Origin of the sequence: Streptomyces sp. NPDC057307 (assembly GCF_042667665.1) — a bacterium.
Classification (GTDB): Bacteria; Actinomycetota; Actinomycetes; order Streptomycetales; family Streptomycetaceae; genus Streptomyces.
The window spans coordinates 1-90940 of sequence record NZ_JBHUZM010000015.1; the positions used below are offsets into that span (position 1 = coordinate 1).

A 90940-nucleotide genomic window follows, 5' to 3' on the forward strand; every position below is an offset into this window, starting at 1 on the left:
GGTCCGGCCGGCGATCGGCGGACAGACGCGGCTCGGGAGCCGCGCGACGTGGTGGTCGGGTCTGTCAGTAGGGGCCGTTGACGTTGTCGATCGAGCCGTAGCGGTCGGCCGCGTAGTTGCACGCCGCGGTGATGTTGGCGACCGGGTCGTAGCTGTCGGTCGACGTGCCGGGCACGTGGTACGCCTCGAACGTCGGGTCGATGACCTGGAGCAGGCCCTTCGACGGTATGCCGGCCGCGGCGTTGGAGTCCCAGTTGTTGATGGCCTGGGGGTTGCCCGCGGACTCGCGCATGATGTTGCGGTGGATGCCGTCGTACGAGCCGGGGATGCCGTTCTGCGCCATGACGTCCAGCGCCTCCCGGATCCAGCCGTCGAGGTCGTTGGTGTAGGACTTGGCGGCGGCCTGGACGGCTTCGGCGGGCTTGGCCTTCGCGGCGTTCTCGGTCGAGGCGGTCGGGGCTGCCGCCGCCTTGGGCGCGCCGGCGAGCTTCAGCTTGAGGCCGGGGCGGATGAGCGAGGGGTTGTCGCCGATGGCGTCGCGGTTGGTCTTGTACAGCGCCTTCCAGCCGCCGCTCACGGAGCGGGCGTCCGCGATCTTGGCGAGGGACTCGCCCTTCACGACGGTGTGGGTCACCTTCTGGGCGGCGGTGACGGCCGACGGGGCCGCCGTGACGTGCTGCGGGGCGGGCGCGGCGCCGGCCGTGGTGGCGGTCAGCAGGGGCAGGGCGAGTGCGGCACCGCCCGTGCCGACGGCGATGAGCCGGTGGGCGAGCGGGATGGTGCGGGAACGGCGGTGCTTACCCTGTGCGGGCATGACGAGGTCCTCTCCGTCGCCTGCGAGGTGAGCTGTCGGGTTCGGGCGGGAGATGCCCGGCCGCGCTGTGGGCGCGGCTTCACCCCAAGCCGGTCCGGTGTAACGGATCGGCGACTTACCTGGGTCCCCCGCTCCTGCCGTACGTGAATGGTTGGATGCGGTTTCCGGACAGCGGCAGGATTCGGCGTTCCGCCCGGAATGACGAGAACGTAAGCGAGAACGTCGGGGCTAAACAAGTCCTGAATTCACAGCGCCGGGTCATTCGGGGATCGGGCGGCGATCAATTCGAATTCCCACTCGGCGGTTCAGGGCTCAACTTTCCTTTCCTGTGCGGGAGGTGGGCGGTCGGGCGGAACATTCGGCCCGCCGGCCCTGTGACACACATCACGGACTTTCCATGCAACCACGCAATCACAACACCGCCCAGAAACGGACAAGTTAGTCGTGGAATACCCATAACGACCGGACCCGCAAAGCGGACAAATGATTGCTTTCTTGTCCCCGAGGGAAGCCCCGGCGACAGGTCCACCCCGGACGGCCCCACAGTCGACAGCCCACCAACAGCCATTGCCCATTCGCGAATTCGACCCGGCATCGACGGAAGGCGCGTGCGCTTCGGATTCCATTCGGCACGCGACGTCACGGAGCGACTACAGCGACTACGCGGACCCCGGCCCAACGACTCGGCGCCTCCCGTCGCTCCCCTCACGGAGCGGCACGGAAGGCGCCGAGCGGGCTCACGCCCTGAGGATTTGCCTGGTAAGTACCCTTTTATCAGGCATTTGCCTCTAGTTGGCGGCCTGCTTCGTGCCCGGGCCGCCGGTGATCACGAAGCTCGACCCCGGCTCGACGAGGACATCGCCCTCGGCCGAGTTGGTGATGGTCACGTTCGTCAGCGCCGCGTTGCCGCGGGCGCCGCCCATCGCCAGGATGCCGGAGCCGTTGTTGGACTTGTCGATCGTGACGTTGCTGATCTCGACGTCCGGTACGTTGCCGCCGCCGTTCTTGAACTGAATGCCGTCATAGGTGGAGTCGGAGATCTCGGTGTCCCTGATCTTGACTCCGGTGATGTCCCGGCTCGCCGGGAAGATGGTGATCGCGCCGAACTCCTGGTCCTCGTTCCAGAAGGCGCCACCCGTGCGGTGGAGCGCGTTTCCGGTGAGCAGGGTCTCGCCCGAGAAAGGCAGGGGGTCGTGGTCGGTCGCCAGCATGATGCCGGGATAGTTGGCGGTGTCGGCGATCAGGTTGTTCTGCACCTTGTTGCCATAACCGCCGTATATCGCGACGCCGTTCGCCCGCCAGGGCAGCTGAATGGTGTTGTTGGTGAACGAGTTGTCGTGCGCGATGTCCACCGCCGGGTCCTTCACATAGCGGTTGGCCCAGACGGCGAGCGAATCGTCACCCGTGGTGCGGAATGACGAATTGTCGACCAGTGAATTCCGGGTGCCGTTGGTGAAGTTGATGCCGTCGGCATACGTGTTGCGAATCCGCATTCCACTGAACTCAAGGCCGTCGGCGGGGCCCCAGAGGGCCTGGATGTTGTCGTAGTCGCGGCCGACCCAGGCACCCACGTTGGCGTGCTCGATCCAGACGTTGGAGATCTTGGTGTTCTGCCCGAAGCGGCCGTTGAGGCCCACTCCGCCCTCGGCGCCCCCGCCGCCCCGGATCCGGCCCGAGCCGAAGATCGCGATGTCGGAGATCTGGGTGTTGTCGTCGATGTCGAAGCCGAAGTTGCCCTCGTGCGGGTGGTTGATCCCGCCCGCGTTCTGCGGCTCGGTGAGCGTGTAGAGCTGTGAGTGCCACATTCCGGCGCCGCGGATCGAGACGTCACTGATCCCGATCTGGTTGTACTGCCCCTGGTTCTGCGGGTCGTCGGTCAGGATCTTCTGCTCCTGACGCCACTGGCCCGCCGGGATCCAGACGCAGTCGATGTCGCCGTTCTGGTCGGCGGTCACCGCGTCCTGGATGGCCTTGGTGTCGTCGTTCCCGTCGTCGGGGACGGCCCCGTACTCGGTGATCGAGGTGCACTCGGCCGGCTTGGCCGCCGGGGGCGCCACCTGCTCCAGGTCGACCAGGTCGACGATGTAGAACTGGGCGGTGTCCTCCGCGTCACGCTGGAGCTTGAACTTGGTGCCCGCCGGATAGCTCTTCTCCAGCAGCGCGTGCGACTCGTCGAACAGTCTGCGGGCGTCCGTCTGGGGCGTGTTGGTCAGCGACTCGGGGTCGTCGGTGTTGCCGTACAGCCAGCTGTGCTTGGACGACAGATCCAGCTTCTGTACGAAGGTGCCGTCGGCGTAGAGGCTGATGGTGGCGTCGAGGCCACCGCCTCCCGGCGCGTCGGGTATGGAGTTGCGTACGACGATCGAGTTCGCCGCGTTGGTGGAGGTGAACTCCACGAACTCCCCGGAGTTGTCCAGCCGCACCGATTTACGGCCGGACGACTCGCTGGCGAAGTTGGTGTGCCCGAAGGTGCGCTTCGCGTCCGCCTCCAGCAACGTGCCGTCGTAGTCGGCGGCTTCGGCCTCGTACTCGGTGTACGGGAGGGTGGCTCCGCGCTCGGCCGCGGCCGGTCGTGCCAACGTGTCGTCGGCCTTCGCGGGCGCGCCGGCCGCCGACGCGGACGCGGCGGGCAGGAGTCCGACGACGAGCAGGCCGGTCATGGACATACCGGAGATCAGACGTCGTCTCAGGTGCTTCGACTTCATGGTGTCCTCTGTTTCCGTGGGGTCGACAGAGTGAGCAATGCCGGTCCGTGGTGGGGGTGGACGGCAGGACCACGATCAAACGGGACAGAATGACTGCCCCGATCTTGCAAGAGAACCGCAAATAATTGAGCTTCGCCGTTCAGGTCCTGCGATCAGGCAGTCAGAGTTTTCAAGCATGTCACGGGTTTGTCAACAGCTCGCGTCAGACGCCGACTTGGCACGCAACGGCCGGGCGGCGCATCGGGCCGTGCGCCGGGCGCGCACGCGGAGAGCGAACCCTATGACCTGCCTGTTACCTCCATCGAGGCAACATCGCTCGTTTTTCTGGACCTTTCCTCCCGTACACCGCCAGCATTGATTACTGCGAGTAGTCATTCGCTTCGGGTGCGGCATCGCCGTACCCCGTGCTCCAACCACCTCGGAAAGGACCTGGACCGAGCCGCATGAGAAATCCCCGCTCTCGCACAAGGCTGTCCAACACACTCGCCGCATGCGCTGTCGTCAGCGCCCTCGCCGCCACGACTCTCGTCGGTGCCGCCCCCGTTGTCGCTCACAGCGGCGAGGGCCACCACGAGCACTCCACCAGGGCGGGCGCCGGCCCGGCCGGGAAGACGGAGGGGCCCGGGACGGAGGGTCCCAAGGCGAAGGACCCCGAGGTCGATCCCGCCGAAGTGGCGATGCTCGGCCGTGAGCACGCCGAGGAGCACGCCACCACCCGGCAGGGCGCCGCGGACCTCGGCACCTATCCGCAGGCGACCCGCACCGCCCGGCTGAAGGCGCTCACCGAGAGCCAGGAGAAGACCAACAGGGAGTACAAGGCGTCGGACTTCGGCGCCTTCAAGGAGTACTTCGACTCACCGGACTTCGGCGTCCACGTCGCCCAGTTGCCGACCGGCAAGGTGCTCCTCTTCTCCTTCGAGCGGATCGAGACCGACCCCACCAAGGAGACGGCCCCCACGCAGGTCGTCGGAGCGGCCAACCGGGGCCGTGCCTTCCTCTGGGACCCCCAGAAGGGCACCGGCGCGAACGCCTTCAAGAAGGTCACCCCGCCCGCCGTCACGATGCCCGACAGCACGGGCGTCTCCCGCCCCGCGCCCATCTTCTGCGCGGGCCACGCCTTCCTGCCGAACGGGATGCTCGGTGTCTTCGGCGGCAATCTCGGCGGCAACGGCGGCTCGGGCGCCAAGCTGTCCTTCGTCTTCGACCCGTGGAGCGAGACCTGGGCGATGAACGAGGACATGTCCGTGGGCCGCTGGTATCCCAGCGTGGTCACCGGCCCCGACGGCCGGATGCTGATCATGTCCGGCCAGTCCGAGCTGGGCTGGGGCACGCCCACCCCGATCGTGGAGCGCTTCCCCGCGCTGCGGGACCCCGTTCCGTACCGCAAGACCGACATCCCCCGCTTCCAGCCGGTCGACCGCTTCGGCGCGGACGCCCCGTACAAGCTCGACTACCCGCATCTGTTCAGCCTGCGCGACGGGAAGATCTACGGCCTCGGCCGCAGCCACGACCAGCAGTGGCTGTTCGACCCGGTCAGGGAGACCCGGAGCGATCTGGCGCAGCGGCCGGGCGCGGTCGACCGTAGTTACGGCTCAGCCGTCCCGCTCCCCGGCGGCTTCCGCGGCCCGGACTCCGTCCTGGTCCTCGGCGGCGACCGTACGGACCCGAACACCTATCAGCTCGCCGCCGGCAAGTGGAAGACGAAGGAGGCGCGGGCCTTCGGCCGTACGCAGGACAACACCCTGCTGCTGCCCACCGGGAATCTGCTCACGGTCAACGGCTCCTACGACATCCGTGACTACGGCAACGGGCAGTACAACCCGAACGCGGACCTGAAGTACCGGCACACGGAGCTGCGGGACGAGAACGGCGACTGGCGACTCGGCCCCGTCCAGCGGCTGCCGCGCGGGTACCACTCGAACGCCGTGGTGCTGCCCGACGGGCGCGTCATGGTCACCGGCGACGAGGCGCAGCAGATCGCCAACGACCGGGACATCAAGGACGACATCGACGGCACCATCGAGATGTACGAGCCGCCGTATCTCCACAACGGCGCGCGTCCCGAGCTGGATTCCGCCCCGTCGCGGCCGCTCGCGTTCGACCAGCGGTTCACCGTCTCCAGCTCCACCGCCGACGAGGTGAAGCGGGCCGTGCTGCTGGCGCCCACGACCGCCACCCACTCGGTCAACACCAGCCAGCGGCACCTGGAGTTGCGGATCAAGCGGCAGGGCAACGGGGAGTTGGAGCTGCAGGGTCCGCCCACCGCCGAGGCCGCCCCGCCCGGCTGGTACATGCTCTTCCTCCTCAACGAGGAGGGTGTGCCGAGCATCGCCAAGTGGATCTCCCTCGAACCGGACGGGGCGCGGTCATGACCTACGCCACGGAGCGTCCGCAGACGTACGAGCCGCCGGCCGAGGCCGATCTGCCGCTGCGCAGGAGCCGGGAGATCCAGGGCGACATCATCGCCGGAGCCAAGAAGGACCATGTCCAGCTCCTCTTACTGAAGTTCGAGAACGACGTCCAGGCCAGGACGTGGCTGCGCCGGCTGCGGCCGCGGATCGCCACGACGCGGCAGGTCGCGGCGTTCAACGCGGAGTTCAGCAAGGCCCGTAAGCAGTCCGGCGGCGACGACCCCAAGGCCCTCAACGCCGTATGGCGGGTCGTCAGCTTCACCTACCCCGGGCTGAAGCTGCTGGCCGGGCGTGATCCCTTCCCGTCCGTTCCGCCGGGCAGCACGCAGGAGGCATACAAGCAGGGCCCGGCCGCACGGGCCGCGATGCTCGGCGACACCGGTCAGTGCGCGCCGGAGCACTGGCTGTTCGGCAACGGCACGGGCCAGCCCGTCCACGCGGTGCTCACCGTCTCCGCCGACCGTCCCCAGGACCTGCGCGTCGCGCTGACCGAGGAGCGCGAGGAGGCCGCCCGGCACAAGGTCGTGATCGTCTTCGAGCAGGACGGGGCGACCCTGGAGGGGACCCGCCGGGGCAAGGAGCACTTCGGCTTCAAGGACGGCATCAGTGAGCCGGCCGTCAAGGGCTTCGACGCGCCCGACCCGAACAGGCCCGAGCACAAGAAGGGCAGCCCCGGCACCCGGATCATCCCGGCCGGCGAGATCGTCGTCGGGTACGAGCGGGACGACGGGAAGCAGACCGACCTCCCGGACTGGGCGCGTGACGGCTCCTTCCAGGTCCTGCGGCGCCTCGCGCAGGACGTCCCCGGCTGGTGGGCCCAGGTCGGGGCGCGTCTGAAGGAGCTGAAGGTCCAGGAGGTGGTGCCTCCCGAGGCCACGACCGAGTGGCTGGCCGCCCGGCTGGTCGGCCGCTGGCGCTCGGGGACACCGGTGGCGAAGTGCCCGCACGCGGACAGCCCGAGTGACGCGGAAGCCTGGTCGGACAACGACATCAGCTACCGCGACGACCTGGAGGGCGAGATCACGCCGCTGTTCTCGCACCTGCGCAAGACCAGCCCGCGCGACGGCCTGCTGGTCAGGTCGAGCGACACGCAGACCATCCCGGAGAAGGGCGGCCTCGACGGGCGGCGCATCATGCGGCGCGGTATCCCCTACGGCCAGCCGTTCGACCCCGCCGGCAGTGCGGGCAACGGCCCGGACGCACCGCGCGGTCTGGTCTTCGTCTGCTATCAGTCGGACCTGGTCAAGCAGTTCGAGTTCATCCAGAAGGACTGGATCGAGGAGCCGAACTTCCCGCAGCGCGACCCGGCACCCGGCCGGGACCCGCTGGTCGCCACCGCCACCGAGGTCAGCTTCAAGGGCTGCCAGGTGCGCTTCGAGCAGTTCGTGCGGACGGAGGGCGCGGTGTACGCGTTCTCGCCCTCGCTGTCGACGATCGAGGCTCTCGCGGACGGGCAGCTGAACGGCGGCGGCGGCCCCGACGGTGACCTGATCATCGAGGCCCCGTACATCCTGCGCCCGGAGGACGGGTCGGTCGGCACGGCCAAGGCCCGGCTCGTGATGCGGCAGGACGGCAATCTGGTCGTCCTGAACGAGCGCGACCAGCAGGTCTGGGAGTCGGGCACCGCGGGCAGCGGCGGGGCCAGGGCGGTCTTCCAGGAGGACGGCGACATCGTCATCCTCGGGGCCGACGACAGGCCGGTGTGGAAGTCCCGTACGACCGGGAATCCGCGCGCCAAGCTCATCATCCTCATGGACGGGAACGTGGTGATCCGCGCCGCCGACGGCACGGTGGTCTGGCAGACCAACACCGCGCACTGACCGTCACCGGGCCCCGGGCGTGTCCCGGGGCCCTCCCGACCGCGGTGGACGGCGGCCCCCCAACCGCCGTCCACCGCACCCGCACGCCCGGCCCGGCCCTCCACGGCCACCGCGCGCCGTTGTCCACAGGACCCGGCACCCCGCGCCGTCCGGAGCGATGATGGAGGTATGGCGAATCCGACAATCCTGACCGTCGACGACGACCCCGCCGTCTCCCGGGCCGTCGCCCGCGACATCCGGCGGCATTACGGCGAGAGCTACCGGGTCGTACGTGCCGTGTCCGGCGAGGAGGCCCTGGAGGCCCTGCGGGAGATCAAGCTGCGTGGGGACCAGCTCGCGATCATGCTCGCGGACTACCGGATGCCCCGTATGAACGGCCTGGAGTTCCTGGAGGCCGCGATGGATCTCTTCCCGCTCGCCCGCCGGGTGCTGCTGACCGCGTACGCGGACACCGAGGCCGCGATCGACGCCATCAACGTCGTGGACCTCGACCACTATCTGCTCAAGCCGTGGAGCCCCCCGGAGCAGAATCTCTACCCGGTGATCGACTCGCTCCTGGAGCTGTGGCTGGAAACCCCGGATCCGGTCGCCACCGAGACCCGCGTGGTCGGTCACCGCTGGTCCGCGCCGTCCTTCGCCGTACGCGACTTCCTCGCCCGCAATCTGGTGCCGTTCCGGTGGCTGCTCTCCGACGAACCGGAGGGCACCCGGCTGCTGACCGCCGCCGGACTCACCCAGGCGGACGTGCCGATGGTCGTCACCTCCGACGGCAAGACGCTGGTGTCCCCCTCCGAGCGGGAACTGGCCGCGCATGTCGGGCTCAGCACGGTCCCGGCCTCGGACTTCTACGACCTGATCGTCGTCGGCGGCGGCCCCGCCGGCCTGGGCGCGGCCGTCTACGGCGCGTCGGAAGGGCTCCGTACGCTGCTGGTCGAGCAGCAGGCCACCGGCGGGCAGGCCGGCCAGAGCAGCAGGATCGAGAACTATCTGGGCTTCCCGGACGGCGTCTCGGGCCAGCAGCTGACGGAGCGGGCGCGCCGTCAGGCACTCAAGTTCGGCGCGGAGATCCTCAGCACGCAGCGGGCCGTGGCCCTGGACGCGGCGGGCTCCGGCCGGGTGCTGCGCCTGGGCGAGGCGGACTCCGTCACCGCTCACACGGTGGTCCTCGCCACCGGGGTCGACTACCGGCGCCTCGGGGCCGTCGGCGTGGCGGAACTGACCGGCACGGGGGTCTTCTACGGGTCCACCGTCACCGAAGCGGTCAACTGCTCCGACCAGGACGTCTACATCGTCGGCGGCGCCAACTCCGCCGGGCAGGCGGCCGTGTACTTCTCCCGCTACGCCCGCCGTGTCCACCTGCTGATCCGGCAGGGCGATCTGTCGCGTTCCATGTCGAGCTATCTGATCGAGCAGCTCGACGGCATCTCCGGCGTCGAGATCCATCCGTGGACCGAGGTGACGTGCGCGGAGGGCGACGGGCATCTGCAGAGCCTGACCCTGCGCGACAGCCGGTCCGGGGAGAGCAGGGACGTGTCGACGTCGTGGCTGTTCGTCTTCATCGGCGCCGAGCCCCACACGGACTGGCTGGACGGGGCCGTCACCCGCGACGACCGCGGCTTCGTCCTGACCGGGACGGACCTCATGACCAGCGGGCAGCGCCCGGCGGGCTGGCGGCTGCCACGCGACCCCTACCACCTGGAGACGAGCATCCCGGGCGTCTTCGCCGCCGGCGATGTGCGCGCGGCCTCGGTCAAGCGCGTCGCGTCGGCCGTCGGCGAGGGCGCCATGGCTGTTTCCCTGGTGCACCGCTATCTGGAGGCACAGTGACCATCCCAGCGGAGGACCGGCTCACACCGGACGAGCTGCGCACACTCTTCCTGTTCGAGGCGCTCAGCCCCGAACAGCTCGACTGGCTGGCCGCGCGCGGCCGGGTCGAGCGGCGGGAGGCCGGTGAGGTCCTCTACAAGGAGGGCGAGCCGGCCACCTGCTTCTTCATCCTGCTCAGCGGGGCCCTCTCGCTCAACCGGGTCCTGCACGGCGACGACGTCGAGGTCAACAGGACCGACCAGCGGGGCGTGTACAGCGGCGCCACGCGCGCGTATCTCGGCGACCGGGTCGAGCAGTTGTACCCGCACACGCTGCGCGCGGTCAGTGACGCGGAGTTCTACGTGCTGCCGGCCGACGAGTTCGCGTACGCGGTACGCACCTGGTTCCCGATGGCGCTGCATCTGCTGGAGGGCCTGTTCTTCGGTACGCGGGCGGCCAACGCGATCGTCAACGAACGGGAGCGGCTGCTGGCCCTGGCGTCGCTGTCCGCCGGTCTCACGCACGAGCTGAACAATCCCGCCGCGGCCGCTCTGCGGGCGACGGCGGGGCTGCGTGAGCGGGTCACGGGCATGCGGCACAAGCTGGCCATGATCGCCGACGGCCGGCTCGGCGGGGCGGATCTGCACCGTCTGGTGGGGCTCCAGGACGACGCCGTTCAGCACGCGGCCGCGGGTGCCGGCAACATGACCGCGATGGAGGCCGCCGACGCCGAGGACACGGTCAGCGACTGGCTGGACGAGCAGGGCGTCGCCGGGGCGTGGGACCTGGCGCCGTCGCTGGTGGCCGGGGGCATCGGGGTGCCGTGGCTGGCCGGGGCGGCCCGGACGATCGGCCCGGAGCACTTCGACGCGGCGGTGCGCTGGATCACGTACAACATCGATACCGAGCTGATGATGGGCGAGATCGACGACTCCGTGGAGCGGATCTCGGAGCTGGTCGGGGCGGCCCGGCAGTACTCGCAGCTCGACCGGACGCCGTTGCAGATCGTCGACGTGCACGAGCTGCTCGACGCCACGCTGACCATGCTCCAGGCCAAGATCCCGGAGAACGTGCGGGTGGTCAGGGAGTACGACCGGGAGCTGCCGTCGATCCCGGCGTACGGCGCGGAGCTGAACCAGGTGTGGACGAATCTCATCGTCAACGCCCTGGACGCGATGCCCGACGGTGGCACGCTCACGGTGCGCAGTTGGCGCGAGGACGCGCGGCTGATGGTGGAGATCGCGGACACGGGGGTGGGGATCACGAAGGAGGTCCGGCCGCGGATCTTCGAGCCGTTCTTCACCACCAAGCAGGTCGGTGAGGGCACGGGGCTGGGCCTGGACATCTCGTACCGCATCGTGGTCAACAAGCACCACGGTGACCTCAGGGTCACGTCGAAGCCCGGTGACACCCGCTTCCAGGTGTGCCTGCCGATCGAGGAGGAGGCGGTCGGCTCTGGGCGGGCGGGCGACGCCGAGGCTCAGGCCGAGGCCGACAACAGGACGGGGTCCGAGTCCGAGGCCGAGTAGGTCGGCCCAGCAGTTGTCAGCCCAGCAGTTGGTGGGTGAAGCACCAGCGCCAGTCCTCGCCCGGCTCCAGGGAGCGCATGACGGGGTGACCGGTCTGTGCGAAGTGCTCGGACGCGTGGCGCAGGGGTGAGCTGTCGCAGCATCCGACATGACCGCAGGTGAGGCAGAGGCGCAGATGCACCCAGTCCCGGCGGTCGAGGGCGACGCAGTCGACGCATTCGTCGGTGGGCGAAAGGGGCGCCACGTCAGTAGTCGCGTTGGCGAGATCTGTACATGTACCCATGCCGCCACGGTACTGCGGCGGGGCGCGGGCGGCGCGGTGGAGTCTGCGAAGTCCGCAGACTTCGGGTCCGTCGGCGGGCAGACTGGCTGCCGTGACGACACTCAGCAAAGGCGCCAATATCCCGGTAACGGTCCCCGCTGTGCGGGCGGTCCTCAGCTGGTCGGCAGGGCCCGGCGTCCCGGACGTGGACGCCTCCGCGCTGCTGCTGGCGAACACCGGACAGGTGCGCTCCGACGGCGACTTCGTCTTCTACAACCAGCCGCGCCACGCCTCGGACGCCGTACGCCATCTCGGCAAGCGCCCCGGCGCCGACTCGGTGGACGTGGATCTGGCCGCGCTGGAGCCCGCCGTCGAGCGTGTGGCGCTGTGCGCGTCGGCCGACGGCGGGACGTTCGGGCAGGTGCCGGGCCTGCGGCTGCTGCTGCTGGACGTGGCGTCCGGTGCGGAGCTGGCCCGTTTCGACATGTCGGCCGGTACGGAGACGGCGTATGTGAGCGGCGAGCTGTACCGGCGGGCCGGCGGGTGGAAGTTCCGGGCGGTCGGGCAGGGGTACGCGAGCGGGCTGGCCGGGCTGGCGACGGACTTCGGCATCACGGTGGACGCGGAGCCGCCTCAGCCGGTGGCAGCGCCGGTTCGGGCACCGGTGCCCGCACCCGTCCGGCCGCCGCGGGCGCCGGCCGCAGCGCCGTCCCGTGGCTCCTCCCCCGGTCCCCGGCTCACCAAGGGTGAGGAGCGGCTTCCCGTCGACATGCGCAAGCGCCTCTCGCTGCGTAAGGAGCAGGTGGCGGTCAGCCTGGACAAGCACGGTGTCACCGGGGTCGTCGCGCGCGTCATCCTCGTCCTCGACGCCTCGGGTTCGATGACCGCCCTGTACTCGCGCGGTGTGGTGAAGAACGTCGCCGAGCGGATGGCGGCCGTGGCGGCGCAGTTGGACGACGACGGCGAGATGCAGGCGTGGACGTTCGCCACGAACCCGGCCCGGCTGCCCGACCTGACGATCGGCGAGCTGCCCGAGTGGCTGAGGCTGCATGTGCGGGTGGGGCAGATGAGTCTCTTCGGCCGGAAGAAGCCGCCGAAGGGCCAGGTCCCGGGGCAGGTCGACATGCGCGCGGTCGGTTTCCAGAACGAGGAGCAGAAGGTCATCGCGGAGGTGCGGGCGTACGTACGTGAGAATCCGGTGCCGGCGCCGACCCTGGTCCTGTTCTTCTCCGACGGTGGTGTGTACCGGGACCGCGAGATCGAGGCGGAGCTGCGGGCGGCCGTCGAGGAGCCGGTGTTCTGGCAGTTCGTCGGGCTCGGCCGGGCCAACTACGGCGTGCTGCAGCGCTTCGACACCATGGCGGGGCGCCGCGTCGACAACGTCGGCTTCTTCGCCGTCGACGACATCGAGAGCGTGTCGGATCCGGAGCTGTACGACCGGCTGCTGTCGGAGTTCCCTTCGTGGCTGCGGGAGGCGCGGCAGGCGGGGATCCTGCGCTGAGCCCGGCGTCGCCGCCACCAACGGCAATAAACTAACTAGTTTGTTTGACTATCGAGGGCTCACGTAGGTACGTTTCATCGAGCGACAACAAACTAGTTAGTTACTTATGCCTGCGAAGGGAAGCCACCCCCATGAGGAACGTCACCGGATGGGCCGCCCACCAGCGGGGCGGCCCGCTGAAGCCCTGGGACTTCACCCGCCGTGAGCTGCGCGGCGACGACGTGGCCGTACGGGTGGAGTACTGCGGCGTCTGCTCCAGTGACATCTCCGCGATCAACCACGGCGGCGAGTTCCCGCTCGTACCCGGCCACGAGCTGGTCGGCGAGATCACCGCGGTCGGCGACGCGGTGACCCGGTTCACCGCCGGCGACAAGGTCGCGGTGGGCAACATCATCGACTCCTGCGGCGGCTGCCCGCCGTGCCTGGCCGGCCGCGAGAACTGGTGCCTGCGGTTCCCCACGCTGACGTACGGCAACACCGACCCGAAGGACGGACTGACGACACGGGGCGGCTACTCCTCGGAGTACGTACTGCCGGAGAAGTTCACGTACCACCTGCCCGAAGGGCTCGACCCGGCCGGTGTCGCGCCGTTGATGTGCGCGGGCATCACCACGTACGTCCCGCTGAAGCGGTGGGGCGCGGCGCCCGGCCGGACGGTCGGCATCGTCGGGATGGGCGGGCTCGGTCATCTCGCGCTGAAGATCGCGCACCGACTGGGCGCCGAGGTCGTCCAGTTCACCAGGACGCCGGACAAGGCGGACGAGGCGCGCGCCCTCGGCGCCGACGACGTGGTGCTGTCCACGGACGAGAAGCTGATGGCCGATCAGAAGGGCCGTTTCGACCTGATCCTCGACACGGTCGGCGCGGCGCACTCGCTGGAGCCGTACCTGTCCGCGCTCGCGATGGACGGCACGCTGTGCGTGGTGGGCATCCCGCCGGGGGACCTCACGGTCGGTCCGCTCAGCCTCATCCAGGGTGCGAAGACCCTGGCGGGCGCGGGGAGCGGCGGGACCGCCGAGACGCGGGAGATGCTCGACTTCTGCGCCGAGCACGGCATCGTCGCCGATGTGGAGATCATGCGCCCGGACCAGGTCAACGAGGCGCTCGACCGGCTCGCGCGCAACGACGTCCGGTACCGCTTCGTCCTCGACATGACCAAGTGAGGAGTGAGCCGAGTGAGGAGTGAGCCAGTGAGGAGTGAACCGGGTGAGGGGTGAACAGCCGACGGAACGGCCGAACGGGCCGACCGACCAGTTGGCTTAGCCTGGGGCCATGAAGACGGGACAGATCACCAGCGCGGGACAGGCGTCCCGCCGCCGGCTGCTCGACGCGGCGACGGCGGAGTTCGCCGCGTACGGTATCGCGGGCGCCCGCGTCGACCGGATCTCCGCCGCCGCCCAGGTCAACAAGGCGCAGCTGTACGCGTACTTCGGCAACAAGGACAAGTTGTTCGACGCCGTCTTCGCGGAGCATCTGGACCTGATCGTCGGTACGGTCCCGGTCACCGGCGACGATCTCCCCGGCTACGCGGTCCGGCTCTACGACGCGTATCTCGTCCATCCGGAGCTGGTCCGCCTGGCCACCTGGGCCCGGCTGGAACGCACCCCGACCGGGGATCTGTACCACTTCATGCCGGGCCACGACGACGAGAAGCTGCGGTCGATCACCGACGCGCAGACGGCGGGCGCCGTCGATCCGTCGATCCCTGCGGGGGACGTGCTCGCCATGGTCACCGCCCTGTCGATGACCTGGTCACCGGCCAGCGTCATGTACACCGCGAGCAAGGACGAACCGGAGTCCGACCACGCGCGCCGCCGCGCGGCGCTCGCGCTCACCGTGCGGCGCGCCTTCGCGCCGTGAGCAGCGGCTGGAAGAAGCCGGTGTCCTCGGGCTGTCGCCACATGGGCGCGTCGAATCCCGCCTCGGTCACGAGACCGGCCAACTGCCCCTCGGTGAGGGCCCGGTAGGTCGTACGCCGCACCTCGACGCGCCAGTCGTCGCCGGCGGGGATCAGCTGGAAGTGCTCCAAGTCGTAGCGCTCGCCGTCCTCGTGCCAGTCCCAGAGCTGGAAGGTGACGGTGCGTCCGCTGCCCGCGCCGTGGAGCTGCGGGGCGGTCGAGGCGGGGCGCGACCGGCGGATCCGGTCGTAGGGGCGGGTGCTGATCAGCAGCAGCCCGTCGCTCCGCAGCACGCGGCGCATCTCGCCCAGCGCGGTCAACAGGTCCTCGTCGGTGAGGAAATGGGGCAGGGAGTTGTCGGCGCACACGACGGCGTCGAAGGTGCCGTCCCCGAACGGGAGCGCCCGCATGTCGGCCGCCCGCACCGGCATCTCCAGCCCTCGCCGGGCCGCTTCCCGCCCCGCGCGGGCGGCGGCGGCCGGGCTGATGTCGGTGCCGGTGACCCGGTGGCCCCGCAGCGCGAGGCCGACGGCTTGCGTACCGATGCCGCACGCGCAGTCCAGCACTGTGGCGGGCGCCGTACCGAGGGCTGAGCGGATCACCGTGTCCAGGGCGCGGCCCTGGCGCTCCGTCGCGCCGTCCCAGTCGTCGTAGATGAGGTGGTAGTCGGCGGCGAGCCGGTCGTAGAACCGGGCCACGGAGGAGTCGTCGCCGGCGCCGTCCCTGGCATCGCCCCTGGCGTCGTCCCTGGTCTCGCCCCTGGCGCCGTCGTACGGCACGGAGTTCACCGCTCATCCGCGCGGCGCGACGTCGGCCGGGGCGGGGGTGGCTTCGTCGAGTACGGCTTCGACGAGAGCCGTCAACAGGGCGGTACGTCGCGGGAGTTCGGCCACCACGACGTGTTCGTCGTCCGCGTGCGCCCCGCCACCCACCGCGCCCAGGCCGTCCAGCGTGGGGACCCCGACGCCCGCCGTGAAGTTCCCGTCAGACGCACCGCCGACGGCGGCGGCCGTGAGCGGGCCGAGGCCGAGCCCGGCGGCGAGCGACGTGGCCAGGGCGAACAGCCCCGACGACGCCTCCGCCTGGAGCGGCGGGCGGTTGATGCCGCCCGCGATGCTGATCCGCGCGCCGGCCAGTACCGGCCGGAGTTCACGTACGGCCCGGTCGACCCGCCGCTGTTCGGCCGCGTCCCACACCCGTACGTCGAGCGCCACGCTCGCGCGGGCGGGGACGGTGTTGGTCGTCGTACCGGCGGACAGCGCGGTCGGCACGACGCTCGTGCCGCGTTCCGGATCGGCGAGCGCGGCCACGGCGAGGATCTGATGGGCGATCTCCACCCCGGCGTTCACGCCCTTCTCCGGTTCGAGCCCGGCGTGCGCGGCCCGGCCCTCGACATCGATCCGGTACAGGGACACGCCCTTGCGGCGGCACTTCAGCGCCCCGCCGTCGGCCGACGCCTCCAGCACGAACACCGCCTCGCAGCCGCGCGCCTCCGCCTCGATCAGGCTCCGTGACGACGGCGAGCCCAACTCCTCGTCACCAGTGATCAGGATCGACAGCCCCGCCCGGCCACGGACCGACGCGGCGGCGTGCAGCGCCATCACGACGCCCGCCTTCATGTCGAAGCAGCCCGGCCCGCGCAGCACGCCGTCGCGGACGGAGTACGGGTGCGTCTCCAGCGTGCCCATGGGCCACACCGTGTCGTGGTGCCCGAGCAGCAGGACGCGCGGTGTCCCGCCGAACCGCCACCGCAGATGCGTACTGCCGTCGATCACGACGCGGTCCGGTTCGGCGTCGAGCAGCCGGCGTCCGAGCGCCGTCACGGCGTCCGCGCTGCGGGCGACGGCCTCGCGGTCGGACGACGGGGACTCGCAGCGTACGAGGGTCTCGATGTCGGCGAGGAGGTCCCGTACGGTCGCGTCGGCGCGCGCGGCCGTCATCGCGACCCGCCCCGAGACGCCCGGCGGGGCAGCGCGCCGGTCCGCGACTCCCCCTCGGCGGGCACCGGTTCACCACCGTCGGCGACTCGGCCGCCGCGCAAGAGTGTCCGCATGCGTTCATCTCCTCAAGGACGGGCTGGAGCATCAAGGACATACCGCAGCACCTGCTGTTACTGCAGCAGACCTTAGGGCCCGTCAGCCGCCGCGCCCGGCCTACTCGCCCTGCCCGGCCCGGAGCCGTTTGCGCTCGGGGGTGTAGTGCCACCACGGGCGGGCCGGCAGTCCTTCGGCCTGGTCCACGGCGGACATCACGGTGTCGAGCAGACACGGGTCGTGCCGTTGACCCGCGGCCGCCGACATCCGCTCGTACAGCTCGACCGGGTCCTCGCCCGCCAGCTGCGCGATCCGGGTGATACCGATGGTCGCGAAGTGCCCGGCCACGGAGCGGCCGACGTTGACCAGTTCGGTGAGGTCCGATCCTTCGGAGGCGGTCATCGGGCTCCCTCCCTCTCGCTCTCGCTCCTGTCGTCGTTCTCTCTCATCTCGTCGTTCTCCCTACTTCTCGTCGAGGGCGTCGGCCAGCAGACCGACCTGTTCGGGCGCCCCCGAACAGGGGAACAGCACCAGATCGTCGGCGCCCGCCTTCCCGAGGCGGTCGATCTCCTCGTGCAGGTGGCGGGTGTCGGTGATGACGTCGGGACGGACCTGGGGAAGGTACGCGGCGCCGTAGTAGTGGGCCACGTACGCCTCGGCGGTCTCCACCGCGCCCGGCCCCAGGCAGAAGTACCGCTCGGCGACGATCCGTGGCCGCCCCGCGCGTCCGGCCCGCGCCCACTCCCGGCGTACGGCGGCGACGCCCGTCTCCAGCGTCTCCAGACCGAACGACGGCGCCACCCAGCCGTCCGACAGGGCGGCGGCCCGGGCGAACCCGGCGGGTACGAGTCCGGCCAGCAGCAGCGCCGGTCGCCCCGGCGGCAGGGCGGGGATCGGCCCGGACACGCCGGCGACGTCACCGCGCCACACCTCCCGCATCGTCGCGAGGGCCGCCTCGAAGGCGGCGCCCCGTCCGGCCGTCGGTACGTCACTGGCGGCGTAGTCCTCGGGCCAGCCGCCCATGCCGAGCCCCACGGTCAGCCGCCCCGCGGAGAGCCGTTCGACCGAGTCGATCTGCTTGGCGAGGACGACCGGATTGGCCCGGTAGCCGGCGTTGAGGACAGTGGTCAGCAGTTCGATACGTTCGGTTCGGGCCGCCGCGGCGGCCAGCGCCACCAGCGGGTCGAGATTGTCGTACACCAGCCGGTCGATCACACCCAGCGAGTGGAAACCCCGCCGCTCACTCTCGGCGGCCCAGTGCCCGACAGACGAGTAGTCCGTGCCCGGCACGGCGGCGGGAAGTCCGATTCCGATGCGTGGCCTCATCTGTCATCCCCCTTCGGTGGGATGTTGAAGTTGATCCGGAACATGTTGTCGGGGTCGTGGCGGGCCTTGACGGTCCGCAGCCGGTCGAAGTCGGCCGGGGTGTAGGCGGCGCGCACGCGGTCGGGGCCGGTGTCCTCGACGCCCGCGAAGTTGAGGTTGATCCCGCCGGTGCTCCAGGGGCGCAGCCGGGCGAGCAGGTCGTCGCGCCGCCGCAGGGTGTCCGGTTCGGGGACGGCGCCGGTGAAGAGGGAGAACGCCGCGTCGCGTCCGCCGACACAGTTGGGGACCTTCGGCGGGCGGGCGTACGCGCCGCCGAAGTGCCGCAGCTCGGTGACGAACGACGCGCCGGAGTCCGGTCCGGCCAGCGCCACGACGGTGTCGACCGTCCCGGCGGTCAGCTCGCCCAGCAGCAGGTTGCGGTCGTGGGCGACGTACGGCGCGGACGTGGGCTCATGGTGGATCGTGCCGACGTCGGCGTACGGCAGGTCCCGCACGGTGTCGAGCAGGGCCGCGGGGCGGAGGCCGCGCAGCGGACGCACCAGGCGCTCGCCGTCCGCCGGGTCGCCGCTGTAGGCGATACGGAGGTGGGTGACGAAGCGCCCGCGCAGCGGCTCCGGTACGTCGGGCAGGTCGGGGTTCCGGGCCAGCAGCACGGACGACGCCATGGCCTCGGGCACCTGCCGGACCCAGTCGGCGTAGGCGTGCAGCACCTCGGCGGTGGCCTCACCGGGGAAGTAGAGCCCGCCGCCGTACAGCCGCGAGACCGGGAACAGGTCGACCTCCATGCCGACGACCAGGCCGAAGTTGTCCTTGCCGCCGCGTACGGCCCAGAAGAGGTCGGGGTCCGCGTCGGCCGTCACCTCCCGGAGCCGGCCGTCGGCGGTGACCAGCCGCAGCCGCCGCACATGATCGGCGGCGAACCCGAATCGCCGCCCCAGCAGCCCGGCCCCGCCACCGACGAGATAGCCGACGGCGCCGACGTTGGGGCTGGAGCCGTTCAGCGGGGCCAGCCCGTGCGGGGCGGTGTGCGCCAGCACGTCACGCCAGCGCGCGCCCGCCTCGATCCACGCCGTCGCGCGGGCGGCGTCGACGCGTACGCCCGCCATCCGCCGCGTATTGACGAGTACGGCGCCGTCGGCGGCCACGCTCGGCCCGTGCCCGGTGGCCAGCACACCGACGGCCCGCTTCTCCTCGGCGGCCAGTCTGACGGCGGCCACCACGTCCTGGTCGTCGGCGGCCTCGACCACATGGGCCGGGTGTGACTCGACGGCTCTGTTCAGTCCCAGCCGCGGGTCGGTGTCTGTGCTCATACGGAGGACCGTAGACGCGCTGGTCGGACGGGGTCTTGTACGAATCGGACACGGCCGGGCGGTCATCACTCAGCCGCTCACCCGCTCAGGGAACGAGCACGGACACGATCACGAGGGTGAACGTCGGCACCAACGCCACCAGGGCGCTGATCGGCCAGTACAGCGGGGACTCCAGCGGAATCCGGCGCCGTACGGGGCGGTTGGCGAGCCACCAGAGCAGTGTGAACCCGACCACCAGCGGCGCCCCGACCAGAAACCACGGCAGCATGCCGTCGTTCTCCGTCGGGTTGCGTTGCGTCCAACCGACCGCCGCGAGCGGCCAGTTCGCCGCGAAGTACCACAACAGCCATACCGGCACGACAGCCGGGACTCCCAACAGCAGGTTCACGCCCACGGATGTCAACGACCACTTCCACATGTGCCCAGTATGGAAGCCCGGGTTGGACGTCACACGCGAACCAGGTAGGAGAAGCCCGTGTCCGGGCCCACGCAGGACTGGAGCGTGAGGTCGCCCCAGTACAGGCCGTGGGCAGGGGCGCCGCGGCCCGGCGTGAGATGGCGGGCGTAGACCCGGTAGTGGAGCGTCGCGCGAGGGGTCTCCACGGTGACCTCCGTGCCGATCGGCAGCGTCGCGAGTTGTCCGAAGCCGCAGAAGTCGTGACCGACGACGACCGCCGTACGCATCGCGTAGCCGTTCTCGGTGCCGAGGTCCGGGCCCGCCCACTGGACGGCGTCGCGGCAGGCGTCGACGGCTTCCTGGCCGCCGCGGACGATGCGGGTGGACCAGGATCCGATCCGCAGGGTGGTCGCGGTGGTCTTCGTGGAGGTCCTGCTGGGCGGGGCGGACGTGGCGGTCGTGGCCGGTTTCCCGGTCGGCGGTGCGGTGGGGGCTTTCGGCGCGCTCGGGGTGGTGGGCGGCGTCGGTGTCGGCTCGGGTACGCGGGGAGGGAACCGTGGCGAGTTCGGGAGCCCGTCCGTCGTACTCGGGGGCGGGGGCGGGGGCGGGGGCGGGGGCGGGGACGGGGGCGGGGGTTCGGGCCGGGGTGTCCGTGCGGCCGGCGGTGCGGCGGCGGTGCGCGCGGCCTCCTGGGGCGTGGGGGACGTAGGAGACGTACCACACGCGGTGAGCGCGACGAGCAGCGCACACAGGACCGGTCCGCGCCCGCGCCGCGGTTTCCGCCCGCTCCGCCCGCCTCGCATCATCCGAAGCGGCCGTTCACGTAGTCCGAAGTCCGCGCGTCCTGCGGAGAGTTGAACATCGCGTCGGTCGTTCCGTGTTCGACGATCACGCCGGGCGTGCCCTGTTCGGCGAGGAAGAACGCGCAGTGGTCGGAGACGCGCGCCGCCTGCTGCATGTTGTGCGTGACGATGACGATGGTGACCTCCTCCTTGAGGTCGGCGATGGTCTCCTCGATACGGCGCGTGGAGGTCGGGTCCAGCGCGGAGCACGGTTCGTCCATCAGCAGCACCCGGGGGCGTACCGCCAACGACCTTGCGATGCAAAGGCGTTGCTGCTGGCCGCCGGAGAGCGCGCCACCGGGCTGGCGGAGGCGGTCCTTGACCTCGCGCCACAGGCCGGCCTTGGTCAGACACTCCTCGACCAGGTCGTCCTTGCCGGAGCTGCCCGCCCTGATGCCGTTCAGCTTCAGGCCCGCGAGGACGTTGTCGTACAGGGACATCGCGGGGAACGGGTTGGGCTTCTGGAAGACCATGCCGATCTCGCGGCGGGCCCGGGTGATCCGGCGGCCCCGGTCGTAGATGTCGTCGCCGTCGAGCAGCACCCGCCCGGCGAGGGAGGCGGAGCCGATCAGTTCGTGCATCCGGTTGAGGATGCGCAGGAAGGTCGACTTGCCGCAGCCGGACGGGCCGATGAGGGCGGTGACCTCCAGGGCCGGCATGGTGAGCGAGACCCGGTCGAGGACCTTGTGGTCGGCGAACCAGGCGGAGATCTCCTCGGCTTCGAGCGTCGCGGGGGACGCCGTGCCGCTGCTCGCGGCGGCTGTGGGCAGGGATGTCGTGACGGCGGTCATGGTGAGGCAACTCCCTTGTTTTCAGAGCAGGTTGGGCAGGATGCGGGTGGCGGCGCCGGAGACGGCGATACCGAGTGCGGTCAGCACGGGGCCGGCGGTGATCCAGGTCTGCCAGGTCCCCCACACCCGGTGCAGCCAGACGGTGGCGAGTGCGGCCAGCAGCAGGGCCTGCGACCAGAGGAAGACGGCGAGCCAGGCTCCGTTGTCGCCGCCGAGGGCCTCCTCGGCGGGGCCGATCCAGCCGCTGCGGAGAGGTCTCGGCGGGCTGGGCTGGATCGGGGTGGTGAGCGCGGCGTCGACGCGCAGCACACCGGCGGGGGTGTACGCGGGGCCCGACGCGGTCATGAGGGTGAGCCGGCCACGGCCCTGGGCGAGGGGGGTGGGCAGCTTGTCGCCGGGGTGGCGGACGCCCAACACCTCGTACACCGCCTTGCCCTGACCGGTCGTCACCTCGATCGGCGTGCCGGGGGTCAGCTTTCCCAGTGCGTTGAACGGGCTGCCGTAACCCCACTGGCGGCCCATGATCACGCTGGTGCCCTCCTGGCCGGGCAGCGCGGTGTCACGGCGGTGGCCGGGGCCCGACATGAGGACGCCGGACGTGGTGCCCTCGGCGACGACCTCGCGCAGTCCGAGGGAGGGAATGCGCAGGAGTGCGACGGGTGCGCCCATGGCGAGGGGCTTCCCGTCGAAGGTCCGCTGGCCCACCGGGGCGGTGCCGAGGGCGAGTTGCCGGCGCAGTTCGTCGTATCCGGTCTGCTGGTCGCGGGCGTGCTGGAGGTGTCCGACGACGGTGAGGTTGGCGGCGAAGCCGAGCAGTACGGCGGCGAGCACGCACAGGGCCGCCCCGGCGAGCGCGAGCCCGGGGCGGGGCGGGGGTCGGTCGTCCCCGGACCGGGGGCCGGAGCCCGGACGTGGCGCTGCTGCCGCGACGGGCGGCGGGGGCAGCGGCGGTGGCGGTGGGGCGGATGGCGGGGTCAGCACGGTCGTCACGTCGGGTGCGCTCCTCGCGGACAGGACAGGGACTGAAACAGGGACGGGGACAGGGAGAAGGCGGCGGGCGGGGGTGGGCCGGAGCCCGTGGCCCCGGCCCACCCCCCGTACCTCAGAACCGCGACAGGCCCCCGCGCCGGGCCCGCAGCACGAAAACCGTGCCGAGCCCGCACAGGGAGAGCGCGGCCAGCCCCAGGGTCAGCGCGCTGGTGCCGGTCGACGCGAGCGGCCCCGTACCACCGCCGCCACCGCCGTCGCCGGAACCGCCCGAGCCGCCGGTGTCACCGCCGCCCGACCCCTCCGTCGAGCCGCCGGTCGCCCCGCCGTCGGCGCTGTCCGACGGGCTCGGACTCGGGTCGGGGCCGGGTGCGTCGCCGAGGCTGAAGACGAACTCGACGAGGTGGCCCTCCGCCTTGTCCTCGGTGAGCGTGAGGGTGTACGAACCGTCCGCCAGCGGGTCCGGCACGGTGAACTCGTAGTCGGGAACGGTGCCTTCGGCGTCGGCGGTGGCGTCGGTGAAGGTCTCCTCGCTGCCCGTGAGCACGACCTTGACCTTCGCGTCCTCGGTGTAGCCGCGGGCGGTCACGAGGACGGTCTGTCCCGCGGTGAGCGTCGGGTTGACGTCCAGCGGTGTGCCGTCCTCGTCGGTGACGTCGAGGTCCGCCGGCTCGTCGGTCGGGTCGGGGTCCGGCGGGGGCGACGAACCGGCCTCGCTGATCGTGTAGTTGGCGACCGGGGACTCGGACGGGTCGAACGCGGCCGGGTCGGCCGGGACGAATTTCGCGGTCAGCGAGTGCGCACCGGCGGTGAGCGCGGACGTCTTCAACTCGGCGGTCCCGGTGGCGACATCGACCGCTCCCAGCACGTCGGTGCCGTCGAGGAACGTCACCTTGCCCGCCGTGTCACCGGGCGTGACGGCGGCCTTGAGTGTGACCTCGGCCCCGACGGGCGCCGTGCTCGCGGGAGTCGCGGTGAGGCTCGTGGTGGTCGGCGTGGCTGCGGCGGCCTTGACGGCCCAGGAGTCGCCGGTGACCTGGATCTGGGTGGTGAAGTACTCGGGGCCGAAGTTGGCCGCGTTACGGCAGAAGAGCCGGATCTCGTACGTTCCGTCGAGCGGTCCGGCGGGAATCGCGGCGGTCAGTCGGCCCTCCAGCGACGTCCCGGTGGGAATGTCGGCCGTCACGGGGCCCTGGTCGTAGGGCGCGCCGGCGGTCGTCCGGCCGAGCAGGGCCGTACCGCCCGACGGGACGACCACGGAGACCTGAAGCTGCTCACCGAAGTCCGTGGGGCAGGCCGCGTCGGTGCTGACCTTCGGGAAGGTGGGGTTGTCGGCGATCTTGCCCGACGTCGTCGCGAAGGTCAGCTCGCCGAGGTCCTCGGCCGCCCGCGCCTGGGGGGCGAGGCCGAGGACGGCGGCCGCCGCTGCCAGCAGCAGCGAGCAGCAGAGCAGCAGGGCGGTGACGGCGGACGTTCTCGATCGGCTGTCGGCGTCGGCGTCGGCGTCGGCTTCTACATCTGGTAGTGCGGTGTTTCTCATGGTGGGTCGCCCCCCAATGGGACTGTCGGGTCGGTGGAGTTGGGCCTGGTCGGCGGAGTTGACGGTGCTGCGCGGTGGTGATGCGCGGTGGTGTCTACCGGTGCCGGGGTACGCCGTGGGGCCGGGCACCCCTGAGGGGTGCCCGGCCGGTGCGCGGTCAGCTGATGGTGATGGTGATCAGCTCTCACCCTTGGTGGTGGTGCTGCCGCAGTTGGCGATCGTTCCGAAGCCGTACTCCTGGATGACGGCGCTCTGCGCGCAGACCTTGGAGGACGTGCCGACGAACGTGGCGGCGATGGTGGCGTTGGTCAGCTTGGCGGTCGGGACGACGTTGTAGACGTCACGGTTGAACGGGAAGGCGGTGTTCAGCGTGCCGTTGGTCAGCGTCGGCCGGACACCGTCCACCGAGCCGAGCACGGCGAGGCCGCGACGGTCGATGACGTCGCCGGGCTGGTTGCCCTGCGCGATGTACTGGGCGATCGAGTACGGGGCGATGTCACCGGCGCTGTTCAGTGCCTCGCCGTTGTGCTCCTGGACGGTGTCGTCGACACACGGGCCGAAGGTGGCCTCGGTCAGGCCCAGCGAGGTGAGGAAGAAGGAGCGGGTACCGGAGCCGGCCTGGGGCAGCAGCGGGGTGAGCGCCACACCGTTCAGCGAGGTGGTGGCGCAGGTGTAGACGGACTTGAGCTGGGCGGTCGTCAGCGCCTTGGGCAGCGCGCTGTTGCTGCGGACCGCGAAGGTCACCGCGTCCTTGCCGAACGGGACGAAGGTCAGGTCGGTCGTCGAGGTGTTGGCCACGCCGCGCGAGGAGCGCGCGAAGTCGATGCAGCCGGTGTTGTTGTCGATCGCGTTGTTCAGCGCGGTGATGCCGGCCGAGGAGCCGTTGGGGCGCGGGATCACACAGTTGGTCGCACGTGTCTTGACGGTCGTCGAGCCGGTGGCGTTGTACGAGGCGACGAGGCTGCCGCTGTCGATGGCGGTGCCCAGGCCGTTCAGCACGTCCTGGGTGGTGTCCGAGCCGACACCGGCGAGCACCCGGTAGTTGCCGGTGCCGGGATCGGCGGCGGCCGGAACCGCGAGGGCGCCGAGGGCGAGGGCGGTGGCGCCGACGAGGGCACCGATACGTGCGCGGGACTTGACGTTCACTTCTGTTCTCCTCCGTCATTACGGATACGAGGAATGGACGCAAGCGAAGACACTGAATCGCGAAACCGAAAGAACACGGAAGCGCGGTGGCACAGAACGCGATGGCGCAGAAACGCGGTAGCACTGAAACGCGATGGCGCAGAATTCCGAATTCTTGGGTCACCGGCCCGTCGACCGGCCACCGATTACCTTTCCTTATCCGATGGCCGCCGACCACCAACTCATAAGGTTGATCAGGTTACGAGATGATTTCCTAGACGACTCCTGGAGAGCCCGGCCCTGATTTCCGGGCCGAAAGGCGCAGCAGTACCGGACCGGAAAGGGCCGCCAGGCCGCCCGCGACGAGTACGCCGAGCAGCACCCAGCGGATGATTCCGAGGACGGTGGACGGGGTCAGCCCGCCGGACTCGGCCACGTTCTGCTTGTCCGGGTCGGGCGGTGTCGCGCCGGCGTCGGGCGACGCCGCGGCGTCCGGGTCCGCGTCCGGGTCCGCTCCGGTGGCCGGGTCGCCGCCGCCCGCGGCTCCGCCGGGGGTGCCGGTTCCGCCGTCGAGGCCGGCGGTGGACCCGCCGCCTCCCGACGCCCCGGTCCGGGCCGCGCCGTCCCCGCCGCCCGCGGTGTCGCCGTCCTCGCCGGCCTCCTTCGCGTTCTGCAGGCGGTCCGCGGCCGTCAGCGCCTGGGTGCGCAGCGCCGCGGGCAGCGGGGCGTAGCCGGGCGGGAGTTGGCCCGGCGAGACTCCGGGGGCCTGGCCGTCACCGACGGCGTACCGGACGAGACCGGCGTAGTCCTCGCGGTCCGCCGCCGGGGTGCTGGTGAACCCGGCCGCGTACACGACCGAGGCCAGCGGGTAGGCGCTGCCCTTCGCCGCGCCGGGGTCGGTCCCGAGCACGCCCGGCACGGGAGACTTCTTCATGGCCGCCACGCCCGCGAGCAGGGAACTCGTGGTGGGCGTGACGAACCTGCCGTCGGCATTGCGCAGGGCCGCCGTCTGGAGGCCGTACCGCGCGGCCGACGCGGCGTCCACGAGCGCGAGGACCATCCGTTCACCGGGGAGCGGCGGGGTGTTGACCAGTTTGGCGGGCGAGCCGTTGCTGCCCGCGGCGGGCGTGGTGGTTTCCAGGTTGTTGCCGCGCCGGGTGCGCAGCGCGCCGTCGTGCATGTCCTGGACGTAGGGGGCGACATCGGTGGTCCCGTACTCCAGGGTCGCCCCGTCGATGGTCACCGTGGTGCGGGTCGGGTCCGCCTTGGGGAAGTCCGACACGGACTCGTCGGTGGCGAGGCCGATGTTCGCGAAGAACGGATTGACTTTCATGCCCCAGGGGTCGGTGGTGCCCGAGAGGAATTCCTTAGCCTCACGGTCCGATCTGAGCCACTGCCAGGCCATTCGCGTGGTGTCCGTGTTCGCGAGCTGCACCATGAGGCTCATGGGCGGCAGGGATGTGGGTCCCCAGTTCTTGAACTCCGGGTTCATCTCCTTGAATTCCGGGTCGTGGAAAAGGCTCGGCGGATTGTCCTTGACATGGTCGGGTATTTCCCGGCGGCTTCGTGTCACATCCTTCTGGTACGAGGAGGTGAGCAGTTTGGCCAGCAGTCTGGGGGTGATTTTCATCGAGGTGAGCTGTCCGGAGTCGGGCAGTTCGACGAAGAAGCCGACCGCGAGGCCGCTCACCGCGACAGGTGCGTGGACCACGTCGGGTCCGTCGGAGGGTGCCTCGACCGGATCGACGGTGAAGGCGAGTCCGGGCGCACCGGCGGCCGGTCGGGAGATCGTGTCCCTGGCCCCGCCCTCACCGCTCTGGCTGAACGCGAACTTGGCGCCGCCGGGGGACGAGCAGACCGCGGGCTGCCAGGACGAGATGGCGTCGGTCAGCAGCTCGGAGCCGATCACCCGGCGCTCCGCCCGGTCGGCCGGACAGCTGTTGCCGACCGGCAGGAAGTCGAGCGGGACGACCATCCGCTGGGCCCAGTTGGAGGCGGTGAGCGGGGAGGAGAGGAGCGGGGTGGCAGCGCCGCCGGCCGTCCCGTCGACGTCGTGGTCGCCGCGCGGCACGATCACCAGCCAGCAGGGCCGCCCCTTGACGGTGCCGCCCTGTTTCACGGGAGCGCCGCAGCCGAGCTGGTCGGCCTCCTGGTCGGTGTACATGGGGAAGGTGAACTCGCCCGTGCCGTCCGCGTGGGTGATCGCGTACGGCTCCTCGTTGGTGTCGAGGTTTCCGAAGTAGGTCCAGTCGCGTGAACCGGTGGTCGGCGCGTCGCCGTTGGCGGGGCGGAACGGTACGTAGCTCTCGCCCTGGCCGTTGTCGACGTACTCCGTCTCCGCCGGGTCGGGGGCCCCGTCGATCTGCCGCAGCGAGGTCCACCCGCCGCCGCTGCTCGTTACGCCACTGCCGCCGAACTGGCACTGCTCGCGTCCGGGCCCGGCCGGGTCGTCGCCCCAGCACTGCATCAGCTGAAGGTAGTTGTGCCTGAAGCCCGTCTCGGTGGGCCTGGCTCCGGTCCAGGTGACGCGCACGCCCTGCGCGCGCAGTTGCTCGGTCTGGTGGACGGTGACCTTGAGGGAGGAGAAGTCGTCGTACTTGCCCTTCTTACCGGTCACCGTGACCGCCGAGCCGGCCGCCCGCGAGGCCGCCCGCGCCGAGTCCGCCGCCTGCCCCGAGCCTGCAGCCTGCTCCGAGTCGGCCGCCTGCGCCGGGGTGGTCGTGGCGGGCAGCGGGAACAGCGCCACCACGAGGGCGGCGAGCAGCGCGGCGACGCCTGTCGTCAGCCGTATCCGTACAGAGGTGGCCCTGCTCATCGGAAACCTTCCTTGCGTCGGGTGCGCGCGGCCAGGGCGCGTGCGGTGATCGGGGGCCCGACGACCACGCCGAGCAGCAGGACGGCCGACAGGGCCATGAGTACGCCGCGCAGGCCGCCCGACTCGCCGGCGGCGAGCGTGACCGGGTTGCCCACGACCGTGGAGTCTCCGGCGCCGTCGCCGCCGATCAGCTCGCCGGTGTCCGGATCGATGACGCCGCCGGCCACGCTGCCCGCCGTGTCGCCGGAGGCCCCGCCCACACCGGTGGTGGTGCCGGCGGCGGACGCGCCCGCCGTGCCCGCCGTGGCCGCGCCGCCCGTGGCGCCGCCGGAGCCGGTCGTACCGGCGGTGCCGCCCGTACCCGCGCCGCCGGTCCCGCCGCCCGAACCGCCACCCGATGCGGCGGGTTTGACGGGTGTCTTCTCCTTGGCGCCCGCCGTGCCGTCCACGCACTGCGTCGGCCCGCGCTTGTCGCACGCCTTCGGGTAAGGGGCGTTCTTGGCGAGGGTGTTGGAACCGTCGGCGGAGAAGGTGGGGTTGCGGCACTTCGCGATGTCGATGCTGCCGGTGGGTGCTCCGGGGATCTTGCGGACCTGGGTGAATCCCGCCTGGACGAGGTTCTTCGGCAGCGGCGAGTAGCCCAGTTCCTCGGCCTGTTGCTGGCCGTCGCAGAGGAAGTAGTTGGCGAACGTGCCGAGCGTCCTGCCCTTGGCGGTGGTGAAGGGCTGTTCGGTCTTGGTCGGCACGATCATGTAGCTGTAGCTGGAGAGCGTGTACGTGCGGCGGTCGGGCGACCGGTAGACACCGTCGAGGATCTGGGTCAGATAGTTCGGCGAGGTCCTGTCCTCGTTGATACGGGCCTTCATCAGGGCCACGGCGACACTCGACGCGGTCGGTTCGACGTAGTAACCGGCGGAGTTGAGCATCTTCGCCACCGGGAAGCCGGTCGTGATCGCGTACGAGTACTCGACGTAGGTGATCGCCCCTTCGGCGTGCCCCTGCTTGGTGAAGCCGGAGACGCCGAGCGAGCCGGACTTGGCGATGTGCGACGAGCCGGGCACGACGGGGAAGTACGAGGTCATCCCGCAGGGGGTGGACCGTCCCGCCCGGCCGCAGTAGTCGTTCCACAGACCGGCGTGCTGCTTGGACATCCAGGTGGTCAACTGGGCCGTCGTCCCCGAGCCGTCGGAGCGCACCACCGGGATGACGCGGCGCGCGGGGAGATTGAGCCCGGGATTGTCGGACCGGATCTCCGGGGCGTTCCACATGGTGATCTTCCCGGTGAAGATCTTGGTGACGACCTCGCCGGACAGCCGCAGATTGGTGACCTTCTTGCCACCGATCTTGAGGTTGTACATGAAGGCGGTGCCGCCCGCGACGATCGGCATGTAGGCGTAACCGCGCTTGGGCGGCGCGTCCGTGGCCCCGGCCTCCGTCAGCCCGTACGGGATCTCGGAGACGGCGAAGTCGGCGGTGCCGTTCTTGAACTGCTCACGGCCGACCGAGGAGCCGAGCGCGGCGTAGTTGACGGTCATGCCGCTGTTGGAGGCGACGTTACGGCGCCACTGGTCGAGCGCGTTGGAGCTCCAGGTGGAGCCCGCGCCGCTGATCTTGGTGTACGAGGCGGCCTCGGCGGCCGGCGCGTGGAAGGCGAACAGCGCGCAGAGCAACGCGGCTACCGCCAGGGCGAGTCGGGAGACGGTGGCCGGTCTCACGGGGTGCTCCTTCCGGGGGTACGGGGTGGACTCGGCTGCTTGGTAAGGGAGTTGGGGCCGGAGCCGCCCGGACCGCCGGCCGGGGCGGCTGCGGCGGCTGCGGCGACTCGGGCGGCTCGGGCCGCTCGGGCGGTGAATCGCTCGGCGTCCTGCCGGGAGGCCCGCACCCGACGATGCTACTGACGGCGCGTCAACTGCCCCGGCCCGCGCCCGCCGATGACACGGGCGACGACGAACAGCAGGAGAACCAGGGCCATCAGCACCGCCGCCGTACCGAAACCCCGCGCGATCATGGTGGGTTCGGGCGACTTGACGAACTCGAAGGTGGCGAGCGGCAACGACACCTGCGGCCCCGAGAACGGGTCGACGTTCGCCTCGGCGGTGAAGCCGGCGGTGAGCAGCACCGGCGAGGTCTCGCCGACCCCGCGCGCGGTGCCGAGGATCACGGAGGTCGTCAGACCGGAGCGGGCGGTCGGCAGCACCACGTGCCAGACGGTGCGCCAGCGCGACGTACCGAGCGCGTACGCCGCTTCGCGCAGATTTCCCGGCACCAGCCGGATCACCACGTCGGCCGCCCGGATGATGATCGGCAGCATCATCACGGCGAGCGCGAGGGACGCGGCGAACCCGGACCGGTCGAAGCCGAGCGCGAGGATGATCGTCGCGTAGATGAACAGACCCGCGACGATCGACGGGAGCGCGGTCATCGCCTCGACGACGGTCCGTACGAACCGCGCGAAGCGGCCCGGTACTTCGTTGAGGAAGACCGCGCAGAGCAGCCCGGTCGGCACGGTGATGGCGAGCGCGATGGCGATCTGTTCCAGGGTGCCGAGGATCGCGTGCAGGATGCCGCCGGCCGTCAGCGGGTCGAGCGGCCCCGCCTCGGCCATGTCCTGGGTGAAGAAGTTCAGGTGCGGCAGCGCCTTGCGGCCCTCCCACAGCGTGTAGACGACGACGCAGGCGAGCGCGGTCACCATCACCAGGCCGAGGCTCTGTACGACGACGGCGGCGATCCGGTCCCGTACGGCGGGTCCGTCCTCGTCGAAGGAGACCAACAGGCCGTAGAGCAGCAGGAACAGGACGTACGCGACGGTGAGGAAGCCGACGGTCCCGCTGAACGGCAGCAGCCGGGTGAACAGCAGCCCGGTGAGCGACAGGGCGGCGGCAGCGGCACCCAGCAGGGCGTACACGTCGGTGGCGCGCAGTCGGCTCCGCGAGCGCCGCCGCTCCCCCGTGGTCGGCGCGCGTAGATTCGGACCAGGGCTGCCCGGACCGGGGCTGCCGGGTGCGTTGCCGCCGGGCGTGGCCGGTCTCTCCGGCGCGATGGTCATCTGTGCTGTCCCCTCATCGACTCGTCGACTCGTCGGCTTGCTCGGTCCGTGCACTTCACCCAGTCGCGCCGGTCTCAGTCACGCCGGTCTCAGTCGCACCGGCCTCATTGGCACCGGCCTCACTCACTCCGGCACTCCGGCCGCACTCACGCCCGCCTCATTCGCTGGCCGCGCCCGAGCGGCTGCGGGCGACGATGGACGACGCGGCGAAGTTGACGACGAGAGTCATCAGGAAGAGGGCGAAGCCCGCGGCCATCAGGGCCGACATGCCGAACTGGCTGGCCTCGCCGTACCGCAGGGCGATCAGCGCGGCGACCGAGCTGGCGCCGCTCTGCAGCACATGCCACTGGATCTCGAAGACCGGCGAGATGATCAGGTAGACCCCGATGGTCTCGCCCAGCGCGCGGCCGAGCCCGAGCATCGTGCCGCCGATCATGCCGCCCTTGCCGAACGGCAGGACGACGTCGGCGATCATGCCCCAGCGGGTGGCCCCCAGCGCGAACGCGCCCTCGCGCTCCCCCACCGGCGCCTGCGAGAACACCTCGCGCATCACCGAGCACGCGATCGGCGCGACCATCAGGGCAACGACCATGCCCGCTATGAGAGTTGACGAGGTGTAGACGGTCTCCGGAGCGAGCGGGTCGGTCGGGTCGGCCCCGGCCACCCGGAAGATCGGGATCCAGCCCAGGTAGGTGGCGATCCAGCGGGCGGTGGGCAGGATCTGCCCCTCGAAGAAGAACAGGCCCCACAGGCCGTAGACGACGGACGGCACCGCCGCCATCAGATCGACGACGCCGATCAGGGTCTGACGCAGCCGGGGCGGGGCGTACTCCGATATGTAGAGCGCCCCACCGATCGCGAGCGGTACGGCGACGACGATCGCGACCACCGCGATCAGCACGGTCCCGACCAGCACGGCCGCGATCCCGAAACGGCCGGCGTCCGGTTCCCAGGCTTCGGTCGTCAGGAACGACCAACCCGCCCTGGACAGCGCCTGCCAGGCCCGGTACAGCAGGAACCCGCCGACCAGGAGCATGACCGCGAGCACCAGCCCGCCCCCGCCGCGGGCGACCCCCCGGAAAACGCGGTCGGGCAGGCCGGGGTCCGCGTACAGCCTCCGGGGCACGTCCGCTTCCGCCCCACTCGCTCTTCTCGTCACGCGGCCGACGCTCCCGGTGCGTGATTGACGCGCGCGCACCGAGATGTGAACGAGGTGTGCCCTAAGGGCAACTTCCCGTTACCTCGACCATCTCGGCCAGCAGTGCGCGGAACCGCTGCCCGGCCGCGCGGCAGGTCGAGTGCCGCTCGTAGGGGCGCGCCGAGACGGCGACGACGCCGCCTTCGGCGTTACGTAATAACCACATCCAGCCGTTGCCTCCCGGGGTGTGCTGCACGGCGCCCGCGAGCTGCGCGCGACCGCGGCACAGCGCCTCGAAGGAGCTGCGGCAGTTGTCGTACTCCTGGAACGGCCGCGCGGACACCGCGACCACGCGGCCGTTCTGCGCGACCACCCGCCAGCCGTACGTGCCGTCGGCGTCGACGTCGATACGGCAGCGGGCCCCGACCGCGTCGGGTCTGTCGCCCGCATCGGAGCCGTTGCCCGCGTCGGGTCTACCCGCGTCAGGTCTGTCACCGGCATCCGCCCGGCCCCCGTCGGCGACTCTGTGGCCACCGTCCACGCCGTCCACGCCGTCCACGTCACTGGTCATCGTCATGTCGAAATCCACCCCCGCCGCCCCATCGGGAAGCGGGGCGGCAGGCGCAACTTATTGAGACGGACGTGACACGGGACGCCACAAACCCGACAACGCCGTCGGTTTTCATGACGAAGTTGCCCTTAGGGCGCCCGCAGTACACCGGGGGCAAGCCCTTTCCCCGTGCGGCGCCCGTGGATGGCTGAGTCACCTGTGTCGCAATTTCTACAGTGTTGTAGATTTTGCTCAGTCCATACCATCGAGCACCAGGAGAAGATCGTGGGAGTTTCCCTCTCCAAAGGCGGCAACGTTTCGCTCAGCAAGGAGGCGCCCGGCCTGACGGCGGTGCTCATCGGCCTGGGCTGGGACGCGCGCAGCACGACCGGCGCGGACTTCGACCTCGACGCGAGCGCGCTGCTGGTCAACGCGGCCGGCAAGGTCCCCTCCGACCAGCACTTCATCTTCTACAACAACCTCAAGAGCCCCGACGGTTCGGTCGAGCACACCGGTGACAACCTCACCGGTGAGGGCGAGGGCGACGACGAGTCGCTGAAGGTCAACCTCGCGGGTGTCCCCGCCGACGTCGACAAGATCGTCTTCCCCGTCTCGATCCACGAGGCCGAGTCCCGCGGCCAGAGCTTCGGCCAGGTCCGTAACGCGTTCATCCGCGTCGTGAACCAGGACGGCGGCGCCGAACTGGCGCGCTACGACCTGACGGAGGACGCCTCCACCGAGACCGCGATGGTCTTCGGCGAGCTGTACCGCAACGGCGCCGAGTGGAAGTTCCGCGCGGTCGGCCAGGGTTACGCCTCCGGCCTCTCCGGTATCGCGACGGACTTCGGCGTCGGCGTCTGACCGCGCACAACACCGCACCGCCGTACGACGGCGCCGCCGGCCCCGGGCCCAGCCACCAGGCTCCCGGGGCCGGCTTTGTTCACTCGTCGGCCGCCCGCCGCGGTACGCGGCGCACGCCGGCTTCGGGCAACGTCAGCCGGACTTGAGCAGCTCGCGCAGCTCGGCGGTGTCGATGACATAGCCACCCCGGTTCGGGAACACCTTCTCGACCAGGACGCGATGGACCTCGGGGTCGAGGTCGGCGCCCCCGTCGGACAGGATGAAGACGCGGTAGTCGCGGTCGATGGCGTCCATGAACGTCGACAGGACGACGCCGCTGGTGCTGAGCCCGGCGAGGATCAGCGTGTCGATTCCACGCGCCCCCAACTGCTCGTGGAGATCGGTGGTGGAGCCCGCACCGACGCGGATCTTGCGTACGACGATGTCGCCGTCCTCGGGGGCGACGCGCGCGTCGATCTGCGTGAGCGCGTCCTCGTGGTGCAGGCGCTTCGCGGCGACGACGGCGGTGAAGTGCTTGTTGGTCTCCGGGACCGCCGCCCACTCGTCCTCGGTGAACCCGGCGCGCACATGGCCGATGGTGCCGCCGACGGCGCGGACGTCGGCGATGGCGCCCTTGATCCGGTCTATCAGGGCGTCGGGCTCGGGGGCGCGCGGGACGGTCCCGTTCTGGAAGTCCATCGCCAGCAGGGCGGTCCGCTCAGGGACGATCGCGGGCAGAGGTGTGGCGCTCATGCGGTGTTCTCCTTGGTGGATTCCCAGTGGTGATCGGGGAGTTGAGAATATCGGCCCGGCCCCTTCCGCAGCCGTTGATAGGGGGCGGGAGGGGGTGGGCGGTGGGCCGGGCTCCCGTGTCGTCCGATGTATGCGGTTCGCGTGTCGTCCGATGTATGTGATTCGCATAGACTTCCGCCATGGAGTCAACGGTGGAAGAAGCCATCAACGAGTGGCACGCGAGCGTGAACGACGGTGACCTGGACCGGTCTTCGAAAGCGGTCGGCGATCCGGTCGTCGTACTGGGGCCGAAGGGGGCGGGGCCGATCACGCCCGAGCAGTTCGCCCAGTGGGTGGCGCGTTCCGGGATCAGGCTGGTGCCGAGGTCGTGGCACCCGATCAGCGAGCGCCTCATGGTGGTGGAGGAGGACGCCACCTGGCCCGAGAGCCAGGCCCCGACCAGGGTGGCCACGGTGTTCCGCGTAACAGGGGACAAGGTGTCCGCCGCCCTGCGCCTGCCCGACCTCAGGTCCGCGCTCGAACTGGCCCATATCTGCCGGGAGATGGCGGCCACGGAATGAGCGGGCCGCGCCGAAGCCACGACGCGCCCCGGTCGGACTCCGAACCCGGGCCGGGACAGACGCTGTTCGAGTTCGTACGCCACTGGTCACGCAGGTCGTCGGCCACGGACGGTCCGACCGCCGAGAGGGGCCGGCTCGTACTCGTCACCGAGGCGGTCCACACCCTCACCCGGCGCGGGAGTGCGGCGACGGTCAACGCGATCGCGCACGAGATCGGCATGGACCAGAGCGGGGCGTCCCGGCTGGTGAGAAGCGCGGCGGACGCCGGGTATCTGGAGTTGCGGGCGTCGGTGTCGGACGGTCGGCAACGCCGCGCGACGGTCACCTCGCGCGGGCACACGATGCTGGCCGACGCGCATGACTGGCAGGAGCAGGTCTTCGAGCGGCTGACGGATGGCTGGACCGAGCGGCAGCGCCTCGACTTCCGGCGGACGATGACCGGCTTGATCGAGCGTTCCCACGCCTTGGACGCCGGAGGGCGCGCCGATTCGCCATGACCTCCCTCTCCGTTCGGCACCAGGACGGACAGGAGTTGCCATTCCGGCATGGATATTTGCCGCGAAGGTCGACGCATGGGCATGGTGGCTCCGTGATCAGTAATCAGTGATCAGTGATCAGTGATCGGCGATCAGCGGCCGGGCGTGCCGGACCGGACCGGACCGACCCCTTAGTCACTCCCCCGAGGAGGGATCCGTATGGCCGACACCAAGCCCCCACGCGGCGGCGCCGACGAGAAGACCACTCTGCTCGGCTTTCTCGACTATCTGCGGAGCGCGGTCGCGGACAAGGCGACGGGAGCGCCGGAACCGCAGGTCCGCACCCCCGGTGTGCCCTCGGGCACCAGCGTCCTGGGACTGGTGAAACACCTCACCGTCGTCGAACGGTTCTACTTCCTGGGTGAGGACACGGCCGACTGGGCCGGGAGCATGCGGCCCACCTCCGAGGAGACGGCGGAGCAGTTGCTCGCCGACTACCGGACCGCCGTCGAGCAGGCGAACCGGGTGATCGAAGCCTGCCCGGACCTGAGCCTGCCCATCCCCCATCCCCCGCGCCCGGCCTCCGCGCCGACGATGCGCTGGGTTCTCGCCCACATGATCGAGGAGACCGGACGTCACGCGGGTCACGCCGACATCCTCCGCGAACAGATCGACGGCTCCACCGGCCGCTGAGCCGGACGACGGTCAGACAGATGGCTGTCCCTGGGCACCCGGCGCGGCACGGTCGGCCGTCCGGAGCAGGTCGGCCGAGACCGCCCAGAGGCGCTCGGCGGTGGCGGGATCGAGCGCCCACTCCTTGACGCCGTGCGGGTGCCGCGCGAGGTCGGCGTCGTTCGGGACGGTGTACGCCTCCTGTGAATCGTCCAGGTAGTGGCCTCCGGAGTGGGCGAACTCCGGGGCGACGGCCGCGACGACGCTGGTCGCGGCCCCCTGTTCGACCGTTTTGTACGTGAAGACTCCGGCGGCCTCGGCCGCGTCCAGCGACTCCTTCTGCCGTGCGGTGAAGTTCCGCTGCAGTCCCGTCGCGACACCGCCGGGGTTCACCGCGTTGGCGACGATGCCGTCGGACGCCCAGAGGCGGGTCGCCTCGACGGCGAAGAGAGAGTTCGCCGTCTTCGACTGGGCGTAGGCGATCTGCGGGTCGTAACCGCGCCGCTCGAAGTGAAGGTCGCCGAAGTCGACGCCGGAACGCATGTGCGCCGTCGAACTGACCGCGACGATCCGTGCTCCGCCGCGGTCGGCCGCCCCCAGGGCCAGGGCGTCGTGCAGGCCGGTGGCGAGGGCGAAGTGGCCGAGATGGTTGGTCGCGAACTGCGACTCCCAGCCCTCACGGGTCCGTTCCAGACCGCCGGTGACCACGCCCGCGTTGTTGATCAGCAGATGCAGCGGGCCGCTCCACGCGTCCACGCATCGCGCGACGGAGGTCCTGTCGGCGAGGTCGAGCCGGACCACTCGGGGCGGGGGCCCTCCGGTCGACTTCCCGATCGCGGCGGCGACGGCGTCACCCGCGGCCGTGTCCCGCACGGCGAGCGTCACCTCCGCCCCCGCGGCGGTCAGCGCACGAGCCGTCTCGCTCCCGATTCCGGAGGAGGCTCCCGTCACGACGGCGCGGACGCCGCCGAGGTCGACGCCCCGCAGCACCTCGTCCGCGGTGCTGGTGGCGGTGAAGCGCGTGGAGATGGATCGGCGAGTAGTCACGCCATCGACTATACGCACTGAACGTAATTTGTATAGTGCGGCTCCCGCTCGTATGCTCGCTCCATGAGCAGTGCCGATGCCACCCACGCGCCGTCGACGGCCGATACCGACCGCCGGACCAGGGTGCTGGACTCCGCCATGGTCACGTTCGCGCGATTCGGCTACCGCAAGACCTCGATGGACGAGGTGGCCCGCGCGGCGCGCATCTCCCGCCCCGGGCTCTACTTCCTCTTCTCCTCGAAGGAGACCCTGTTCCGTGCCGCGGTCACCCGCACCCTGGAGCACGACATCACCACGGTCGAACACCTCCTGACCGACACCGGCCGCCCCCTCCCGGAGCGCCTCGTCGCGGCGTTCGACCAGTGGGCCGGCCGCTATGTCGGCCCGCTGGCGCGGGATGTGGCGGTGGTCATCGAGGACAACCCCGACCTTCTCGGAGAGATCGTCGAGACCACCCCGCGACGTTTCGAGGAACTGATCACGGAAGCGATCGCCGCCGAGTCCGGCCGAGAGGCGGCCCCTCCGATCGCACAGACGATGATCAGCGCGTCGATCGGCCTCAAACATCAGGCGGCGTCACGGGAGTTGTACCTCGAACGCCTGAAGGTCGCGATCGCCCTCCTGCTGCACTGAGGACGCACGGCTGGGCGAGATGATGTGGTCGTTGTCGCCGTGGAGCACGATGACGGGGTGCCGACGACCGGCCGAGGTACGTGGCGGGGTCGGCCGCCCGGTTCGCGGCGTGGTCCGTCGCGACCGTCGGTCTGCATGAAGTGCTCATGCTGGGCGAGCACACGTCCGAGCCCATCGAGACGGCACGCGGCGGCATGCCGCTCTTCCTCGTGGCCCCGATCGGCCGGGCCCAGGAGAGCGGGGATCTCCGTCCGGAGGTGACCCCTTCCGACATCCCTGTCATCCAGCACATGCTGTACGCCGCCGCCCGGTTCACCCGGGGCCAAGAGCCGGACATCTGGCGCCGTTAGCTCGAAGTTCTCCTCAACGGCCTTCGCCGGCGCCCCGACAACCCTCCACCGACGACTCCGAGTCTGAGCGACGAGACGGTGGAGCGGGCGATGGGCATCGTCAGACCGGAGTAACCGTCAGGCGCCCGTGAGGTCGCGCTCCGCGACCAGTGCCAACAGGCTCAGCAGGAGCTGCCGCTGAGAGCTGGGGACGCCGTCGAGCGCGCGGCCCTCGGCGGCGTCGCGGGCCTCGGCGAACTTGGCGTGGGTGCGCCTGCCCTCGGCCGTGATACGGGGGATCCGCACGCGCCGGTCCGTCGGAGCGACCGTGCGTGTGATGAGTTTCCGCTGCTCAAGACGGTCAAGGACGCTGATCAGCGTCGACTTGTCGACGCACACGATGCGGCTCAGTTCGAGCTGGGTCGCGTGCCCGCCGTCCTCAAGTGCCGAGAGGACCAGCCAGTCGCGCATGTCCTTCAACCCGATGGCGACGGCGGCGCGGTCGAGCTGGTCCGCCATGCGCGCGTTCGCCGCGTGCAGCAGGAAGGCCAGGTCGTCGGGACGGCCCTGAGCATCCGAGGCTCGGCCGTGCTCTGCCACGTCGGACGATCCAGCGCTCTCCATGGGATCGACGCTAGCCGGTCGCAGAAGTTAGGTCAAGACGAGATCAACCGAATCTCAATCGTCTTGACTCAAACTATCTCGGCTCGTAGCGTCGAGGTCCGACCACGGCCCGGGCCAGGTCCCGCCGGACAGGGGACGCACCGTCCGGCCCGACACACAAGCACCTGGCACGACCGGAGGCCCCGATGACCCGCTCGTTCCTCTTCGTCCTTGGCAGCACCCGCGGCGGTGGCAACACCGAACTCCTCGCCCGCGAGGCGGCCGCCCAACTCCCGGCGGACGTGACGCAGACCTGGATAGACCTCGCCACACACCCACTGGCCGACTTCGCGGACCAGCGACACGACACCGACCGCGTACGCCCCACCGAGGGCAACGAGGCCCTGCTGCTCGACGCCACCCTCGCGGCCACCGACCTGGTCATCGCCTCCCCGGTGTACTGGTACTCGGTCTCCTGGCTCACCAAGCGCTACCTCGACCACTGGTCGGGCTGGCTGCGCACCCCCGGCGTCAACTTCGAGGCCACTCTCGCGGGCCGCAGCCTGTGGGGCGTCAGCGCGCTCGCCGATACGCGGGACATGGTCGCCCAGCCCCTGACCGGCACCCTGCGGAACTCGGCGGCCTTCCTGCGCATGCGCTTCGGCGGTGTCCTGCTCGGCAACGGCAGCAAGCCCGGCGACGTCCTGGCCGACACCGAGGCACTGGCCCGCGCCAAGACCTTCTTCGCCCACGAACCGCGACCCGCGCGCTTCGCCTACGAACGGGAGACATCGACCACCGTGTGAGCCGACTCGTGCCGCACGTTCACCCCATCGAGGCGCCACCGGCCGGGCGGCCCCCCGGCCGGTGGTGGCGGTGTTACTCGCTTCCGCCCGGGCCGACCGCGGCGCCCCGCCGGGCGGCCCGGGCGGGCAGGGCCGTGGAGAGGAAGGCCAGGGCTGTGGCGGTCGCGACGACGGACAGGTAGGTCAGGGGCGGGGCGTACGGCGTCGCCGTACCCGTCATGCCCAGGCTGTAGGCCGTGAGCGTCGCGTAGGCCACCGTCGTTCCCAGAACGATCGCGAGCAGACTGACCGTCAGGGTCTCCCAGCGCAGCATCGCGCGGAGCTGACGGCCGGTCGTGCCGATCATCCGCAGCAGGGCGAACTCGCGGCGCCGCGCGGACGTCGCCATCACCAGGGTGTTGACCACCGCGATTCCGGTGAAGGCGATGATCAGACCCATCGCGACATGGTTGACCTGGGCCTGGGTGCCGTCCTGGGTGCGGCGGGCCGCTTCGACGTCGGCGCGGTCCAGGACGTGGACCGCGGGGAAGGCGCCCAGGGCGGTGGTCAGTTCCTGCTCGCTCGGGGCGCCGGCCATCAGGACCGAGGACGACAGGGGATTGTCGACGTGCGCCGCCACCAGTTGGTGCGGGAGCAGCAAGTCGCCGAAGCCCAGGCCCCGTTCGTAGATCGCGGACACCTTCAGGTCCTTCTTCACCCCGTCGCCGAGTGTGACCGTCACGCGGTCGCCGACCTGTGCGTTTCTCGTACGGGCCGCCAGATCGCTCAGCGCCGCCGTGCCGTCGTTCATCGTGGCGAGCGTGCCCGAGGTGACCTCCGGGTCGAGGGTGCGCGGCAGGCCCCGCGAACTCACGCCCTGGGCAGGGAACTTGTCCTGTCCGATCCGGACCGTGGTGCGGATGACCTCCGTCGCCGTCGCGCCCGGCACACTCTCCCGTACCGCCGCCGCGACCGCGGACGGGACGCCGGGCCCCGAGGCCGCGAGGACGTACGGCGCCTTCGTGCCCGACACCGCCTGTTCGCCCGCCGCGTGGCTCGACGTCGTCTGGGTGAACAGGATCGTCGAGGCCATCGCCACCGCCAGGCTCAGCGGGGTGACCACGGCCGCGACGCGCTGGGCGTTGGCGCGGGTGTTCTGGGCGGCGAGGAATCCGGCGGCCGGGGACAGCCGCCGGGCGACCCGACCCAGCACCAGGGCGGCGGACTTGGCGATCGGCGGGCCGAGCAGCGCGATCGCGCCGGCCGCCAGGATCACCGACAGGAAGGTCACGGGTGTGGCCGCCGCGTCCGTCTCCAGACCGGAGAGGACAAGGACGAGGACGACGTAACCGACCGCGGCGAGGACACCGGCGACGACACGGCCGAGACCCGGCCGCCCCGGCGTGAGCGCGGCCTCCGCGAGCCCCTCGGTCGGCCGCACCCGGGCCGGCCGCCTGGCCGACACCCTGGCCGCGCCCCACGCCGCGAGCAGCGTCGCCAGCACCGCCGCGATCGGCGGGAACGCGCTCAGCGTCAGCTCCAGGGTGTCCGGCAGCGCGCCGACGTCCACGAACCGTCCGTGCATCCAGCGTGCCAGGAACAACCCCGCGAGAGCCCCCGGCACCCCGGCCAGCAGCCCCACGACCAGCGCCTCGCGCCCCACCATCCGCCGCAACTGCCGCGGAGTCGCGCCGATCGCGCGCAGCAGTGCCAGTTCACGGGCCCGCTGCTGGATGGAGAGCGCGAACGTGCCGGCCACCACCAGCAGCGCGACGAGCAGCGACGTACCGCCCATCGCACCGCCCAGACTGATCAGGCTGACCCGCGCCTTGTCGGCGTCGATGAACTCGACAGGCCCACGCCCGTCACCCGACCGCACCTTCAGGGACGTACCGGAAAGTGCTTCAACCGCCCCCCTCTGTACGGCGCTTGTCGCGACGCCCGGGGAGGCGAGCAGGCCGAGCACGGAAGCCTGTCCCGGGTGTCCGGCCAGGCGGCGCGCCTCCTCCGCGCTGAAGAACAGCGTCGACTGGCGCGGCAGGGCGTCCCGGCCGGCCGGGGCGGCGACGCCGACGACCCGGTACACGGTGGGCAGGCCCGTCGACTGAACGGTCACCTTCGCGCCGGTACGCAGCCCGGCGCCCGCGTCGACCACGATCTCGTCCGCCGCGGCGGGTGCGCGGCCGTCGCGCAGGGCGAAGGGCGTGAGCGGCGCCGACTCCCAGGAATGGCCCCAGGACGCGCCTTCGGCGAGTGAGCCCTTCGGGGTCAACACATGGGCGGGGAAGGTGAGTTCGGCGACCACGTCGCGTACGCCCGGAACCTCCGCGAGCTTCTTCAGCAGGGCGGGGTCCGCGTCCAGCCAGGCGCGTTCCGTCAGCGGCTTGGACTTCTCCTTGGTCTTGCCCTTCTTGACCTTCGTCCAGTGCAGTTCCTGGTCGGCGGTGACCAGGACGGGAGTCCCCGCGTACCGCTCGGTGGGGATCTTCCCGCGCAGCCCGGTGTCGAGGAGCGCCCCGCAGGCCGTGACCAGCGCGGCGGCGCACATCAGCGCCACGAAGGCACCGACGAAGGCCCCCTTGCGGGCGCGGAGCGTACTCAGTGCGAGTGTCAGCATCACGCCCACGCTCCCAGGCGGCTCATCCGGTCGGCGACGCGCTCGACGGTCGGCGCGGCCATCCTGTCGACGATCTGCCCGTCGGCGAGGAACAGCACGGCGTCGGCGTACGCGGCGGCCACCGGGTCGTGCGTGACCATCACGACGGTCTGGCCGAGACCGTCGACGGTCCGGCGGAGCAGTCCGAGGACCTCCTTGGCGGTCATGGTGTCCAGCGCGCCGGTCGGCTCGTCGCCGAAGACCACCTCGGGCCGGGTGACCAGGGCGCGGGCGATCGCCACGCGCTGCTGCTGGCCGCCGGAGAGTTCGGCGGGCCGGCGAGCGGTGCGTCCGGTGAGGCCCACCTGGTCGATGATCCGCGCCAGCCACGCCGCGTCCGCGCGGCGCCCGGCGAGACGCAGCGGGAGCGTGATGTTCTGCTCGACGGTCAGCGACGGCATCAGGTTGAACGCCTGGAAGACGAAGCCGATACGGTCCCGGCGCATCCGGGTCAGGGCGGCCTCGCCGAGCGCCGTCAGCTCCTGGCCGCCGAGCGCCACCGTGCCGCCGCTGGGGCGGTCGAGGCCGGCCGCGCAGTGCAGGAAGGTCGACTTGCCGGAGCCGGAGGGGCCCATCACGGCGGTGAAGCTGCCGCGCGGGATGGCGATGTCGACGCCGCGCAGGGCGTGCACCGCGCTCTCACCGCGGCCGTACACCTTGGTGACGGCATCGAGTCGTACGGCCATGTCCTGGCCGGCGGTGCCGGTGCCGGATGCGGCTGAGTGTGCTGGGCGCAAGCTGTCGGACGGGGAGCCGTCGGAGGGTGAGTGGGAGGCGGGCGCGGCCGCCGGGCGGCGGGCCGCCGAAGCGAAGATCTTGGGCATACGTCGAGCCTGCTGCGCGGCTGATCATTGCTCTACAGTCAGAAAGGGCAGCCACTGGCACGTTGCTGCCAAAGTGCACGTCAACGAGCACGTCAACATGCACGTCAAGGTGCACGCCGAAGTACTCCGAAGTACGCCGAAGCGCACGCCAACGGGGCTGCTCACTGGGGGAACAGATGAGCCTGACAGCTGTCGGGATATCCGACGAGCACCTACGTCTCTACCGCTACTTCCTGCGCGATCCGGAGCAGGGGGCCGAGGCCGCGGGGAGCGCGCTCGGCTGGGACCGCGACACCGTGGACGAGGGTCTCGACGAACTCCAGTCGCACAACCTGATCCGGCTCTCCGACCGCCACACGGTGCTGGTCTCCGACCCTTCGGTCGCCGTGGAGTGGCTGGTGGAACAGCGCCTGGACGAACTCAAGTCCGCCACCGACCAGGTCCTCGCCACCCGCGCCGTGATCGCCGCGCTCATCGACGACCACAAGCAGGGCGCGGCGCAGTCACCGAGCGGCGAGATCGAGCGCCTCGACGGCACCGACGCCATCCATGAACGCCTCGCCGATCTCGCCTTCTTCACCTTCCGCGAGCACATGTCCCTGCTGCCGACGCCCTGGCAGCCCGACAGGATCGAGGAGTCCCGCGAGTCCGATCTGCGGATGCTGCGCCGGGGCATCCGCTGGCGCACGGTGGCGGCGCCGAAGGCCCTCGCCGACCCGGGGACCCTGGCCTATCTGCGTGAACTTGCCGCCCTGGGCGGGGAGGTGCGCCGCACCGAGCAGGCGATCCGGCGGATGGCGATCTGGGACCGTGGAGTCGCGATGGTGCCGGTGAATCCCGACGACCACTACGAGGCGACGCTGGTGGTGCGCCAGAGCGGTGTGGTGGCCAACACCGTCGCCTGGTTCGAGCAGGTCTGGGACACCAGCCAGGATCTCCCCGCAGAGGACAGCCTCGCGGCGCGGCAACCGACACTGTCCGACACCGAACGCCGGGTGCTCGACGTCCTCACCCGCACGGACAAGGACGAGTCGGCGGCCCGCGAAATGGGCGTCTCGCTGCGGACGTTCCGCCGCTACATCGCCGACATCATGATGCGCCTCGGGGCGGCCAACCGGTTCCAGGCGGGGCTGCTGGCGAAGGAGCGGGGCTGGATCTGAGACCGGCCGATCGCCCTGGTCCAACAGGACTGGGCAGCCGGCCTGCGGTGATCTCCACGGCGCCGGCCGGGTCCTCGGAGGTTTCATCCCCGCCCGGCCGGGCGGGTGTTCGCGGGCTCCCGGACCAGGAGCGGCCATGCCGCCAGCGCCGAACGCACCGCCGATTGCAGGTTCACCGGGTGTACGCCGTCCCGCGCTTCGACGGACAGCCCGTGGAGCACCGTGGCGTAGAAGGCCGCGACCCCGGCCACTTCCGTACCGGCGGGCAGTTCGCCGTCGCGCGCAGCCCGGCGTAGGCGTTCCTCCAGCGCCGTGACGGTGTCGCGCCTGCGCCGGGCCAGCGAGTCGCCGACGGATCTGTTGCGTGTGCTGCAGTTGGTCGCGGCGAGGACGATCATGCAGCCGCTGGGGGTGTCCGGGTCGGCGAAGGCGTCGATGTTCCCCCGGAGCATGGCCTCGACGGCGTCCCGCGCGGTCGGCGCCTCGCGCAGCGCGCGGTCGGTGGCGGAGCCGACGGTGGTGCCGTACAGCTCGACGGCCTCTTGGAACAGCTGCTCCTTCGAGCCGAACGCGCCGTACAGGCTGGTCGCGTTGATGCCCATGGCGTCGGTGAGGTCGGTCAGCTTGGTGCCTTCGTAGCCGAACTCCCAGAACACCTCCATCGCGCGCCGCAGTGCCACGGCGCGGTCGAACGTGCGCGGTCTGCCCCGCTCCGCCATCTCTTCTCCTCCGTCCGCCCCTCCACGGAGGGGAGTTGACCGGTGCGTGTGCTGCCTGTTACCTATTTACGCAGCATTCACTACGTAATTCAAACCCAGGGGGAACCGAGCATGCCTCAGCTCATCGGCAGAACCGCACTGGTGACCGGAGGGAGCCGCGGGATCGGAGCGGCGATCGCCGAACGTCTGGCCCGGGAGGGCGCCGATGTCGCCCTCACCTATCTGAACGCCGCCGACCGGGCGCACGAGGTGGTCAAATCGGTCGAGGCGGCGGGGCGCAGAGGACTCGCGGTCCAGGCGGACAGCGGGGATCCCGAGGCCGTCGTGGCGGCGGTCGAGCGTACGGCCGCCGAGTTCGGCTCCATCGACATACTCGTCAACAACGCGGGCGTCTTCCCGTACGGCCCCTTCCAGGACGTGCCCCTCGCGGAGATCGACCGCACGCTCGCCGTCCACATACGCGGGGTCTTCGTCGCCACGCAGGCGGCCGTACGGCACATGGGCCGCGGCGGCAGGGTCATCAGCGTCGGCAGCTGCTGGTCCGACCGCGTCCCCGTGCCCGGCGTGACGCTCTACGCGATGAGCAAGTCGGCCCTCAACGGCTTCACCAAAGGTCTCGCCCACGATCTCGCACCGCTCGGGATCACCGCCAACATCGTCGACCCCGGCCCCACCGTCACCGACATGAACCCCGCCGGGACACCCGAGATCGAAGAGGAACGGCTGCGGACAGCCACCAAGACCCTCGGCACGGCCACCGACACAGCCGCCGCGGTCGCCTACCTCGCGGGCCCCGACACCGGATGGATCACCGGCACGTCCCTCGCCGTCGACGGCGGCTACACCGCCTGATCCGCCGACCGGCGCCCAACTCGCCTTGCGGCGTAGGGGTGTTGCGACCACATCCCCGCCGCTCCCCCAGGAGCCGCCCGGCGGTGGTTGCACTACGGTTGGCTGATCATGCCCGACCTCTTCGGAATCAACCATCTGACCCTGTCCACGACCCACCTCGACCGACTCGTCACGTACTACACCGAGTTACTCGGAGCGACGCTCGCGTTCGAGCGCGCCGCGACCCCCACCGATCCCCGGTTCGCGGTCGTCGGTGTCGGCGGGGACGACCACCTGATGATCGTCGAAACCACGACCGCCCCCACCACCGATCTCGACCCCCTCAGCAGGGCGGGATGGGGGCTACGCGTGGGAACGCACGCACAACTCCGCGAGGTTCGCGACCAGATCCTGGCCGCCGGCTGGCCCGCCGGCCAGATCGAAACGCTGCCCACGCAGTGGACGATGACTGCCCGCGATCCCGACGGACGCCCGGTGGACGTCCGCGCCCACCGCCCCCGCCCCGGCTCACCACCGCCCGCCGGCTGACGGCACCCCCGCCCGTCGGCGGTCGGTCCGGAGCCCGTGGAGTGGTCGGGGTCGACGTCGTGGGCCGCGCACCAGTGGGTAACTACGCACTTTTTTGTGCGTACTTGTGAGACATCCGGACCGCCACGAAGGTGAAGGGGACGTATCCGACCGCACGTACAGGAGCACCCGTGGGCAACACAGCAGTCTCGGTCATCGGTCTCGGCGAGATGGGACGGGCGCTGGCCGACGCTCTGATCACCGCGGGGCACCCCACGACCGTTTGGAACCGCAGCGCGGCCAAGGCCGACGAATTGGTGGCACGTGGCGCCGTGCGAGCCGCGACGGTCGAGGAGGCGGTTCTCGCCGGTCCGCTGACGCTTCTCTGTCTGCTGGACTACGACGTCACGGACACGCTTCTCCGGCCTGTGGCCGGTGCCTTGCGCGGCCGGACCCTGGTCAGTCTCACCAACGGCACTCCCGCCCAGGCCCGGCGGACGGAAGCCTGGGCCGTCGCTCAGGGTGCCGCCTACCTGGACGGCGGGATCATGGCGATTCCGTCGACCGTCGCGACCCCGCAGGCGTTCATCCTCTACAGCGGTCAGAAGCGGCACTTCGAGGCGCACAAGGAGTCCTTGGAGGTCCTGGGCGCGGCCAAGTACCTGGGTGCCGACGCGGGCGTCGCCGCGCTGTACGACCTGGCACTGCTGAGCGCGATGGATTACATGTTCGAGGGCTTCTTCCACTCGGTCGCGATGGCCACCTCCCACCAGGAGGGCACAGCGGCCGGTTTCACCGAGCTGCTGGTGCCCTGGCTGACGAACATGGCGCAGATAATGCCGGCGTTCGCCGCCGACGTGGACTCGGACGCGGAGCCGGTGGTCGCCCAGGGCCTCGACGTGGTGCTGACGGGCGCGCGCAACATGGCGCAGGCGTCACGGGACGCGGGGGTGCGCGCCGACCACTTCGAGCGCTCCGCGGCGGCGCTGGAGAAGCAGCTCGCCGAGGGGCTGACCACGTACACCGCTCCCAGAGCGGTGCGGGAACTCAGGACGACGTCCGACTGACGCAGCGCGCCGACGCTGCCGGGCCGACGGGGCGCTCCTCCCCGTCGGCCCCGGCGGACGGGCGAACTCCGCACCGCCACAGGGTAGTTGGCCATGTCATTCGCCGCGCCGCTCCCGTTTGCGGGGCGCCGTGCTCGGCGCCCTCTCCGCCGCGCTGATCCTCACCGCGACCCCGGCCTCACCCGCCCGCGAGGCCGAGGCCGAGGCGAGACAGGTGTCCGGTGCCGACACCAGCGATCCACGCGAGGGGTGGCGGCCCATCAGCGAGCGCGCCGCCGAGGCCGAGAACGACCGCGGCCCGCTGGACAAGCTCTTCAGCGACGACGGGGGCCACGCCGGCCGGAACGACGACAGGACGGTCGACCCGCGTCCCATCGCCCTCGACCGCGACCGCGACCGCGGCATCACGAACGCCGCCGCCCGCTGCGTGTGGCCGGCGAGGCCGAAGGCGTCCGGCTCACCGCGCCGCGCACCGCGCACGCGACCGGCGCCGACCTCGCGTGGAGCGCCTACCGCGGCGAGGGTCGGACGTACCACTACCTGGTCGCCGTACGCACCGAACAGGGCACTCTGCTGCGCGGCCCCTTCTCCGCACCAGCGCGGTCGGGGCCATCCTCCCGGAGGGCTCGGTGCTGAACGTGTGGTTCCAGAACGGGGCGGGCGGAATGACGAACGTACCGATGAGGGGGCGGGCCCGATGAGGGCGCGGTCCGCCGCGAGAGAGTTGGCCGCACGTGATCCTGAGCGTTTCGTACGGCCGTGCCTGGCACTACGCGCAGTCCTGGGACGAGATGTCCCGGCTGGTCGCGGCAGTCCTGGCCGGCCTGGCACCGGAGAGCCGGACGGGTCAGTGGTACGCGCCCGGCGAGGACGCCTGGTTCTGACTCGCCGACCGCCGGCTGGACGACCGGGACCCGGTGGGCGACAACCAGCTGTGCGTCGCGGTCAACGGGTCGACCGGGTACGGCGCCCTGGTCTGGGGCGTCACCGAGGACAGTTCCCGCGAGGGCGGCGCCTTCGACTCCGTCTGGGTGTCCGACAATCCGGGGCCACCGGACTCCGATCCACGAGTGGTCGCGGACCCGGGGGTCCCGTCGTTCCACGGTCCGGCCAGCGCACTGCCCGTCGCCCAAGTCCGCGCGGCGGTCGAGGAGTTCCGCCGCGCGGGCACGGGCGACCGCCCGGAGGGCGTGCGGTGGGTGCCGGGCCAGGTGAACGGGCAGCGCCTCGACCGGGAGCCCGTGACCGGCATCGTGGAGAACGCCGACCCGTTCGCGTAAAGCGGTGGGTGAGGGCCCCGTCGGCGCCGCCGGCGGGACCCGCACAGGCGGTAGACGTCGGCGTATGTGCCCGAGAGGCACGCGCATGGCTGTCTTCCGTGACGGCCGTTGTACTCGGAACCATGGCAGACAACACCTGGCACCGGCAGGGCACCCGGAACGGCGGCCTTCGAGCCGCGACGCTGATTCTCGCCGTCATGACGACCGGACTGATCGCGGGTGTCTTCGCGAGCTGGTCGAACGCGATCATGCCCGGCCTGGGCGAGGTCGACGACCGAACCTTCGTCGTGACCTTCCGGGCGCTCGACGAGGCGATCACCAATCCCGTGTTTCTCGGTGGATTCACGCTCGCGCCGCTGCTCATCGGGCTGTCGGCGGTACTTCACCGGCGCACGGGGCAGCGGACGGTGCCGGGTTGGCTCGGCGCGGCGCTGGTGTTCTACCTGGTGGCGGTCGTGATCACGTTCGCCGTCAATGAACCCCTCAACGGGGACTTCAGGATGGCACCGGCGCCCGACAGCGGCGCGGAGTTCGCCGCGGCGCGTGCCCAGCTCGACGAAGCGAGGTGGGCGGCCTGGAACACCGCCAGGGCCGTGACGTCGACGATCGCGTTCGGCTGCCTCGTCCGGGCATCGGTCATTCGTGGGCGGCTCGACCGGACCGACGGCCGACGCGTGGCGAGTGAGGCCGGAGGCCGGCTCCACACGTGAAGGAGCTGTTCACGGTGGAGCACGTACCGGAGCCCGGTGCGGCACGCACAACGGCGGCGCAGGCGCATGCGGGCTCCAGCGGCGGCGCAGGCGTGGGCGGGCCTCAACGGCGGCGCAGGCGTTTGTCGGTGATCGGCGGCGTGGGGTCGATGTAGAAGTCGCCGGGATTCACGTCGACACCTGGCGGGACGATCTCGTCGACGCGGTCGAGGAGATCGCCGTCGAGTTCCACGTCGGCCGCGGCGAGCAGGTCCGTCAGTTGTTCGGGGCGACGCGGACCGATGAGTACCGCGGTGACCGCCGGATGGGCACGGACGAAAGCGGTGGCCAGATGGGGCAGCGGCAGGCCGGACTCGGCGGCCAGAGCGGTCAGTTCGCGTACGGCGTCGGCCTTGGCCCTTACACCGGGCTGGGTGAGATCGAACATCCTCGCCCCCGCGCCGGCGCTGCGGTGCCCGGTGGTGGGATCGGCGCGGCCCGAGAGCCAGCCGGAGTTGAGCGGGCCGAAGGTCAGCACGCCCATGCCGTAGCGCTGGGCGGTGGGCAGCACCCGGCTCTCCACACCGCGGGTGAGGATCGAGTACGGCGGCTGTTCGGTACGGAAACGGTGGTGGCCGCCGCGCTCGGCCGTCCACTGGGCCCGCACGATCTCCTCCGGGGCGAAGAACGAGCCGCCGACGGCACGGACCTTCCCGGCCCGGACCAGGTCCGACAGGACACCGAGGGTCTCGTCGATGTCGGTGTGCGGGTCCGGGCGGTGCATCTGGTACAGGTCGATGTGGTCGGTGTCCAGCCGGCGCAGGCTGTCCTCCACCGCGCGGCGGACCCAACGGGCCGAGCCGCCGCCCCGGTTGGGGTCCTCGCCCATCGCCAGCCCGAACTTGGTGGCCAGCACGATGTCGTCGCGACGGCCCTTCAGTGCCTTGCCCACGATCACCTCCGACTCGCCGCCGGAGTACACGTCGGCGGTGTCGACGAGGTTGATCCCGGCGTCCAGTGCCGTGTGGATCATGCGGACCGACTCGTCGTGGTCGGTGTTGCCCATCGCGCCGAACATCATCGTGCCGAGTGCGTATTCGCTCACCGACATGCCGGTGCCGCCGAGAATCCTGCGCTTCATCCGGGGTTCCTCCAGGTGCGTGCTTGCTTCCCACCAGACGAGCACCGCTCGTGGCCGGGGCGGGAGACCTGCTCCGACCGGGGGTCCGACAGACCCCCTTTGGCGCAGCTACTTCCCAGGTCACCCCGGTCTACGGTGGTGGCATGGCCCAGGAACCGAACAGCGACTTGCGGGACTTTCTCCGCTCGCGCCGCGCGAAGATCACCCCAGAGGAGGCGGGCCTGGCACCCCAGCCCGGCACCCGCCGCGTTCCGGGCCTACGGCGCGAGGAGGTCGCCCAGCTCGCCGGCGTCAGCGTCGACTACTACGTCCGCCTGGAGCGCGGACGCCATCTCAACGTCTCCGCGTCCGTCCTGGACGCCATCGCCCGCGCCCTGCGCCTCGACGGTCTGGAGCGCGACCACCTGTTCCGGATCGCCAGACCGGCCCGTACCCGTCCTCGCCCGCTGCCCCCGCAGCGCGTCCGCCCCGGTCTGCGACTGCTGCTCGACAGCCTCACCGACGTCCCCGCCCTCGTCTACGGCCGCCGCATGGACGTCCTGGCCGCGAACCCTCTCGCCCGCGCCCTGTACACGGACTTCGAGGCCCTGCCCGTCCGTGGCCGCAACATGGCCCGCCTGGTCTTCCTCGACGACCACTTCCGGAGCCTGTACGCCGATTGGGAGGACGCCGCCCGCGGCATCGTCGCCTCACTTCGCCTGTACGCGGGACGTCACCCGCACGACCCCGCGCTGGCCGAGCTCGTCGGCGAACTCTCCGTCCAGGACGCGGACTTCCGCCACTGGTGGGCCGCGCACGACGTGTTCCGGCGCACCCACGGCACCAAGCGCTTCCAACATCCGGTCGTCGGCGAACTCGTCCTGGGTTACGAGGCTTTCACCCCCGCCGACGACCCCGAGCAGACCCTGGGCGTCTCCACCGCCGAACCAGGGTCCCCCTCCGCGGAACGCCTGAAGTTGCTGGCCAGTTAATCCCGGTCCCCGCAGCCCCCGCAGCCCCCGGCGCCGGCCGCACCAGCCGCGCCGGCCGCAGAACCGGACGCCCCACGGTCCTGAGGCCGCCGGGACCGCGCCGAGCGGGGCCCGGATACCGGCGTTCGACCGTGAGACCCGCGAACCCCGTCGGCTGTCGCGGGTTCCAGCCGCTGCCGGAGTGGGTCAGCGGGCCAGTCGGGCGAGGGCCAGCGCGTGCGCCCGGTCGAGGGAGTCGGCGGCGGCGCAAGGGACGTCCGGCCGCACGCCGGTGCCCTCCCAGTTCGCGCCGGAGACGGGATTGACGGCGCGGCCGACGGGGACGGTGGCCTCCAAGTGCGGGTCCACGGTCCAGCCTTGGCACGGATGCGCGCCGCCGCGGGTGGGTTCGCCGACGACCTCGGCGCGACCGAGCTGCTGGAGGTCGTACGCCAGTTCCTCGGCGGCGGAGAAGGTGCTGCCACTGGACAGGACGTACAACGGCTTGCTGCCGCCGAAGCGCGCGCCGGGAACGTACGGCAGGCTCCAGGACTGCTCGCTGCGCTCGCCGTCGCGCCAGTACATGGTGTTGAGGTGGGTGCGCTCGTCCAGCAGATAGCCGCAGACGAAGGCGACCGTGTCCGGGTCGCCGCCCCGGTTGCCCCGGAGGTCCACGATCAGCGCCTGGGCGCGAGAGGCCAGGGTGAGCGCGGCGCTCAGCGGTTCGGCGGCCCACTCCAGCGGAAACAGCATCGGCGCCAGCTCCAGTACGGCGACGCCTCCGCCGAGCAGTTCCACGCGGGGCGCCCCGCCGAGCGAGGTGTCGAAGTCCCGGCGCATGGCGTCCAGGGTGGCCGCGCCCTTCTTCGGGGACACCGGGTCGGCGTGGTGCTTGAGTCTCAGGTGCCGGTCGCCGTTGACGGACTGCAGGTCCGCGGTGACCAGACGGGCGAGTTCCTCGGCGCCGTCGACGTCGTACGCGCCCTCGGCGAGGCGTCGTCGCAGCAGCCCGGCGAGCTGCTCGGCTATCTCGGGGAAGACGTAGTGCTCGGTCAGCAGCCGGACTGTCTCGTCGATGACAGTGGCGGGGTCGATGGAAGAGGCGGGGACGGGGGCGGAGGCGGGGACGGGGGCGGAGGCGGGGGCGGAGGCGGGGGCGGGCTGAAGCTTCGGCGGAGTTGTCATGACAGGGAGTAGAGCACCGGCCTTGCGAAAGCGTCAAAGACTTTAGACACTTTCGTTATGCGTGATCAGCCTTCCCACCCGCCGCCTCCTGAGGATGTCCTGGAGATCAGCGCGCCTGAGCAGTTCGCGGCCCTCGCCCACCCGTTGCGTCAGCGGCTGCTCTTCGCCCTGGGCCACCGACCTGCCACCAGCAGCCAACTCGCGGCCCAGCTCGACGCGAAGAAGGGCAACGTGGCCCACCACCTCAAAGTGCTCCGCGAGGCCGGGCTGGTCCACGTCACCGAGACCCGCCAGGTCCGCGGCGGCACCGAGCAGTACCACCAGCGCACCGCCCGCCACCTGGTCGTCGCCGAACCGCAAGCGGCAGGCACCGCCGCGATGTTGGCCGCGGTCGCCCAGGAACTGGACCTCTCCCCCGCCGAGACCCACCTGACCCTGCGCCACCTGCGCCTCAGCCCCTCGAAGGCGAGAGAACTCGGCGAGACCCTCGCCCAACTGGTCGACGAGGCGGAGGAAGCCGCGGAGGACCACCCCGTACACGGTGTGCTGGTGGCGCTCTACGAGCAGGCCCGGCCGACCGGCACCACCGGTTGCCCACAGTGATCTCGCACCGCCACCTCTCGGCGTCGCCGACCGCCGGGGGCCCACTTCACCCGTACGGCCGGGGCCCCTCACCGCCTCAGGACACCGGCGTCTTCGCGACTTGCGTCAGGAGCACCACGGCGAGTGTGCCGATGGCCATGCCGGTGACGACCATCGTCCGCGTATCGAACGGCGGCGTCATCGCCCGGCCCCCGGTGCCCCGAGCCACCATCCGGCCCTCGCCACCCGCGTCCAGCGCCAGCCCCGCCGACCCTGGCAGCAACGGCACCAACACCGCCGCACGCCGAAACTCCCCAGTCGGTCAAGTCGACGATCTTCGAACGCCGAACAGGCGGCTCGGATATGTCATCCCCGATGCCGATACCCGCCGACTGCTGTCACGACAGACTTGCAAGGAGCAACGAGCAAGAGCGGTCGGCGAGTCATGGTCCGGACTCGGCCCATCCCCACGGAGGCGTCCCGGTGAGCACCTCTCGCCACCAACTCGACCAGCGACACAACCGACCTTCTTCTGGGCAGAACTGACGGCCCTTCATGGCACCTACCTCCCGTGTTCGGGTGCATCACGCGTCGTGGTCGGCGACCCTTCGGGAACCTGCGGGCCCGCACGAGTGCGTGCGGCGCAGGCAAGCCGTTCTCCGAGACAGAGGGAGGCCGCCCCAGGAGTCAGCCGGCGAGCTGTCGCTCGACCGCCTGAGCGTCGATCAGATAGTTCATCTCGTAGAAACGCCCGTCGCGGACCTTGTGGAAGGCGTACTCGGCGTACTCGACCGTGACGCCGGTGGGGGTCACGCCGAACCACTCCTTCTCGGGCGTGCCCTTGTTGAACAGACGGGCTGCCACGCGGTCGTCCTCGATGGCGAGGTCCTGGACGCGCCAGGTGAAGTCCGGGACCGCGTCGCCGTGCCCCTCCAGCTCCGCGATGACGTCGTCCCGCGTGACCGGCCGGCCGTTCATGATCAGCTCGTCGTGAATGAATTCCGTCATGCGCTGAAACTCATGTGTGTTGAGTGCGTCGATGTAGCGCTGGAAGAATTCGCGCAGGTCGGTGTCGGACATGATGGCCTCTCTGTCGTCCCGGATCGGGTTGTGTACGCGGATGGTGCTGCCGTGCGAGGTCCTGTCGCGGGTCGCGACGTCGCCGTCGCCGATCACGCGACAGGCGGTGTCCGGGGTCTGGTCATATCTGGTTCTCGCCGCCGTCGACGTACAGGTTGGCTCCGAGGACGAAGCTGCTCTGCCCGGAAGCGAGGAATGCCACCACGTCGGCGACCTCGGCCGGGCTGCCGACCCGGCCCAGTGGGACGTTCGCGGCGAATTCGGACTTGGTGAAGGGCGTGTCTCCCGCGGTCGCGGCGTCGAGCGCGGGGGTGTCGATGGTGCCCGGGGAGATCGTGTTGACCCGGATTCCGCGGTCCTTCAGCTCGTTGGCCCAGGTGCGGGCGAAGGACCGTACCGCCGCCTTGGAGGCCGCGTACGTGCCGAACGCCGCGACACCGTCGTCGGCGCGCACCGAGGAGTTGAGGATCACTGACGCGCCGTCATTGAGCAGCGGCAGCGCCTTCTGCACGGTGAACAAGGTGCCCCGGACGTTGACGCCGAAGGTCTCGTCGAAGTGCTCCTCGGTGACCTGCTCCAGCGTGGCGAACGACGCGGTGGCGGCGTTCGCGAACAGCACGTCCAGCCCGCGTCCCCGGACGCGGACCGTGTCGTAGAGACGGTCCAGATCGGCCAGGTCGGAGATGTCGCCGACCACCGCCGTAGCCGCCGCCGGGCCGATGGTTTCGACGGCCGCGTCCAGCACGGTCTTGCGCCGGCCGGTGATGAACACGTGCGCGCCCTCGGCCGCCAGCCGAACGGCGGTGGCCAGGCCGATCCCGGTGCCGCCGCCGGTGACGACGGCGGTCTTGCCTTCGAGCTGTCCCATGACCGTGACCTCCACAGAGTTCGGTACCGATCGGTAACGAAAGAGACTGTAGCACCTTACGCACCGACCGGTACAGAAGAGGTACGATCGTTGGCATGGACACAGGACAGAAGGCACCGATCGGCCGGCCGAGGGGCTTCGACCCCGACGAGGCACTCGAACGCGCCATGCGGGTCTTCTGGGAACAGGGTTACGAAGGCGCCAGCCTCACCGACCTGACCAGCGCCATGGGCATCACCCGCACCAGCATGTACGCGGCTTTCGGCAACAAGGAGGAGCTGTTCCGCAAGGCTCTGGAGCGCTACGAGGAAGGCCCCGCCTCGTACGGGGTCACAGCCCTGCGGGAGCCGAGCGCCCGGCAGGTGGCCACCGCGTTCCTCGACGGCTCGGTCCGGGCGACCACCAGCTCGGGCTGCCCCGCCGGGTGCCTGGGTGTCCAGGGGTCCCTCGCCGCGGGTGACTCGGGAAGCGGCGCCCGCGACATCCTCGCCGCCTGGCGCGACGGGCACGTCTCCCTCCTCCGCGACCGGTTCCAACAAGCCGTGGACGAAGGCGACTTGCCCCCCGCCGCCGATCCTTACCTGCTCGCCCGCTACATCATGACCGTGGCCAACGGCATCGCCGTCCAGGCCGCCGGCGGCGCCACCCGCGAGGACCTCCAGCAGGTGGCCGGGATGGCCCTGCGAAGCTGGCCACCCGCCACGGGCCCGGATCAGCTGGACGGCTGAGCAGACGCCGGCGAGCGGGGGTTCAGGTCGGCGACCGTGAGGTCGTCGCGCACCGGGCTCACTTAAGCGCGTCCGGCGCTCAGCCCGCCGCAGACCTCATGACGAGAGGCCGGCAGCGAAGCGGTACACGCTCTGGACGGTCGCCTCGTACATGCCCGGGACAGCGGCCCGAAACATCAGATCGCCCGCGTGGCCCGTGCCGGCCACAGTCCGAGACGTGGACTCGACCCCGGCCTCGACGAGGGCGCGGTGGTAGGCCAGTCCTTCGTCACGCAGCGGGTCGAGCTCGTTGACGGAGATGGCATGCGGTGGCAGCCCGGCAAGGTCCTCGGCGGTCGCGTGGAGGGGCCAGCAAAGGGGATCGGTGGCGTGCTCGGCACCGGGATCGTAGACCTCGGCGAAGATGGCGGCGGCGTCGCAAGCCATGAGGTAGCCATCGTTCTCGACGAGCGACGGAAACGCCGCTTCGCGCTCCTCGGCGCTGCGGCCGTAGAGTCCGGAGATGCACGGGACCAGGGCATAGACGCCGTCAACGGCCGCAAGCCTTCCCTCGCGCTTGGCGCGGATCGCGCTGGCGAGCGCCAGGTTGCCCCCGCCCGACTCGCCCGCGACCGTGAGGGTGGATATCCCCAGTTCCTCACGGTGCTTGTGCACCCAGTCAATCGCTGTCGCGCAGTCGTCGAGGCCGGCCGGGAACGGGTGAGGGCCGAGTCGGCCACCGCCGTTGCGGAATTCGACGCCGACGACGACAAGACCGCTGGCCGCCAACTCATCGTGGAACCGTGCGTAGATGGGGCCCGAGCCCTGGAGCATCACCATGCCGCCCCCGTGCAGATAGACGATGCCGGGCAGTGGGCCGGAGGGAGCCGCAGGCCGCGACACGTACAACTGGATGTCGTTCCCGGCCGGACCGGAGATCGTCTCGGTGTGGTGGTCAAGGCCGGCGACCGGGTCCAGGTCGGCGACGAGCATGGCGAAGAGCTGCTCGGACCCGGCCTCCGCAGCCGTGACGAACTCAAGAAGTCGCTCCCGCGAGGCATCGGGGCCGAGCGGCGCAGGCACGGTGTCGTGATCCAGACCGAACCTTGCCAGTGCTTCCACCACCCGTGGATCGGTGCGCGGGTCGGTGCGCAGGTTAAGAGCATCGTCGCCCAGGCGTCCGGGCCGCTCAGTCACCTTCGTACTGTCCGATGTCGTCATCACGCCTTCTTTCACCGCCCACCCACGGCGGGCCGGTCTGGGGAACGGATCGATCTGGGTGTCGGTGCGCATGCCCGTCCGCCGCGGCGTCGCGGCCGCCAGGGCGGCCGGGTGATCCTTACCGGAGCGCTGAGGTTCAGGTCGAGCGCTCACCCACGCGTCGTCCGAGCCGTCGTCCGAGCCGTCGGGGGGCATCGGGGGCGTCGGGGGCGTCGGGGGCGTCGAACGATTCCTCGGACATGGACCCGTCACCGACGTTGTTGATCAGTACGTCAGGTCGGGAGTCGGTCGCGAAGCCGTTTCGACCGCTCGCCGCGGACTGTCGCTCTCCGAGAGATCGGCGAGTACGAACGCGGCCCCGGTGGCGGCGAGTTCGGGCGTACGGCGCCGGGCTACGGCGGCAACCGAAGCCCGCCCGGCGATAAAGACTTGGACGATCGCGAGGCCGATGCCCTTGCCTTGCCCTTGCCCTTGCCCGCACCGGTCACGAGAACTCGCTTGTCGGCAAGGCGCAGTTCCATGTCTCTCCTGCAGGATGCACTAGTGGCCCATAAATGAAACTTGACGGTATCAGATCACCTGCAAAATGATCCAGGCATGGATCATTTATGGTCGGTAGAGTGACCTCGGACATGGGAGGCGCAATGACAGACACCGGCCCCCCGCGACGGGTGCGGGCAGACGCGGAACGCAGCACAGCTCGAATCCTGGAGGCGGCCGAGGCCGTGCTCGCCGTTGACTCGACCGCTTCGCTGGAGCGGATCGCCGACGCGGCCGGGCTCACGCGAGTCACGATCCACCGCCGTTTCTCCTCCCGGAAAGCCCTCATCGATGCCTTGAGCGCGCGGCTCAACGAGCGATATCTGCTCGCGCTCAAGCAGGCGCGAGCGGAGACAGCGCCCCCGGTGGTCGCACTGCACCGCCTGACGGAGATCATTTTTGAGCTCAAGATCAGCCACCGGTTCACGATGGGCCTCAACTCGGACTCCCTGACGGGCAGGCCGCTGCTCAGCCGCGAGGCCGCGGACGGTCTCGACACGCTGTTCGCACGGCTGCACGCCGCCGGAGCGATCACTTCGGCCGACCCGGCATGGGGACGCCGGCTCTATCTGACCCTGCTGTGCGAGGTGGGCGAACTGCCCGAGGACGCGCCCAGCCTGCGTGGCGCGGCGAACGGGCAGTGGGACGAAGCGGGAGCCCGGACCGATCTGCTGGTATCCACGGTGATCGGCGCCCTCGGCGGACGGAACGGCCGCGCCACGGCCGAGTAGCGGACGGAACCGTCGAGCAACGGCGACGTGCTTCCCCGTCAGCGAAGCCCTTGCTCGCGCCCCTTCCTCGGCCAGAGCCCAGAACACGACCGAGCCCGATCCCCCGATCCACCGGCCCTCGGCGTCCTCACCTACCACGCCGCCGTCGCCCACGCCCTCACCCGGCCGAAGACCGCCCGCGTCGAGGCGGGCCGGACCGGCCCGCGGCTCCGGGAAGCCTCCCGGCGCCGTGAGGCCGGCCCAGCAGACGGTAGAGGCAGGTCCCCTCACCGTGGATACCTGATGCCCGCTCAGATCTGGTTCGCGCCACCGTCGACGTAGATGTTCGCGCCGACGACATAGCTGCTCTGTTCCGAGGCCAGGAAAGCCACGACCGCGGCGGCCTCCTCAGGCTGCCCTATGCGGCCCTTGGCCACGGTCGCGGCGACATTCTCCTTGACCGCCCGGGCCGTCTCCTCATCGCCGAAAACGGCGGTGCCCCCGGGAGTCTCGATCAACCCCGGCGAGACCACGTTGACCCGGATGCCGCGGTCCTTGAGCTCGCTGGACCACGTCCGCGCGAAGGACCGGACGGCCGCCTTCGACGCCGCGTACGCGCCGAACGCCTCTGCTCCACGGTCGCCGGCCGTCGAACCGACCAGGACGATCGAGGCGCCCTCGTTGAACAGAGGCAACGCCTTCTGCACGGTGAACAGCGTGCCTCGGACGTTGACCGCGAAGATCTGGTCGAAGTGCTCCTCGGTGGTCTGCTCCAGCGTCACGAACGCACCGACCGCCGCGTTCGCCACGAGCACGTCCACACCCTCGCCCCGGGCCCGGACCGCCTCGTAGAGCCGGTCCAGGTCCGCCGGCTTCGAGATGTCGCCGACGACCGCGGTGGCCCGTTCTGCTCCGATGGTCTTGACTGCGGCCTCCAGCTCGGACTCGCGTCGGCCGGTGACGAACACGTACGCGCCCTCGTCCGCCAGCCGTACGGCGGTGGCCAGACCGATACCGGTACTGCCCCCGGTGACCACCGACGTCTTCCCATCCAGCTGTCCCATGTGGGTGTCTCCATCACTCTCTCGATACCGATCCGTTCGATATCGATCCTGCGGGAGATCGGGGATACTATCCATGACGCAGAGTCCGTCATTCTTTACGTATCGTCCAGGAGGTGTCGTCGGTGCTCGGATTTGGAGATCCAGTGGCTGACGCGATCAGCCTGCTTCGGCCCCGTACGGTGGTCGGACCCAATCTCCGGGCCGCGGGAGAGTGGGCTCTGCGCTTCGACACGTTTCTTCACGTGCGGGTGGGAGGCCTCGTGCGCGGCACGTGCTGGTTGATTCTCGAAGGGCACGAGCCAGTGCTGCTGCGGGAGGGTGACACCTTCATGCTGGGCAACCCGCCGCCCTACGTGCTGGCCAGCGCGCTCGACGCGAGCCCGCGCCCGGCGGAGCCGGTGTGGGCGGGTGCCGAGGACGGATTCGCGCGGATCGGCTCGGAGTCCGAGGAGGACCTCTACCTCTGCGTCGGGCACATCGCGTTCGACGAGGAGAACGCGGCCCTTCTGACCAGTCTCCTGCCACCGCTCGTGATCGTCCGCGTGGCCGATCCTCATGGCGGGCGGCTCGCCCAGCTGACCGATCTCCTCGCCACCGAGGTCGGAGTCGCCGCCGCCGGCGGCCCGCTGGTGCAGAACCACCTCGCACAGATCCTGCTCGTGCACATGCTCCGTGCCCACGCCGGTCAGACCGACCGGCCCACCGGCTGGCTGGGCGCCCTGAACGAGGACGGCGTCGGTGCCGCCCTGCGCGCCGTGCACGCGGACGTGGCCCACTCCTGGACCCTCAAGGAGCTCGCCGAGATCAGCCACATGTCGCGTTCCGCGTTCGCCCACGCCTTCAAGAGCCATGTCGGGGTGCCGCCGTTGGAGTACCTGATCCAATGGCGCATCAGCCTCGCCCGCGACGCCCTCGCCCGCGACACTCTGTCGATCTCCGAACTCGCGCGCGCCACGGGCTACTTGTCCGAGAGTGCGTTCAGCACCGCGTTCCGCCGCGTCGTCGGCTCATCGCCCGCACAGTTCCGGAACCAGTCACGGCAGCCGCCGCGCTCGGCCGCGAACGGAAGCTCAAGGAAGCGCCCTGTGCTCAGCCGCGCCGTTCACGCCGGCGACGAGGACACCGGCACACCGCCCGCCGACACCAATGGCGGCGGCGACGCGGACACGCGTCATGAACGCGACTGCGGTACGAGCGGTGCCGCGGCGGGTGCCGACGGGGCGTAACCGGCGGGCGCCGCCCGCGAAATCGCGGGCCAGACGATCGCGGGCCAGCTGATCGGGGGCCAGTTGATCGGGGGCCTCGAACGCATCGGGGTCCCCCGCCCGTAGGGCGGTGACATGGGATGCGGCCCACCCCACAACCCGCCGCCGCCTGCGACGGCCCCGGCTCACGAACTCCCCGTGCCCGACGTCCCTGAGACCGGGTCGGGCTTTCCGCGCTTGATCGCCGCATCGACAGCGGCGCCGATACGGCGCAATGTCGCCAGCTCGTGCGGCTCCAGCTCGTCCATCAAGTACTCGCGGACCGCGGCGACATGTCCAGGCGCGGCGGCCACGACTTCGTCGAAGCCGGCGTCGGTCAGCGTCGCATTGGTGCGTCTGCCGGGGCCGGTGATCCGGGCTCGTACGAGCAGCCCACGCTTCTCCAGTCGGCCGACGACATGCGACAACCGTGAGAGCGACGCCGACGTGCGCGCCGCCAGATCGCTCATCTGGAGAGTGCGAGCCGGCTCCTCGGACAAGACCGAGAGCACCATGTACTCGAAGAACGTCAGTTCGGTCTCGCGCTGCATCCGTGCGTCCAGGGCGGCCGGCAAACTGATCATGATCGCTGAGTTGGCCAACCATGCCTCCCGTTCCTCGGGACTCAGCCATCGAGTCGTGGCAGGGGACCCGGTCGGCTCCGCCGCACCCGATGCTTCCGCGGCAGGCGCGGCCTTGCCGGTCTCCCACTCGCGCCGTGCCCGGCTGCGACGTCGCCCCTCATCGCCCGCTGTGCTGTCTGCCATGCGGCAACACTAACAGGAGTTGTTGACGCATCAAGTCGACTAGTGTAATTGTTGACGCATCAAGTTCATGAACAGCTCGCCCCCCATGGGCGCATGGGATGTACGCACCCCTGAATTGATCCAGAAAAGGACTGAGGACTACGGATGCAGGTCACGTCATTGGGCGGGCTCAAGGTCTCGCGTATCGGACTCGGAGCGATGGGTATGTCGGCGTTCTACACGGGCGCCGGACGTGAGGACGCCAAGTCGATCCGTACGATCCGTCGCGCGCTGGACCTCGGCGTCACGCACGTGGACACGGCGGAGGTGTACGGGCCGTACGTGAACGAGGAACTGGTGGGTCGCGCGATCAAGGGCCGCCGGGACGAGGTCGTACTCGCCACCAAGTTCGGCCTCGTCTCGCACACCGGCCGACCGGGTCCGGACGGCACCCCCGCCGGCATCCGAGCCGCCGTCGAGGGCTCGCTGCGGCGGCTCGGAACCGACCGCATCGACCTCTACTACCAGCACCGGATCGACCCCAGCACTCCCATCGAGGAGACCGTGGGAGCACTGGCCGCTCTGGTGGCGGCGGGCAAGGTACGCCACATCGGACTGTCGGAGGCGTCCGCGGCGACGATCCGCCGGGCCCATGCCGTCCATCCGTTGTCCGCCGTCCAGACCGAGTACTCGCTGTGGACTCGCGACCCCGAAGCGGACGTGCTGCCCACGCTGCGAGAGCTCGGAATCGGGCTGGTCCCCTACTCGCCGCTCGGACACGGCTTTCTCACCGGTGACATCCGCTCCCTCGACGGCCTGGACGCCTCCGACTGGCGGCGTACCAATCCCCGTTTCACCGGGGACAACCTCACGCGCAACCTGCGCATCGTCGATCAGGTGAGCGAGATCGCCGCCGACGTCGGAGCGACGCCCGCCCAGGTCGCTCTGGCCTGGCTGCTCGCGCAGGGGGAAGGCATCGCGCCCATTCCGGGTACGAAGCGTGTCGACCGGCTGGAGGAGAACAGCGCCGCCGACGGCATCCGGCTCACCGCCGGCCACCTCGCCCGTCTGAAGGATCTGACACCGGCGTCCGGCGCCCGCCACGCCGAGCCCGACATGGCCGTGATCGACCTTTAGAGAAGGCCCCGGGCGAACTTCGGAGAAGGCGCCGGGCGAAGAACTTCCCGCACACGGTCCACCGGCCGAGTCGTTGTGGCTCGGACCAGGTGCCGGTGGCAGGACCGGGCGCTCGCCCCTCCCAATGACGCAGACGCGACCCTCGCGGCACGGATCCGCCGTACCGCGATCGAAGACGAACGAATGGAGCTGGACATCGTGCGGAGCAAAGTGATCCGTGTCGGCATCATCGGAGCCGATACGAAAGCGAGTTGGGCGGGGGCATCCCACATTCCCGCGCTCGCGGCGCAGCCGCGGTTCTCCCTGGACGCGGTGGCGACCCGGCGCGAGGAGAGCGCACGTCGCGCCGCCGAGACCTTCGGTGCCAAGCGGTGGTTCGCGGATCCGTACGAGCTCATAGGCGACCCCTCGATCGACCTCGTCACCGTCGCGGTGAAGGTCCCGGCCCACCGCGAGCTGGTGCTCGCCGCTCTGGCGGCGAACAAGGCCGTGTACGCGGAATCCCCGCTGGGGACGACGGTGGCGGAGGCGGAGGAGATGGCCGACGCGGCCGGTTCGCTGCACACCGCGATCGGTCTGCAGGGCCGGCTCAATCCGTCGGTACGCCGCGCGGCGGAGATGATCGCGCAGGGGCGGCTGGGCCGGCTGCTCTCGGCGCGGGTCACCGCGACGACATTCGGGAACGGCCCGGAGTCGGTGAGTACTTACGAGTACTTCGACAAGGCGGAGGCGGGTGCCGGGTTCCTGACGATCGCGGCGGGCCATGTCCTGGATGTGATCGAGACGGTTCTCGGTGACATCACCGAGATCGACGCGCGCACGGAACTCCTCTGGCCGGAGGTCAAGCTGGTCGACACCGGCACGACGACCGTCCGAGAGGTCCCGGATCACCTCGACACCATCGTGAAGACCGCGTCGGGCGCCCCGGTGGGCGTGCAGATCCTGGCCGGCGTGCCCGTGCCGGACGCCCACTTCGGTATGGAGATCCGTGGATCGGACGGCTGGCTGAAACTGACCGGCAGTCACCCGGCGGGCGTTCAGGTCGGCGACCTCGTGCTGTCGTCGAGCGTGGACTTCACCCCGCCGGACAGCCCCGTCGCCACAGGTACGGGCCCGACCTCCGCCGAGATCTGGACGGGTGCGTCCATCAACGTGGGCGAGGTGTACGCCGGCCTTGCCCGCGACATCGCGAGCGGGACCCACCACACCCCGGGGTTCAAGCACGCCGCCCACAACAGCCGCCTGATCGCCCGAGTCGAACAGGCCGCTCGAACCGGCGTCCGACACTGACGGTACGGCGTCCCGCTTCACACTCCGGTCGGCACGGCTGACAGCGCCTTCCGGGCAGGTGAGCGACGCCGACAACATCTCGGCCGGGTGTCCGCAGTCCACGTTTGCGGACACCCGGCCCGACCGCCAGATGAATTCGCCCACTGCCCCCGCCCCCTTGGTGGACGCCGTGAGCCGGCCGCCGTCCCGGTCCGGGAGGCTGGACGCCACCTCGATGTCCAGCAGCCCGCGGAACAGGTCCTGGACGTGACCGCAGTTGGAGGGATCAGGTGCGGCGGGGGGTGAAGAGCATGACCCAGTGATCGTTCTCGGGGTCGTGCAGCATCTCGCTGTCGTACGCGAGCAGACCCCTCGTCGGATGGTTGACGCGCTTCATCGCCGACCTCCATGTTCCGATCTCTCCTCGGTCCCAGTGGCGACCGAACTCGGGACTGCTCGTCGACAACTCGCCAAACACAGAACGAAGTTGCTCATCGTCCGGGTAGAGACTGAGCGCTTTGCGAAGTTCGGCGGCGGCCACTCGGGCCAGCTGCTCCGCTCCCTCGTTCCCGAGCACCTCGCGGAGTCCCACCGACGTGAATGCCTGGTGGACGATGTTCTGGCCGTACGGTCCGTCGTCGAAAATGGGCCCGAGCAGCTCCGCCGCGGCAACGTTGAACGCCAGCATGTCGAGCCGGCCGTCGTGAATGGTGACCGGCATGGTGTCGTCCAGGCTGTTGAGCAGTTGCCGGAGTCCCGGTCGGATCTCCGCGGCTGGTGCCCGCGGCTGCGGAGGCCGCTCGTCGGCGAGTCGGAACAGGTGGTCCCGCTCGGCGTTCGAGAGCCGGAAGGCCCGCGCCAGTGCGGTGAGGATCTCCCGCGAGGGGCGGGAAGCGCGCCCCTGTTCGAGACGGGTGTAGTACTCGACCGAGATGCCCGCGACGTCGGCGAGCTCCTGGCGTCGCAGGCCCGGCACACGCCTGTGGGACAGAGAGGATGCCCCGGGGCGATCCCGCGGTGTCATTTCCGAGCGACGGTGGCGTAGATAGTCGCCCAGACCTGACCGCGCATCTCCCGCCATGACTTCATTGTCCCTCACCAGTGGCAGGCCCCGGGGACGGGTGCGTGGCCCTGCGGATACCAGGCTCGACGAAGTCTCCCTGATCATCGAGCACTTCGTCAGTGTCGAAGGCGACGGAGAACGCATACGTCGACGCAAACCCGTACTCCCCCGATCGCGCCCCGGAGGCACCCACATGACCGCAGCGAACCGAACCCTGATCATGACCGGGGCCACTCGGGGGATCGGCCTGGAAGCCGCGCGAGACATCCTCAGACGCAGCCCCGACACCCACCTTGTGGTTCTCGGGCGAGGCTCCTCCGCCGTCGAGGTGCTGCCGAGCCTGCGGGAAGTCTCTCCGCACGTCTCGACCGTCGAGATCGATCTGTCGAGCAAGGCGAGCGTCGCCGCCGCCGGCGCACAGTTGGAAGACCTTCTTGATTCCGGCGAGTTGCCTCCGCTGCGGGGACTCGTCTTCAACGCGGGTGTCCACCTCTCCAACGCGTTGCAGACCACGGTCGACGGATACGAGAGGACCTTTGCCGTGAACGTCATGTCCACCCATCAGCTTCTCAGGCAACTGCACCCTCACGTTCAGGCGCCGGCACGCATTGTCGTCACGGTCAGCGACGCGCACTTCGGTGATCTCCGGCACACCGGGGGGACCATGCCCGCACCCCGTTGGGCCATCCCGGAGATCTCCCGACCCGGGGCATTCGACCGCTCCGGGAATGTCCGGGCCGGCCGTCGTGCGTACGTGACGAGCAAACTCGGCGGCGTGCACCTGGTCCACGAATGGGCCCGCCGATTGCCCGACGGCATCGACATCGTCTCCTACAACCCCAGCCTCGTGGTCGGAACAGGGCTCGCGCGCGAAACCGGTGGAGCCTTTCCCTTCCTGATGAGCAAAGTCATCCCGCTGCTCACGGTCACACCCCTCGTGGACACCCCGGTCCCCGCGGGCAGGAAACTCGCCGACGCCGTCCTCGGCGTCACCCCCGCCGCGACCGGTGCTTACATCCACCGGAAGAAGGCCACGGCGTCCTCCACCGAGTCGTACGACGCGGACCGCGAACACGCCCTCTGGAACTGGCTGGAGCAAGTCCCGCCGACAACCACATGAACGGCCGGGATCCGCGACGGGCCGGCGCCGGAAGGATCGACGACCGAGCCCTCCTCCATGGCCCCTGATGCGCGGAGTGGCGGCCGGGCAGGCTACTTTGCTCGGATGAGTCTCCTGGATGATGTGGCCGAGCGCGACGGCTGGCGATGCTGGGTGTGCGACGAGGCGGTCGACCCCCACGAGTCGGTGAACGACCCGCGCGGGCCCAGCGTCGACAGCCGGACCGCCGACCGTAAGGCCAAGGTCGCCGAGCGGCTCGCGCACCGCGGATGCAACACCCGCAAGGGTGCGGTCAAGGTGGTCATCGCCTGGCCGGACCACCTGTACGTGGTCGAACCCGCGCCGCTGATCACCGTCGCCGGGAGGCTGGAGCGCAAGGGGGGCCGCGAGATGGTGTGCCGCTGTCCGACCATGCGGGACGCCCAAGAGGCGGCGGACTGGCTGGTGGACCGGTTCTCCCGACTGGTACCGGGACTGCCGGTGACCGCCGGCATCGAGCCGGGCGGCGGCCAGTTCCTCGTCACCCTGGCCACCGGCCGCCGCTGACGCACACTCGCCTCAAACCGAACGTCGGACGGGCGTCACGGGCCTCGAACCATCGCCCGTAACGCCCACGACGCACCTCATGCGCCCACAGTGAACCGCAGGTCAGGCGTCGTCCTTCTTCACCGGCTCCAGGATCGCCACGCACTCCACGTGGTGCGTCATTGGAAAGGCGTCACAAAACGAGGGACGTGACATACCAGCAGGTCAACAGCGATTCATCCGGTTTGCCGGAGGGGCCATTGGGCACTCGGAGCGTCAAACGAGCGTCACGACTGGTCGGATCAGCTTCCACACTCGATCGCTTCGACCATGTCCGCCAGCAGGACGTCGGCAACCAGTTCCTCGACTACGGCGATACCGTGTTCGGCCATGGCACGGGTCAGCTCGGGGTCCCAGGGAGCCTCGGTGAGCCGGCCGGGCTTGGGTCCGTGCGATGTGCGGGCTGCCGCGGCGCGATAGTCCACCGCCGTCATGCGCCAGGGGCGGGCCGGCGTCTTGTCCAGGAGGTAGGCGGCGATGCGGATGCCTTCGCCATCGAAGTCGCCGTGGTAGCGGAGGATTGCGCCCTGATCCGCGAGAAGGCGCAGGAGGTGGATGGCCGCACTGTTGGGCCAGCCGGATGTGCACACGAGCGGCGGACAGTCGGGACCGAAGCGACGTACGGCCAGAGCCAGGATGCTGGGGTTCTCGACGGCGTGGACGACGGGTGCCGGATCGGAGGCGAGGGTGAACGCGCCCGGGGCTCGCAATTGGGCGAGGGTCAGACTGGCGGCCTGACCAGCCTCGGCACAGACACGGGCGACACGGGCAAGCGGGCCTTCACCTGCCGGACGCAGTCCACCGACGAGAACGGTGGACGACAGGTCGTCGTCGGCAACGCCCGCGAGAGTCCACAAGGCGCGCCGTTCTCCCGCGGATTCCGGCGCGTCAGTGTCGTGAAGAGTCGCCAGAGCACGAAGGACAAGGGTGGACAGGCGGGTTCCGTCGTCGAGTGCGTGGGAGTCGCCCTTCAGGACCCGGGCGGCGAAGACGGGCAGGGGCTCAGCCTGGGCCGGGAGTTCCGCGAGCACGGTCAACGCGTCTGCGAGCAGGGTCCGGGTCAGTTCCGGTGAGCCACCGACCAGGCCGGTGACGCGGCACGACGCGGTCCAATCGGCGAGCGCGGGCTGGGCCCGCACGGTGGCATGACCGTCCAACCATGCCCACAGCTGGGCACGTTCATCTTCCTTGCGGCGCCGTTCTGTCGCGCGATCGTCCAGTGGGCCTACGAGTTCGGTGACAGTTTCACGCACCGAAAGGCCGGACAGCTCGGTGACGGCCTCTTCCAGGCGGGCCAGTGAGACGGAGGGGTGAGGATCCGGCAAGCGTTCCAGACCCAGAAGGTCGGCGAGAGCCTCGCGCTGAGCTTCGTCGAGCGGTCCGAGGCGCACCCGTGTGACGGTACGGCCGGAGGAAAGTCGACTGTGGACCGTGTGCCAGAGCGGGCGGAGTTCGGGGCTGCGCAGGGTGCGTTCACCCGAGGGTCGTTCGGTCCTGGTCATCCCGCCTCCAGATCAGTGCCGTTCCAGACGAAGCGAGCGCTGGTGACAGCGTCGTCGTCCCCGTCGGTGAGGAGTTGGTGGACGGCGATGCCGGGTAGTTCGCCGTAGGTGCACCACTCGTGGTCGGAGGTGACCATGAGATCAAGGTCGAGTGCGGTGAGCAGGGCGAAGACCTGTCCGCGGTTCACCGCGTCCACACCGACGAAAACCTCGTCGAGCAGGATGGGTCGAGGTGCCAGCGGCACGGCCTCGTAGTGTGCGGCGACAGCGGCAAAAAGCGGCAGGTGCAGGGCGATGGCCTTCTCCCCTCCGGAGAGTGCGCCGTGCAGCTTCTTGGTCAGCGGCTGCCAGCCGGTTCCGTTCGCCCGATCGAGACGCACCGTGAAGCGGTGCCAGGCGGTGTAGTCGAGCACCTCGCCGAGCTGCTCCTCCCAGCTCGCGGCCGTATCGCTGCCCTTGGCCTCCTCGATACGGGCGCGGAAGAAAGTGTGCAAGGCCTCCCGCTCGGTCTCGTCGACTCGGCCGGGGTCCTTGAGTAGCAGCTGACGGGCAGTACGGGTCCCCTCCGGGAGATCCGGACGAACGTCCCAGACAAGCTGGACGGCGACCTTGGAGGCGGTACGAACCCGCTCCAGATGCCCGTTCATGCGGTCGACAAGTTCGCCGGCCTGACGGATGCGGGCGGCGAGGTGACGGCGGATGTCGCCGGTGAGGATCTGGTCGAAGAGGCGGCGCTCCCCGGTGGTGATGTCGTCACGACTGCGGTCGCGCTCCTGGGTGAGCGTGGTGAGCAGGCCCGTCGCCCCCACCCGCATTCCGTCCAGGGTGGCGGTGAACAGTTGGATGTCGTCGTCGGGCTCAAGGTCCAGGTCTGCACGGGCGCCGAGGCGCTGGCGGGCTTCGTGGACCGCTTCGGAGAGGCGGGTCGCGGCATCGCTCAGGTTGCGTGGGGCATGTGGGATGCCGGGCCACTTCGCGGCTACGGCACGGGCGGCCTCCAGAGTGGCCTTCGCACCGTCTCCGGCCTCGAGTTCCGATGTGCTGCCCGCATCCTCCGCGAGCCCCACCAGACACAGGTGCCGGAACCGGTGCGCCGCGCGGTCCCGGGTGGCGGCGGCTTGCTCTCGTCGTTCGGCATCTTGACCACTGGTTGCCCGCAGACCTCCGATACGGCCTTCCAGTCGCAGGAGGAGATCGGCCGCCCGGCCGGCGTCGTCACGGCAGCGCCGTAGTTCGGCGCGCGCCTCGGCGACGCGCGCGACGATCTGCCGGTAGTCCTCGCCGACGGTGGCCTCCACCGCCTCCAGGCGCGCCTTGAGTCCCGTCGCCTCGGCTTCGGCGGCAGCGCTGTTCTCGCACTGCTGCTCAGCAGCTCGGCGTGAGCGGTCTGCCTGCGCGGTGATCTGACGAGCGCTGTCAACTGCGGCGGTCGCGGTGAGACAGGCGTCCACCCAACTGTCGGCGGTGTCCCTGAACCTGTCGATGTCGGAGGAGAGCTCATGCAACCGGTCGCGATCGGTCGGCAGTCCATGTTCGGCCGCCCGTCGGCTGAGCATGCGCAGAGCGTCTGCCACCGTCGTTTCGCACCGGCCCAGATGGGCAGCCGCGTCGTGCACGGCATCGTCCCGGGCAGCCACCTTCTCCTCGGCTCGGTCCCGGTCACGCCGACGGATGTCGAGTTCCCGGTGGTCGGGGCGAGCCGCGCGGTCTGCGTCCAGCCGGGCGCGGCGAGCGCCGAGGCCGCGCAGTTGGTCGTCGAGCGCGGCGAGGGAGGCGTTCGTCTCGCTGATGTGCTCGGTCAGTTCACCGATCCTGCGCTGCCGGGCCCGTTGCCGCGCGAGGGCACCGATGTAAGCGGGTTCCGGCTTGTTCCACGTTCCAGTGGCGAGCGCGAGACGCCAGGCACCGGCTGCGGAGACGGCCGCAGGGTGACCGCCGGGTAGTGAAGCGCCGTATGCGACACCGGCGAGGATCCGGGTCACGGTGTCGACCGGGACGGGGATGTCCTCCTCGGGTTTCAGCACCTCCAGCAGACTGGGCCCCGAGGCGATCACAGACAGGGCCGCCTCGGCTCGGGTGTCGTGCCCCGGCAGGACGATCCCGTCGTAGGGGCTGACCCAGGCATCCAGGAGGCCCGATGCCTCCAGTGCCGCCTCCACCGCGGCCTGCACGGGGAGCGGAACACCTTCGTGGAAGGCGATCAGTCGCCACAGGGGTGCGCCCGCCGTCGCCGTGCGGACGGTGGTGCGGGTGGGAGGGGGCAAGGGCGGCAGGTCGGTCTCGTCGCTCAGCCGTCGGACTTCCTCCTCAAGTCGGCTCCGCTCGTCCCGCAGCTTCAGACGTGCGGCTCGCGCGGTGGCCTCAGCTGTGGCGATCTCTTGTTCCAGCGGGCGTGCGGCGGCGTCGACCAGGGCCGTCACCTCGGCCTCGGTCGCGGCTCTGGCCGCCAGTTCCCCGGCGTCGGTAATGCGCAGTTCCGCGCAGTCGCCGGCCCAGGCGAGCAGCCGTTCCGCCTGTACGGCAAGGGCACTGTCCCAGGCTTCGGACGCCTGGTCCCGCCGGGCGATAGCCTCCGCGAGCCGGGCACGGGCGTCCTCCAGCAGACTCTCGGCGACACCCCGGTCGCGTACCGCGCGATCGTGCTCGTCCATCGCCTCGGTGACAAGGAGGACCTGACGGCGTCGGGCGGTGACCGCACCCCGCAGCAGCCTGCGGGCCTGTCGTGCCCCGTCCTTGCCCGCCGTGGGTGTACCGGCCGAATCCGAGGGCCGACGGCCACCGGCCTCATGCCCCGGGCTGTCTGCGAGGTTCCCTACGGAATCCGCGTCGAGGAGCGTCTTCACCTCATGGTGGATCGACTCCATACCCGCCGCCCGGGCCGACCTGCGTGCTTCCTCGGCGGCTTCACGCGCGTGCTCGTCGAAGGTGCGGGCCCGGGCCGCCGCATCGTCGGCGTGTCTCTGGTCCTCCTCCGCGCTGATCTGCGTGGCCTGCGCTGTTGCACGCTGTCGCCCGGCGACGGCTGCCGCTTCGTCCGAGCGACGGCGAAGCCGGTCGAGTTCCTCGCCCTGCTTGTACGCGTCGCTGTCGCGCAGCCCCTCGACGGTCTCCTCCAGGGCGTGCGCGCGCATTTCCTGTTCCTCGCGCCAGGCCTGAACAGACTCCCTTTCTGTCAGTGCCTGTTCGAGTTCCTCGGCGCTCTGGCGGGCGGCGCGGGTGAGTTCGTCCATCTCCGTGGTCGCCGAGATCAGCGCGGCCGAGCCGGCACGCAGGACACGTCGGGCGTAGGCGCGCTGCCGAGATGCGACGGTCTCAGCCGCTGTCACCTCGTTGTCGAGCCGTTTGAGGTGTTCGCGCTGGCGGTCCAGCCGCTCGAAGCCTTCGGCGAGTTCAGCGATCTCGCCTTCGCCCAACGGAGGAAGGGCGCGGGACAACAGGGTGGAGAGCAGGGAGGGATCGAGCCGCTCGGACAGTTTGGGCTGGCGCAACTGGAGCAGGGCGGACAACAGCGACTCATAACGCTGCTCCCCCATGCCGGCGAACAACTCACGCCGTACGGCCGTGCGGTAGTCGGTGGCCGAGGCATGGACGTCGCCGCGGTCGCGCAGGGCCTCGGCCAGCGCTGCGCGTGTCAGCGGCTGGCCCGCCTCGTTGACAAGGAGCACGCCGGTGGGGTGGGCGATCCTGGAGCCGGTGGTGAAGTAGTCGGCATGTACCCCGCTGGTGTGCACGCTCGCCTGCAGACGCGCACCACAGCCGAACCACCGCTCGGCGCCGTCCTCGCCTATGCGGCGGAACTCCATCCACACATACCCCACACGCGTCTTGCCGGAGGCTCCTTCGCCGAGCAGGTTCCAGTGCATGGTGCGTTCTGAACCACCGAACGTGGACAGGCGGTTGGGGCGCAGACTGGCATCGAAGAGGAAAGGCAGCAGCAGCTCAAGGGCCTTGGACTTGCCCGAACCGTTCTGGCCGCGGAGCAGCAGGCGCCCCTGATGGAAGGTGAAGGTCTCGTCGTAGTAGCGCCAGACGTTGAGGATGCCCGTGCGGTGCGGCTGCCAGCGGCTGCGGGCCGCATCCACAGGCGCCGGTGTCGCAGGCGACTCGGCGTACTCGGGCCGCCGCGGGACCGGAAGCTCTGTCACGCTCACTTCTGGTTCCCTTCTGCCGCGACGCCACCGGAAACCACGGCGCCTGTCCCCTCACGTCGGCTCACGTCCCACCCTGGTCCGAGCTCGTCATGCGGATCCGGATTCGTCGTCTCTGTCAGGCGATAGCGGTACGCGGCAGGCCGTGCGACGACACGCCCTCGGGCCGCGCGGACAAGCCCGACGTCACGCAGAACGCGTACCGCGTCGTCGGAAAGCCGGACCGCGCCGTCCTCTGACTGATACGCCTTGGCCCAGCGCGGGAAACGGCGCAGCAGACTCGCCCCGGCCTCGGCAAGCTGTTCGGGCAACAGTCCCGCGGGCGTGGCACAGAGCGGCTCCAGAAGAAGCAGTGCGGCAACCCTGGCTGTGGAGGTGTCGTCGGGGAAGCGGATATCGGTGGCGATCCCGTCCGGGTCTACGAGCAGGAAGCCCTCCGCACGCTCCTCCAGGAGGAAGCCGGCCTGTTCGACCGAGCGACGCAGGATCTGACGTCCAGTCAGAGACGAGACGTAGGCCAGCTCGTCTTCGGCGAGGTCCGCCCGGTGCAGCACAGGGTCGTCGAAGAGGCGACGCAGAACCGAGTGGCGCAGCCTCAGATTGCGTTGTGCGTCAGTGGCGGCACTCTCTCTCTGCGTCTCGTCGGCCGTCCAGTCAACGACCGCGCCGCCGTAGCGGCGCTCCCGCACCAGCCCGGTGAGGAGTTCGTCGAACCGCGAGGACACCTCGTCCGGGGGCACGGCGAGTCGGGAGGCGCCGACGGGCGCGGCGGGCAACCGCATCAGCAGGGTCGTGTCCACGCGGTAGAGGACCTTGGCCTCCGCGGACTCGACGTACGCCTCGGTCGTGCCATCCACCGCGCGCAGCACGTCGTACGACTCCAGCAGCTTGAGCACGTCGACGAACGCCATCCGCTCCGGCTTGCGGACCGGGTCGAACGCGGCCAGTGCCCGGTCGGCCGCCGTGGCCTGCACTAATCGGTCGGCGAGCATGCCGATGGTCGTCATCGGTATCGACAACAGCTCGGCCGCCGTCACGCAGAGCAGCACGTACCGCAGCCGGTCGAACGGGGCCCGGCCGGAACGCGCCCTACGAGCCGGGCGGGAACCGTCCGGGTCGGCACGCACCTTGGTGAGGCGGGCGTAACCGCGGCGGGGCTCCACCACCAGGCTCCAGCCGCAGGTGTAGTCGAACCACTGGGCCAGCGGCTCGCGACGGCGTCTTACCAGTTCGAAGCCAGTCGGGTCGGCGGTCTCGGTAAGCAGGGGGCGGGCCAGGAGAAGACGGATGGCGCGGGCGACCTCCTCCCTTTCTGCGGCGGCCAGTTGGTTGGCGAGGGTGCTCATCCCGCGGCCTCCTGCGGCGTGGCACGGAGGGCCGAGGAGACGCTCGCTCCGCCCGCCGCCGTGATGTGGACGACGTAGTCCGGTCCGGTCAGTGAGCCCTTCGCGGTGTGCAGTACAGCGGTGCGCTCATCGGAAGGCGGTGCCAGGGCGATCTCCACCCGGCCGTCTCCCGTCGTGGCGCGTCTGAAGCCGCTCGCGTCCGGACGGGCGGCGAGGGCACGGCCGAACAGGTCGAGCAGACGGTCGAAGACGGCGGGATCCAACGTGCCGAAGGAAGATAGGCGGACAGGTCCGTCTGTCTCCAACACCTGCCAGGCGACTGCGAGTTCCGCGCGCTCCGCGCGAGCCCGCTCGGCACGCTCCGCCCTGACAGCCGTGACGTCCCGCACCTTGGCCGTGCGAGTGAAGCGCTCCGTCCGTCCACTGGTCCGCAGCAGCGCCGACACCTCCACAGGCGGGGCCTCGGACCAGGAATGAGACGAGGGGATCAGCTCGGGGTCGGAGTGGGCGAGATGAGCATGACGTGCCGAACCGAGCCCGAAGGCTGTCGACCACAGCCGGTGCAGGTCCTCTTCCGCGGGGGCCGCCGCGAACCAGCGTGCCAGCTCCCGGAAGTCCTGCACGGCACTGGAGGAGCGGCGCCGCGATTCGTTGATCCGTTCCAGAACCTGCAAGAGCGAGACGATGGCTCGCCGGGCTATGTCGTGCAGTTGCTCGATACGCGGTCGGGCACCGTCGTCCGCCAGGAACCACGCACGCAGGCCCGCCCAGCGTGCCCGCCTGCTCTCCAGCCAGCCGGCCGCGGGATTCTCACCGGTCACCGGCGGTAGCTCTGCCCCGCGCAAGGCCCGCTCGCGCAGTAGGGCGGTCCCCCGCTCCTCCACCCGGGCCACGGCGGCGGCGACCTCCTGCCCGCGCCGGTCGAGGTTGACCAGGAACTCCTGCAGATACGCGACGGTGGCGGCCTTGACCTCGCGGAACACCTCCAGATCCGCGCCCTCGGTGCGCAGGAGGCGCTGCAATTCGCCGTTGAACGCCTTGGTGTTATCCACCAGAGCGTCCAGATGTCCCTCCAGCTCCCGCAGTGTGCTGAAGATCCGCCGATCGGCCGACGCGGGTTCACCGGAGAGCAGGCACAGTTCGTCGAGCCGGTCGGCGATGGCCTCCAGTACGGCCGTCTGCAGCGCGCCCGTGGAGGCGAGCACCTCGAGTGCGTGACGCAATCCGGCAAGAGCTGCCTCGCCCCGGCGGGTCAGCGAATACTGCAGGTTGCGCCGTTCGTACTCCTCGGCCGTGCGGTAGTTCTCCGCGTGGTTGTGCACCACATCCAGGAGCTCCCATTGCACGAGCTTCCTGAGCGCCTCATGCAGTTCCTCATCTTCGACCGCCGCCACCCAGCCGACCCCGCGCAGCCGCTCTCGCACCGCGTCGAGCCCCAGCGCCGTCTCCAGGTGTTCACCGGCCACGCCGAAGACGTCCAGCACCGACCCGTACAGATCGGACCTCTCCACCGTCGTGAACCGGAACATCTCCGGTGGAACCCTGTGCACGCCTGTCGCCCCTCCCCGGTGCCCCGACGGCATCCGGATCTCCACCGTAGAGGGAGGCACCGACATTCAGGGGCGAGTCACGGAACAACAGACTCAACCGGCGAGAATCGGGCGGGCTCATGGCCCCATGCCCTTTCAGGCTCGACGGCGAAGGCGGTCCGCTCCTCGTCTCCGTGAAAGGCAGGGGCAGATTCCAGTCCGTGAGCCGACGCGCCACCGTCATCAAGAGCTTTGCGGATCTTGTCGCTTTCTATGGGACGGCTGCGTGGCGCCGGGATTCCTGCTTTTCCGGGGCCGCGTGGGAGTGCCGACCGGTGAACTCCTTTCTGCGGTGAGTGGCCTTACGGCGTGCGGCTCGCGCGCCTCGATTCCGTCGGTCCCGGGGATGAGGTCGGTCTGGAGCGGTGCGGGCGCGGAACGACGGGCGGTGTCCGGGACCGGCAGGACGTTCCGGCGTTGCAGCTCGGCGATGCTGACCAGCGGTGCCATGAGAACACGGTCGAGCAGCTCGTTCTGAGCCGACTGAAGCTCGACCAGATGCCACAGGACGGCCAGCACGTACTGGAGTTCTTCGCTCCAGGCAGGCAGCCACCGCTCGGGCCGGATGCGGTCCAGCTCGCTGACAGCCCTGCGAGACGGCGGTCCCGTCCTGCGTTTCAGCCAGCCGTCGAGAACGTTCTGTCCGCTGACTTGGTAATCCCGCATTTGTTGAGTCACGGGCCCGAAAAGGCCTTGACCGAAGTGGAGTTCCAGACGGTCAGGGTCGTAGACAAAAATCTCGGGTAGTTCGTCCCTGCTGACCTGTCTCTGATACGTGATCGCCGGCTGTGCGGTCGTCCAGACCTCCTGGGGTCCGCCGGGCCTGCCCACCACCGGGTCCACGAGCCTCTCTCCGAAGGTGGAGACCCAGATCACCTTCCGCCCGATGTGCAGCGCCTCCGACCACAGGGCGACGTCGCCTGTGAGGGGTACGCGGACGCCGTTGGTTGTGAGTTCGTCGTCGAAGCGGGACCGGAATCCGGGGTGGGCCGTGATCGCGGCGATGTACGCGGCCAAGTCCTCAGCGGTGACGAGCAGCCCACCGAAGGAGTTGCGAAGGTGCTGGAGAAGACCGGGGGTCACATTGGGGGTGCCATCCTTCTGTAGCAAGGGAATTACCCTACCGCCGCCCCAGCCGGCGAAGTGATGCATGTCCGGCATCAGCGCTGTGAACAGAGTGGCGGGGCCGTCGCCGAACCGTTCGGAATGCAACTCCACAATGTGTATCTGGCCCTCGGCCCGGTTCTCCCACAGCTCCGGCGAGCATCTGTCGAGGAGTCTGTTGTCCGGAATGATCCACTGCCTGTCGAAAGGGCGGAAGGCCACAGGCACCGGTTCCGGACACTCGGGCTCGGCCTCCAGCATCGACCGCTTTCTCTGCGCGGAGCCGGGGAGCGGCTTGACCGGCCGATCGATGGTGCGGCCGCCCTTTGTCTCCCTGAACAAGGCACGTTTCTCGGTCGGGTCGGTCTCGGCGGTCAACCTCCGCCACCGGGAGCGCAGCGTGTCAGGGGCCGGGGAGTAGACCCACGTCCGCTTGGGCAAAATGCCGGGCACTGTCCACGGGAGCAGATCATTCAGCGCGGGATACGTGTCCCAAGCTCCGAGCGCGGCCGGCGTGAACGGGGCCTGGGCGTCTTGACGTACCGCACGCCACTGGTCACTGTCGGGCCCCAGAGCCTCGAGCTGCGTGTATTTCTCCTCGCGAGTGCGACCGTCCAGGGCGACGTACCTGATATGGGCAGGTGCGATGTCGGCCCTGCTTCGGACGAACACAGCAATCGTCAGTTGCTGCTGAACGCCCTCGAAGAGGCGTGTCCGCAAAGGTGGCTGGATACCCTCCGGGCTGAGATCGATGATCCAGCCCTCTGAACAAGTCTCCCGCAGATACTGCCTCATCCCTCGGAATCCAGGCCCGCTGAGGAAGCCCGCGGTACTGATGAAGGCGATGATTCCGCGGTCCGAATCGGAACGGTGCTGTTCGAAGACCTTGAAGGTGGCCCAGCGCCAGAAGTAGACGTACAGGTTCTTGAGCTTGTTCTCGTGCACTCCGTTCCTGCCCCCGAGGCGGAAGGCATCGAGAAGAGGTGCCCTGTCGTCCCCCTCACGGCCTTTCTCAACCCAGCCGCCTTCCCCTTCGGCTCTCTCCCGGTCCGGCGGGTTGCCGATCATGACGGTGACCTTCTGCTCGCGCTTGATCCAGTCCGCCTTGCGGGTGTTCTCGACCAGAGGATCGCCATCGGGCAGGAACGTGAAGAGCGTGGCCCTCTCATAAGGATCCGCGAGGGTGTCGGCGAGATGGAGTCGCAGATCGCCGAGTTGAGTGTCGGTTACTTGCTTGCGAAGGGTCTGGGTAATCCTCATCTGAGCGACCGCGAAGGCGGCCATCTGTCGTTCGAAGCCGATCAGCCGGCCCGCCAGCTGTTCCACCGCTTCGCCGCGGAAGCCTTCCCCGCGGCGGGAGCGCGCTTCGGCGACCCTGTCGATAATCTCGCTGAGGAATGTGCCGGTGCCCATGGCGGGGTCGACGATCGTCACTTGCTCGTCAGCAAAGCCATCCACGCAGCCCAGGCGGGTGAGCAGGACAGTGTCTGTGAAGCGAACCATCTCCTTCACCAGGCGGGTCGGGGTGTAGTACGTACCGGAGCGTTTACGCAGCTCGCGGTCGTACTCCTGGAGGAAATTCTCGTAGAGATGAACGTGGGCGTCGGGCGTCCGAGCTCGGATCGCCTCCCAGTCGACAGCATCGATGACCAGCACGAGCGTGTCGATTCGGCGGGCGAACTCAGCGTCCACCGTCTCTGTCAGCAATTGCAGGGCCCGGCCCATGACCGTGTTCTCGGCCTTCAACTCACGTGCAACGTCAACGAAGTTACGGCCGGCGAGCGGCACTTTCTCGATACGGGCCAGCAGTAGGGCGAAGGCGATCGTCTGGGTGTATCGGTCGGCGAAGAGGTAATCGGGGTCTTGTCCATCGGTTGAGGGGAAAAGCACCTTGCTCCAGTGGTGCGCCAATGCGGTGAAAGGCTTGGGGGCCCGCCGCCGACTGCGAGGACCCTCTGGCGTTCGGCGTTCGAGGGCGAGCTGCTCCAGTACCTCCTCTCGCAGGTACTGGCACAGCGGAGCGATAGACGACACCAATTGGCCGACCGTGGCGATGGGGTTGGGTTGCCACCCGAGAAACTCCCGCAGCAGATCCCGAAACGCCGCTCCGTCTGCTTCGCCGCTATGCAACCGGCTGCCGGACCGGTACAGATCGCCTGCGAACCGAAACGTGCGGAGAGGCCGCGAACCGCCTCGGTACAAGCACCAGGTATGACCGTTGGTGTACAGCACGTTGGGCAGGCGGCACATCAGCTCCCACTGCTCCCGGTCCCGCTTCGAGAAGCCCTCTGGCGTGACGTCGTGCCCAGGCGCCTTCAGTTCCAGGAAGCCGGTGATGCGCCCCGATGTCTCCACCGCGTAGTCCGGACGCACCCGAGCCTCGGGCAAGGGATACTCAGGATGAAGACGAGGACTAAGCTTCCAGCGCGCCCCGAAAGCCTCCACCAACTTCGCCACCGGCAGGCTGATGGACGCCTCCGTGTCGCTGACCCGCAGACGCTCCCTGCACTCGGATCCAAAGTCCGCAACGAGAGCCCGTATCCACTCCTCCTGCATCTTGTCCCCCTCCAATGCTGTGGACGCGGACGGCGGATCACCGCAGACACAGCTTGTTGGAGGCGAAAGGACCGGCTCAGTGCGCACGGGGGGCGCGCGAGGGGCACGGACAGCGCGTTCCGTGACCGCTGGGTAGACAGGGGCGGGTGGTTTCAAAGTGCGTGTGCCGAGATAGCAACACGTGCCGCGACTGGCAAGGTGCAGTCGGCCCCCCGAACCGGAGTCCTTGCCCCGGGCCGGAGATATCCACGAGGTGAGGACTTCCGATACCCGGGCGTCATAATTCCGCACAAGCGAACCTCAGCCGACGCATTCCGCAGGCGAAAGCAAGCCGAACTGGTCACCTGGAATACAAAGCAGCAGGTCAGGCGTCGTCCTTCTTCACCGGCTCCAGGATCGCCACGCACTCCACATGGTGCGTCATCGGGAACAGGTCGAACGCCCGTAGCGTCCGCGGCTTGTAGCCCGACTCGCGGAAGTACGCCAGGTCGCGGGCCAGTGCCGCCGGGTCGCACGCCACGTACGCGATACGGCGGGCGCCCAGGCCCGCGAGGTGCTTGACGACCTGCTTGCCGGCGCCCGCGCGAGGGGGGTCCAGGACGATCAGGTCCGTCTCGGTGATCTGGGTGCGGGGCAGGACCGTGTCGACCTTGCCGTGTTCGATGCGGACCCGGGGCAGGTCCTGGAGGTTGTACTGGGCGTCCTCCGCCGCGCGCCTGCCGGATTCGATGCCGAGCACCGCGCCCGTCTCGCCGACGCGTTGGGCGATCGCTCCCGCGAACAGGCCCACCCCGCAGTAGAGATCGAGCGCCGTCTCGCCCTTGCGTGGCATCAGGCCCTGCATCACGGCCTCCACCAGTACCTCGGGGGCCTTCGGGTGGACCTGCCAGAAGCCGCCCATGCCGATGCGCCAGGTGCGGTCGTCGGCGCGTTCGCGGACGAAGGCGCGGCCGTGGACCCGGTGTACTCCCCCGTCGTGCTCCTCCACGCGCAGGACGGACACCGGCTTGTCCAGCTCGACCAGCGGGAGCCGACCGCCCTTGAGGGGGGCGAGGATCACCTGGCGGTCGCCGGAGCCGGAGGCCGCGATCGCCTCGACCGAGGCCATCTGGGGCCATTCGCGCTTCTCGACACCGAGTTCGCTGACGCCCTCGGAGGCGATCATGCAGTGGTCGACGGGCTGGACCTCGTGCGAGCGGTGCTTGCGCAGCCCGGCCCGGCCGTCGGCGTCGACGGCGTACTGCACGCGCGTACGCCACTGGGGCACCTCACCGGCGGGCAGCTTGTCGCCGGGCGCGGGCATGACCGTGCCGTCCCAGCCCGCCTCCTCCGGGGTGAGCCCGGCCAGCCGCTGGAGCTGCTCGGTGATGACGTCGCCCTTGAGACGGCGCTGCGCGCCCGGCTTGGCGTGCTGCCAGTCGCAGCCGCCGCACATGCCGGGGCCTGCGTACGGGCAGGGGGCGTCGACGCGTTCCTTGGAGGCGTCCAGGACCTTGACCGCGTCGGCGCGCAGATAGCGCGAGCCCTCGTCGCCGTCCGTCACGCGCGCGATGATCTTCTCGCCGGGCAGCGCGTGGCGTACGAAGAGCACCCGGCCCTCGTCGGTGCGGGCGATGCAGTGGCCGCCGTGCGCGACGGGACCGACCTCGACCTCGTACTCGTCCCCGACCAGCGAAGCCCGCTCGGCGGTCGCGTCAGGAGTCCCCTCTGGAGTCGCCTCTGAAGCCCCTTCCGGAGCCTGCTCCGAAGGCTGCTCTGAAGGCTGCGGTTCTGTCTGCATGAGGGGCGGTGCTCCAAAACGATGGGCGGGGCGGGACGGCAGCCAGTCAGTCTACGTGCGGGCGACACCGGTCATCGCCACTCCGGAACCCTCGTCGAATCCCGCACCGAATCCGTCAGGGCTTCTCCGTCGGCTCCTTCTTCGGCCGTGTGTCCACCGGCCCCCGCCGCACCGAGCCCGGCGCGGCCCAGTCCGCCCGTCGCCTCGCGCGCTTCTTCGCGACCTCGGAGGACTCCAGCTGGTACGGCACCGAGGTCACCATCACGCCCGGCGTGAAGAGCAGCCGCCCCTTGAGCCGTAGCGCGCTCTGGTTGTGCAGCACCTGCTCGAACCAGTGGCCGACCACGTACTCCGGGATGAAGATGCTGATCACGTCGCGCGGATTCTCGGTGCGCAGACTCCGTACGTACTCTATGACCGGCCGGGTGATCTCCCGGTACGGGGAGTCGAGGATCTTCAGCGGCACGTTGATGCCGTGCCGCTCCCACTCGTCCCTGAGCTGCTTCGTCTCGACGGGGTCGACGTTGATGCTCAGTGCCTCCAGCCGGTCCGAGCGGGTCAGCTTCGCGAACGCGAGGGCGCGCAGCGTCGGCTTGTGGACCTTGGAGACCAGCACGATGGTGTGCACGCGCGACGGGCGTACGCCGTCGCCGCCCGGCCCCTCGGCGGCGGCGATCTCCCGCGCCACGTGGTCGTAGTGGCGGCGGATCGCGGACATCGTCCCGTAGAAGATCACCATGCCGAGCAGGGCGACCCACGCCCCGTGCGTGAACTTGGTGGCCAGTACGACGATCAGGACGAGCCCGGTGAAGAAGGCGCCGAAGGTGTTGATCGCGCGCGAGCGGATCATGTGGCGGCGCTTGGCCCTGTCGCGCTCCGTCCGCAGGTGGCGGTTCCAGTGCCGGACCATGCCCGTCTGGCTGAGGGTGAAGGAGACGAAGACGCCGACGATGTAGAGCTGGATCAGCTTGGTCGAGTCCGCCCCGTACACCCACACCAGCAGGATCGCGGCGCCGGCCAGCAGCACGATGCCGTTGGAGAAGGCGAGGCGGTCGCCGCGGGTGTGCAGTTGGCGCGGCAGGTAGCGGTCCTGCGCGAGGATCGAGCCGAGCAGCGGGAAGCCGTTGTACGCGGTGTTGGCGGCCAGGAACAGCACGAGCGCGGTCGCCGCGGCGAGCAGGACGAAGAAGAAGGTGTCCTGCCCGAAGACGGCGGCGGCGACCTGGGTGATGACCGGGTTCTGGACGTAGCCCTCGCCCACCGGGACACCGTCGCGGAGCAGGTCCCGGCCCGGGAACTCGGCCATCTTCACATCGGTGGCCATCGCCAGGCCGATGATGCCGCAGAACATGGTGACGGCCAGGGTGCCCATCAGCGCGAGGGTCGTCGCCGCGTTCTTGCTCTTGGGCTTGCGGAAGGCGGGGACGCCGTTGCTGATGGCCTCGACGCCGGTGAGCGCCGCGCAGCCGGAGGAGAACGCCCGCAGCAGCAGGAAGACCAGCGCGAAGCCGGCCAGGCCGTCCTCCTCCGGCTTGATCTCGAAGTGGGCCGTGGGCGCGTCCATGGTGTCGTTGAGTACGAATCCGCGGTAGGCGCCCCACGCGATCATGATGAAGACGCCGGCGACGAAGATGTACGTCGGAATGGCGAAGAGCTTGCCCGACTCCCGTACGCCGCGCAGATTCATCAGCGTCAGGATGACGATTATCCCGATCGCGCACAGGACCTTGTTCTCGATGACGAAGGGGATCGCCGAGCCGAGGTTCTCCACGCCGGAGGAGATCGACACGGCCACGGTGAGGACGTAGTCGACGAGCAGCGCGCTCGCGACGGTCAGACCGGCCTTGCGGCCGAGGTTGGTGTTGGCGACCTCGTAGTCGCCGCCGCCGCTCGGGTAGGCGTGCACGTTCTGCCGGTAGGAGGCGACGACGGTGAACATCAGGACCACGACGGCCAGTGCGATCCACGGGCTGAAGTGGTACGCCGACGCGCCCGCGATGGAGAGCACCAGGAGGACTTCCCCCGGCGCGTAGGCCACCGAGGAAAGCGGGTCGGAAGCGAAGACGGGCAGTGCGATGCGTTTAGGAAGGAGCGTTTCTCCCAGCCTGTCGCTACGCAGCGCCCTGCCGATCAGGATCCGTTTGGGCACGTCGGTCAGTTTCGGCACGATGAGGATCGTAAGCGGTCCGGCGGGCGCCGTACGAAGCACCACCCCGCCCGGGCCGGGCCCGGGTCCCCGGCGCCCCTCCTGTGTCACGGTCGGCGACGCGGGGACTCCGTTACGGCGCCGGAAACGCTCCGGCGCACGCCCGCCGGCGCTCCGGTTCCGGTGACCGGAGCGGCTCTCGGGTCGCTACTCGATCTCGCGCATCATCTTCTCCATCGACACGATCGAGCCGCGGGCCTGCGTCAGCTCGTCCAGCGTGCGGCGGTGCAACTCGACGTTGTCCTCCAGCAGTTGGGCGTACTTCACGGCAAGCTGCTTGTACTGCTCCTCGCGCGCCGCCAGCATGCGCGCGCGCCAGGTCGCCGCTATCTGCCAGACGACCACGATGAGGAACAGGAAGACACCGCCGGCGCCGACGGCTCCGGCCAGGTCCGTCCAGCCCGAATCATTCATGTCGTGGACTCCTTCATCGTCGTTCTCTCTTCCTCGGTGAGCGTCAGCGCCGCCGTCGCGACGGACTGGGGGGTCAGGGCGAAACAGAACGGCGTCAGCTCGAAGAACTTCATCGACTTGCCGCTCTCGGACAGCTCCAGCGTCCCCACGACAAGCCCCGCCGCCTCCAGCCGCTGAAGATGCATATGCAGCAGCGGGCGGCCGATGCCGAGTTCGCGGGCGAGCCTGCTGACGTAGTTCCGGCCCTCCAGGAGCGCGCCGACGATCCGCATCCGGTGCGGATTGCCGAGCGCGCCGAGCACTTTCAGCAGCTCGTCGCCGGTGGGGACCTCTTGCATCGCCGCGCCCTTCATCAGCACCTGTCAGAGAAGGCTGACACCAGCCGTCCACACCTGTCAAAGAAACCTGACACATATCAGGGCCGGCTGAGGGGAACTCGGGGTCGTCTCAGGGTCTCCCCCGACGCTTCCCGGCATCTCCCCGACACGGGTGACGGCACGGCGGGCGCGGACGCATAAGCTCAGTCCCGGGCGGCGCCCCGTACGGTTGTCCCGTCCGTGGCCCGGCGCACGGAGAAGAAAGAGTGAACCAGGTGTTTACGCAGGTCAGCTCGGCGAACAGGACTGCGGGGTAAAGAGGACGTGCACATCGTCATCATGGGCTGCGGCCGAGTGGGAGCCGCGCTCGCGACCAGCCTGGAGCGGCAGGGGCACACGGTCGCGGTCATCGACCAGGACCCCACGGCGTTCCGCCGGCTGGGCTCCGGCTTCGGCGGCCGGCGCGTCAACGGCGTCGGCTTCGACCAGGACACCCTGCGCGACGCGGGCATCGAGGACGCGGGCGCCTTCGCCGCGGTCAGCAGCGGGGACAACTCGAACATCATCGCCGCCCGGGTGGCCCGCGAGATGTTCGGCATCGAGAACGTGGCCGCGCGCATCTACGACCCCCGGCGCGCCGAGGTCTACCAACGGCTCGGCATCCCGACCGTGGCGACCGTCCGCTGGACCGCCGACCAGATGCTCCGACGGCTGCTGCCGTCCGGCGCGGAGCCGCTGTGGCGCGACCCGAGCGGCGGCGTACAGCTCGCCGAGGTCCACACGTCGGCCGCCTGGATCGGCCACAAGATCAGCACGCTCCAGGAGGAGACGGGGGTACGCGTCGCGTTCCTCACCCGACTCGGCGAGGCGATGCTGCCCACGTCGCAGACGGTGCTCCAGGAGGGCGACCTCGTCCACGTGATGATGCGTACGGACGAGATCCAGAAGGTCGAGGCGGCTTTCGCCGAGGGCCCTGAGGAGGGCGGTCACTGATGCGCGTCGCGATTGCCGGAGCAGGCGCGGTGGGTCGTTCCATCGCGGGCGAACTGCTGGAGAACGGGCACGAGGTCCTGCTGATCGACAAGGCGCCCACCGCCATCTCGGTCGAGCGGGTCCCGATGGCGGAATGGCTGCTGGCCGACGCGTGCGAGATCACCTCGCTCGACGAGGCGGCGCTGCAGCGCTGCAACGTCGTGATCGCGGCGACCGGCGACGACAAGGTCAACCTGGTCGTCTCACTGCTGGCCAAGACGGAGTACGGCGTACCAAGGGTGGTCGCCCGGGTCAACAACCCGAAGAACGAGTGGCTGTTCAACGAGTCGTGGGGCGTGGACGTCGCGGTGTCGACGCCGCGGCTGATGTCGGCGCTGGTGGAAGAGGCGGTGAGCGTCGGCGATCTCGTACGGCTGCTGCGCTTCAGCCACGGCGACGCGAATCTCGTGGAGCTGACGCTGCCGCCGGAGTCGGCGGTGACGGGGACCCAGGTCGGGGACGTGACCTGGCCGGAGGACACGTCGCTGGTGACGATCATCCGCGGCTCACGGGTGCTGACGCCGCACGCGGAGGAGACGCTGGAGGCGGGGGACGAACTGCTGTTCGTGGCGGCGCAGGCACGCGAGGAACAACTGGAGGACCTGCTGTCCGTCCGCCGCGAGGACGCTTAGCGCTGAGCTGTTGCGGGGTTTCGTTTGCCGGTGCCGCGCCTGCGGGCCGGTGGTCGGTTCGGTTCGTCCTCAGGCGCCGGACGGGCTGGGTGGGTTGCGGTGGTGGCCGGGTGCCGCTCCGGGGTCATGGCCGGACGGCGTGACTTACGCCGCGTGCAGGGTTCGTTGGACCCGGGGGAACCGGCATTTCCACGCGGCACAAGTCAGCCTGAGTGTCCGACCACGACCCCTGCGCGTCCCCCTTCCAACCCGCGGGCGGGGGGTCACGGGGTGGCTTGTATCGGTGTCATGACGGGTGAGAGGGGGGCGGGGTCGCAGGAGGGGTGTGTTCGGACACTCAGGCTGACTTGTGCCGCGTGAACAAGAACGTCTCATCGGGTCCAACGAGCGTTGCACGCGGCGTAAGTCACGCCGTCCGGACGTACCCCTCCGGAGGCCCCGAACCCCGCCCACGACCGACCACCGCAACCCAGCAACGCGCAACCCGCCGGGACGGCACCCCGCACCCCAACTACCGCTGCTCCCGCGAAGCGCGCTCCGCCTCCTCCTCCGCCTCCATCTCAGCGAAGACGTCAATCGGCGCCGGCGCCTTCGCCAGGAACACCCACGTCAGGTACACCGCCAGCAGGAACGGCGGGATCTTCAGGGACACCAGCACCCAGCCCAGCTGCTCCGTGTCCGCCCACCAGTACAGCGGGAAGAGGATCGCGCACTTCGCGAGGAGGATGAACCCCCACGCGTAACTCGCCTTCGTGTACGCCGACTTGCGCCCCGGGTTCCGCGTACGCCAGGACAGGTTCTCCTTGAAGACCGGCCCCAGGATCAGCCCCATCAGCGGCACCCCGGCGACGCTGGTCCCGATGTACGCGAGGGCCAGGCCCAGCGTGTACAGCATGCCCGGCAGATAGAAGTCCTTCGCGTTGCCGGTCATCATCGCGAAGACCACGCCGAAGGCGACCCCGAAGACGCCGCTGAAAGCGTGCTTCACGGTGTCGCGGCGGATCAGCCGGACCGCGACCAGGAGGAAGGAGACCGCGAGCGCGGCGATCGCCGAGACGTGCAGGTTCTTGTTGATCGTGAAGATCGTGACGAAGAGCAGCCCGGGGACGACCGTCTCCACCATTCCCCGCACACCGCCGAACGCCTCGAAGAGCGCGGCCTCGGTCACGGCCTTGGCCTCGGCGGCGCTCTGCTGGTCGGCACCCTCGGGCGCGTTGGGGTCTGTCGTCGCGGCTGGCTTGTCGATTGACGTCACCGGCTACTCCTGTCCGAGCGGTCGGAGTTCGTATTTGGGGTTGAACAGCACCCTGCGGCCGTGACTCATGGAGATCCGGCCGGATGCGATGAGCTTGCGGCCCGGCTCTATGCCGGCTATCGAGCGCCGTCCCAGCCACACCACGTCCAGCGGCGCGGTGCCGTCGAACAGCTCCGCCTCCAGCGCGGGCACGCCGGCCCGCGGACGCAAAGTGACCGTCCGCAACGTACCAGTCACCTTCACTATCTGGCGGTCGCCGCAGTCGCTGATGCGCGTGCAGCCCGAAGCCTGCGTGTCCTCACGCAGCTCCTCGGACTCCAGGTCCTCCTGGGAGCTGGACAGCCGGTCGAGCATCCGGCGGAAGCGGCCGGTCGGCTTCTCAGCACTCATGACAGAAGCGTACCGGGGTCCGCGGGCCCCGGATCATCGGTCGAACCGGTAGCCCATGCCGGGCTCGGTGACGAAGTGCCTGGGGTGCGAGGGATCCGCCTCCAGCTTGCGGCGAAGCTGGGCCATGTAGACCCGCAGATAGTTGGTCTCCGTGCCGTACGAGGGCCCCCAGACCTCCTGGAGGAGCTGTTTCTGGCTGACGAGGCGGCCGGTGTTGCGTACGAGGACCTCCAGCAGGTGCCACTCGGTCGGGGTGAGCCGTACGTCGCGACCCTCCCGGTGCACCTTCTTGGCCACGAGGTCGACGGTGAAGCCCTCCGTCTCGACCATCGCGACGCCGCCGTCGTCCCCGGAGCCGACGGGCTCGGCGCGGCGGACGGCGGCGCGGAGCCGGGCGAGGAGTTCGTCCATGCCGAAGGGCTTGGTGACGTAGTCGTCGGCGCCGGCGTCCAGCGCCTCGACCTTCTCGTCGGAGGTCTGGCGCGCGGAGAGCACCAGGATCGGTACGCGCGTCCAGCCGCGCAGGCCCTTGATGACCTCCACGCCGTCCATGTCGGGCAGGCCGAGGTCGAGCACGACGACGTCCGGGTGGCGGGCGGCGGCGAGTTCCAGGGCGCTGGCGCCGTCGGCGGCGGCGTCGACCTCGTACTTGCGGGCCTTCAGGTTGATCACGAGGGCGCGCACGATCTGCGGCTCGTCGTCGACCACGAGCACCCTCACGGGCCCTCGGGAGTCTCCCCCGGCGGGAGGCGCCATGGTGGCCTGCCTTTCTGCTGTGCCGCCGGTCATGAGACGACCTGGGCGGGTAGTTCGGGGCCGGCCGGCGCGAGGCCCGGTACGGCCGTGAGATCGAGGACCATGGTGAGTCCGCCGCCGGGGGTGTCCTCGGCGGTGAGGGTGCCGTCCATGGCGTCCACGAAGCCGCGGGCGACGGCGAGGCCGAGGCCCACGCCGGCCCCGCGCGGGGCGTCCCCGTGGCGCTGGAAGGGCTCGAAGATGCGTTCCTTGGCCTCGTCGGGGACGCCGGGCCCGCGGTCCACGACGCGCACCTGGACGCGGGCGCCGAGGGAGCTGGCGGAGACGTTGACGCGGGTGCCGTCGGGGCTGTACTTGACGGCGTTCTCGACGATGTTGGCCACGGCGCGCTCCAGCAGACCGGGGTCGACGGCGACCATCGGCAGCGACTCGGGGATGTCCAGGTCCACGCTGTCCTCGGGGACGCCGCCGAGCGCCATGGGGACGACCTCGTCCAGGTCGATCTCGCGGATCAGCGGGGTGACGGTGCCGGTCTGGAGCCGTGACATGTCCAGGAGGTTGCCCACGAGGTGGTCGAGGCGGTCGGCGCCGTTCTCGATGCCTTCGAGGAGTTCGGCGTGGTCCTCCTCGGACCATTCGACGTCGTCGGAGCGGAGCGAGGTGACGGCGGCCTTGATGGCGGCGAGCGGGGTGCGCAGGTCGTGGCTGACGGCGGCGAGCAGGGCCGTACGTATCCGGTTGCCCTCCGCGAGCCTGCGGGCGCCCTCGGCCTCGCCCACCAGGCGCTGGCGGTCCAGTACGACGGCGGCCTGGGCGGCGAAGGCGGAGAGCACGCGGCGGTCCTCGGCGGGCAGTACCCGGCCGGAGAGCGCGAGCGCCATGTGGTCGCCGACGGGCATGTCGACGTCGGCGGCGTCGGGGCGGTCGACGGGCTTGGGTCCGACGCTGCCCGCGCGGGTCCACGGGTCGACGTCGCTGGTGCGTTCCAGCAGCGCCACGGACTCCATGGAGAACGTCTCGCGTACGCGTTCCAGCAGGGCGTCCAGGGTGGTCTCGCCGCGCAGCACGCTGCCGGCCAGGAAGGACAGGATCTCGGACTCGGCGCGGAGTCTGGCGGCCTGGTGGGTGCGGCGGGCCGCGAGGTCGACCACCGACGCCACGGCGACGGCCACCGCGAAGAAGATCACGATGGCGACGAGGTTCCTGGGGTCCTGGATGGTGAGGTTGTGGGTCGGCGGGGTGAAGTAGAAGTTCAGCAGGAGCGAGCCGACGGCGGCCGACGCGAGGGCCGGGCGCAGTCCGCCGAGGAGGGCGGCGAGGACGGTCAGGAAGAGGAAGAGCAGGACGTCGTTGGCCAGTCCCAGGGTGTCGTCCAGGGCGGTGAGCAGCAGCGTCAGCAGGACGGGGGCGACGACGCCGGCCAGCCAGCCGGAGACGATCCGGGAGCGGCCGAGGCGGGCGCCGTGCGCGACGGGCAGGCCGCGGCCCTTGGCGACCTCTTCGTGGGTGACGATGTGGACGTCCAGGTCGGGTCCCGACTCACGGGCGACGGTGGCGCCGACGCCGGGCCCGAAGACGTACTGCCATGCCTTGCGGCGGCTGGAGCCGAGCACGATCTGGGTGGCGTTGACGCCGCGTGCGAACTCCAGGAGGGCCGAGGGCACGTCGTCCCCGATCACGTGGTGGAAGGTGCCGCCGAGGTCTTCGACCAGGGTGCGCTGGAGGGTCAGCTCCTTGGGCGACGCGGAGGTGAGGCCGTCGCTGCGGGCGATGTAGACGGCGAGGATCTCGCTGCCGGAGCCCTTGGCTGCCATGCGGGCGGCCCGGCGGATGAGCGTGCGGCCCTCGGGTCCGCCGGTGAGGCCGACGACGATGCGCTCACGGGCCTGCCAGGTCGAGCGGATGTTGTGCTCGCCGCGGTACTGCTGGAGGTATTCGTCGACCCGGTCGGCGGTCCAGAGCAGGGCGAGTTCCCGCAGGGCGGTGAGGTTGCCGGGGCGGAAGTAGTGGGAGAGCGCGGCGTTGACCTTGTCGGGCTGGTAGATGTTGCCGTGCGCCATACGGCGGCGCAGGGCCTGGGGCGACATGTCGACAAGCTCGATCTGATCGGCCCGTCTGACCATCTCGTCCGGGACGGTTTCGCGCTGCCGTACTCCCGTTATCGACTCGACGACATCGCCGAGTGATTCCAGGTGCTGGATGTTGACGGTCGAGACGACGTCGATGCCGGCCTGGAGCAGTTCCTCGACGTCCTGCCAGCGTTTGGAGTTGCGGGAGCCCGGGACGTTCGTGTGGGCGAGTTCGTCCACCAGTGCGACGGCGGGGCGGCGCTCGACGACCGCGTCCACGTCCATCTCGGTGAAGACGGTGCCGCGGTGCGGCAGCTCGCGGCGGTGGATCTGTTCGAGGCCGTTGAGCATGACCTCGGTGCGGGGCCGGTTGTGGTGCTCGACGAACGCCACGACGCAGTCGGTGCCGCGCTCGACGCGCCGGTGCGCCTCGGAGAGCATCGCGTACGTCTTGCCGACGCCCGGTGCCGCGCCCAGGTAGATCCGTAGCTTGCCGCGTCCCATGGCCCCATTGTCTTCCCACCGAGCCGCTGCGTCCCCTCGCGGCTTCCTGCCCGAAGGTACAGCCAGGGATGATGCCAAAACGGACATCCTGTGGGGGCCGGGTCCGTCTTGACACGATTCTGATGGGCGGGGTGCTACGGCGGCCCCGGCGGGATCCGGACGGCGGGCCTTAGCCGAGCGGGGCGCGCTCGTGTTCGACGAGGTGGCCGTCGGCGAGTTCGAGGACCCGGTCGGCGAGGCCGAGGAGCTGGGCGTCGTGGGTGGCCACGAGCGCGGTGACGCCTTCGCTGCGTACGACCGCGCGCAGCAGCTCCATCACGGCGAGCCCGGTCTCCGCGTCGAGCTGCCCGGTGGGCTCGTCGGCGATCAGCAGGGCGGGCCGGTTCGCGAGGGCGCGGGCGATGGCGACGCGCTGCTGCTGTCCGCCGGACAGCTCGCCGGGCCGTTGTGCGGCGTGGTCGCCGAGGCCGACGAGGGCGAGCAGCAGGGCCACCCGCTCCTCGCGCTCGCGCGGGTCGGCCTTGCGCAGCCGCAGGGGGACGCCGACGTTCTCGGCGGCGGTGAGGATGGGCAGCAGGCCGAAGGACTGGAAGATGAAGCCGATCCGGTCGCGGCGCAGGGCGAGCAGGCCGTTCTCGCCGAGTGTGGCGAGGTCCGTGCCGTCGACGACGATCTGGCCGGCGTCCGGGAGGTCCAGGCCGCCCACGAGGTTGAGCAGGGTCGTCTTGCCCGATCCCGAGCGGCCCTTGAGCGCGATCAGCTCCCCGCGCGGCGCCGTGAAGGACACTCCGCGCAGCGCGTGGACGGCGGCGGCGCCGGTGCCGGTGCCGTACGAGCGGTGCAGGCCGGTCACCCGCACCATGGGTTCGGCCGCGCGGGCGACGACCGTGGTGCCGGTGCTGCTGCTCTCGGTCATGAGTCTTCCCCCGTACGGTGCCGAATTGCCGAGCGTCAGTATGTGCGGGCCGCACGCGGCCGGGCAACGGTGGTGGCGGGCGGACGCCGGTGGGCCGCGCCCCCGTGACAGGAG

At 70.1% G+C, this 90940-nt stretch carries 81 protein-coding genes and 1 riboswitch; of the genes, 32 read left to right on the forward strand and 49 right to left on the reverse strand.

Annotation, left to right across the window (positions count from 1 at the left end; all coding sequences use genetic code 11):
- Positions 1 to 64 precede the first annotated feature (64 nt).
- Positions 65 to 814 carry a transglycosylase SLT domain-containing protein gene (locus ACFUN8_RS08830; protein ID WP_383633652.1) on the reverse strand — a complete coding sequence of 250 codons (750 nt, stop codon included), beginning with the start codon at positions 812 to 814 and terminating at the stop codon, positions 65 to 67.
- A gap of 4 nt (positions 815 to 818) precedes the next feature.
- Positions 819 to 985: riboswitch (cyclic di-AMP (ydaO/yuaA leader) on the reverse strand.
- A gap of 617 nt (positions 986 to 1602) precedes the next feature.
- Positions 1603 to 3519 (reverse strand): right-handed parallel beta-helix repeat-containing protein, encoded by a 1917-nt coding sequence (locus tag ACFUN8_RS08835; RefSeq protein ID WP_383633655.1) that lies wholly within the window; start codon positions 3517 to 3519, stop codon positions 1603 to 1605.
- Positions 3520 to 3962: 443 nt separating this feature from the next.
- Between ACFUN8_RS08835 and ACFUN8_RS08840 the strand changes: the two genes are divergently transcribed.
- The 4 genes from ACFUN8_RS08840 to ACFUN8_RS08855 all read left to right on the forward strand — a co-directional run bounded on the left by ACFUN8_RS08840 (position 3963) and on the right by ACFUN8_RS08855 (position 11085).
- On the forward strand, positions 3963 to 5891 hold the full coding sequence (locus tag ACFUN8_RS08840) for a galactose oxidase-like domain-containing protein (RefSeq protein WP_383633658.1): 1929 nt from the start codon (positions 3963 to 3965) through the stop codon (positions 5889 to 5891).
- The gene (locus ACFUN8_RS08845) at positions 5888 to 7750 is read left to right on the forward strand and encodes a Dyp-type peroxidase (protein ID WP_383633661.1); all 1863 of its coding nucleotides are present in this window, start codon (positions 5888 to 5890) and stop codon (positions 7748 to 7750) included. The genes ACFUN8_RS08840 and ACFUN8_RS08845 overlap by 4 nt, the downstream gene beginning before the upstream one ends.
- Before the next feature lie 168 nt (positions 7751 to 7918).
- Positions 7919 to 9577: an FAD-dependent oxidoreductase gene (locus ACFUN8_RS08850; protein WP_383633663.1), complete on the forward strand. Its 1659-nt coding sequence runs from the start codon at positions 7919 to 7921 to the stop codon at positions 9575 to 9577.
- A gap of 2 nt (positions 9578 to 9579) precedes the next feature.
- A complete protein-coding gene (locus ACFUN8_RS08855; RefSeq protein ID WP_383633809.1) occupies positions 9580 to 11085 on the forward strand; it encodes an ATP-binding protein in 1506 nt (501 codons plus the stop codon).
- A gap of 16 nt (positions 11086 to 11101) precedes the next feature.
- Here the strand turns inward: ACFUN8_RS08855 and ACFUN8_RS08860 are convergent, their stop codons facing one another.
- Complete coding sequence (locus ACFUN8_RS08860; RefSeq protein WP_382563002.1) at positions 11102 to 11368, reverse strand: UBP-type zinc finger domain-containing protein; 267 nt, start codon at positions 11366 to 11368, stop codon at positions 11102 to 11104.
- A gap of 91 nt (positions 11369 to 11459) precedes the next feature.
- Here ACFUN8_RS08860 and ACFUN8_RS08865 point away from each other — a divergent pair, with 91 nt between their 5' ends.
- The 3 genes from ACFUN8_RS08865 to ACFUN8_RS08875 all read left to right on the forward strand — a co-directional run bounded on the left by ACFUN8_RS08865 (position 11460) and on the right by ACFUN8_RS08875 (position 14708).
- On the forward strand, positions 11460 to 12848 hold the full coding sequence (locus ACFUN8_RS08865) for a VWA domain-containing protein (RefSeq protein WP_383633667.1): 1389 nt from the start codon (positions 11460 to 11462) through the stop codon (positions 12846 to 12848).
- Positions 12849 to 12979: 131 nt separating this feature from the next.
- Entirely contained in the window at positions 12980 to 14011 is a 1032-nt protein-coding gene (locus tag ACFUN8_RS08870) for an NAD(P)-dependent alcohol dehydrogenase (RefSeq protein ID WP_383633670.1), read from the forward strand.
- 109 nt (positions 14012 to 14120) lie between these two features.
- Positions 14121 to 14708, forward strand: coding sequence for a TetR family transcriptional regulator (locus ACFUN8_RS08875; protein ID WP_383633673.1), 588 nt, complete (start codon positions 14121 to 14123; stop codon positions 14706 to 14708).
- Here the strand turns inward: ACFUN8_RS08875 and ACFUN8_RS08880 are convergent.
- From ACFUN8_RS08880 to ACFUN8_RS08955, 16 genes are all read right to left on the reverse strand, one after another.
- Entirely contained in the window at positions 14680 to 15444 is a 765-nt protein-coding gene (locus tag ACFUN8_RS08880; protein ID WP_383633811.1) for a class I SAM-dependent methyltransferase, read from the reverse strand. The two genes, ACFUN8_RS08875 and ACFUN8_RS08880, sit on opposite strands and share 29 nt — an antisense overlap.
- Before the next feature lie 93 nt (positions 15445 to 15537).
- Entirely contained in the window at positions 15538 to 16686 is a 1149-nt protein-coding gene (locus ACFUN8_RS08885; protein ID WP_383633676.1) for a M20 family metallopeptidase, read from the reverse strand.
- A 213-nt stretch (positions 16687 to 16899) separates the two neighbouring features.
- Positions 16900 to 17181: a helix-hairpin-helix domain-containing protein gene (locus tag ACFUN8_RS08890; protein ID WP_383633679.1), complete on the reverse strand. Its 282-nt coding sequence runs from the start codon at positions 17179 to 17181 to the stop codon at positions 16900 to 16902.
- Positions 17182 to 17241: 60 nt separating this feature from the next.
- The gene (locus ACFUN8_RS08895) at positions 17242 to 18105 is read right to left on the reverse strand and encodes an LLM class flavin-dependent oxidoreductase (RefSeq protein WP_383633682.1); all 864 of its coding nucleotides are present in this window, start codon (positions 18103 to 18105) and stop codon (positions 17242 to 17244) included.
- Positions 18102 to 19415, reverse strand: a complete 1314-nt coding sequence (locus ACFUN8_RS08900; protein WP_383633685.1) for an FAD-binding oxidoreductase — start codon at positions 19413 to 19415, stop codon at positions 18102 to 18104. The genes ACFUN8_RS08895 and ACFUN8_RS08900 overlap by 4 nt, the downstream gene beginning before the upstream one ends.
- Before the next feature lie 85 nt (positions 19416 to 19500).
- Positions 19501 to 19809, reverse strand: coding sequence for a hypothetical protein (locus tag ACFUN8_RS08905; RefSeq protein WP_383633813.1), 309 nt, complete (start codon positions 19807 to 19809; stop codon positions 19501 to 19503).
- Positions 19810 to 19862: 53 nt separating this feature from the next.
- The gene (locus tag ACFUN8_RS08910; RefSeq protein WP_383633688.1) at positions 19863 to 20615 is read right to left on the reverse strand and encodes a hypothetical protein; all 753 of its coding nucleotides are present in this window, start codon (positions 20613 to 20615) and stop codon (positions 19863 to 19865) included.
- On the reverse strand, positions 20615 to 21445 hold the full coding sequence (locus tag ACFUN8_RS08915; protein WP_383633691.1) for a phosphate ABC transporter ATP-binding protein: 831 nt from the start codon (positions 21443 to 21445) through the stop codon (positions 20615 to 20617). Before ACFUN8_RS08915 ends, ACFUN8_RS08910 begins: the two co-directional genes overlap by 1 nt.
- Positions 21446 to 21466: 21 nt before the next feature.
- Positions 21467 to 22435 (reverse strand): sortase, encoded by a 969-nt coding sequence (locus ACFUN8_RS08920; RefSeq protein WP_383633693.1) that lies wholly within the window; start codon positions 22433 to 22435, stop codon positions 21467 to 21469.
- 112 nt (positions 22436 to 22547) lie between these two features.
- Positions 22548 to 23972 carry an Ig-like domain-containing protein gene (locus ACFUN8_RS08925; protein WP_383633696.1) on the reverse strand — a complete coding sequence of 475 codons (1425 nt, stop codon included), beginning with the start codon at positions 23970 to 23972 and terminating at the stop codon, positions 22548 to 22550.
- Between the two features lie 177 nt (positions 23973 to 24149).
- Positions 24150 to 25118, reverse strand: coding sequence for a hypothetical protein (locus ACFUN8_RS08930; RefSeq protein WP_383633699.1), 969 nt, complete (start codon positions 25116 to 25118; stop codon positions 24150 to 24152).
- 253 nt (positions 25119 to 25371) lie between these two features.
- Positions 25372 to 27912: a hypothetical protein gene (locus tag ACFUN8_RS08935; RefSeq protein ID WP_383633702.1), complete on the reverse strand. Its 2541-nt coding sequence runs from the start codon at positions 27910 to 27912 to the stop codon at positions 25372 to 25374.
- On the reverse strand, positions 27909 to 29627 hold the full coding sequence (gene pstS, locus ACFUN8_RS08940) for a phosphate ABC transporter substrate-binding protein PstS (RefSeq protein ID WP_383633704.1): 1719 nt from the start codon (positions 29625 to 29627) through the stop codon (positions 27909 to 27911). The genes ACFUN8_RS08935 and pstS overlap by 4 nt, the downstream gene beginning before the upstream one ends.
- A 176-nt stretch (positions 29628 to 29803) precedes the next feature.
- Positions 29804 to 30958 carry a phosphate ABC transporter permease PstA gene (gene pstA / locus ACFUN8_RS08945; protein WP_383633706.1) on the reverse strand — a complete coding sequence of 385 codons (1155 nt, stop codon included), beginning with the start codon at positions 30956 to 30958 and terminating at the stop codon, positions 29804 to 29806.
- Between the two features lie 157 nt (positions 30959 to 31115).
- Entirely contained in the window at positions 31116 to 32117 is a 1002-nt protein-coding gene (pstC, locus tag ACFUN8_RS08950; RefSeq protein ID WP_383633708.1) for a phosphate ABC transporter permease subunit PstC, read from the reverse strand.
- Between the two features lie 61 nt (positions 32118 to 32178).
- Positions 32179 to 32673 carry a hypothetical protein gene (locus tag ACFUN8_RS08955; protein ID WP_383633710.1) on the reverse strand — a complete coding sequence of 165 codons (495 nt, stop codon included), beginning with the start codon at positions 32671 to 32673 and terminating at the stop codon, positions 32179 to 32181.
- 258 nt (positions 32674 to 32931) lie between these two features.
- On the opposite strand from ACFUN8_RS08955, the gene ACFUN8_RS08960 reads away from it, so the two are divergent.
- On the forward strand, positions 32932 to 33507 hold the full coding sequence (locus tag ACFUN8_RS08960; protein WP_023538067.1) for a TerD family protein: 576 nt from the start codon (positions 32932 to 32934) through the stop codon (positions 33505 to 33507).
- A 132-nt stretch (positions 33508 to 33639) separates the two neighbouring features.
- Here ACFUN8_RS08960 and ACFUN8_RS08965 read toward each other — a convergent pair whose 3' ends face one another.
- Positions 33640 to 34239 carry a cysteine hydrolase family protein gene (locus ACFUN8_RS08965; RefSeq protein WP_383633712.1) on the reverse strand — a complete coding sequence of 200 codons (600 nt, stop codon included), beginning with the start codon at positions 34237 to 34239 and terminating at the stop codon, positions 33640 to 33642.
- 179 nt (positions 34240 to 34418) lie between these two features.
- On the opposite strand from ACFUN8_RS08965, the gene ACFUN8_RS08970 reads away from it, so the two are divergent.
- From ACFUN8_RS08970 to ACFUN8_RS08980, 3 genes are all read left to right on the forward strand, one after another.
- Entirely contained in the window at positions 34419 to 34799 is a 381-nt protein-coding gene (locus ACFUN8_RS08970) for a hypothetical protein (RefSeq protein WP_383633714.1), read from the forward strand.
- The gene (locus tag ACFUN8_RS08975) at positions 34796 to 35296 is read left to right on the forward strand and encodes a MarR family winged helix-turn-helix transcriptional regulator (RefSeq protein WP_383633716.1); all 501 of its coding nucleotides are present in this window, start codon (positions 34796 to 34798) and stop codon (positions 35294 to 35296) included. Before ACFUN8_RS08970 ends, ACFUN8_RS08975 begins: the two co-directional genes overlap by 4 nt.
- A 198-nt stretch (positions 35297 to 35494) precedes the next feature.
- On the forward strand, positions 35495 to 35968 hold the full coding sequence (locus tag ACFUN8_RS08980; RefSeq protein ID WP_383633718.1) for a DinB family protein: 474 nt from the start codon (positions 35495 to 35497) through the stop codon (positions 35966 to 35968).
- A gap of 12 nt (positions 35969 to 35980) precedes the next feature.
- On the opposite strand, the gene ACFUN8_RS08985 is transcribed toward ACFUN8_RS08980, so the two are convergent.
- Positions 35981 to 36994: an SDR family NAD(P)-dependent oxidoreductase gene (locus tag ACFUN8_RS08985; protein WP_383633720.1), complete on the reverse strand. Its 1014-nt coding sequence runs from the start codon at positions 36992 to 36994 to the stop codon at positions 35981 to 35983.
- A gap of 63 nt (positions 36995 to 37057) precedes the next feature.
- On the opposite strand from ACFUN8_RS08985, the gene ACFUN8_RS08990 reads away from it, so the two are divergent.
- Positions 37058 to 37627: a TetR/AcrR family transcriptional regulator gene (locus ACFUN8_RS08990; RefSeq protein WP_383633722.1), complete on the forward strand. Its 570-nt coding sequence runs from the start codon at positions 37058 to 37060 to the stop codon at positions 37625 to 37627.
- Positions 37628 to 37707: 80 nt separating this feature from the next.
- A complete protein-coding gene (locus tag ACFUN8_RS08995; RefSeq protein WP_383633724.1) occupies positions 37708 to 37977 on the forward strand; it encodes a hypothetical protein in 270 nt (89 codons plus the stop codon).
- Positions 37978 to 38094: 117 nt separating this feature from the next.
- On the opposite strand, the gene ACFUN8_RS09000 is transcribed toward ACFUN8_RS08995, so the two are convergent.
- Positions 38095 to 38580: a MarR family winged helix-turn-helix transcriptional regulator gene (locus tag ACFUN8_RS09000; RefSeq protein ID WP_383633726.1), complete on the reverse strand. Its 486-nt coding sequence runs from the start codon at positions 38578 to 38580 to the stop codon at positions 38095 to 38097.
- A gap of 185 nt (positions 38581 to 38765) precedes the next feature.
- Here ACFUN8_RS09000 and ACFUN8_RS09005 point away from each other — a divergent pair, with 185 nt between their 5' ends.
- Positions 38766 to 39365: a flavodoxin family protein gene (locus ACFUN8_RS09005; protein ID WP_383633728.1), complete on the forward strand. Its 600-nt coding sequence runs from the start codon at positions 38766 to 38768 to the stop codon at positions 39363 to 39365.
- A gap of 73 nt (positions 39366 to 39438) precedes the next feature.
- Here the strand turns inward: ACFUN8_RS09005 and ACFUN8_RS09010 are convergent, their stop codons facing one another.
- Both ACFUN8_RS09010 and ACFUN8_RS09015 read right to left on the reverse strand, forming a co-directional pair.
- Positions 39439 to 41961, reverse strand: a complete 2523-nt coding sequence (locus tag ACFUN8_RS09010; RefSeq protein WP_383633730.1) for an FtsX-like permease family protein — start codon at positions 41959 to 41961, stop codon at positions 39439 to 39441.
- Complete coding sequence (locus tag ACFUN8_RS09015) at positions 41961 to 42686, reverse strand: ABC transporter ATP-binding protein (protein WP_383633815.1); 726 nt, start codon at positions 42684 to 42686, stop codon at positions 41961 to 41963. The genes ACFUN8_RS09010 and ACFUN8_RS09015 overlap by 1 nt, the downstream gene beginning before the upstream one ends.
- A 314-nt stretch (positions 42687 to 43000) precedes the next feature.
- Here ACFUN8_RS09015 and ACFUN8_RS09020 point away from each other — a divergent pair, with 314 nt between their 5' ends.
- The gene (locus ACFUN8_RS09020) at positions 43001 to 43984 is read left to right on the forward strand and encodes a LuxR C-terminal-related transcriptional regulator (protein WP_383633732.1); all 984 of its coding nucleotides are present in this window, start codon (positions 43001 to 43003) and stop codon (positions 43982 to 43984) included.
- An 83-nt stretch (positions 43985 to 44067) separates the two neighbouring features.
- Here the strand turns inward: ACFUN8_RS09020 and ACFUN8_RS09025 are convergent, their stop codons facing one another.
- Positions 44068 to 44703, reverse strand: a complete 636-nt coding sequence (locus ACFUN8_RS09025; protein ID WP_383633734.1) for a TetR/AcrR family transcriptional regulator — start codon at positions 44701 to 44703, stop codon at positions 44068 to 44070.
- Between the two features lie 111 nt (positions 44704 to 44814).
- Between ACFUN8_RS09025 and ACFUN8_RS09030 the strand changes: the two genes are divergently transcribed.
- The 3 genes from ACFUN8_RS09030 (at position 44815) to ACFUN8_RS09040 (ending at position 47129) form a co-directional block, all read left to right on the forward strand.
- Complete coding sequence (locus tag ACFUN8_RS09030) at positions 44815 to 45555, forward strand: SDR family NAD(P)-dependent oxidoreductase (protein ID WP_383633736.1); 741 nt, start codon at positions 44815 to 44817, stop codon at positions 45553 to 45555.
- Positions 45556 to 45663: 108 nt separating this feature from the next.
- Complete coding sequence (locus ACFUN8_RS09035) at positions 45664 to 46083, forward strand: VOC family protein (protein ID WP_383633738.1); 420 nt, start codon at positions 45664 to 45666, stop codon at positions 46081 to 46083.
- A gap of 170 nt (positions 46084 to 46253) precedes the next feature.
- Complete coding sequence (locus ACFUN8_RS09040; protein WP_383633740.1) at positions 46254 to 47129, forward strand: NAD(P)-dependent oxidoreductase; 876 nt, start codon at positions 46254 to 46256, stop codon at positions 47127 to 47129.
- A 96-nt stretch (positions 47130 to 47225) separates the two neighbouring features.
- Here the strand turns inward: ACFUN8_RS09040 and ACFUN8_RS09045 are convergent, their stop codons facing one another.
- Positions 47226 to 47609 (reverse strand): hypothetical protein, encoded by a 384-nt coding sequence (locus ACFUN8_RS09045; RefSeq protein ID WP_383633742.1) that lies wholly within the window; start codon positions 47607 to 47609, stop codon positions 47226 to 47228.
- Positions 47610 to 47863: 254 nt separating this feature from the next.
- Here ACFUN8_RS09045 and ACFUN8_RS09050 point away from each other — a divergent pair, with 254 nt between their 5' ends.
- From ACFUN8_RS09050 to ACFUN8_RS09060, 3 genes are all read left to right on the forward strand, one after another.
- Positions 47864 to 48013, forward strand: coding sequence for a hypothetical protein (locus ACFUN8_RS09050; protein ID WP_383633744.1), 150 nt, complete (start codon positions 47864 to 47866; stop codon positions 48011 to 48013).
- A gap of 15 nt (positions 48014 to 48028) precedes the next feature.
- Positions 48029 to 48409, forward strand: coding sequence for an Imm1 family immunity protein (locus tag ACFUN8_RS09055; protein WP_383633817.1), 381 nt, complete (start codon positions 48029 to 48031; stop codon positions 48407 to 48409).
- A 122-nt stretch (positions 48410 to 48531) separates the two neighbouring features.
- Entirely contained in the window at positions 48532 to 49119 is a 588-nt protein-coding gene (locus ACFUN8_RS09060; protein WP_383633746.1) for a DUF1772 domain-containing protein, read from the forward strand.
- 103 nt (positions 49120 to 49222) lie between these two features.
- Here the strand turns inward: ACFUN8_RS09060 and ACFUN8_RS09065 are convergent, their stop codons facing one another.
- A complete protein-coding gene (locus tag ACFUN8_RS09065; RefSeq protein ID WP_383633748.1) occupies positions 49223 to 50239 on the reverse strand; it encodes an aldo/keto reductase in 1017 nt (338 codons plus the stop codon).
- Positions 50240 to 50382: 143 nt separating this feature from the next.
- Between ACFUN8_RS09065 and ACFUN8_RS09070 the strand changes: the two genes are divergently transcribed.
- The gene (locus tag ACFUN8_RS09070; RefSeq protein ID WP_383633750.1) at positions 50383 to 51210 is read left to right on the forward strand and encodes a helix-turn-helix transcriptional regulator; all 828 of its coding nucleotides are present in this window, start codon (positions 50383 to 50385) and stop codon (positions 51208 to 51210) included.
- A gap of 186 nt (positions 51211 to 51396) precedes the next feature.
- On the opposite strand, the gene ACFUN8_RS09075 is transcribed toward ACFUN8_RS09070, so the two are convergent.
- Positions 51397 to 52374: a S41 family peptidase gene (locus tag ACFUN8_RS09075; RefSeq protein WP_383633752.1), complete on the reverse strand. Its 978-nt coding sequence runs from the start codon at positions 52372 to 52374 to the stop codon at positions 51397 to 51399.
- 57 nt (positions 52375 to 52431) lie between these two features.
- Here ACFUN8_RS09075 and ACFUN8_RS09080 point away from each other — a divergent pair, with 57 nt between their 5' ends.
- A complete protein-coding gene (locus tag ACFUN8_RS09080; RefSeq protein ID WP_383633754.1) occupies positions 52432 to 52977 on the forward strand; it encodes an ArsR/SmtB family transcription factor in 546 nt (181 codons plus the stop codon).
- A gap of 76 nt (positions 52978 to 53053) precedes the next feature.
- Here ACFUN8_RS09080 and ACFUN8_RS09085 read toward each other — a convergent pair whose 3' ends face one another.
- From ACFUN8_RS09085 to ACFUN8_RS09095, 3 genes are all read right to left on the reverse strand, one after another.
- Positions 53054 to 53245 (reverse strand): hypothetical protein, encoded by a 192-nt coding sequence (locus tag ACFUN8_RS09085; RefSeq protein ID WP_383633756.1) that lies wholly within the window; start codon positions 53243 to 53245, stop codon positions 53054 to 53056.
- Between the two features lie 398 nt (positions 53246 to 53643).
- On the reverse strand, positions 53644 to 54132 hold the full coding sequence (locus tag ACFUN8_RS09090; RefSeq protein ID WP_383633758.1) for an ester cyclase: 489 nt from the start codon (positions 54130 to 54132) through the stop codon (positions 53644 to 53646).
- A 25-nt stretch (positions 54133 to 54157) separates the two neighbouring features.
- The gene (locus ACFUN8_RS09095) at positions 54158 to 54904 is read right to left on the reverse strand and encodes an SDR family oxidoreductase (protein WP_383633760.1); all 747 of its coding nucleotides are present in this window, start codon (positions 54902 to 54904) and stop codon (positions 54158 to 54160) included.
- 95 nt (positions 54905 to 54999) lie between these two features.
- Here ACFUN8_RS09095 and ACFUN8_RS09100 point away from each other — a divergent pair, with 95 nt between their 5' ends.
- Positions 55000 to 55632 carry a TetR/AcrR family transcriptional regulator gene (locus tag ACFUN8_RS09100; protein WP_383633762.1) on the forward strand — a complete coding sequence of 211 codons (633 nt, stop codon included), beginning with the start codon at positions 55000 to 55002 and terminating at the stop codon, positions 55630 to 55632.
- 96 nt (positions 55633 to 55728) lie between these two features.
- On the opposite strand, the gene ACFUN8_RS09105 is transcribed toward ACFUN8_RS09100, so the two are convergent.
- Positions 55729 to 56904: an alpha/beta hydrolase fold domain-containing protein gene (locus tag ACFUN8_RS09105; RefSeq protein WP_383633764.1), complete on the reverse strand. Its 1176-nt coding sequence runs from the start codon at positions 56902 to 56904 to the stop codon at positions 55729 to 55731.
- A 572-nt stretch (positions 56905 to 57476) separates the two neighbouring features.
- Here ACFUN8_RS09105 and ACFUN8_RS09110 point away from each other — a divergent pair.
- Positions 57477 to 58103, forward strand: coding sequence for a TetR/AcrR family transcriptional regulator (locus tag ACFUN8_RS09110; protein WP_383633766.1), 627 nt, complete (start codon positions 57477 to 57479; stop codon positions 58101 to 58103).
- 290 nt (positions 58104 to 58393) lie between these two features.
- On the opposite strand, the gene ACFUN8_RS09115 is transcribed toward ACFUN8_RS09110, so the two are convergent.
- On the reverse strand, positions 58394 to 59146 hold the full coding sequence (locus ACFUN8_RS09115) for an SDR family NAD(P)-dependent oxidoreductase (protein ID WP_383633768.1): 753 nt from the start codon (positions 59144 to 59146) through the stop codon (positions 58394 to 58396).
- Between the two features lie 143 nt (positions 59147 to 59289).
- Here ACFUN8_RS09115 and ACFUN8_RS09120 point away from each other — a divergent pair, with 143 nt between their 5' ends.
- Positions 59290 to 60372 carry an AraC family transcriptional regulator gene (locus tag ACFUN8_RS09120; protein WP_383633770.1) on the forward strand — a complete coding sequence of 361 codons (1083 nt, stop codon included), beginning with the start codon at positions 59290 to 59292 and terminating at the stop codon, positions 60370 to 60372.
- 164 nt (positions 60373 to 60536) lie between these two features.
- Here the strand turns inward: ACFUN8_RS09120 and ACFUN8_RS09125 are convergent, their stop codons facing one another.
- Entirely contained in the window at positions 60537 to 60974 is a 438-nt protein-coding gene (locus tag ACFUN8_RS09125; protein WP_383633772.1) for a MarR family winged helix-turn-helix transcriptional regulator, read from the reverse strand.
- Between the two features lie 327 nt (positions 60975 to 61301).
- On the opposite strand from ACFUN8_RS09125, the gene ACFUN8_RS09130 reads away from it, so the two are divergent.
- Both ACFUN8_RS09130 and ACFUN8_RS09135 read left to right on the forward strand, forming a co-directional pair.
- Complete coding sequence (locus tag ACFUN8_RS09130; protein WP_383633774.1) at positions 61302 to 62273, forward strand: aldo/keto reductase; 972 nt, start codon at positions 61302 to 61304, stop codon at positions 62271 to 62273.
- Positions 62274 to 62456: 183 nt separating this feature from the next.
- The gene (locus ACFUN8_RS09135; RefSeq protein ID WP_383633776.1) at positions 62457 to 63563 is read left to right on the forward strand and encodes a Gfo/Idh/MocA family protein; all 1107 of its coding nucleotides are present in this window, start codon (positions 62457 to 62459) and stop codon (positions 63561 to 63563) included.
- A 265-nt stretch (positions 63564 to 63828) separates the two neighbouring features.
- Here ACFUN8_RS09135 and ACFUN8_RS09140 read toward each other — a convergent pair whose 3' ends face one another.
- Positions 63829 to 64623, reverse strand: coding sequence for a helix-turn-helix domain-containing protein (locus ACFUN8_RS09140; protein ID WP_383633778.1), 795 nt, complete (start codon positions 64621 to 64623; stop codon positions 63829 to 63831).
- Positions 64624 to 64798: 175 nt separating this feature from the next.
- Between ACFUN8_RS09140 and ACFUN8_RS09145 the strand changes: the two genes are divergently transcribed.
- Both ACFUN8_RS09145 and ACFUN8_RS09150 read left to right on the forward strand, forming a co-directional pair.
- Positions 64799 to 65725, forward strand: a complete 927-nt coding sequence (locus ACFUN8_RS09145) for an SDR family NAD(P)-dependent oxidoreductase (protein WP_383633780.1) — start codon at positions 64799 to 64801, stop codon at positions 65723 to 65725.
- Positions 65726 to 65830: 105 nt separating this feature from the next.
- Positions 65831 to 66271, forward strand: a complete 441-nt coding sequence (locus ACFUN8_RS09150; RefSeq protein WP_383633782.1) for a hypothetical protein — start codon at positions 65831 to 65833, stop codon at positions 66269 to 66271.
- Positions 66272 to 66552: 281 nt separating this feature from the next.
- On the opposite strand, the gene ACFUN8_RS09155 is transcribed toward ACFUN8_RS09150, so the two are convergent.
- The 9 genes from ACFUN8_RS09155 to ACFUN8_RS09195 form a co-directional block, all read right to left on the reverse strand.
- A complete protein-coding gene (locus ACFUN8_RS09155) occupies positions 66553 to 67812 on the reverse strand; it encodes a TIGR02679 family protein (RefSeq protein ID WP_383633784.1) in 1260 nt (419 codons plus the stop codon).
- Positions 67809 to 71963 carry a TIGR02680 family protein gene (locus tag ACFUN8_RS09160; protein ID WP_383633786.1) on the reverse strand — a complete coding sequence of 1385 codons (4155 nt, stop codon included), beginning with the start codon at positions 71961 to 71963 and terminating at the stop codon, positions 67809 to 67811. The genes ACFUN8_RS09155 and ACFUN8_RS09160 overlap by 4 nt, the downstream gene beginning before the upstream one ends.
- Positions 71960 to 73306 carry a TIGR02678 family protein gene (locus ACFUN8_RS09165; protein ID WP_383633788.1) on the reverse strand — a complete coding sequence of 449 codons (1347 nt, stop codon included), beginning with the start codon at positions 73304 to 73306 and terminating at the stop codon, positions 71960 to 71962. The genes ACFUN8_RS09160 and ACFUN8_RS09165 overlap by 4 nt, the downstream gene beginning before the upstream one ends.
- Positions 73303 to 74856: a TIGR02677 family protein gene (locus ACFUN8_RS09170; RefSeq protein WP_383633790.1), complete on the reverse strand. Its 1554-nt coding sequence runs from the start codon at positions 74854 to 74856 to the stop codon at positions 73303 to 73305. The genes ACFUN8_RS09165 and ACFUN8_RS09170 overlap by 4 nt, the downstream gene beginning before the upstream one ends.
- Before the next feature lie 222 nt (positions 74857 to 75078).
- On the reverse strand, positions 75079 to 78555 hold the full coding sequence (locus tag ACFUN8_RS09175; RefSeq protein WP_383633792.1) for a type ISP restriction/modification enzyme: 3477 nt from the start codon (positions 78553 to 78555) through the stop codon (positions 75079 to 75081).
- A gap of 364 nt (positions 78556 to 78919) precedes the next feature.
- On the reverse strand, positions 78920 to 80335 hold the full coding sequence (locus ACFUN8_RS09180) for a class I SAM-dependent RNA methyltransferase (RefSeq protein WP_383633794.1): 1416 nt from the start codon (positions 80333 to 80335) through the stop codon (positions 78920 to 78922).
- 115 nt (positions 80336 to 80450) lie between these two features.
- A complete protein-coding gene (locus tag ACFUN8_RS09185) occupies positions 80451 to 82502 on the reverse strand; it encodes an APC family permease (RefSeq protein ID WP_383633796.1) in 2052 nt (683 codons plus the stop codon).
- A gap of 186 nt (positions 82503 to 82688) precedes the next feature.
- Positions 82689 to 82955 carry a hypothetical protein gene (locus ACFUN8_RS09190; RefSeq protein ID WP_383633798.1) on the reverse strand — a complete coding sequence of 89 codons (267 nt, stop codon included), beginning with the start codon at positions 82953 to 82955 and terminating at the stop codon, positions 82689 to 82691.
- Entirely contained in the window at positions 82952 to 83293 is a 342-nt protein-coding gene (locus tag ACFUN8_RS09195; protein WP_383633800.1) for an ArsR/SmtB family transcription factor, read from the reverse strand. Before ACFUN8_RS09195 ends, ACFUN8_RS09190 begins: the two co-directional genes overlap by 4 nt.
- Before the next feature lie 303 nt (positions 83294 to 83596).
- Between ACFUN8_RS09195 and ACFUN8_RS09200 the strand changes: the two genes are divergently transcribed.
- Both ACFUN8_RS09200 and ACFUN8_RS09205 read left to right on the forward strand, forming a co-directional pair.
- Entirely contained in the window at positions 83597 to 84265 is a 669-nt protein-coding gene (locus tag ACFUN8_RS09200; RefSeq protein ID WP_354609040.1) for a TrkA family potassium uptake protein, read from the forward strand.
- Positions 84265 to 84936: a TrkA family potassium uptake protein gene (locus ACFUN8_RS09205; protein WP_023538137.1), complete on the forward strand. Its 672-nt coding sequence runs from the start codon at positions 84265 to 84267 to the stop codon at positions 84934 to 84936. Before ACFUN8_RS09200 ends, ACFUN8_RS09205 begins: the two co-directional genes overlap by 1 nt.
- A gap of 511 nt (positions 84937 to 85447) precedes the next feature.
- Here the strand turns inward: ACFUN8_RS09205 and ACFUN8_RS09210 are convergent.
- The 5 genes from ACFUN8_RS09210 to ACFUN8_RS09230 form a co-directional block, all read right to left on the reverse strand.
- Positions 85448 to 86191, reverse strand: a complete 744-nt coding sequence (locus ACFUN8_RS09210; protein ID WP_383633803.1) for a DUF3159 domain-containing protein — start codon at positions 86189 to 86191, stop codon at positions 85448 to 85450.
- 3 nt (positions 86192 to 86194) lie between these two features.
- Complete coding sequence (locus ACFUN8_RS09215) at positions 86195 to 86581, reverse strand: OB-fold nucleic acid binding domain-containing protein (RefSeq protein ID WP_147878711.1); 387 nt, start codon at positions 86579 to 86581, stop codon at positions 86195 to 86197.
- A 33-nt stretch (positions 86582 to 86614) separates the two neighbouring features.
- On the reverse strand, positions 86615 to 87337 hold the full coding sequence (locus ACFUN8_RS09220) for a response regulator (protein ID WP_382572356.1): 723 nt from the start codon (positions 87335 to 87337) through the stop codon (positions 86615 to 86617).
- 29 nt (positions 87338 to 87366) lie between these two features.
- Complete coding sequence (locus ACFUN8_RS09225; protein WP_383633805.1) at positions 87367 to 89910, reverse strand: DUF4118 domain-containing protein; 2544 nt, start codon at positions 89908 to 89910, stop codon at positions 87367 to 87369.
- A 169-nt stretch (positions 89911 to 90079) separates the two neighbouring features.
- On the reverse strand, positions 90080 to 90826 hold the full coding sequence (locus tag ACFUN8_RS09230) for an ABC transporter ATP-binding protein (protein ID WP_383633807.1): 747 nt from the start codon (positions 90824 to 90826) through the stop codon (positions 90080 to 90082).
- Positions 90827 to 90940 lie beyond the last annotated feature (114 nt).

What these genes read in the sequence shown, in the direction of transcription:
- ACFUN8_RS09080 (WP_383633754.1), top strand. Translation starts at nt 52,432, where the DNA reads ATGCGTGATCAGCCTTCCCACCCGCCGCCTCCTGAGGATGTCCTGGAG.
- ACFUN8_RS08970 (WP_383633714.1), top strand. Translation starts at nt 34,419, where the DNA reads ATGGAGTCAACGGTGGAAGAAGCCATCAACGAGTGGCACGCGAGCGTG.
- pstA (WP_383633706.1), bottom strand. Translation starts at nt 30,958, where the DNA reads ATGACCATCGCGCCGGAGAGACCGGCCACGCCCGGCGGCAACGCACCC.
- ACFUN8_RS08935 (WP_383633702.1), bottom strand. Translation starts at nt 27,912, where the DNA reads ATGAGCAGGGCCACCTCTGTACGGATACGGCTGACGACAGGCGTCGCC.
- ACFUN8_RS08890 (WP_383633679.1), bottom strand. Translation starts at nt 17,181, where the DNA reads ATGACCGCCTCCGAAGGATCGGACCTCACCGAACTGGTCAACGTCGGC.
- ACFUN8_RS09150 (WP_383633782.1), top strand. Translation starts at nt 65,831, where the DNA reads ATGAGTCTCCTGGATGATGTGGCCGAGCGCGACGGCTGGCGATGCTGG.
- ACFUN8_RS09225 (WP_383633805.1), bottom strand. Translation starts at nt 89,910, where the DNA reads ATGGGACGCGGCAAGCTACGGATCTACCTGGGCGCGGCACCGGGCGTC.
- ACFUN8_RS08875 (WP_383633673.1), top strand. Translation starts at nt 14,121, where the DNA reads ATGAAGACGGGACAGATCACCAGCGCGGGACAGGCGTCCCGCCGCCGG.
- ACFUN8_RS09095 (WP_383633760.1), bottom strand. Translation starts at nt 54,904, where the DNA reads ATGGGACAGCTCGAAGGCAAGACCGCCGTCGTCACCGGCGGCGGCACC.
- ACFUN8_RS09000 (WP_383633726.1), bottom strand. Translation starts at nt 38,580, where the DNA reads ATGGAGAGCGCTGGATCGTCCGACGTGGCAGAGCACGGCCGAGCCTCG.
- ACFUN8_RS09175 (WP_383633792.1), bottom strand. Translation starts at nt 78,555, where the DNA reads ATGCAGGAGGAGTGGATACGGGCTCTCGTTGCGGACTTTGGATCCGAG.
- ACFUN8_RS09215 (WP_147878711.1), bottom strand. Translation starts at nt 86,581, where the DNA reads ATGAGTGCTGAGAAGCCGACCGGCCGCTTCCGCCGGATGCTCGACCGG.
- ACFUN8_RS09195 (WP_383633800.1), bottom strand. Translation starts at nt 83,293, where the DNA reads ATGCAAGAGGTCCCCACCGGCGACGAGCTGCTGAAAGTGCTCGGCGCG.
- ACFUN8_RS08915 (WP_383633691.1), bottom strand. Translation starts at nt 21,445, where the DNA reads ATGACCGCCGTCACGACATCCCTGCCCACAGCCGCCGCGAGCAGCGGC.
- ACFUN8_RS08925 (WP_383633696.1), bottom strand. Translation starts at nt 23,972, where the DNA reads ATGAGAAACACCGCACTACCAGATGTAGAAGCCGACGCCGACGCCGAC.
- ACFUN8_RS09030 (WP_383633736.1), top strand. Translation starts at nt 44,815, where the DNA reads ATGCCTCAGCTCATCGGCAGAACCGCACTGGTGACCGGAGGGAGCCGC.
- ACFUN8_RS09035 (WP_383633738.1), top strand. Translation starts at nt 45,664, where the DNA reads ATGCCCGACCTCTTCGGAATCAACCATCTGACCCTGTCCACGACCCAC.
- ACFUN8_RS08910 (WP_383633688.1), bottom strand. Translation starts at nt 20,615, where the DNA reads ATGCGAGGCGGGCGGAGCGGGCGGAAACCGCGGCGCGGGCGCGGACCG.
- ACFUN8_RS09135 (WP_383633776.1), top strand. Translation starts at nt 62,457, where the DNA reads ATGGAGCTGGACATCGTGCGGAGCAAAGTGATCCGTGTCGGCATCATC.
- ACFUN8_RS08860 (WP_382563002.1), bottom strand. Translation starts at nt 11,368, where the DNA reads ATGGGTACATGTACAGATCTCGCCAACGCGACTACTGACGTGGCGCCC.
- ACFUN8_RS09020 (WP_383633732.1), top strand. Translation starts at nt 43,001, where the DNA reads ATGAGCCTGACAGCTGTCGGGATATCCGACGAGCACCTACGTCTCTAC.
- ACFUN8_RS08885 (WP_383633676.1), bottom strand. Translation starts at nt 16,686, where the DNA reads ATGACGGCCGCGCGCGCCGACGCGACCGTACGGGACCTCCTCGCCGAC.
- ACFUN8_RS09165 (WP_383633788.1), bottom strand. Translation starts at nt 73,306, where the DNA reads ATGAGCACCCTCGCCAACCAACTGGCCGCCGCAGAAAGGGAGGAGGTC.
- ACFUN8_RS09205 (WP_023538137.1), top strand. Translation starts at nt 84,265, where the DNA reads ATGCGCGTCGCGATTGCCGGAGCAGGCGCGGTGGGTCGTTCCATCGCG.
- ACFUN8_RS09180 (WP_383633794.1), bottom strand. Translation starts at nt 80,335, where the DNA reads ATGCAGACAGAACCGCAGCCTTCAGAGCAGCCTTCGGAGCAGGCTCCG.
- ACFUN8_RS09105 (WP_383633764.1), bottom strand. Translation starts at nt 56,904, where the DNA reads ATGCGCACCGACACCCAGATCGATCCGTTCCCCAGACCGGCCCGCCGT.
- ACFUN8_RS08845 (WP_383633661.1), top strand. Translation starts at nt 5,888, where the DNA reads ATGACCTACGCCACGGAGCGTCCGCAGACGTACGAGCCGCCGGCCGAG.
- ACFUN8_RS09100 (WP_383633762.1), top strand. Translation starts at nt 55,000, where the DNA reads ATGGACACAGGACAGAAGGCACCGATCGGCCGGCCGAGGGGCTTCGAC.
- ACFUN8_RS08895 (WP_383633682.1), bottom strand. Translation starts at nt 18,105, where the DNA reads ATGAGGCCACGCATCGGAATCGGACTTCCCGCCGCCGTGCCGGGCACG.
- ACFUN8_RS09025 (WP_383633734.1), bottom strand. Translation starts at nt 44,703, where the DNA reads ATGGCGGAGCGGGGCAGACCGCGCACGTTCGACCGCGCCGTGGCACTG.
- ACFUN8_RS09145 (WP_383633780.1), top strand. Translation starts at nt 64,799, where the DNA reads ATGACCGCAGCGAACCGAACCCTGATCATGACCGGGGCCACTCGGGGG.
- ACFUN8_RS09010 (WP_383633730.1), bottom strand. Translation starts at nt 41,961, where the DNA reads ATGCTGACACTCGCACTGAGTACGCTCCGCGCCCGCAAGGGGGCCTTC.
- ACFUN8_RS09015 (WP_383633815.1), bottom strand. Translation starts at nt 42,686, where the DNA reads ATGGCCGTACGACTCGATGCCGTCACCAAGGTGTACGGCCGCGGTGAG.
- ACFUN8_RS09060 (WP_383633746.1), top strand. Translation starts at nt 48,532, where the DNA reads ATGGCAGACAACACCTGGCACCGGCAGGGCACCCGGAACGGCGGCCTT.
- ACFUN8_RS08980 (WP_383633718.1), top strand. Translation starts at nt 35,495, where the DNA reads ATGGCCGACACCAAGCCCCCACGCGGCGGCGCCGACGAGAAGACCACT.
- ACFUN8_RS09070 (WP_383633750.1), top strand. Translation starts at nt 50,383, where the DNA reads ATGGCCCAGGAACCGAACAGCGACTTGCGGGACTTTCTCCGCTCGCGC.
- ACFUN8_RS09130 (WP_383633774.1), top strand. Translation starts at nt 61,302, where the DNA reads ATGCAGGTCACGTCATTGGGCGGGCTCAAGGTCTCGCGTATCGGACTC.
- ACFUN8_RS08975 (WP_383633716.1), top strand. Translation starts at nt 34,796, where the DNA reads ATGAGCGGGCCGCGCCGAAGCCACGACGCGCCCCGGTCGGACTCCGAA.
- ACFUN8_RS09220 (WP_382572356.1), bottom strand. Translation starts at nt 87,337, where the DNA reads ATGGCGCCTCCCGCCGGGGGAGACTCCCGAGGGCCCGTGAGGGTGCTC.
- ACFUN8_RS09115 (WP_383633768.1), bottom strand. Translation starts at nt 59,146, where the DNA reads ATGGGACAGCTGGATGGGAAGACGTCGGTGGTCACCGGGGGCAGTACC.
- ACFUN8_RS08835 (WP_383633655.1), bottom strand. Translation starts at nt 3,519, where the DNA reads ATGAAGTCGAAGCACCTGAGACGACGTCTGATCTCCGGTATGTCCATG.
- ACFUN8_RS08955 (WP_383633710.1), bottom strand. Translation starts at nt 32,673, where the DNA reads ATGACGATGACCAGTGACGTGGACGGCGTGGACGGCGTGGACGGTGGC.
- ACFUN8_RS08965 (WP_383633712.1), bottom strand. Translation starts at nt 34,239, where the DNA reads ATGAGCGCCACACCTCTGCCCGCGATCGTCCCTGAGCGGACCGCCCTG.
- ACFUN8_RS08850 (WP_383633663.1), top strand. Translation starts at nt 7,919, where the DNA reads ATGGCGAATCCGACAATCCTGACCGTCGACGACGACCCCGCCGTCTCC.
- ACFUN8_RS09125 (WP_383633772.1), bottom strand. Translation starts at nt 60,974, where the DNA reads ATGATCAGTTTGCCGGCCGCCCTGGACGCACGGATGCAGCGCGAGACC.
- ACFUN8_RS09075 (WP_383633752.1), bottom strand. Translation starts at nt 52,374, where the DNA reads ATGACAACTCCGCCGAAGCTTCAGCCCGCCCCCGCCTCCGCCCCCGCC.
- ACFUN8_RS09190 (WP_383633798.1), bottom strand. Translation starts at nt 82,955, where the DNA reads ATGAATGATTCGGGCTGGACGGACCTGGCCGGAGCCGTCGGCGCCGGC.
- ACFUN8_RS09110 (WP_383633766.1), top strand. Translation starts at nt 57,477, where the DNA reads ATGACAGACACCGGCCCCCCGCGACGGGTGCGGGCAGACGCGGAACGC.
- ACFUN8_RS09155 (WP_383633784.1), bottom strand. Translation starts at nt 67,812, where the DNA reads ATGACCAGGACCGAACGACCCTCGGGTGAACGCACCCTGCGCAGCCCC.
- ACFUN8_RS08870 (WP_383633670.1), top strand. Translation starts at nt 12,980, where the DNA reads ATGAGGAACGTCACCGGATGGGCCGCCCACCAGCGGGGCGGCCCGCTG.
- ACFUN8_RS08840 (WP_383633658.1), top strand. Translation starts at nt 3,963, where the DNA reads ATGAGAAATCCCCGCTCTCGCACAAGGCTGTCCAACACACTCGCCGCA.
- ACFUN8_RS08990 (WP_383633722.1), top strand. Translation starts at nt 37,058, where the DNA reads ATGAGCAGTGCCGATGCCACCCACGCGCCGTCGACGGCCGATACCGAC.
- ACFUN8_RS09230 (WP_383633807.1), bottom strand. Translation starts at nt 90,826, where the DNA reads ATGACCGAGAGCAGCAGCACCGGCACCACGGTCGTCGCCCGCGCGGCC.
- ACFUN8_RS08900 (WP_383633685.1), bottom strand. Translation starts at nt 19,415, where the DNA reads ATGAGCACAGACACCGACCCGCGGCTGGGACTGAACAGAGCCGTCGAG.
- ACFUN8_RS09065 (WP_383633748.1), bottom strand. Translation starts at nt 50,239, where the DNA reads ATGAAGCGCAGGATTCTCGGCGGCACCGGCATGTCGGTGAGCGAATAC.
- ACFUN8_RS09140 (WP_383633778.1), bottom strand. Translation starts at nt 64,623, where the DNA reads ATGGCGGGAGATGCGCGGTCAGGTCTGGGCGACTATCTACGCCACCGT.
- ACFUN8_RS08830 (WP_383633652.1), bottom strand. Translation starts at nt 814, where the DNA reads ATGCCCGCACAGGGTAAGCACCGCCGTTCCCGCACCATCCCGCTCGCC.
- ACFUN8_RS09005 (WP_383633728.1), top strand. Translation starts at nt 38,766, where the DNA reads ATGACCCGCTCGTTCCTCTTCGTCCTTGGCAGCACCCGCGGCGGTGGC.